The sequence below is a fragment of the Bradyrhizobium sp. USDA 4353 genome, assembly GCF_054063215.1.
Map to the genome: position 1 here is coordinate 4,861,311 of NZ_JBSSGB010000001.1, position 111,975 is coordinate 4,973,285.

The following is a 111,975-nucleotide window of genomic DNA, read 5'->3' on the forward strand; positions in this document are numbered from 1 at the left end:
CTGCGCAAGCCGGCGAATGATCACTCATGCCGACAGCCTTTGTCATCGAAGTCTTCAACCGTACCGCGGGCATCGTCACAGCCGACGAGCGCGGCTTCAGCTTCTTCTCGTCCGAACGCGCGTTCGACAGCCTGGAAGGACAGTCCTTTACATCGGCGCGCGATGCCGAGCGCGCCGCCCGTGCGCTCATCACCAGCGGCGGAGGCCGGCGCCGCGGCTCGGCCTGACCTTTGCCAAACGCGAACCCGGCCGATATGGCCGGCAACCCGTCTCCGCTCGGGGCACCACTGCGGTGATGTCATGCCAGCCATGTCCAGGCGCAGCAGGCAGCGCAGAGAAGAACATTTCAATCGGGAGGCTGCGCTGACGAGCAAACCCGTCCTATGCCGCACGGTCCGGAAAGCAGCAGCGTTGCTATTTCGGGTATCGGCTTGTTCTAAGCGCCGGCCCCGACCAAGCTACTACATGCAATCGCATGAAACTGTCCGGAGACATCCATGAGCCTGGTCGAGAGAAAGATCGAAGCGCTGCCCTTCGTGCTCGCCGAGCTGAACTACCTCGCGCCCACCGCGTCCAAGCCGCGGACCTACGCGCTCGATCCGCCGCCGGGCGAGCCGAAGTCCACGGCGCTGCCGGAGCCGCATCAGGTTCCGGTGTTCAACGGCCGCCCGATCGCATCATCGTTCTCGCTCGATCGTGAGGGCTTTGCGCTGGTGCGGCACCCGACCTTCGTGCGTGACTTCACCAATGAAAAGGAAATCCGCTCCGTCTACTACCCGGCGGCGGAGGCGTTCATTCGCGCGACCTTGCGCGCCGATCGTGTCGTGATTTTCGATCACACCGTGCGCAAGCGCGTGCCCGGCGCCGCCGATGTCCGCGACGGCGGGCCGCGGCAGCCCGCGACGCGCGTCCATGTCGACCAGACCGTGACATCCGGCGTCAATCGGGTGCGCGAGCACCTGGGTGACGAGGCTGAGGCGCTGCTGCGCGGGCGAGTTCAGGTCATCAATCTCTGGCGCCCGATCATCGGTCCGCTGCGCGACAGCCCGCTCGCGATGTGCGACGGCACCACCGTCGCGCCGGAGGATCTCGTTGCCTCCGACCTGATCTATCCGAGCCGTAACGGCGAGACCTATTCGGTGACGTACAATCCGGCGCATCGCTGGTTCTATTTTCCGGAGATGACGGTGGACGAGGCGCTGCTGCTGAAGTGCTACGATTCGGCGACCGACGGCCGCACCCGGTTCGCTCCGCATACCGCCTTCGTCGATCCGACCACGCCAGGGGATGCCGCGCCGCGCGAGAGCATCGAGCTGCGGACGCTGGTGTTCCACGACAACTGAGGATGTGCTGGGGAGCATGATGTTTCACGGCGCGGCACCGTACGAGAAGCTTCATCCATGACTTCCGGCATTTCTGAAATTGCGTTGGGACTGATCGCAGGCGATGGTGGGTTGAATGCGTGCATTGCAGCACGTCCAGTCAAGGTCCCCTCATGAATGCCCACTCGTCCCTCGCTGTCGCCGAGCCGATCCGGCCGGTGGAAGCGGTCGTGCCCGAAGCAGCCATAGCCGCGCCGATGGTCCGCTTCGAGGCTCTTTCCAAGACCTATCCCGCCTATCGTGACAAACCGGCCGTCGCGGCGCTCAAGGAGATCGATTTCGCCATCGCGCGCGGCTCGATCACCGGTGTGATCGGGCGCTCAGGCGCCGGCAAGTCGAGCCTGGTACGGCTGATCAACGGGCTGGAGAAGCCGAGCACCGGCCGTGTCATCGTCGACGGGCGCGACATCTCGGCGCTGAGCGGACAGCAGCTTCGGCTTGCGCAGCGCTCGATCGGCATGATCTTCCAGCACTTCAACCTGCTGTCCTCGCGCACGGCCGCTGACAACATCGCGCTGCCGCTCGAGATCGCGGGCTGGTCGAAGGCCGATATCCGGACCCGTGTCGGCGAACTGCTCGAGCTGGTCGACATCGCCGACAAGCACGACCGCTATCCATCGGAGCTGTCCGGCGGACAGAAGCAGCGCATCGGCATTGCGCGCGCGCTGGCCACGCGGCCGGACGTGCTGCTGTCGGACGAGGCGACGTCGGCGCTCGATCCGCAGACCACGCGCGCCATCCTCGACCTGCTCGCCAACATCAACCGCGAGCTCGGCGTGACGATCATCCTCATCACCCACGAAATGTCGGTGGTCCGCCAACTCGCCAAGGAGGTGGTCGTGATCGATGACGGGCGCGTGGTCGAGCGCGGCCATGTCGCCGACATCTTCACCCATCCGAAGCATCCGACGACGCAGACCTTCCTGTCAGAGGTGCTCGGCGATGCCGTGCCGGTGTCGCTGGCGAGCCGGCTCATTCAGGAGCCGACGGCAATCGGGCAGGCGGTCATTCGCGTGCAGGTGCGCGGCACGGACGCCGGCGATACATTGGTCGCGCGGCTCGCCCGCGAGCTGTCGGTCGACGTCGCGCTGCTGTCGGCGCGCATCGATGAAATCGGCGGCCAGCATGTCGGCTCGCTGATCCTCGGCATCCCCGGCGGCGAGGTCGCCGCGCGGCAGACGCTCGCTTATCTCTCTCAGCATCAGTTCGCAGCGGAGCGTCTCGGCTATGTCGCCTGAGCTCATCAACCTGATCGTCCAGGCCACCGGCGAGAGCCTGTTCATGGTGTCGACCGCGGCACTGGTCGCAACCGCCCTCGGCCTGCCGCTCGGCGTCTTCCTGGCGACCAGCCGCAAGGGTGAGCTGTTCGCGGCTCCCGCCGTGAACGCGGCGCTCGGGGTCGTCGTCAATGCGACGCGCTCCACGCCCTTCATCATCCTCGTCGTCGCGATCATTCCGTTCACGCGGCTCGTCGCCGGCACCTCGATCGGCTCGGGGGCCGCGATCGTGCCGCTGACTGTCGCGGCGACGCCGTTCATTGCGCGTCTCGTCGAGGCGGCGATCCGCGAGGTCGATGCCGGCCTGATCGAGACCGCGTCGTCGTTTGGCGCAACGCCGCTGCAGATCGTGTTCAAGGTGCTGATTCCCGAGGCGCTGCCCGGCCTCGTGCTGGCGCTGACGCTCGCGGTGGTCAGCCTGCTCGGCTACTCCGCGATGGTGGGCGCCGTCGGCGGCGGCGGCCTCGGCGATCTCGGCATCCGCTATGGCTACCAGCGCTTCATGCCGGAGATGATGCTGGCCGTGGTGGTCGTGCTGATCGCGCTGGTGCAGACGGTGCAGACCATCGGCGATCATCTTGCGCGACGGCTCAATCGCCGCTTGAGGCAGCGCTGAGCTGATGCAGACACGGATACAATCGACGCGGCCGAGCAGGAGGAAACGACCATGAACGAGATCGTCGAACGACCCAGGAAGTTTGCGCTCGTCGAGCGCGCGCCCGCAGCGACCTTCGAGGAGGAGCGGCTGCATCGCAAGCAGCGCCTAGCGGCGACCTTCCGCCTGTTTGCGCGGTACGGTTTCGATCAGGGGCTGGCCGGCCACGTCACCGTGCGCGATCCGGAATTCCCGGACCGGTTCTGGATCAATCCGCTGTCGACGCATTTCAGCCAGATCAAGGTTTCCGACCTTCAGCTCGTCGATCACGACGGCAACATCCTGATTGGCAACAAGCCGATCAACCAAGCCGGCTTCGTCATTCACTCCGCGATCCACGCCGCTCATCCGCAGGTGATCGCCGCCGCGCATACGCATTCGACTTACGGCAAGGCGTTCTCCGCGCTCGGCAAGCTGCTTGATCCGCTGACGCAGGATTCCTGCGCCTTCTACGACGATCACGTGCTGTTCGATCCGTTCACCGGCGTCGTGCTCGACGCCGAGGAGGGCAAGAAGATCGCGGCTGCGCTCGGCAGCAAGAAGGCCGCCATCCTCCAGAACCACGGCCTGCTGACGGTCGGACCGACCATCGAAGCCACGGCGTGGTGGTACATCGCGATGGACAACGCCGCGCGCACGCAATTGCTGGCCGAGGCGGCCGGGCCGACGAAGCCGATCCCGCATGAGATCGCGAAGCACACGGCGGGGCAGGTCGGCACCCACAAGGGCGGCTATTTCAGCTTCCAGCCGCTGTGGGACTGGATCACCGCGCAAGAGCCGGATCTGTTCAACTGAATTGAGCGCCGGTAGCCCGCATGAGCGCAAGCGACATGCGGGTTCTCCTCCACAGCTCGTGTGACCCGAATGTCCGGGCCAAAGTGAGGAGGATAAATCGTTCGGGAGTCCGGTAAATAAAGAACATTTGTACACGAACATTAATTTAGAGAGCGCGTCCATTGCTTTGTTCGCAGCTGCGATTGATCCTCCGCGGCGCCGGGGCTAGTCACCAGCGGAACTCTTTTGTTTGGTTGGAGACTTGAATGTTACGGTCCGTTGTTGCCCTTGCCGCCTTGCTGTCCGTCGCGCTTCCCGCGCAGGCCGAAACCATCCGCGTCGGTGTTACCGCTGGCCCGCATGCCGAGATCATCGATGTCGTGAAGAAGGTCGCGGCCGAGCGTGGGCTCGACATCAAGGTCGTCGAGTTCACCGACTACGTGATTCCGAACCAGGCGCTGGCGCTCAGGGATCTCGAGGCGAACTCGTTCCAGCACGAGCCTTACCTGAAGAACCAGATCTCCAAGACCGGCTGGAAGATCGTCAAGGTCGCGACCACCATCGCCTCGCCGCAGGGCGTCTATTCGCAGAAGTACAAGACGCTCGCCGAGCTTCCGCAAGGAGCCAAGGTCGCGATCGCCAATGATCCCTCCAACGGCGCGCGCGGACTGATGATCCTGGCGCTGCATGGCGTGATCAAGCTGAAGGACCCGACCAACGTCGCCGCGACGGTCGCCGACATCACCGACAATCCGAAGAAGCTGAGATTCGTCGAGCTCGACGCCGCGCAGCTACCGCGCGCGCTGGCCGATGTCGATCTGGTCTCGATCAACAACAACTACGCCGTCCAGGCCGGGCTCAATCCCGCCAAGGACGCGATCGCGCGCGAGAATGCGGAGGGGCCCTGGGTCAACATCCTCGCAGTGCGCGAGGAGGACAAGGACAAGCCCTGGGTCAAGCAGTTGATCGAGGCCTACCACTCCGAGCCGGTCAAGGCGTTCCTCGACACCCGCTTCAAGGGCACCTACATCGCGACCTGGTGATCCCCAGCTGCCGCCAGCGCCGGCGCATCGACCGGCGGCACGGTGATCGGGCGGGCCTGCAACAGCCGGTCCGCCAGATCGGCGCATTGGCTGCGGATATCGGGGATCGCGATGATCTCCCAGAAGGCGGCGCGCGTCAGCGGGCCGATCGCGAACAGCCGCTGCGAGGGCGTGCCATCGGCACCGACGATGGCGCAATCGGCGGTGACCTCGATGCCGATCCGCAAGGCGTCGCAGCGCGCCAGCCCCTGGTCGAACAGGCTGCGCACGGCCGGATTGGCGGTGGCGCGAGGATCTTTCACGATGCCCGTGCAGTCGATGACGGCGCCGACCTCGAGCGTCTCTATCTCGCTGCGGCCGCGCCGGCGATAATGCGCGCGGGCACCTTGCGTGCCGCCGTCGATCTTGACCAGCTTGGCAGCGGCGATGCGGAGCTGTCCGTCCGCGATCGCCCGCGCGATCCGCTCCTCGACCTCGGGCGCCATGCGGTGGCGATGCACGTCCCACCACGCCCGCGCATGCTCCAGGAAGCTGCGCTTCGACGGCTGTGGCAATTCCTGCCAGAGGCGATGGCTGAACGGCCTCACGGCATCGATGACGGCGCGCCAGTCGCCGCCCTCGGCGATGTGGGCGGCAATCCGTTGCCTGAACCAGCGCAGCAGAACGCTGCCTCGCGTGCCGAACGGAACCTCATCCTCGCTGATCCTGCAGGGAGCGATGCGACGATGTCCCCTGGCCATCAGGCCACGGCGCGAGATTGCGAGGATCGGGCCGCGATGGCCCTCACGCAACAGCGACAGCACGTAGTCCGCCATCGTCAGGCCGGCGCCGAGAATGAGCACCGCCGAGTCGCGGCTGAAGCCGGGAACGGACGGGTTGATCCAGGGATCGGCATGCCAGGCCGAGCGCGGGATCGCCGCGTCATGGCCGGTCGCGAACACCGCGACGTCGCCGAGCTGGCGCGTGCCGTTGGCGAGGCTGACGGTGACGCCGCTGCCACCTTCGCTGACCGCCACGCATTCGCCCTGGATGATGGCGAGCCGCTGCGCACCGTCCTCGGTCGCGAGGTAGGGCGCGATCAGGCTGGCGATGTAGTCGCCATAGAGGCGGCGGGGGACGAAGCAGAACGGATCGGGACAGAGCTGAAGGCTGTGCTCACGGGTCGACAGCCAACGCCAGAAATGGTCGGGATCATCCGGCAGCGCGCTCATATTGGCGGCGCGCACGTTGAGCAAATGATCGGCATTCCCCGTGTGATAGGCGAGCCCGCGGCCGACCTCCGAACGCTTCTCGATCAGGGTGACGCGAATGTCGGACTCCGGGCGTTGCAGCAGCTGATAGGCCAGAAGCACGCCGGACGCGCCGCCGCCGACGATGATGATGTGTCGTTCCGGAAAACGGCTCATGCAGAGATGCCTTTTCTCTCGCGCGCGGACGATGCGTAACGTTCATAATCTAGCACGGAAACCAGCGCCCGGATTCGGAAAGACAAATCTTCCAAGTCTCGGCGTGTTCCCGTCGATATTGTTCCAGGAAAGTGCGGATTGTTGTCGCAACTATGTCGTCTGGAACGACGGCCATGAGAATTGCCCTAAGCGCCGACTGCTAGCGGGGCGGCGACGGCAGCGGGGAACACGCGACTGAATTCTTCTCCGATCAGGGATCGCGGCGAGAACAGAGCGTTCGAAAATCGCGAAACTCTGAAATTGCCAGCAGCAGCACACTGGATGACCATAACAACGCATGTGCGTCGTTTGCGCGCAGGGCTGCGGAGTTCGGACCATGATTGCGCGGGCGATGCCGGCAAAACTAACAGGAGCGCGCGCCTTGCAGATGGCGCGTTGGGTCGCCTCGTGACGACTTCATTGCCTGATCCTTTATCGCTTACCGCTGATGTGCTTGTGATCGGCGGCGGCATGGCCGGTGCCTGGGCCGCGATCTCGGCTGCGCGTGCCGGCGCACGGGTGATCCTGGTCGACAAGGGCTATTGCGGCACCAGCGGCGTCACGGCCGCGGCGGGCCCGGGCCATTGGTGGGTGCCGCCTGAGGCGCGCGAGCAGGCCGTCAACCAGCGCCTCGCCGCCGGGCTCGCGCTCGGCGAGGCGGCTTGGATGCACGCGATCATCGAGGAGACCTGGCGCACGCTGCCGGCGCTCGCGAGCCACTATGCGTTCGGAATCGACGACGAGGGACAGACAAATTATCGCGCCGTTCGCGGTCCCGAATACATGCGGGCGCTGCGCGCTGTTGCGCAAGAGAGTGGCGTCACCATCCTCGACCATTCGCCGGTGCTGGAGCTGCTGGCGCGCGGCGACGGCACGGTCGGCGGTGCGCGAGGTCTTCGCCGGCAGGACGGCGATCGGCCATATGAGATCGCTGCGGGCGCGACCGTGCTGGCGGCGGGCGGCACCAGCTTCCTGTCGCATCTGTTGGGATCGCGTACCAACACCGGCGACGGCTATCTGCTCGCGGCGGAGGCCGGCGCCGAGCTGTCGGGCATGGAGTTCACCGCGGCCTACACGATCGCGCCGGCCCATTCGACGATGACGCGCAGCATGGCCTATGCGTTCGCGACCTATTACGACAATGATGGCCGCGAGCTCGATCTGCCGTTCGGACCGCAGCAGACGATCGGGCTGGCGCGAGCGCTGCTCGCAGGTCCCGTGTTCTGCTCGCTGCATCGGCTGCCGGACGATATCAAGACCCGGCTGCACACGATCTCGCCGAACGTGCCGCTGGTGTTCGATCGCTGGGGCATCGATCCCTGGCGCGATCGCTTCGAGGTCACGCTGCACAATGACGGCACCATCCGCGGGCTCGGCGGCGTCAGGGTCGACGATGTCGATGGCCGCACGTCGGTGCCGGGACTGTTCGTTGCCGGCGACAATGCGTCGCGCGAGAAGGTGGCCGGTGCGATCTCCGGCGGCGGCAACATCAATTCGGCCTGGGCGCTGACCTCCGGCGTCCGTGCAGGACAGGCTGCCGCGCGGCTGGCGCGCAGCATCGGTGCAAAAGCCTTGACCTTGACGCCGCTCGGGCAGGCCGGCCTGCGGCCGCAATTGCGGACCCGTGCGCTCGATCACGACGCGATCAGGGCCGGCGTCCGCGCCGAGATGCATCCCTTCGACAAGACCCTGTTCCGCAAGGAATCGACGCTGGCGGCGTCGCAGCGCGCGCTCGATGGTCTCTGGCGCGAGATCTCCGACCATGCGGGTGGCGATGTCATGCGCTCGCGTGAGACGGCGGCACTGGTCGCCACGGCACGCTGGTCGGTCGCGACCGCGCGCCGCCGGACCGAGAGCAGGGGCCTGCATCGCAGGATCGATCACCCCGGCCTCGATCCCAACCTGGCGGTGCGCCTCGTCAGCCGTGGTCTCGATCGCGTCGAGATCGCAGCCGACACGCGCCACACGCTGGACGCTCCGATCGAGCTGGAAGCCGCGTCATGATCGAGCTCATTCTTGCCGATCGCTGCACGGATTGCGGCGCCTGCGTCGAGGTGTGCCCCACCAACGTGCTCGACCGCGCGGCGTCGGGACCACCCTTGCTGTCGCGGGTGGAGGATTGCCAGACCTGCTTCATGTGCGAGCTGTATTGCCGCGCGGATGCGATCTACGTCGCGCCGGATTGCGATCGCCGCGTCGCGATCACGCCGGACGAGGCGCTGGCCTCGGGGCGCCTCGGTCAATATCGCAAACATTCCGGCTGGGACGAATGGGCCGGCCGGTTTCCCAACGAGCAATGGCTGATGGAAACGGTGTTTCGCCGCGCCGGCGAAGCCGCGCGCGCAGCCGAGACGGACGACAAGAGGACAGCATGACCATCATTACCCACCGGCCGGGCGCGCTGGTCGGCCTCGACGGCTTTCCCGGGCCTACCGAGCGGCCGGACAGCCCGCTGTCGCAAGCGCTGCAACAGCCGTTGCTGCTCGGCCTGTTCCTGCCGATCCAGGCCGGCGGCTGGAGCGCCTCGACCTTGCCGCGCACCACGTCATGGCATTTCGACTACAACCGCGACCTGGTGCTGACTGCTGAGAATCTCGGCTTCGATCTGGTGTTCGCGCTGTCGCAATGGCTGCCGAAGGGCGGCTATGGCGGCGTGTTCACCGGCGAGGCGCTCGACTCCTTCATGACCACGGCCGCGCTGACGAGCCTGACCAGGCGCATCATCCTGATCTCGACAATTCACGTGCTCTACGGTCCCATGCACCCGCTACATCTGGCGAAATACGGCGCCACGCTCGACCACATTTCCAATGGCCGCTGGGGCATCAATGTCGTCACCGGCCATCGAGCCGCCGAGCACGAGGCGTTCGGTTGGAGCCGCATCGATCACGACCGCCGCTATGAGCTCGCCGCTGAGTTTCTCGAAGTGCTGCAGCGGCTGTGGGGTGATCACGAGAACTACTCGTTCTCCGGCCAGTCGTCGTGGAAGCTCAACGGCGCCTTCGTGACGCCGAAGCCGCGTTTCGGCCGGCCGGTGCTGGTCAACGCCACCGGCTCTGACGCCGGCATCGCCTTTGCCGCGCGCTATTCCGACATCGTCTTCATCACCAGCCCCGCCGGCTCGAGCTTCGAGAGCGCGATCCCCGCGCTGCCCGCGCATACGGCACGTGTCAAGCAGGCGGCGCGCGACATCGGCCGCGAGGTGCGCACCCTGCTCAATCCGATGGTGATCTGCCGCGAGACCGAGCGCGAGACCTGGGCCTATCACGACGCGATCGTCGCCCATGCCGACCCGGTCGGTGACTTTCACCGGCTGGACAGCGACGCCCATGCCTGGCGCGGCCGCGTCGGCGTCGACCCGCCCAAGCGGCGGGCGATCGGCGGCAACATCGAGGTGATCGGCACGCCCGAGCAGGTTGTCGAGCAGTTCGTGCAGCTCAAGAAGGCAGGCGTCGACGGCCTGCAGCTGTCGTTCTACGACTTCAAGCCGGATCTCGATGTCTTCGGCCGCCGCGTGCTGCCGCTGATGGAGCAGGCGGGTTTGCGCAAACCGGTGATTGATCCCACCGCGGCGCAGGCGGCGGAGTAGCGGAGCCGTTCGACATCGCACGCATGATTTGTCGGGGGATTGTCGTCGTCCTCCGGGTCGGCTTTGCTAGGCGCCGACGCGCACGCGCTTTTCGAGCATCGGCCGTGACAATGGCGTACGGGCCGGCATGGGGACTGAGGCAATGACGATCATCGAAACGAGGGCACCGATCACTCCGAGCGACGACATCACCGCGGCGCTGCGCAAGCGCTACGGCGCTGATATCCCCGCGATCGCCTCCGGCGCCGAGGAGATCCTCGGCCATCTCCTGGCGCACCGCTCGATCCGTAGCTACCGCCCAGATCCGGTGCCGCCGCACACCGTGGAGACCTTGGTGGCCGCGGCGCAGTCGGCGGCGTCATCGTCGAACCTGCAGACCTGGAGCGTCGTCGCGGTCGAGGACCCCGCGCGCAAGCAGCGCCTGTCGGAGTTCGTCGGCAACCAGAAGCACGTCCGCGAGGCGCCGCTGTTCCTGGTCTGGCTCGCCGATCTGTCGCGGGCCGAGCGGCTTGCGCGGCGGGAAGGGCGCCCCGACGACGGCATCCATTTCCTGGAGACGCTGTTCGTCGCGATCATCGACGCAGCGTTGGCCGCGCAGAATGCAGTGCTGGCGCTCGAGGCGCTGGGCCTCGGCTCGGTCTATATCGGCGCGATCCGCAACCGTCCGCAGGCGGTGGCCGAGGAACTCGGCCTGCCGCCGAACGTGCTCGCCGTGTTCGGCCTCTGCGTCGGCTATGCCGATCTCGCGGCCGGCGAGGACGTCAAGCCGCGGCTGCGCCAGAGCGTGGTTCTGCATCGCGAGCGCTATGCGCCGACCGACGAGATCCACGGTATCGCTGCCTATGACGAGACGTTGCGCGCGTTCCAGACCAGCCAGGGCGTGGCGCCGGTCGGCTGGCGGGACACGGTGCTCAACCGGCTCGGCTCGGCGAAGGCGCTCAACGGTCGCGACAGGCTGACCGAGGCGCTGCGCGCGCTCGGCTTCGGATTGAAGTAGCTGCGGGCGTAGATGTTGACGGCGGTCCGGGACGGGCCGCCGTCATCGATCACTTCATGTAGTCGGGCAAGGTGAAGCCGTCATAGAAGCGATCGGCGAGGATGGCCGCCTTGAAGCCCGGTGACTTGTAGCCGTCGACGATGTCCTTGGCCCAGGCGGTCTCGGCATTGCCGCGCTTGACGGCGACGACGTTGATGTAGGGCGTCGTCATCTTCTCCAGCGCGAAGGCGTTGGTCAGCTTCAGGCCGCTGAAGATCGCGAAATTGCCCTGGATGGCGGCGAAGTCGACGTCGTCGAGCGCGCGCGGCGCCTGCGCCGCCTCGAGCGGGACGATCTTGATGCCGCCGGGATTCTTGATGACGTCGAGCTCGGTGACGTCGATCGGCTTGGAGTCGCGGATCTCGATCAGTCCGAGATCGCGCAGGATCCACAGCGCGCGCTGCAAATTGACCGGATCATTGGGCACCGCGATCTTGGCGCCTTGGCCGATCTTGGTGCCGACCGGGTGCTTCTTGGAATAGATTCCCATCGGCGGTGTCGGCACGTGCACGATGCCGGTGAGGTCGGTGTTCTGCCGCTCGTTGTAGGAATTCAGGAAGATCGTGTGCTGCATGACATTGGCGTCGATCTCGCTCTTGAACACGGCATTGTTGGCCTCGAGGCCGGTCGAGAACTCGACGTAGCGGATCTGGTAGCCCTTCTTCTGCAATTCGGGCGCGACGCCGATCTTGAACTCGTCGATATAGGGGCCCGGGACGAAGCCGACCTTCAAATCCTTCTTCTCGGAGGCTTGCGCCAGTGCGCCGCCGCCGGTGGCGATCGAGAGGACGGAGGCGGCGATCAGGCCGATGAATTGCGATCTGGTGATGTGATGCATGGGACTTCCAAGGCTTGATAAGGCTTGAACCAAACGAAAGGCGGCGCGGGCGCCTGTTGGCGTTCCGCGCCGCCCATGAAACGGCGCTCAGGCGATCGCCTGGACCGGATGGCTGTAGAGGCTGGCAGGTCGATCCAGCCCATAGTGCTCGCGCAAGGTCCGGCCGGTGTACTCGGTGCGAAACAGGCCGCGCTTGCGCAGGAGCGGCACGACATGCTCGGCGAACAGGTCGAAGCCGCCGGGCAGCCAGGGCGGCATCACGTTGAAGCCGTCGGCAGCGCCGTTCTCGAACCAGCTCTGGATGTTGTCGGCGATCTTCTCCGGCGTGCCGGCGATCACCCAATGGCCCCGGGCGCCGGCGAGGCGCTGGATGAGCTGGCGGATCGTCGGCTGCTCGCGGTCGACAATGTCGACGACGAGCTTGAAGCGGCTGGCAACGCCGCGCGCGCCGTCGGTCTCGATCAAATGACGCGGGAACGGCCCGTCGAGATCGAAGCCTGAGAGGTCGAGCCCGAGCATCTGGCGCAGCTGCACCAGCGAGTATTCCGGCTGGATCAGATCGTTGAACTCCTCCTGCAGCCGATCGGCCTCGGCCTGGGTCGAGCCGATGAACGGGCTGATGCCGGGCAGGATCTTGACGTGGTCGGGATTGCGATCGAGCGCGCGCGCCTGACGCTTGATGTCGGCATAGAACTCCTGCGCGCTGGCCAGCGTCTGATGTGCGGTGAAGATGGCTTCGGCAAAACGCGCCGCGAAGGCGCGGCCGTCCTCGGACGAGCCGGCCTGGACGTAGACCGGCCGGCCTTGCGGCGAGCGCGGCACGTTCAGCGGCCCGCGCACGCGAAAATACTTGCCGACATGATTGAGCGGATGGACCTTGTCGGTGTCGGCAAAGATGCCGGACGCGGGATCATTGACCACGGCGTCGTCCTCCCAGCTGTCCCACAGCGCGGTGACGACGTCCAGGAACTCCTTGGCGCGCTCGTAGCGCTCGTGATGTGGGGGATGCTCCGGCAGGCCGAAATTCTGCGCCGCCTGCGGCGCGCTGGTGGTGACAATGTTCCAGCCGGCGCGGCCGCCGCTGAGATGATCGAGCGAGGCGAACAGGCGGGCGAGATTATAGGGCTCGTGATAGGTCGTGGATGCCGTGCCGATCAGGCCGATATGGCTGGTGGCGGCGGCGATCGCCGACAGCCAGGTGATCGGCTCGAAACGGAAACGCTGCGCGTAGCGGACGTTGTCGGCCAACGCCGGACCGTCGGCAAAGAAGATCGCGTCGAATTTGGCGTGCTCCGCCGTGCGCGCAAGCTGCTGGTAATAGCCGATGTCGAGCGCGCGGCTGGCGGACGAACCCTTGTAGCGCCACGCCGCCTCGTGATGGCCGCCGGGATAGATGAAGAGATTGAGGTTCAGTTGACGACGCTGGCTCATGGGGGGCTCGTCTCTGGTGGTTACGAGGAGATGATCGAATTCGAATGGGTGTTCATGGCTTCTGCAGGTTCGGTCCGCCGACCTTGTTGCGGAGCGTGGCTTGCGTCACGACGCTGTTGGGAGGAACATCGTGCGTCAGCCAGACATTGCCGCCAATCGTCGATCCCTGGCCGATCGTGATGCGGCCGAGGATGGTGGCGCCGGCATAGATCACGACGTCGTCTTCGACGATCGGATGGCGGGCGTCGCCCTTGATCAGCGTGCCATCCTCTTCGGTCGGGAAGTGACGCGCGCCCAGCGTGACCGCCTGGTAGATCCGGACGTTGTCGCCGATCACGGCCGTCTCGCCGATCACGACACCGGTGCCGTGGTCGATGAAGAAGCCGGAGCCGATCCGCGCCCCCGGATGGATGTCGATGCCGGTCCTGGTATGGGCGATCTCGGCGATCAGGCGCGACACCAGGCGTGCACCGAGGCCGTAGAGAAGGTGGGCGAGGCGATGATGGATGATCGCCGTCATGCCGGGATAGCCGATCAGGATCTCCGGAAAGCTCTTGGCGGCGGGATCGCCGACGAAGGCGGCACGCAAATCGCTGATCAGGATTCCGCGCAGCCCAGGCAACTCCTTTGCGAAGCTGTGCGTGAGCTCGATGGCCTCGGGCTGACGAAATCCAGGGATCAACTCGTCGCCGACGAACAAGGCGGCGCGGTGGATCTGGTCGGAGAGCAGGTCGAGACCGACGCTCAGCCTGTGGCCGACGAAATAGTCGATGTTTTCGCTATCGAGGTCGTACTGGCCATAGTGGCGCGGAAACAGCGCCTCCGTCAGGGCAGCGACGACCTGCGCCAGCTTCTCGCGCGACGGCGGCCGGTGGATCGTGCCGTCCTTGCGGATGCTGTGCGTTTCCTCCCGCGACACGCGCAGCTCCGCGACCAGCCGATCGAGGCCCCAGCGTTCGCCCGCCGGCGCAGGCGCCTCGGTACCGGAGCCCGCCACAGGACGATGTCTCATGCCGTCTCCCCCATCCTGCGCTGTCACCGCACATGCGCCGGCGGCACGCCGACCTCTGCCAGCAGGTCGAGATCGGCATTGCGGTCGACCTCGACATATTGCTCGTTCCAGTACAGCAGGCTCGACAGCCGCGGCGCCAACTCGATCGTGTCGGGACGGCCGACGATGATCGCATGGTCGTAGCGCTCGATGATCTCGTCCACCTCGCAGGCGATCGCCGCCTGCGCATGCTGCAGCAGCGGGACGCCGGCCGCGTGGCGCGACCACTCGACGCCTTCGAACTTCTGCCGACCGGCCAGATGCGGACTGCTGAAGCGGTCGGCGAGCACGAGCTGATCGGAGCTGAGGACGTTGATCCCGAACCAGCCGTCGCGGACGATCAACGGAAAGGCCGACGATTGCCGGCCGAGATTGATCATCAGCCGCGGCGGCTCGACCGAGAGCGAGAGCAGCGACGCCGTCGTGACGCCGGTGATGTCGTCGCCGCGCCCGGCGGTCACGATGCTGACGCCGGCGGCGACGCGGCGCAGCGCCGAGTAGAAGTGCGGGGGAGTGGACGCCGTCAGGAGATGCAGTCCATGCTTGCTCATCCGTCGCCTCCTTCAGGGGGCTGCGCCTGCCGGTCAGAAGAATCCCTTGGCCGGAAGCGGCGTGCCGTTGATCAGATATTGTCCGATCGCCCGCTCCTTGTAGGTGACCGGATTATGCGACGACAGCGTGCGCGCATTGCGCCAGTGCCGGTCGAAATTGGTGGCCTTCTTGGTCGACGACGCGCCGCCGACGTCGAAGATCAACCCGCCATTGCGGATGGCCGCGTCGTCCGCGACGATCTTCGCCTGTGCCGACAGCAGCGCGGCGCGATGCGCCAGGGCTTCGGCGTCGGAGCGGCCCGCATCGAACGCGTCGGTGGCGGCATCGAGCGCCTCGGCGGCCACGAGCACCACCGTTTCGGCGGCGTGCGCGGACGCTGCGATCTGGCCAATCGTCTGCTGCAGCAGCGGGTCCTCGGTCGGCTTCTCGTTCGGCGCGTAGTAGAAGGTGCGCTTGCGCGAGCGCACCAGCGCGATGGCATCGCGCAACGCCGCGCGGCTGATGCCGGCCACGGCCGCGGTCAGGAACAGCTGCGCGAACGTGTTGGAATAGGGCACGCCATAGCCGATATCAGGCGCGTCGAACACGATCTCCTGCCGCTTCACCCGGACGTTGCGGAAATGCGTGGTGCCGGTCGCGGTCAGCCGCTGCCCCATTCCGTCCCAGTCGTCGATTAGCTCGATGCCGGCGCGATCGAGCGGCAGGATGGTCGCACCCGGACGCCCGCTGGGATCAGCCGCGCGGACCAGGACCAGATCGGAGTAGAGCGTGCCGGTGCTGTAGTACTTGGTGCCGTTGAGCAGATAATCATCGCCATCGGGTGTGAAAGTGGTGTTCGGCGTGATGTTGCCGACCTGCGGACTGTCGAGCTCGGTGGTGGCGAGGCCGATGATCGCACCCGCCGCGACGCGCTGCTGCCACTCCCGCGCTTGGTCGTCGCGGGGAATGCGGACGAGGCGCTCGACCACGCTGAAATGATTGCGCAGGATATGCGCGACGTTGGCGTCGGCCTCGGCGAGCCGGATCACGATCTCGAATAGGCCGCGGATCGTGCTGCCGGCACCGCCGGCGGCCACCGGTAGCCGCAGCGCGCCGAGTCGCGCCTGCTTGATCAGCGCGATTTGCTGGTGCGGCAGGATGCGCTCGCGCTCCCGCTCCGACTCGCCATCGGCAATGGCGGCGAGCAGCTGATCGAGCGTCTCCGCCGCCAGGGGCAGCGAGGTGTCGGCGATGAGAGTCTTGGTCGAGACCGGCTTGTTCATGGGAAGTCCAGGCGATGGAGTGGGAACGATCGTGCTCAGCGCTGCGGCGCCGGGTCTTCGATTGGGGCGAGATGATCGGCGACCTTGACCGGCTCGGGCAGCACCTTGCGCTCGGCCAGCCAGTCCGCGGCCTTCTGCAGGTCGGCGACGAACTGCTTGTCGTTGACCGAGAAATAACGGTACTGGCGGTTCATCGCGATGAACTGATCGCGCACCGTGTCGCTGTACTTGCCGGCCTTTTGCGCGATGTATTCGGCTTCCTTGCTGTTTTCCGAGATCCATTTGCCTTCGGCGCGGAACGCCTCGTTGACGGCACGCACCAAAGCCGGGTTCTCGGTCGCGAATTTGCGGGTCGTCAGATAGGACGTGTAGTCGATCTGGAATTCGAGATCGCGGCCTTCCAGGAAGATGTCGTGCGCCTTGTAGTCGAGACGTGCGATGTCGACGCCCGGGCTCCACATCGACCAGGCATCGACCTTGCCGGAGGCCAGCGCCGGCGCGGCATCCGGCGGATTGAGATAGACGAACTTGACCTTGGAGCGGTCGACCTTGTGCTTCTCGAGCGCGGCGACCAGCAGGAATTCGCCGAGGCCGGAGCGGTTGACCGCGACCGACTTGCCGACGAGGTCCTCGACCTTGTTGATGCCGGAATCGTCACGCGCGATGATCGCGGTGGTGCGCGGCTCGTAGACGACGAACTGGGTGAACACCAGCGGCGAGCCGGCGATGATCGCCGCCAGCGCCGGCGTGGTCGAGCCGCCGAAGGAGAAGTCGGCGGTGCCGCCGGTCACGGCCTGCAGGGTCGGCGCGTGGTTCGGGAAGGGCCCGAGCCATTCGACCTTGATGCCGTCCTTGGCGAGCAGCTTCTCGAACTCACCGCGCTCCTTGGCGATGTTGTTGAGACCGGCGAGGCCCCAGGTCAGGCGCACAGTATCAGTGACGCGGCCAGGGGCCGACCAGGCGTCATCGGTCAGCGTGAGGCCGGCGAGCGCGCCAATGCCGAACGCAGCAGTGCCGAGGAAATGGCGGCGGGAAAGGTCATCCGAAGACATGGTCGATCCTTGAGGCAATCAGGTGTGAAGGGATGGATTGAGCACGCCGAGCTCGGCCAGCAGGTCGCCGCGCGCGACCTCGCCGCCGTCGGCGGCACGATGCTCGTAGGCGATCCGGCCGTCGCGCATCACCAGGATGCGGTCGGCGAGCGCGATCGCCTCGTCGACATCGTGGGTGACCAGCAGCACGCCGGGGCGATGAGTGGCAACGAGCTCGCGCACCAGCGCATGCATGCGGATGCGGGTCAGCGCATCCAGCGCGGCAAATGGTTCGTCGAGCAGCAGCAGCTCGGGCTGCTGCACCAGCGCGCGGGCGAGCGCAACGCGCTGCGCCTGGCCGCCGGAGAGATTGCGCGGCCAGTCGTCGAGGCGGTCGCCGAGCCCGACCTCGGCGAGCGCTGCGGCCGCGCGAGCCCGCGCATCGGGCACGTCGAGCCCGAGCGCCACGTTGCGCCAGAGGCTGTCCCAGGGCAGCAGGCGGTGCTCCTGAAACACCACGGCAGGGCGCTTCGGCGCGATGATCCGGCCGGCCTGGATGGGATCGAGCCCGGCCAGCGCGCGCAGCAAGGTGGTCTTGCCGCAGCCGCTTTCGCCGAGCAGCGCGACGAACTCACCGCGCTCGATGCGCAGATCGAGGCCCTCGATCACGGTGCGCTCGCCATAGGCGCGGCGCAGGCCGTTGACGATCACGGCAGGTGCGGTGGCGCCCTGCAGCGGCGGCGCGAACTGGACGGTCATCGCGCAGCTCCATAGTTCGGGTGCCAGGCGAGCAGACGCCGCTCCAGCCAGCGCGCGATCAGGTCGGCGCCGACGCCGATCAGGGCGTAGATCACGATCGTCAGCACGATCACGTCGGTGCGCAGGAACTCGCGGGCGTCCATCGCGAGAAAGCCGAGGCCCGACTGCGCGCCGATGGTCTCGGCCACGACGAGCGCCAGCCAGGCGGTCGCCAGCGCATAGCGCACACCGGCGAGGATCGAAGGCAGGGCGCCGGGCAGGATGATGCGGCGGATCAGCTGCAAGGTCGACAGCGCCTGTACCCGTCCGAGCTCGAGCAGCTTCGGATCGACCTGGCGGATGCCGAGCGTGGTGTTGATGTAGATCGGGAAGGTCACGCCAAGTGCGACGAGGAACACCTTCTCGGCCTCGCCGACGCCGAGCCACACGATCACCAGCGGCAGCACGGCGAGGAACGGGATCGCGCGGATCATCTGGATGCTGCGGTCGATCAGCGCCTCCGCGACCGCTGAGAATCCGACGAGAATGCCGAGCGCGAAACCGACGGCCCCGCCGATCGCAAAGCCGGCAGCGGCGCGCAGCAGGCTAACGCCGAGATCGTTGAGCAGGGTGCCCTGTGTGGTCAACTTGAAGGCGGTGCGTATGACCTTGCTCGGCGCCGGCAGGACCTGCGGCGACAGATAGCCGCCCTGCGCCGCCGCTTCCCAGATCACGATCAGCAGGACCGGGGCGAGCCACGACAAAGCCTGCAGCGCCATTGGGCTCAGCGCGCGGTGTCGTTCGGTGCCGGGGCGCGCGCCACGGTTGGTCTGCGGCAGCTCGATCGTCCCGGCAGCTTGTTCGAGATTGCTCAAGAGTACGTCGTCCTCGCCATGCTGATCCTCTACCGAGCGCAGTCGCGCGGCAGATGTGTCAAACCGATGCGCACAGGCCACAGCGTGACGCAGCCTCGTTGCGCGCCGGCGAACTGTCCCACGAAACATGGCTGATCGAAATAGAGCCGTTTTCCAATTGTCGTCGCGCTCGGAGGTTTTCGATTTCCCGCGGGCGTCAAAAGCGGCAAGAACTTCTTTTCGGGATTTGTTAGTACGTGCGGCCATGACGACGCGTCGTCGGGACGGCGAGGCGTGACGCTGAGATCGTGAGGCTCGACCATGACACATCCGCTCCGCTTCGGGATCTGGGCCCTGGTGCATGGGCCGCGGGCCGCGCATCAGGATCCGGAAGAGCCCTATGATGCCTCCTGGGAGCGCAATCGTGATCTCGTGCTGCAGGCTGAAGCGCTGGGATTCGATTCGACGCTGGTCGCTCAGCACACCATCAATCCGCATCAGGAGGATCTCGATCAGCTGGAGGCCTGGAGCGCGGCTGCCGCGCTCGCCGCACTGACCAGCCGGATCGAGATCATCACCGCGATCAAGCCCTATCTTTATCATCCCGTCGTGCTCGCCAAGATGGCGCTCGGAATCGAGAACATCAGCCGCGGGCGCTTTGCGATCAATCTCGTCAACGCCTGGAACAGGCCCGAGCTGGAGCGCGCCGGCATCGGCTTCGCCGAGCACGATGAGCGCTACGCCTATGGTCGCGAATGGATTCATGTGGCGTCGCGGCTGCTGCAGGGCGAGCGCCTGACGCATAAGGGCCGCTATTTCGACGTGCAGGACTACGCGCTGCGGCCGAAGGATCTCTATCGTATCAGGCCGCGGATCTATGTCGGTGGCGAATCGGAGCCGGCGCGTGCGCTGGTCGCCGATCACGGCGACGTCTGGTTCATCAACGGCCAGCCGCTGGATGACGTCGCTGGCCTCATCCGCGACGTCGCGGCGCGGCCGAGAGGCTCGGCGCCGCCGCTCCGCTTCGGCCTCTCGGCCTTTGTGATCGCGCGGCAGACCGCCGACGAGGCCGAGGCCGCGCATCAGCGTCTGCTGCGTCTCGCCGAGAAGGATGCGCCGATGAAGGCGATCCAGAAGGCGAACACCGATCCCAAGGTCGTGATGATGCAGACCATGCAGAAGAGCGCGCGCGTCGGCAGCAATGGCGGTACGGCGGCGGGTCTGGTCGGCAGCTATGAGGAGGTCGCCGACCGCATCATCGATTTCCATGCCGCCGGCATCGAGCTGTTTATGCTGCAGTTCCAGCCGTTCGAGACCGAGATGAAGCGGTTCGCAGAGGAGGTGATTCCGCGTGTACGGGAGCGGCAGCGCGATCTCGGCCGTGGGACTGCCGAGTCCGGTCGCCGCGTGGGATGATGCCGCCTGCGAAGCGCGCAGACGAACTGATTGCTTTATGAAGATCGTCGTGCGGGGAGATTATCGCTCGCTACCGCCCCACATTCGAAAATCCATTTCATTGACGATGTGCAGTCGCGAACGCATCATCCGTTCATCATTGGGGCGCTGACGACAGCGCTGGTTCAACGACACATCGATGCATTCCGCGGAGGGAGTGCGGGCGCTGCACGCTCGCGCAACGGCGGAGCTTTGTCGGCAGGAGAGGGCGATGGACAACACGGACAACACAGGCGCAGTCACCCGGCGTCGACTGCTTCAGGCGGGTGCCGGTGCCGCTTTGCTGGCGCCATTCGGCGGCCTCGCTGCGCAGGCCCTGTCCCTGCGGGCCGCACCCGAGATCGATTTCCAGCAGTTTCCGATCTGCCGGACGGCGGCCGAAGTACCGGCCCTCACCGGCGCGCCGCGCAAGCTGAAGCTGTCCTGGAATGCCGGCGCGGTCTGCCTGACGCCGGTGCCGGTGGCGATCGACCAGGGCTTCTTCAAGAAGTACAATCTCGACGTCGAGCTGATCAACTACTCCGGCTCGACCGACCAGCTGCTGGAAGCGATCGCGACCGGCAAGAGCGACGCCGGCCTCGGCATGGCGCTGCGCTGGCTGAAGCCGCTGGAGCAGGGGTTTGACGTCAAGATCGCGGCGGGCACCCATGGCGGCTGCATGCGGGTGCTGGCGCGCACGGATTCCGGGATCAAGACGCTCGCCGATCTCAAGGGCAAGGCGGTTGCGGTCGGCGATCTCGGCGGTCCCGACAAGAACTTCTTCTCGATCCAGCTGGCGCGGCTCGGCATCGATCCGGTGAAGGACGTCGATTGGCGCGTCTATCCCGGCGCGGTCGTCAACGTCGCCGCCGACAAGGGCGAGACGCAGGCGTTCCTGGCGTCCGATCCGCTCGCTTATCTCTGGCTCAAGGATCCCGCCTATCGCGAGGTCGCCTCCAATCTCGACGGCGAGTATCAGAACCGCGTCTGCTGCATCCTCGGCCTGCGCGGCAGCCTGGTGCGCGAGGAGCCGCAGGTCGGCCGCGCCATCACGCAGGCGCTGCTCGATGCCGCGATGTTCACCGCAGAGAACCCGGTGGAGGCGGCGAAGTCGTTCCAGCCCTATGCGCCGAAGCAGGCGACCTTGGCCGATCTCGAAGGCATGGTGCGCTATCACACCCACCATCATCATCCCCACGGCGCTCCGCTCAAGCAGGAGCTGAAGGCCTATGCCGACGACCTCAAGGTCGTCTCCGTCTTCAAGCCGAGCACCGACACCAGCAAATTCGCCGAGCGAATCTATGTCGACATTTTCGCTGTCTGAGGTCGCCCCCGGCGACAGCGCGCGAAGCAGCGCGCTTGCCGACAAGCTCCGCGACGTCGCGCCCGGCATCGCTGCTGCCGTCGCCTGGGCCGCCTTCGGCGCATCCTGCCTCGTTCGCGAGGACGTCGGTGACTGGTCCCGCACCAAGGATCTCGCGATCGCAGCCTTCGTGATCGCCGGGCTCGTGCTCGTCGTGAGTGTCGCCGCCACGCAGCTCGGCCGTGTCGGCTCGGCCGTGCGCGAGCGCAGTCCCTGGCTGCTCGCGCTCGGCGTGTTCCTGACGCTGTGGGAGCTCGCCACCGCCAAATACGCCTTGCTGCCGCTGCCGTTCTTTCCGCCGCCGCAGGCGATCATCGAGGTCTACACCGACGATCTGCCGAAACTGCTCGACAGCGTCATCGCCTCGATCAAGCTGCAGCTCGGCGGCTATCTGATCGGCGCGGCCACCGGCTTCATCACCGGGGTCTCGATCGGCTGGTCGACGCGGATCGGCTATTGGGTGCATCCGGTGCTGCGCTTCATCGGACCGCTGCCGGCCACAGCCTGGCTGCCGATCGCCTTCTTCGCGTTTCCGACCAGCTGGAGCGCGTCCACCTTCCTGATCGCGCTCGCCACCGGCTTCCCGGTGACAGTGCTGACCTGGTCCGGCGTCGCCAGCGTGCCGAGCGCCTACTACGATGTCGCCCGCACGCTCGGCGCCAGGCCGTGGTTCCTGGTGCTGAAGGTCGCGATCCCCGCAGCCTTGCCGCATGTCTTCGTCGGCCTGTTCATGGGCCTCGGCGCCTCCTTCGCGGTGCTGGTTGTCGCCGAGATGATCGGCGTCAAGGCCGGGCTCGGCTGGTACCTGCAATGGGCGCAGGGCTGGGCCGCGTATGCCAACATGTATGCCGCGCTGCTGGTGATGTCGCTGCTGTGCTCCGGCGCGATCACCTTGCTGTTCAAGACCCGGGACCGCGTGCTGGTCTGGCAGAAGGGAGTCGTCAAATGGTAGCCGCAGCCGAAGCCGTCAGGGCGCAATACCCAGGCGCGGCGATCGACATCGCCCATGTCGACCATGCGTTCGACATCGACGGCGCCGAGTTGAAGGTGCTCGACGACGTCAGCCTGATCGTCGAGCCCGGCGAGTTCGTCGCGCTGCTCGGCCCGTCCGGCTGCGGCAAGTCGACCCTGCTGCGGCTGATCGCTGGCCTCGACAAGCCGCGCAGCGGCAGCTTGCGCGAGGACGAGGTCAGCATCAGGGGACCGCATCCCTCGCGCGTCGTCGTGTTCCAGGATCCGACGTTGTTTCCGTGGCGCACGGTCTGGGACAATGTCGCGCTCGGCCTGGAGGCGCAGGGCATCCTCAAGAAGCAGCGCCATCGCGTCGATGCCGCGCTCGACCTCGTCGGCCTCACCGACTTCAAGAACGCTTATCCACATCAGCTCTCCGGCGGCATGGCGCAGCGCGTCGCGCTGGCGCGGGCGCTGGTCAATGATCCCAAGGTGCTGGTGCTCGACGAGCCGCTCGGCAAGCTCGACTCTTTGACGCGCATCGCGATGCAGGCGGAGCTGGTGGCGCTGTGGCAGCGCAAGGGCTTTACGACCTTGCTCGTCACCCACGATGTCGAGGAGGCGCTGGTGCTCGCCAATCGCGTCATCGTGCTCAGCGACCGCCCTGCGCGCATCAAGGCCGACATCGTCGTGGACCGGCCGTATCCGCGACATCGCGGCGATCCGCATCTCGCCGATCTGCGCCGGCAGATTCTTGGTCTCCTCGGGTTGGAAGCGACATGGTAGCCGTCATCGAGAGCCTCGCGCCGCGCCAGGCCGGCGCTGACAATGAGGACGAACTGATCGCACGCGCGCTGCGGCTGGTGCCTGTGTTCGCCGAGCGCGCGCCGGCGCATGATCGCGACCGCAGCTTTCCGTATCAGAATTTCAAGGATCTGTTCGAGGCGGGTCTGCTGTCGCTGACCGTGCCGACGGCGCTCGGCGGCCATGGTGCGGGCGCGGGCCTCACGGCGCGCGTGCTCGGAATCATCGCCGAAGCCGACCCGTCGACGGCGCTGGTCCTGGCGATGCATTACATCCAGCACTTCGTGATGGCGCGGAGCCAAGAATATCCGCCGCGGCTGGCCCGCAAGCTCCAGCGGGACTCGGTCGAGCGCGGCGCGCTGATCAACACGTTCCGCGTCGAGCCCGCGCTCGGCTCGCCGTCGCGCGGCGGGCTGCCGGAGACGATCGCGCGGCGCACCGAGACCGGCTGGCGGCTGAGCGGCCACAAGATCTATTCGACCGGCGCGCCGATCCTGTCCTGGTACTCCGTCTGGGCGAAGACCGATGAGCCGGAGCCGCGGCTCGGCCTGTTCCTGGTGCAGGCGGGATCGCCCGGCATCCGCATCGTCGAGACCTGGGATCATCTCGGCTTGCGCGCCAGCGGCAGCCATGACGTCGTGCTCGACGACGTCGTGATCCCGCTCGACCACGAGATCGAGCTGCGCAAGCCCGCGGACTGGCGCGTGCAGAACCCGACCCAGGCGCTGGTTCATGCCGCCTTCGTCGGCGCCATCTATGACGGCGTCGCGCGCGCGGCGCGCAACTGGATCATCGATTTCCTCAAGACGCGCACGCCGTCGAGCCTCGGCGCACCGCTGTCGACTCTGCCGCGCGCGCAGGAAGTGCTCGGCGCGATCGAGGCGCGGCTGCAGGTCAATTCACGGCTGATCGAGAGCGTTGCGCGCGATTTCGACGAGGGCCGGGTGGTCAGCCCGGTCGAGGGCAACATCATCAAGCTCACCGTCACCAACAATGCGGTGGCGGCGGTCGAGGACGCGCTGTCGCTGTCGAGCAATCACGGCCTCAGCCGCGCCAATCCGCTCGAGCGGCATTATCGCGACGTGCTGTGCGGCCGCGTCCACACCCCGCAGGACGACGCCACGCGCATCGCCGCCGGCCGTCTGGCGCTGGGATTCTAGAAAGACAAGGAGACAGGACACATGTCCGAGATCGAATTCATCGGCTTCATTTCCAACAACAACTCGTCCGAGATCATCGTCCGCCAGGGACCGGTGCTCGATCCCGTTCACATCGAGACGGTGGCGAAGGCGCATGAGAATGCCGGCTTCGACCGCGCGCTGCTGGCGTTCCACTCGACCTCGCCGGACAGCCTGCAAGTTGCCCAGCACGTGCTCGGCGTCACCTCGAAGCTCAACGTGCTGATCGCGCAGCGGCCGGGCTTCACCTCGCCGACCCTGCTGGCGCGCCAGTTCGCGGTGCTCGACCAGTTCTCGAAGGGGCGCGTCGCGCTGCACGTCATCACCGGCGGCAACGCGACCGAGTTGCGCCAGGACGGCAATACGCTCGACGACAAGAGCGAGCGCTACGCCCGGACCAGCGAGTTCCTCGATATCATCCGGGCCGAATGGACCAGCGAGAAGCCGTTCAGCTACGCCGGCAAGTACTACCAGGTCGAGAACGGTTTCGCGCAGGTGAAGCCGTATCGGAAAGAGGGCATCCGGATCTATTTCGGCGGCGCCTCGGATGCGGCGATCGACGTCGCCGGCAAGCATGCCGACACCTATGCGCTGTGGGGCGAATCCTACGCGCAGGTGCGCGAGCAGGTCGCGCGCGTCAGCGCTGCCGCCGCGAAGCACGGCCGTCCGGCGCCGCGCTTCTCGCTGTCGGTGCGGCCGATCCTCGCCGACACCGAGGAGAAGGCCTGGGCGAGGGCGCAGGAGATCCTGGAGCGGGCGACCGCGCTGCAGGACCAGACCGGCTACCGCAAGCCGGCCGATGGCCACGCTACCGACGGCGCCAAGCGCCTGCTCGCGATCGCCGAGCAGGGCAAGCGTGTCGACAAGCGGCTGTGGACCGAGATCGCCAAGCTCACCGGCGCCAACAGCAACACCACGGCACTGGTCGGTACGCCCGAGCAGGTCGCCGAGGTGTTCGGCGACTACTACGATCTCGGCATCAGCCATTTCCTGATCCGCGGCTTCGATCCGCTGATCGATGCCATCGACTACGGCCGCGCGCTGATCCCCGCGACGCGCGAGCTGATCGCGCGGCGGCAGGGTGCAAAGGGAGTCGCGGCGGAATGAAGCGCGTTTTCCTGGCGGCTAGCCTGCTGCTTGCATTGACCGCCTCGGCCTTCGCGCAGGTGACCTTGCGCATCGGCGATCAGAAAGGCAATGCGCGCGCCGTCATGGAGGCGGCGGGCGTGCTCAAGGACGTGCCGTATACCATCGCGTGGAAGGAGTTCGTTGCGGCGGCGCCGCTGCTGGAAGCGCTCAGCGCCGGCGCGATCGACACCGGTCTCGTCGGCGACGCGCCCTTCACCTTCGCTGCCGCCTCAGGCGTGCCGGTCAAGGCGATCGCCGCGATCCGCCAGACCCAGGAGGGGCTGGCGATGCTGGTGCCGGAGACTTCACCGATCAAGAGTTTTGACGATCTCAAGGGCAAGAAGATCGCCACCGGCCGCGGCTCGATCGGCCACCAATTGGTTCTGGCGGCGCTGGAATCGCGCGGCTGGACCACCAGCGACATTCAGCTCGTCTTCCTGCCGCCGTCGGACGCCAAGGTCGCCTACACGCAGGGCTCGGTCGATGCGTGGTCGACATGGGAGCCCTATGTCAGCCAGGAGGAGGTGCTGTTCAAATCGCGCCGCGTCATCACCGGCGAGGGACTGACGCCCGGCCTGAGCTTCCAGGTCGCCACGCCCACTGCGATCAAGGAGCAGCGCGCGGCGCTGGAGGATTTCGTCCAGCGCCTCGCCGCGGCCCGCGCCTGGTCGCTCGGCCATGTCGAGAGCTACGCCGAGACATGGGGAAAGCTGATGAACATCCCGCCCGCCGTGCCGCTCAACTGGCTCCAGCGCGCTAAGGTCCGGATCGCCCCGATCGACGACGACGCCGTCGCCGACGAGCAGAAGACCATCGACCTCTACACCCGCACCGGCCTGATCAAGGAGCGGCTCGATGCCGGGGCGATCCTCGATCGGTCGTTCGCTGAGGCGATCGCGAAGGGCGCGGGGCTTTGAGCTGGCGGCGGGGCAGGTCATTAATCGGAAAGATACGGATCTCGGCGCTGCGGCCGGATTACTCCGACCGCTCCGGCTCCTCACCCTGAGGAGCCCGCCGCAGGCGGGCGTCTCGAAGGGCGAGGCCCCACGGCGGCGGCCTCATGGTTCGAGACGCGCCGCCATGGGTGGTCGTCGCGGGGCGGGAGGCGGAGCACGGCGCTCCTCACCATGAGGTTCTGGCACCCAAGGCGGTCCTGCACACCGACCATGAACACGCCGAAAGGCGTGTTCATGGAGAGGTTCTGGCACCGAGGGCGGTCTTGCACACCGACCATGAACACGCCGAGAGGCGTGTTCATGGAGAGGGTCTGACACCGAAGGCGGTGCTGCACATTAGCTGTGAAGACGTCGCCAGACGTGTTCATGGACAGCGGACAGCGCCGAACTACGCCCCTTGGGCCGCGAGTAGCGTGTTCGAAGAGAGGCGCAAGGACATGCAGCGTGCTCCGTCGGCCTCCTGGTGTCGCCGATCGGCTGACTGATCATCAGCCCGACGAGCAATCCTTGCACACCCCGCATGCACCAACTGCCCGTCGTGCCAGTTTGTCGCGTACTCATCCCTTGCCTCGTCGGGCAAATCACCTCCACATTCTCGCGCATCCCGGCTCGCTGAAGAGGGACGTTTCGCGATCGTCATGAAGCGTCGAGCCGGAGAGGCGACGGGCGCGTTGCTCCGCAGCCGGGTGTCACAGCCCGGCCGACGAACGGAGTGAGGCGACGGCGAAATGGTGTGGTCCTGGTCTCCCGACGCTGAGACCAAGCCGGTGGTGATGATGATCCGCTGGTGACGGGGGCAAGACAGCCGGTCCCCGGGGAGAGCGCCTATAACCCGCAAAACCGTCGCGCAGGGAAGGCCGGATATTGGGCTGAACCTGTGGTTCTGCCGCGTGCTCATTTGCTGCACGCGGACCGCGGGTATCAGTCGATACCCGGTCTTCCCTGCGCCTCTTCTTCCGAAGAGGAGAGGTCGACTGATCGCACAACTCGGGCGGAGATCGCCGCGAGATGGCGGAGCCATGCCTCGTACTGGAAATGTAGAGAACGTGAGGCTCGCGGGTGTCATGCCGAGCACATTGGCTTTGAGCTCTCCGACCGAGCTCATCGAGCACACGATCATTCAGAGCTGCGGCGCCGGCCATGTGTTGGCACTGCGCGGCATACGTCCGACACGAGCGATCAACTGAACACCATCGGAATCTCATCTGACCCGGAACGATCCGCCTGCGTCGCGCATTACGACAGCATATTGTCATAACGACAGGACGTTGCTGATGTCTGCCTCCGGTTCCGATCCGCCCATCGTCCGCGATCTCGTGCTCAAGGTGTTCGAAACCAATGGCAGGCTGGTCGACGCAGGCAATGCGCTGGTGCAGCCGGCGGGGCTGACGACAGCCTGGTGGCAGGTGCTGGGCGCGCTCGGTTACTCGCCGCATCCGCTGCCGGTGGCGCACATCGCGCGCAACATGGGCCTGACCCGCCAGGCGGTGCAGCGTGTCGTCGATCTCCTGATCGCGCGCGGCCTCGTCGCCTTCGAAGCCAATCCGCACCACCAACGCGCCAAGCTCGTCGTGCTCACGCCAGCAGGCCGCAACGCACTCTCGGCGGCCGAGGCCGCTGTGATCCCGCTCGACCGCCGGATTCTCGCGCGGATCGGAGCGAGCCGGATCGCGGTCGCGATCGCGGTCCTGAGCGAGCTGAACGAGGTGCTCGCACACGAACTCCCACAGCCGGGGCCGACTGGTCCAGGCGCGCTATCAGCAAAGGACGAGCCATGACGACGATTGCTAACGACCAATTCGATGCCGACGTCATCATTATCGGCGGCGGACCGATCGGCCTCACCACGGCCTGCGCGCTCGCCCATCATGGCGTCAGCTTCCGCTTGTTCGAGAAGCGGCGCGACCACAAGCCGCATTCGCGCGCCAACAATCTGTGGGCGCGGCCGCAGGAGCTGCTGGCGAGCATCGGTCTGCGCGATGCCCTCGCCGAGAAATCCTACCGGATCACCCAGGTCAACACGATGTTGAATGGACGGCCGGTCGATCCCATCGACATCGCCGATGTGCCTTCTCCCTATGGACCGGTGCTGTACAGTGGTCAGGACGTCATCGAAGCGACGCTGGAGTCGCAAGTCTCGTCGCGCGGCGGCCAGGTCGAGCGCGGCGTTCGCGTCACCGGGTTCGAGCAGGATGCGCACGGCGTCACCGTGACGGTTGCGACGGTGAGCGAACAGGATGACGACAAGACCGAAGGGCCGAGCCGGCGGCTGCGTTGCCGCTATCTGATCGGGGCCGATGGCGGCCAGGGTTTCGTGCGCCGGCAGCTCGGCTTCGACTTCGTGCCGGAGAAGCTGCCCAACTGCATGAACCGCCAGGTCGACGCCAAGCTGAGCTGGCGGCGGTCGACCGACAAGGATCATTTGTGGTTCTTCTACTATCCGCGCGGCTTCTGCGGCGTGCTGCCGGTGTGGGAGGGCTATCACCGGCTGTTCTTCCTCGCCGACGATACCGGCATTCCCGACCGCGATCCCACGCTCGAGGAGATGCAGGCGATCGCGCGCGAGGTGACGCAGGACGAGACCTTGACGCTGACCGATCCGATCTGGTTGACGCATAGCCGCTTCCAGCACGGAGCCGCGGCGTGTCACGCCAAGGGACGCGTCTTCCTCGTCGGTGATTCCGGACATTTGTCGTTGCCGATCGGAGGGCAGGGCATGAATGCCGGCCTGCATGATGCTGTCGGCCTGTCATGGCGGCTCGCGATGGTGCTTGACGGCGCGGCGGAGCCCGTTCTGCTCGACTCCTACGACGCGGAGCGCGGCGGAGAGCATCGCCGTCTCGACGGCCAGCAGAAGCGCGGCTTTGACAACAGCGTCTATCGCGGCCCGTTGAAGGACGCAGCCATGGACCTTGCCGCCCGGGTGCTGCCCAACATCGGCGCGCTGATTCAAGGCAGCGCCGATCTGCAGCAACTGACCGTCGCCTATCCCACGAGCCCGCTGAACGAGGATCACCTCAGCGGATTGGGCGACCTCATCCGGCGCCACATTCCCAAGGCGGGCGAGCGCGCGCCCGATGCGAATGTGATTGCGGCGGACGGCACCTCGACGACGATCTTCGCGCATCTCTACAATCCGGACGGCTGGAGCTGGGGCTGGTCGCTGCTCGCGTTCGACGGACGACAGGCCGATGCCATGCCGGAGCTGCGCAAGGCCTGCGAAGCGGCCAGGCCTTGGGCATGGGTGCGACCGCGGCTGGTTCTCGCCGCTGCCGTTCCCGGGCCCGATGACCCGACGGCGCTGTCCGATCTGGATGGTCTCGCCCACGCCGCCTATGGCATCGGCAGCGAGGCCGCGCTGGTGCTCGTCAGGCCCGACGGTCACATCGCCTTCCGCGGCGCCGCCGACCAGCCGGAGCGTCTGACTGCCTATTGCCGCAAGCTGTTCGGGGATCAGTCAGCGGGACGCAGCTCAGCCGTCGCGCCGGGCGCCGGTGGAGAGTTGTGTCATGAGGCCTGATCTCATCCGGTGCGTTCGAGCCAGAGGCACGAGCGCGCGCGGTCTCTTACCGAGACCGCGCCCGCCGCATTTCGTCTTGCCGCATCGGCATCGCATCGACGCGACCGAACAGCTCCTCGGCGGAGATCGGCGTGTGAGAGGCCAGCGCGGTGTGACCGTCCTTGCCGATCAGAGTGACGGTGAAACGGCGGCCGTCGGTCCCGACCGCTGCGCGAAGCTGGCGGGACAACGCGCTGTCGTCGAGCGCGTCGAGCAGGATGATCTGGCGCTCGGACATGCCGGCCTTGGCGGCTTCGTAGATCTTGCGCTGCTGCTGCGCGGCGGCGTCGTCGGGGCCGGTCACGATCAGGACGCGGTTTTTCGAGCGGTAGGGATCGAGCGCCGAGCCATCACTTGGGTGCGGCATGGCGATGAGGCCTGCGAGGAGGGCAGTCGTGAGCAGATGTCGTCGCATGGTCGGGCCTCATCATGATGGCTCTGGCATGAACGGCTGCGGCGGCGGGCTGGATCTGCGGGCGTGCCGCCCGCAGCCGCTCCAGATGAGGTCGGCAACTCTAGCGGTTGCCCTGGTCCTCGATCGGGACGTCGTCCCAGGGACGATAATACAGCTTGCTGCAGGCCTCGCGCAGGACGCCGCCTTCGATCGTGATGTCGTCGCGATAGGCGTTTTGGACGAATTTGAGCGTGTCGACATGCCGGGCCTCGAAGTACATCTGATGTACGTCCTCGCGACCGGCGCCGAACACGATGCGGCCGACTTTGCTCCAGATCGAGGCCATCGTGCACATGCCGCACGGCTGCAGCGTGGTGTAGAGCGTGGCGCCGCGCAGCTCGCCGTCCTCGAAGCCGCGTCCGGCGGCGCGGATGGCCTCGATCTCGGCATGCGCCGTGGCGTCGTGCTTGGCGGCGACGTGATTGCGCTCGGCTGCGATGATCTCGGAGCCCAGCACAATCACGCAACCGATCGGCGACAGGCTGGGGTCAGCGCCATCCTGCGTGGCGACCTTGATCGCCTCCTGCATGAAATGCTCGTCGGTGTTCAGGTTCGGCACGGTCGGCGCTCAGGCTGCAAGCTGTTTCATCTGGGCGATCTTCGCCTGCAGGCTGTCGCGCTGCCGGGTCAGCGTGGCGGTGGTGGCGGCATCGCCGGCGCACTCCTGCAGCGCGTTGTCATATTGACCGAGGATCTGCTCCTCGCCGCTGACGAAGGACGACAGCGCATGGGTGCCGAGGCCGGTCACCGCGGCGCGGACGCGGACCACGGTCTGGTGCACCGTCGACATGAAGGAGCCGGACTCGTCCGGCGTCTCGCCCATCCGGCGGAGCGCGTCATGCAGCTCCGCGTGATCACGCTCCTTGAGCGCGATCATCTCGGCAAACAACGCCTTGAGCGCCGGCGTCTCGGCATCATCGGCGGCTTCCTGATAGCCGTTGCGCGCATCGACCAGGGACGTGTGCAGTGTCTTCAGGCTGTCTGCAGCCATGATCGCCTCACCATGTTGCTGGGTGGAAATTTCGACGACGACAATCCGGCGTCGCATGCTTTGTTCCGGCCCCGCTGCCTTCGGACGCGGGGGAGGGTGTACGCGCACATCCATGCGGTGTGCACGATGACGCCGCAGTTGCCCGCGGGGGGGCGGCATCGTAGGCTCTCGCTACGCGACAGGCGGCATGCTCGGGACATGCTGGTGGCGCTGAGGGATGGCGCGTGTGATGGACGAGGACGACCCGGGCGGACAGATCGCCCTGATCGAGGCGCGGATCGAGCAGCTTGCCGACACGGCCGAGCGCTGTCGGAAGATCATCCTGGCGTCGAAGATCGTGATTGCTGGCAGCGCCGCCTTGCTGCTCGGCGCGGTGGTGGGACTGCTCGGCTCCAATGCCACCGCGCTGCTCGGCGCGATCGCCGCGGTGCTCGGCGGCATCGTCTCGCTCGGATCGAATGTCAGCACCTTGCGGCAGACCCTGGCGGCGATCGCCGCCGCCGAGACGTTGCGCTCGGAGCTGATCGGCAGGATCGATCTACGGCTGGTCGGCGAGGGGCGAGCCGTATAACGCATGAGCGCCCGAGCGCGCGCTTACGCCGATGGGCCTACGATTAAAAAAACGATAGGGAGACTACATGCTCAAGGGTTTGGATCCACTGCTCAATGCCGACGTGCTCTATGCGCTCCGCGCGATGGGGCATGGCGATCGCCTGGTGATCTGCGACACCAATTTTCCGGCGGATGCGATCGCGCGGCAGACCGTGTTCGGCGAGTTGCTGCGCATCGACAATGTCAGCGCCGCGAGGGCCGTCCAGGCAGTGCTGTCGGTGCTGCCGCTCGACACGTTCGTGTACGATGCCGCCGTGCGCATGGAGGTCGTCGGCCATCCCACCGAGGTCACGCCGGTGCAGCAGGAGGTGCAAGCGGCGATCGATGCGGCCGAGGGCAGGCCGTGGCCGCTGGTCGGCGTCGAGCGCTACGCGTTCTACGAGATGGCCAAATCGGCCTATGGCGTGATCGCCACCGGCGAGCGCCGCTTCTACGGCTGCTTCATCTTCAGCAAGGGCGTGATCCCGCCGGAGGAGGCGTGAGCCCGGTCCGGCTCAATGCTCCACCCGCATGATCTTCTCGAAGCGGAAGAAGTCGCCGTCGTCGGGCATGCCATCGAGCGGCGGCCGGTGCGGCAGCGGGTTGTGGGCGTTGTAGTATTCGACGATCCGGAAGCCGCATTTGTTGACGTAGAAATGGATGTTGCGCTTCTCGAAATAGGGCGTGAACGTCTGCCACACCCGGGTGTCGGGATAGCGCGCCTCGATCGCCCGCCATGCGCGCTGGCCGACGCCGCGGCCGTGCTGCCGGACCGAGATGTAGAACAGGTCGAGCGAGTTGCGCTGCGAGACCGGATCGATGGTCAGGACGACGCCGCCGACGCGCCGTCCGTCCAGCAGCACATGATAGGTCGCAGCGCCCGGCGCCGTGAACGACTGCTCGATATCCTCGCCGGAGGGGATCGCCTGCTCGGGCACTGTGCCGATCTCGTCCCTCAATGCGACGGAGAAGGCCTCCTGCAATTCCTGCTTGAAGGCCGGGAGATCCCGCTTGTCCGCGACCTCGAGGGTGACGCCGTCGTATCCGCTGTCCTGTTGCAAAGCTGTCCTCGCTGCACGGCTGCCCCGGCGATCCATCGCCGCCGGGCGCGGCGATGTGAACGCGGTGAAGCTTACCGCTGTCTGACATGGCGACCGCAGCGCGTCCCAACTCACCCCATCGTGGCCAGCCGCACCGCCACCGCGCAGGCGCGGTCATATTCGTCGAGGTTGATCCATTCGTCGATCGTATGCGGCTCGTTCTGCCCGGTGCCGAAGGTGACGGTGGGGATGCCGTGGCGGACCATCCAGTTGGCGTCGAGGCCGCCATTGCCGGCGCGCAAGGTCGGCGTCGCGCCGATGTCCGAGACGGCGGCGGTGGCGCGCTTCACGATCGACAAGGTCTCCTTCATGCGAAACGGCGGAAACTCGGTCACCGCCTTGAACTTGACGCGACCGGACTTGCCGTCGCTGTTCACGACCTGCTTGGCCGCCTTCTCGAACGCGGCCTTATAGGCGTTGCTGATCTCGCGGACGAACTTTGCATCATGGCTGCGGCATTCTCCGGTGACATGGATGTAGTCGGTGACGACGTTGGTGGCGTCGCCCGCGGGGCGGCCCTCGCCGCCGGTGACCGGGCCGACATTGCTGGTGCCAAGCTTCGCGTCCTTGCCCTTGCCCTTCACCACCTTGCCGAACCAGCCGCCGGCTTTGACCTCGGCGAGCGCGAGCGCCAGCATCATGGTCGCGCTGATGCCGCGCTCCGGCGCGACGCCCGCATGCGAGGCGCGGCCGAAGATCTCGACCTCCCATTTGTCGGCACCCACCGCGGCGATGGTGATGCTGGAGGCGGAGCTGCCGTCGAAATTGAACGCCATCTTCGGCGCGCCGAGCGCATCGAGATCGACATGCCGTGCGCCATGCAGCCCGCTCTCCTCGCGCACGCAGAACAGAAGCGTGATCGGCGGATGGTCGAGCTTTTGCCGGATCAGCTCGGCCGCGAGCGTCACCAGAATGCCGCAGCCGCAGCGATTGTCGCCGCCGAGCGCGGTCTTGGCCTGGTTGACGATTCTGCGGCCGGAGATCTTCGGCTGCGCGCCGGCGCACAGCGGCACCGTGTCCATGTGGGTCATGAACATCAGCCGCGGTCCGTCTCGCATCGTGCCGCGTCCCGGCAGCTCGACGATCAGATTGCCGGTCTCGGTCGGCAGCGCGATGCGGGTATTGGCATCATCGAACCGCATCGCCTTGGCCGGGACGCCCGCCTGCTTCAGCGCCGCCATGATCTCGCGGCCGATCGCCTTCTCCTGTCCGGTCACGCCCGGCACGGCGAGCAAGCGCATCAGACGATCGGTGGCGGCGGCAGTGTCGACGGACATGAAGCGATTCCCGTGGTTGAACGATGGTCGGAGCATCCAGCCCGGCGCCTCCCGACGCAAGGGCATCGTGCGCAGGGGCTGCCAGCTTCATCCGCGACGACGGCTCCGTTCGCGATGTCGTCGCTCACGCCGAATGGGTGCTCCCGCCGACGTAAGCCGCATCGGCAGGCGCATTGTTTCGACAACCTGAAGACCGCATTTGGCTCTGGCGCCATTATCAACGGGCCAGTGAGCCGCCACATCAGCGCCCAGAGCACGAAGCTCACGAGGGTCCCGTCGAGACGGCACCACATGCGATGCCGTCCTGAGGAGCGAGCGGTGGACAGACAGCAAGCGCCGGGCGAAGCCCGGGTCATTCCGCATGAGAAGCGCTCCCCAGGGGACATGCGAGCCGCGCCGCGGGCGTCCACAGGACGTGCGCTGTGGCCGCTCACGGGGCTCGGCTTGGTCGTTGCAGGCCTCATCGCGCTGTCGTGGATGGTCGAGTACGTGACCGTCACCCAGTATCTCGTCCAAACCGACGATGCCTATATCGGGGGGAGCGAAGTCCCTGTCAGATCGGCGGTGCCCGGTCTGGTCAGGGAGCTGCTGGTGACCGATAATCAGGACATCGTCGCCGGACAGCTTCTCGCGCGCATCGAGCACCGCGACGGAGACGCCGCGACTGTCGCGCTGAACGACGTGATAGCTCCCGTCGCCGGCGTGGTGACGGTCGGCGGTCTCCATGTCGGCGATGTCGTCACGGCAGACCAGTCAATGATGGCGGTCGTCGCGCCGGGCGAGCCCCATATCATCGCTGCGCTCGCTGTCTCCGACATCACCTATGTCGCGATCGGGCAGGCGGTCACGATCGAGGTGCCAGGCTTGCCGTCTGTCCGGCTCTATGGACATGTTGCAGATGCCGAATGGATCAGTGCGGCCTCGGGCTCGCTGAGCGCGGAAGACCGGATCGCGCTGAAGATCCGTCTGGCGAATGCGGCCCTTCCCGTCGGATTGAGGACCGGAATGGCCGTTAGCGCGACCATTCTGACCGGCCTGACCGGAACGGAGCGGATGGTCTCGCAGATCTTGCGGGAGAAGGCGCAGAAGAGCTGCCGCTGCGCGCAGGATATCCAGCCCGCCGCGGCGCGGCGGCGCATCTGACCTGCGGCGATGTCTGTCGGCTTGCGCGTGGCTACTTGGATGGCTGTGCGAGCAAGCGGCCCGCCCCATCCCTTCAGCAGTCTTGCAAGCGGCTGCCCTCCGCGCGCAACCAGCGGCGCTGCAGGAAGCCGCTCGCGGCGAGCACTGCGACATGGCCGAGCGGCAGCTCGACGAGATGGTCGCCTATGATGCGGCGCCGGGCGCGATCGAGCAGCGCCTGGCCGCGGGCGCGCGGCACCATCCGGTCGAAGCGGCCGACGACGAGGCGGCTGTCAGGCGCGACGCGGTCGATCCAGTGGATCGGGTTGTATCGGTGAAGCGCTGCGGCGAAATCGTCACGCCGAAGCCCGCGCCGCTCGGCCTCGCGGCGGATGGCGCGCGCGGCTGGGCTCGACCAGATCATCAGCTCGCCGCGATCCGCCGAGGCGAAGCTCCACACGGGGCGGCCGAGCCGGCCGGCCATCAAGGTGGCCGGCACGCTGCCGAGGCTGAACCCGACCAGCCGCGACGGCGGACCGTGGCGCGCGGTGAGCCGGGTCACGTCCTGTTCGATGGCTGCGATGCACCCCGCGCACAGCTCGGGATCGGGGCTGACCATCGCATCCGGCAGTCGGTAGCAGGCCTGCCAGTCGTAGCCCCGAACGAGACCGAGCCAGCGAGCGGTGGCGAAGCCCATGCCCCAGGGCAGGAAGTAGATCGCGCCGCGCGGATCGCGGCCGTCGATGCGTCGGGGCCGGAGTTCGTCGGGTGAAAGGGGAGAGGGCAGCATTCGTTGCAGCTCGAACCGGGGATCAAGCAGGGCGAACCGGCAGCCCGGACGGCCGTTCCTAACCCGCAGCCCGGACCCCGTCCGCCGGCCATGACCCTGATTCCGCGATCAATTCCGAGCTGTGGGAGGCCGCCTCGCCAGACCGAAAGCCGCTTTTCGCCTCCGAAACAGCCGTGTTAGAAGGCCGCCAACAGTCACGATATCGGGAACGGGCGGGAAGCGCATGAAGGACATCCTGGACACCCTCGAGGAGCGGCGCAAAGGCGCCAAGCTCGGCGGCGGCGAGAAGCGTATCGAGGCGCAGCATGCCCGCGGCAAGCTGACGGCCCGCGAGCGCATCGAGCTGCTGCTCGACAAGGGCTCGTTCGAGGAGTTCGACATGTTCGTCGAGCACCGCTCGACCGAGTTCGGGATGGAAAAGAACAAGATCCCCGGCGACGGCGTCGTTACCGGCTGGGGCACCGTCAACGGCCGCAAGACCTTCGTCTTCGCCAAGGATTTCACGGTGTTCGGCGGCTCGCTGTCCGAGACCCACGCGCTCAAGATCACCAAGCTGCAGGACATGGCGATGAAGGCGCGTGCGCCGATCATCGGTCTCTATGACGCCGGCGGCGCCCGCATCCAGGAGGGCGTCGCGGCGCTGGCGGGCTATTCCTACGTGTTCCGCCGCAACGTGCTGGCCTCCGGCGTGATCCCGCAGATCTCCGTCATCATGGGCCCGTGCGCCGGCGGCGACGTTTATTCGCCGGCCATGACCGACTTCATCTTCATGGTGAAGAACACCAGCTACATGTTCGTCACCGGCCCGGATGTCGTAAAGACGGTCACCAACGAGGTCGTCACGGCCGAGGAGCTCGGCGGCGCCTCGGTGCACGCGACGCGCTCCTCGATCGCCGACGGCGCCTTCGACAATGACGTCGAGACGCTGCTGCAGATGCGCCGGCTGATCGACTTCCTGCCCTCGAACAATTCGGACGGCGTGCCGGAATGGCCGAGCTTCGACGACATCGAGCGTGTCGACATGTCGTTGGACACGCTCATTCCCGACAATCCGAACAAGCCCTACGACATGAAGGAGCTGATCCTGAAGGTCGTGGACGAAGGCGACTTCTTCGAGATCGCCGACCTCTTTGCCAAGAACATCGTCACCGGCTTCGGCCGCATCGCCGGCCGCACCGTCGGCTTCGTCGCCAACCAGCCGATGGTGCTGGCGGGCGTGCTCGACAGCGATGCCTCGCGGAAAGCTGCGCGCTTCGTCCGCTTCTGCGACGCCTTCAACATTCCGATCGTCACCTTCGTCGACGTGCCGGGCTTCTTGCCAGGCACCGCACAGGAATATGGCGGCCTGATCAAGCACGGCGCGAAGCTGTTGTTCGCGTACTCGCAGTGCACGGTGCCGCTCGTTACCGTGATCACCCGCAAGGCCTATGGCGGCGCCTTCGACGTCATGGCCTCCAAGGAGATCGGCGCCGACATGAACTACGCCTGGCCGACGGCGCAGATCGCGGTGATGGGCGCCAAGGGCGCCGTCGAGATCATCTTCCGGGCCGACATGGCGGACCCGGAGAAGATCGCCGCCCGCACCAAGGAGTACGAGGACCGCTTCCTGTCGCCGTTCATCGCCGCCGAGCGCGGCTATATCGATGACGTGATCATGCCGCACTCCACCCGCCGCCGCATCGCGCGGGCACTCGCGATGCTCCGCGACAAGAAGATGGAAATGCCGGCGAAGAAGCACGACAACCTGCCGCTCTAAGGCATCCATGAGATGTCGTCAGCGGGGGGCAAGGAAGTCATTGCGAGCCTAAGGCGTGGCCCTGGATTGCTTCCGCCTTCGCTCTGCGAGCTACGGCGGACAAGTCGCTGCGCTCGCAATGACGGAGAATGTGGCGCTTGCTGAGAATACCCTGTCGAATGACGGCGTCAGGAGACGCGAAAGCCCACCGCGCCCTCCGTCATTGCGAGGAGCGCAGCGACGAAGCAATCCAGGGGCATCACGCGCGGCTCTGGATTGCTGCCTGCGGCTCGCGGCCATTGCGGCAATCTGGCGCCTCATGTGGCCCTGGCGTTAAGCCTATGTCTTAACTAACCTTTAACGATGGGTTTGCGGGAACTGGGCCGCTGGCCTAGCTTTGATGGTCAAGGCAGGCGAGTGGGTAGAGTAGAGGTTGCGTATCATGGCTGATAGAACATCGGCGTTTCCTTATCGAGCTTGGGTTGCCTGCGCCGGGGCTGCCGCGCTGATGCTCTCGGCCGGGACGGCATCCGCCGGGTCAGGCGCCGCGGTGGCCGCGCCGGTTGCTGCCGCGCCCGCGGCATCCGGCCCGGTGGTTTCGCCCGCGTCGGGCATGCGGCCCTTCGGTCCTCATCATCACCGTGGCTATCGCTCCTATCTACCGGCGGCCGGCGCTTTTGCGTATGGTGGTACCGGGGAGCCGGTGATTCAGCAGATCCCCGAGCACACATCGGCCGACGTGCGTTACAGCTATACCTACGACGTGCCGTGGGACTGGGCTCATCGTTACCCGCCGAACGTCGTACCATCCGACCGGCCCTACGTGTCGAACTGCCCGATGCAGACCGTGACCGTGCCGGGACGCCGCGGCGGCGATCACAGCGTGACGATCACGCGCTGCTACTAAGGCCGTAATCTTACGGGATAGGATCGAGGATCAGCACGGCTTGCGCCATGTCAACGCGACAGCTGCTGCAATCGATTAGCTGAGGGAGATACCGACCGGCTTCGCTCGCGCGAGGTCGCGAGGGGACGAGGCCCGGACTCCTAGGCACTCCGGGCCTCGTATTAAATTTGCTAGTCTCCTTGCGAGCGGCCATGAGTCGGCAGGGAGGCTTTGATGATCGGAACGGCGACGGATTCGTGCCGCGTGATCCTGCGTATTGCTCTTGCGGCGGTGATATCAGCGGCTTTGGCTGGCGTAGCCTCCGCGGATGAGACCGTCACGGTGGGCGGCTCGCGCGTGGCGCTGATCAAGCCAGCTTCGGTGCGGGCAAGTGTGATCCTGCTCCCCGGTGGCGACGGCGCCATCAATGTCGGCGAGCGCGGCGATATTCACGGCCTGCTCGGCAACCAGCTTGTGCGCACCCGCAACGCCTATGCCGCGCGCGGCCTCGCGGTGATGGTCGCCGACACCGGCACCGACCTGAAGGCCGCGGTCGACTACATGGCCGCCATCAAGCGCCCCGTGACGGTGATCGGCACCAGCCGCGGCACGATCAGGGCCGCAGAGGGCATTGCGCGCGGCGCTCGCCCGGACGCGCTGGTCCTGACCTCCGGCTTTCTCAGCCCGGAGTCCGGCAGCTCATCGAACGTCATGTCGATCCTCGGCTCGCCCGCCGCGCTGCCGCGCACCTTGGTCATCCACCACACCGCTGACGCCTGCAAGTTCACCCTGCCGGCCGGCGTCGATCCTTTCATCAAATGGTCCGGCGGCCGCGCCCGCGTAAAATGGCTGTCCGGCGGCGCGGAGGAGGGCGATCCCTGCCAGGCCCGCGGCCATCATGGCTTCAACGGCCTCGATGGACAGGTGGTGTCGCTCGCGGCGGGATTTCGCTGAACGGCTGATTGCGGCTAGGCTTCGGCGACAAGACCAACAACAACCGGAGGAACCGATGCCATCCGCCATCTTCGTCGTGCGCGCCACCGTGTCCGATCCCGCCAAGCGCGCGGCGTTCGATTGCTGGTACCGCGACGTGCATCTGCCCGATGCGATCAAGAGCTTTGGCGTGCGCAAGGCGTGGCGCGTGTGGAGCCTGATCGATCCCGCCGTGCATCAGGCGATGTATCAGTTCGACGACGTCGTTGCGATGGAGCGCGCAGTGGGCGGCGACGAGATGAAGCGGCTGATCGCCGACTTCAATCGCGACTGGCCCGACGTGACGCGCACGCGGGAGAGCTTCACGCTGGCGCAGATCGTCGAGGAATGAACGAAACCGTGCGCGATCGCGGCGAAAGCTCGACGACCGCGTCATCGCGCTTTGTTATGACGAGCGTAGCAGTTCAGCTCACGTTCAGGTGATCGTTGCGACACTCCATGCTCCGCTCATTGATCATGGAGGCGTCCGATGGAACGACGAGACTTCCTCAAGCTGGCGTTTGGCCTGGGATGTGTGGCCGCCGGCGGCATGGCGCTCCGCACGACAGAGTCGGTTGCCGCGCCGCTTGCGCCGGTGCCGCTGAACGAGGCGATTCCCTCGCGATCAAATGACAGGGCTGAGCGCGCGGTCGGCTCGCAGGATGAGGCGGACCGGCTGACGCCGGAGCAGGTGCATTGGGGGCATCGCGGCCACGGACGTCATTGGGGCTGGCGCCGTCGGCACTGGGGCTGGCGTCATCACCACCGGCAGTGGCGCCGGCGCTGGCATCGTCGCCATTATTGGTGACGTCGGACGGCTGCGCAGCCTCCAGACAAACGTGAAACAGCCGCAGGCCGGCCGCCTCCGTAGAGAAGCACTGCTCAGCAGTTGATGGGCCTAGCAGAACGGCAGGGATACGGCTTCGCCGCGCTCCCTGCCGCCTGGGTCCGCTCGAGCTATTTGCCGAGAAACTCCAGCAGCAGCGCGTCGTACTTCGCGGGCGCTTCCAGAAACACCAGGTGGCCCGCATTGGCGATCACCTCGGCGCGGGCCTCGCGCATCTGACTTGCGAGGGCCTTCGCAAGCTCCGCGTTCTGCCCCATCTTCGCCCGCAGCGCCTCCGGCGCGTTCGGCCGGCCCGGCGCGTTGTGGTCGTCGGCGCCCATGATGAACAGCGTCGGCTGCGCGAGCTGCGGGATCTCGTGCACGACAGGCTCGCGATAGATCATCTGGTAGGAGCTGACGAAGCTCTTCAGCCAGCGCGGATAGTCGGCGCTGTCCTTGAGATTGAACCTGGTGTCGATGAACGGTGTGACCTGCTCGGGCGGCAGCTTCAGCGCGTAGTTGGTTTGCAACTGCTTGCGATAGCCGTCCGCGGTGAGACGATCCTCATTCTCCATGATCGTCTCGGACGGGATCGGCGGCACGTAGAGCCTGTAGTCCTCGAGTCCGATCGGCGCAGTCAGCACGAGGTGCGCGACGCGATCCGGGTAGGCGCGGGCGATGCGCACGGCGAGCATGCCGCCCATCGAATGCGCGACGATATCGGCCTTGGCAATGCCGAGGTGATCGAGCAGCGTCATCGTGTTGCGCGCCAGCGTATCGAAATGCAGCTCGCCCGACGGCTTGGAGGATTTGCCGAAGCCGACCTGGTCGGGCACGATGACGCGGAAGCCGGCCTCGGTCAGCGTCTTGATCACGGGCGCCCAATAGCTCGACGGAAAATTGCGGCCGTGAAGCAGTAGCGCGGTGCGTCCGTTCGGCTGCGCCGGCGCCACGTCCATATAGGCCATGCGGAGCCGCTCGCCGTCGTTGACCAGCGGCAGCAGGTTGACCGGATACGGATACGGAAAACCCTCGAGATTGATCCCGTAGGGCTCACGTGGCGCCTCGGCGGCCGGAACCATGGTGGGAGCGAAAACGGAGAGGGCGGTGCAGAGTGCGATGGCGAAACGGGGCATTGAAACTCCAGGGGCCGACGGCAGGGATCGTCGTCAGCCATCTGGCCGTGACCCGCCTTCGGCCTGAAGACAAGACCTTGACCGCGTGCCGCGATAAACAGCACGTGATTGTCAGCTGCCGGACGTGCCGAACAGTGCAGCAAAATGTCTTTCGCCAGCGCGGCTGAAATTCACCACGCGACTGCCCGGGGTGGGATCGCGCGCGGCCCATTTCAGCTCGGCGAAGCGCTTCATCAGGGCAGCGCCCAAGGTGCCGGCGAGATGATGCCGCCGCGCGCTCCAGTCCAGGCAGGCCTTGCAGACCGGACGGCGCGGATGCGCCAGCATCTCCGGCGAGATCCGCAAATGCTGGGCGAGAAATCGTTCGCCCTCCTCGGTGAGGATGATCTCCTGCTTGCGCTGGCGCACCAGCTTCTGCCTGATCATGCTGTCCAGCATCTGCACGCCGAGATCGCCGGCGAGGTGATCGTAGCAGATGCGCGCGCGCCGCAGCTCCGGCTCCTTCGGTCCGGTGCGCACGCGCATGTGGCCGGCGCGCGCGGCGAGCCCCGCAAGCTTCTCCAGCACGTCCGCGACGTCAGGATCGGCCAGCCTGTAGTAGCGGTGGCGGCCCTGCTTCTCCGGCTCGACCAGGCCGCCGCCTTCGAGCTTGGCAAGATGCGAGCTCGCCGTCTGCGGCGTCACGCCGGCTTCCTGGGCGAGCTCGGTCGCGGTCAGCGCACGGCCCGAGAGCAAGGCAGTCAGCATGTTCGCGCGGGCGGGATCGCCGACCAGCGCTGCAACCATCGCGATATCAGGGCCCGATTTCATACTTCGATGCTAGACGAAGCATTGTCGTCCCGCAAGCGGATAGTGTCCATGGTGCGAAACATACTCGAGGTTGTCATGACCATCACCGTCTTCATCCGCTATCGCATCGATCCGTTCAAGCGTGACGTGTTCGAGCACTACGCACGGCGCTGGCTGTCGATCATCCCGCGGTGCGGCGGCGACCTGATCGGCTATTTTCTTCCGCACGAGGGCACCAACGACATCGCCTACGGCCTGATTTCATTCGACAGCCTCGCGGCTTACGAGCGTTATCGCGCGACCCTCCGAGGCGATGCCGAGGGCCGCGCGAACTTCGCGCTCGCGGAGGAGCACAAGCTCATTCTGGGCGAAGAGCGAACATTTTTGCGCAATGTCGTGGCGGCGCCATGAGTGCGGGACTATCCTGGTGCAACGAAGAGATGCATGGGAGGATGACATGACGGTGACCACCACGGCGGAGAAGCGCGCGGCCTTTCGCAGGCTGCACGAGTCCGGCTGCTTCGTTCTGCCGAATCCGTTCGACGTCGGCACGGCGAAGATGCTTGAGCATCTCGGCTTCAAAGCGGTCGCTTCGACCAGCGCCGGCTTTGCGTAGTCGATCGGCAAGGCCGACACCGGCACGATGCTGGACGAGATGCTCGCGCATCTGGCGGCGTTGTCGGCGGCCGTCGACATTCCGGTCAACGCCGATTTCGAGGGCGGCTTTGCCGACGCGCCGGAGGGCGTCGCTGCCAATGTCGCACGCGCGGTCGCGACCGGCGTGGCGGGCCTGTCGATTGAGGATTCCACCGGCGACAAGGATCACCCGCTCTATGAGCGCGAGCTGGCCGTGGAGCGCATCCGTGCCGCGCGTCAGGCGATTGATGCCAATGGTGGGGACGTGCTACTGACCGGCCGCTGCGAGGCGTTTCTCTGGGGCAAGCCTGATCTTGGGCTCGTGACCGACCGCCTCACCGCCTATGCGGAGGCCGGCGCGGATTGTCTCTATGCGCCGGGCATCAAAACCGTCGAGGAGATCTCCGCCGTGGTGAAGGCGGTCGCGCCGAAGCCGGTGAACCTGCTGATCGGCGCGTCCGGCCTGTCGCTGGAGCAGGCCGGCGCGCTCGGCGTGCGCCGGATCAGCGTCGGCGGCTCACTGGCCCGCATGGCCTGGGCCGGCTTCATGCGTGCGGCGAAGGAGATGGCGGAGCAGGGCACCTTCACCGAGTTGGCGAATGGCTATCCGGGCGGCGAGCTGAACAAGCTGTTCGGCTGAGTTCAGGTGTACGCATGCAGAAAAGCCGCGGAGCTTGCCGCGGCTTTTCCAATGCATTCGTCACAACCGATTAGTAGCGGTCCGTCCCGATGCCGACGCTCACCCCCGGAGCGCGGATGCCGATGCCGCCGCGGTCTTCATAGGTGCGGCGCTCGATGTAACGATCGCGCGGGGCGTAGGCGTAGGAATCGCGGTCGCGATCCTCGATGATGACGCGACGTTCGCGGTGCTCGCGCCAGCAACGGCCGTCCTCGTTGCAGACCATGCGGACGTTCTGGACGTCGCGCTGCGGGACCGCGGACACGTCCGGCGAGAGCGGCGCGGCCGAGGCTGCGGTCGCCAAGAGCGTGCCTGCTGCGGCTGCGAGAGCAAGAATCTTCATCATGTGTCTCCTCCAATCAGTGGGTCAAAGTGCCGCACAGCCAATCGGCCAGCACGTGATTAGTTCCACCAAATGTTGTTGTTGGTCTCGAGTGACGTGGTCGTGCCCAGACTTTCTCAAAAAAACGGCAGCGGATGATTGCTCACCCGCCGCCAGTTGAGACGGCTCGTCGCCGTCTGCGAGATGTCGTTAATGCGCGCGATTACTTCGCGGTGTTGCTCTGACCGCTCGGGGCTGCCGGCGACGGAGTGGTGCGGTCGCCCGCGGCGCCCGTGGTCACGCCAGGCGAGCCGTTCGGCGTGGTGCCATTTTTCGTCGAGGCTGACTGCGTAGCCGGCGTAGTGCTGGCCTGGTTGTTGTTCACCGACATGTTGTTGAGGCCGTAGAACACGGCGCCGAGCAGGATCGCGATGCCGAGCGCGTAGGCGGCCATCCGGCCGGTCGAGGCACGGCCCTCGGTCAGCTCGGGGTCGGGCTGCAGCCGGCTGTCCATGCGGGCCGCGCGCTCATACTCCGTACCCGTCATGCCGGCGCCGGTCATATCCGCGCCCATGCCTGGACGCGTGCTCATGTCCGGGCGGTTCATGCCATCAGGATAACGTTCGTTCGGAAGCCGTTCGTTGGCCATTGCATCCTCCTTGCGATTGTCAACTGACAACCAGCGCAGCCGCCGGTCCGTTCCGCGAAACCTTACGAATTCGCAAGCTCACGCGCGCTTGGGCGCGCTAAGGTTCCTCTTGCGCAACTTGCGATTCTGGAGCCTTCGATGTGGAACCTGCCGCCGACCGACAGCGTGTTGCATGTGTTGTCCTGGCTGGCGCTGGCGGCACAGGCGATGACGGCTGCGCTCGCGGCGGGGCGTCGCAGCATGGACTGGATGGGCGTCTGCCTGCTCGGCGCCATCACCGCGCTCGGCGGCGGCACCTTGCGCGACGTGCTGCTCGGGCATTATCCGCTGGCCTGGGTCGAGCGTCCGTCCTTCCTGGTGCTGACCTTGCTGGCGCCGTTCGTCACCATCGCGATGGCGCGGCTCGTGCACCGACTGACGACGGCCTTCCTCGTGCTCGATGCGATCGGCCTGGTCGTCTTCACCATTGCCGGCTGCGACATCGCCTGGCAGATGAACGTGCCGTTCGGCATCGTCATCGTCGCCGGCATGATCACGGGCTGCGCCGGCGGCGTGCTGCGCGACATCCTCTGCAACGACGTGCCGCTGCTGTTTCGCGCCGAGCTCTACGCCAGCGTGTCGTTGCTGACGGGTCTGCTCTATGCGGCCGGCCTGTCGCTCGGGCTTGGCAGCGGCGTCCTGACGGCGCTGGCCTTCGCGTTCGGACTGTCGTTTCGGCTGCTCGCCATCCGCTACAAATGGAATATGCCGCAGTTTGTCTTCACCGGAGAGGACAAGGGCTGACCGCTTCTCTGTGTCGCAATGCACAATCAGTCAACCGGGGGGCGGCAACGATTCGGTAACTGTGCGGCCGACCGCGGCAAGCCATGGCGCTTATCATCCCATTTCGCGGCGGCGGCTGTTTCCGACATAAACCGTAAAAGCCGCCGCCATCGGCCGCCACGAAATTGCGATTTCGGTTGGCTGCCCTGCGTCCGCGAGATTTGTGATGCGCATTCTCGAAAAGCAGACTTAAATCATTGGCAGAACGCGCGCTTCCGCTCCTAGGCGGTGAGCTGCGCACCCCGATAAAGCACGGCAAGAGGGCGGAATGGGCATCAACGAGAGCGAGATCAATCTCGACCAGAAATACACCGCAAGCTCCGGCCACATCTTCCTGACCGGCATCCAGGCGCTGGTGCGGCTGCCGATGGCCCAGATCCGGCGCGACCGCGCCGCTGGCCTCAACACCGCCGGCTTCATCTCCGGCTATCGCGGCTCGCCGCTCGGCGGCTACGACCAGCAACTGTTCTCCGCGCGCAAACATCTCGAGCAGTACAACATCAAGTTCCAGCCCGGCGTGAACGAGGATCTCGCCGCCACTGCCGTCTGGGGCTCGCAGCAGCTGCATCTGTCGCCCGGCGGCAAGTATGACGGCGTCGTCGGCATCTGGTACGGCAAGGGCCCCGGCGTCGACCGCTGCGGCGACGTCTTCCGCCATGGCAATGCGGCAGGCTCCGCCAAGAACGGCGGCGTGCTGTGCCTCGCCGGCGACGACCATGGCGCCAAATCCTCCACCGTGCCGCACCAGTCCGACCACGCCTTCATGTCGGCGCTGATGCCCTATCTCTACCCGTCCTCGATCCACGAGATGATCGAGATGGGCCTGCTCGGGATCGCGATGTCGCGCTATTCCGGCTGCTGGGTCGGCATGAAGGTCATCACGGAAACCGTGGAGACCACGGCCGAGATCAACCTCAATGACGAGATGACGCCGTTCGTCACGCCTGCCGATTTCGAACTGCCGCCGGGCGGCCTCAATCTGCGCTGGCCGGACGACCGCTTCGAGCAGGACCGCCGGCTGCAGGACTACAAGGGCTTTGCCGCGATCGCCTTTGCCCGCGTCAACAAGGTCAACCGCATCACGATGGATTCCCCGAACGCCCGCTACGGCATCATGGCGTCCGGCAAGAGCTACGAGGATATCCGCCAGGCGTTGCGCGAGCTCGGGATCACCGAGGAGGTCGCGGCCAAGATCGGCTTGCGCCTCTATAAGATCGGCATGCCCTGGCCGCTGGAGCCGGAAGGCGTGCGGCAGTTCGCGGTCGGGCTCGAGGAGATCTTCATCGTCGAGGAGCGCCGCGAGATTGTCGAGAACCAGGTCAAGCAGGAGCTGTTCAACTGGCGCGACGACGTCCGCCCGCGCATCGTCGGGAAGATGGACGATCACGACAAGCGCTTCCTGCCGTTCGCGACCGAGCTCTCGGTCGCCTCGCTCGCGACCTCGCTCACGGAACGACTCCTTCGCCTCGACCTCAACCCCGAGATCAAGGCGATGCTGCGCGCCAAGGCCGACTGGTTCAACGGCCGCGACGCCTCGCAGATGCAGCTGGTGTCGCCGGTGGCGCGCACGCCGTATTTCTGCTCGGGCTGTCCGCACAACACCTCGACCAAGGTGCCCGAGGGCAGCCGCGCGCTGGCCGGCATCGGCTGCCACTTCATGTCGCTGTGGATGAACCGCAACACCGAGACGTTCACGCATATGGGCGGCGAGGGCGTGCCGTGGGTCGGCATCGCGCCGTTCACGGGCGAGGAGCACATCTTCGCCAATCTCGGCGACGGCACCTATTTCCATTCCGGCAGCCTCGCGATCCGCCAGGCGGTCGCCTCCAAGGCGAACATCACCTACAAGATCCTCTACAACGACGCCGTCGCCATGACCGGCGGCCAGCGCCATGACGGCGATCTGTCGCCGCAGCAGATCACCTTCCAGCTCCACGCCGAAGGCATTCGCGAGATCTACCTGGTCTCGGAGAACCCGGACGCGTATCCGAGCGACAGCATCGCACCCGGCGTGAAGCTCGCGCATCGCGACGAGCTCGAGAACGTCATGAAGACCTTGCGCCAGACCAAGGGCGCCTCGGCCATCGTCTTCGTGCAGACCTGTGCCGCCGAGAAGCGCCGCCGCCGCAAGCGCGGCACGATGGAGGACCCGCAGCGTCGCGTGTTCATCAATCCGGCGGTCTGCGAGGGCTGCGGCGACTGCTCGGTGCAGTCGAACTGCATCTCGGTCGAGCCGCTGGAGACCGAGCTCGGTCGCAAGCGTGTCATCAACCAGTCCTCGTGCAACAAGGACTATTCCTGCGTGAAGGGTTTTTGCCCGTCCTTCGTCACCATCGACGGCGGCAAGCCGCGCTCGCGCGCACCCGCCGAGCTCGGCGACATCGGCGAGATGCCGGAGCCGCTGACAAAGCCAACGCTCGACCGGCCCTACAATGTCGCGGTCGGCGGCGTCGGCGGCACCGGCGTGCTGACGATCGGCGCGCTGCTCGGCATGGCCGCGCATATCGAGGGCAAGGCCTCGATGATCCTCGACATGTCCGGCCTGGCGCAGAAGGGCGGCGCCGTGCTCAGCCACGTCCGTCTCTCGCAGAACACGGCGGATGTGACCTGCTCGCGCATCGTCACCGGCACGGCCGATCTCGTCATCGCCGCCGACGAGGTGGTGGCGGGCGCCAAGGAGACGATCACGCTCTGCGACTCCGAGCGCACCCATGGCGTGATCAACAGCCACCTGATCCCGACCGCCGACTTCGTCCTCAACCGCGACTTCAACTTCCAGAACCGCAAGGTCACGAGCCTGCTGGAGACCGCGCTGCGCAAGGACGCGACCTTCTTCGACTTCAGCAAGCCGGCCGAGGCGCTGCTCGGCGACTCCATCGCCACCAACATGATGATGATGGGCTATGCCTATCAGAAGGGCCTGCTGCCGCTGTCGGCCGAGGCGATCGAGAAGGCCATCGCGATCAACGGCGTCGCCGTCAAGATGAACACCGAGGCCTTCCGCCTCGGCCGCCTGATGGTCGTCAATCCCGAGCGTGTCGCGGGCATGATGACCGGCCAGGACGAGACGGTGCCGCCGAAATCGCTTGACGCCATGACGCTCGATGAGATCATCGCCCATCGCATGGCGCACCTCACCGCGTACCAGAACGCCCGGCTCGCCAAGCGCTACCGCAAGCTGGTCGATCAGGTCCGCGACGCGGCAGAGAAGGGCGGCTATGGCGAGGCGCTGCCGCGTGCGGTCGCGATCAACTACGCCAAGCTGCTCGCCTACAAGGACGAGTACGAGGTGGCGCGGCTGTTCTCCGACGGCACGTTCGAGAAGCAGCTTCACGACGCGTTCGAGGGCGACTACAAGGTCTCCTTCAACCTGGCGCCGCCGATCTTCAACTCAGGCCTCGACCCGCAGGGCCGCCCGAAGAAGAAGAGCTACGGCCCCGGCATGATGAAGATGTTCCGGCTGCTGGCGAAGCTCAAGGGCCTGCGCGGCACGCCGCTCGACATCTTCGGCTATTCCGCCGAGCGCAGAACCGAGCGCGACCTGATCGCCGGCTACGAGAAGGACGTCGCCACGGTGCTCGGCCTGCTGTCGCCGGCGAATGCCGAGATCGCGGTGGAATTCCTGTCGCTGCCGGACAAGATCCGCGGCTACGGCCCGGTCAAGGACAAGGCGGTGCAGGACGCGAAGGTGCGCTACGTCCAGTTGGCAGCCGACCTCGCCAACCCGCCGCCCGCGCCACGCCAGATGGCGGCGGAGTAGGGACGCCGTTCGGGGCGCGGCCGCGGGCAAAGAGTACGTATATTGCCCGCGGTCAACCGCGTCCTCGCTGTGGCCGTTGAAGCCGCAGCGAGGAGAAACGAATTTGCGTGTTCGCTTCAGTCCAGTTCGAGTGGCTGGTATTTGCCCGTGTGGTCGAGTTGCGTTCCCCAGACCTTGTGCATCGCCTGATGCTCGCCACGATTGAAGTTGATCGGAGCGCCAAGCCCAAGATCCAGATTGCGCGTGCTTTCGAGAGCCTCGACCAGGCGTTCGGTATCAACTTGGGGACCGCACCGTCTGATGGCATCGATCAGGATATTTGTTGCCAGATAGCCCTCGTAGGACACGTAGCTTGGCGTGGAGCCCGGGAAGTATTTCGCCAGCGCATTCTTATATTCGAGCACTTCGCTCGAATACCCCTCCACCGCAGGCACCGCCTGCGTCATGATGACGTTCTCGGTGAAGCGCGGCCCGAGCATCAGCAGTTCCTGCGAGAGCGCAGTGCCGTCGGCAACCGACATGCTTGCGTAGATCAAGCCAGGGAAATGATCGCGGGTCTTTTCGATGAATTTGGCCGCGGCGCGCGTCGTTGCCGTGATCACGACCGCCCGGATCGGCACCTTATGTTGTTTCAGGACGTTGACCGCTGCGTCGACGTCGACCGTGTTGCGATTATAGCTCAGCCGCAAAATGTTGGTGTCGTCATGCCCCAGTGCGCGGTACGCCTTGGTCATTCCAGCATACCCCTGTTCGCCGATCGCGTCGTTCTCGCCGAACGCCGCGATCTGGTTCGGCTTCAATCGGCGCACCTTCATCAGATAATGCACGACTGCGGATGCTTCTTCGACGAAGCTTGCGCGGTAGTTGAAAACATAGCGATCCGGTGGATCGTGGCGGGGCGCGGTGCCACCCGTGAACGGCGCATAAAGCAGTGCCTTCTGCTCGAGCGCGAACGGCACCGCGATCTCCGCATTTTGCGCGCCGATGTTGCCGAAGAAGCCGAACACCTGCTCCTTTTCGAGCAGCAGCTTCATCGCCGGAATGGTTCGTGACGGCTCGAATCCGTCGTCGGCCGGAATGAGCTTGAGGAGCCGTCCATTGACGCCGCCGGCATCGTTGACCTGAGCAAAAGCGAGGTCGATCCCCTGCCTGTAGCTCTGCCCGGTCTCCTTCGCGCCGCCGGAAAACGGAACCACGATGCCGAAGCGGATTTCCCGGCTGGTGACGCCGCGAACGTTGTCGGCGGGAAGCGTTTGGGTAGGCGCCACGGCGGCTGCGGCCGAGGAGGGCGATATGACATCGGCAAACGACGATGTCGGAGCTGGGGCCGCGACCGACCGCTCGAGATCGGCAAACTGACGGTCGGCGGTTCGACAGTCGAGCCTTCCGTTCGCGACCAATCCGCGCCCGTCTCCAATCGAGCGGTCAAACAGTTGAAGAAGATCAACGCGCGTTGCCTCGCTCGTCGACGAGTCTTTGATGACCGTCTGAAATTTGTCGATGATCGTCTGGACACGTGGACGGGCAGCGAACTGGCACGTCTGTGCGGCCCCGATCACCTGACCGAGCCGGGCCGCGAGTTCTCGCACCACGTTGACGTTGTCCGCCAGGGCCGGCACGGAGCTGCCGGCCAACACCGCGGCGAGGACGAGCGGTGTGCGGCATGATGTCAGACGTCGTCTATTCGAAGGCATCACAAGGAACCACCAACTCCGCATACTCACGCTCCCCTTACTAGGTTCTTCTACTGAACGCGTTCGTGCCCGCGTCCGCGCTGCATCGCGGGTGCGGACGTTGCATCACACCAGAGGTCCTGGATCTGTCTTCGGCATGCCACCGATACGCTATTTGGCATGCCAGCATGTCGCGTCCTTGAGCGGCTGAGCGCCGGCGCCACGCGCTCCGTCCAGTCGAGCAGAGAGCGTCGATCACGATGCGCAAACCCAGCATTGAAGAGGTGAAGAGAGCTCCCTGACTGCCGGCGGCATCACGAGGGTTCTGCACACCGCAATTGAGCTGACTCGCCGCACGATCAAGACCGGAGGTTCCACATACGAAGCATATCGATCAGATGATATATAACATCTCATCGAATCGAAACCGCCGTAACATCGTAAGGTGCGCAGGTATACATCTGCATCTTACTAACAATATCTTCAGTCGAGCACGCGGATCTGGAGCCTGCTTGTATAATTGCGTGAAAGGTGAAGGTGCGTCGCACGTAGAATCACGGATGCAATAATCATACTATTCAGAAAGCCGATGGCTTCGCCAAAGCGTCGCTGTGGTGTGTGACGCGGTTTGGTCATCTTGCACCTGTGGTCGTGCGAGGGCGCTCGGACAATCGGCCGCTTTTGCCGAGCAGAGATGATCGAAGCTCAGGGGCCTGCGCGGCATGCCACGCGACATCTTCGGCTACTCTGCCGCGCAAGATGGAGCGCGACCTGATCGCCGGTTACGAGAAGGATGTCGCCACGATGCTTGGCCTGCTGTCGCCGGCGAATGCCGAGATCGCGGTGGAATTCCTGTCGCTGCCGGACAAGATCCGCGACTACGGCCCGGTGAAGGACAAAGCGGTCCAGGACGCCAAGGTCCGCTACGCCCAGTTGGCTGCCGACTTGGCGAACCCGCCGCCCGCGCCGCGCCAGATGGCGGCGGAGTAGGGCGTGTAGGGTGGGCAAAGCGCCGCCACCGGCGGCGCGTGCCCACCGTCTGGCGACGTGATCGTAGCTCCATGGTGGGCACGTCGCGCCGCTTCGCGTCGCGCCTTTGCCCACCCTACGACATGCTCATGTCTCTGTGATATTCGACGCTAAGGTTCGTAGCAGGCGGGGATCATTGATGCGGCGCATGGGATGTTTGGCTGTGATGATGCTCATGGCGAGACTGCCTGCGAGCGCCCATGAGTTCTCGATGCAGGGCGTTGGCCCGGTCCGGCTCGGCATGACCGTCGCCCAGGCCGAGCGCGCGCTCAAGGCAAAGCTAGGGCCAGTTTTGCCGCCATTCGCGAGGGATTGCTACGTCACCGGTCGGGCGGACGGGAGAGACAAAGCGCTGTCCTACGTCATCGTCAATGGACGGATCGTGATCGTGACCGTGTTTCTCCGCGACTATGCGAAGCCGGATCCGGCCGTCGTCGATGCGAACGGCATTGGCGTGGGCGCGACGGAGGCGGACGTTCGCCGCGGATATCCACAAGTCAGGAAGGAGCTGTCGCCCGACTTCCGTGGCATCAGTCCGGAGCAGGCCCAGGAATTCGCACGCGACCGCGCCCGCCACGGGGTCACCGAGCCGGAGCCGCCGCCGCATTATTGGATGATCGTAGAGGGAGGCGATGGCAAGCGCGCCATCGTCTTCGAGACGCAGGATGGCAAAGTTCTTTCCTTCAGCGTTGGGCTCAAGCCTGAGGTTCTGCTCAACGAGAATTGCATCTGACGGTGCCCGTCGGGCAGATTTAGCTTTACGAATTTCAGAATTTGTGTTTTACTCCCGGCATCCCGTCTCATCGGAAGGGGCGTTGCGCGCGATCGTCACGACACGCGGGGCGGGGAGCGATGGCCGCGAGGAAGCCGCAGCGTAGCTTGCTACGCGGACGAACGGTTTCGCGTGGACGTGAAGTCGCAGCGTGCTGGCACCCCGAAGCTGGTGTCACGTTCGTGACGGCGTTTGCGCGCCGCGCGGGCAATGGTGGCCAACAAGCCGGCGCACCAGGCAGACTGCGTATAAACGTAAACCCGTCGCGAAGGGAAGGCCGGGTGTTCTCGGCTGCACCTGTGGTACCTGCCGCCTGCATTTTTTCTCGCAGGCGGGCCGCAGGCGTCAGCCGACGCCTGGCCTTCCCTGCGCCCTCCGACTTGATGAGGGTGAAAGAGATCCGCATGACTCGGGCAGAGATGTCGCGGGAACGCGCGCTCACGCGTAGTTCGATATCAGCTCGCTCGCGCCACACCATCGGTGTCGTCCCGGGCTTGACCCGGGACCCATAAACACCGGCGGGTGTGAGAATGCGCGCCGGTCGGCCATCGGGTCTAACAAGATCCGCCGGTGGGTATGGGTCCCGGGTCAAGCCCCATAGGCGCTAAAATAGGCTTGCGACGAAGAATCAGTTGTGATTCCAACATGGAATGAGACGTGATGGGCTTGTGAACCAAGATTGGACGAGCCTAGTGGCCCGGCTTGGCGGGCCACAGGCTCTGGACCATACGGCGCGCGAGACGAGAGCTTTCGTGCGGCCGCGAGAGATCCGCAATGCAGTCGATCTGCTGCGATTAATTTTGGCCTATTGCCTCGGGGAGCGAGGACTGCGGTTGACTGCGGCCTGGGCGACGTCGGTGGGCTTGGTCGACGTCTCCAACGTGGCTCTGCTCTATCGCTTGCGCCAGTGCGGGGATTGGTTGGCGCTGCTGGTGGGGCAGGTCCTTGCCTCCGCAGCTCCCCGGAGGAGCCAAGGTCGTCTGATCCGTATCATCGATGCGACCACGGTGCCGAAGAAGGGCCGGCAGGAGAAGACCAAGAACGAGGTCTGGCGCATTCACAGCGCCTTCGATCTTCCGGGTGAGCGTTTTGGCCACTTTGAGCTGACCGATCAGCATGAGGGTGAGACGCTTGATCGGGTGCCAGCGGTACCAGGCGAGATCCGAATTGCCGATCGGGCCTATCTACAGCCCGAGCGTATGGCAAATTTGATCCAGGCTGGTGCTGACTTCGTCATCCGGGCTGGTTGGAAGGGCGCGCGCTGGCGCGATTGTGCAGGCCGTGCGCTCAAGCTCGTGACCGAACTGCGCAAAGCCGCAAAATGCGGTCTGATCGATCGCCCGATTTGGATCAAGCCCAGGCGGGGCGCACCTCTTGCCTTGCGCCTGGTTGCAATCAAGAAGCCCCAGGACGCTGCGGCCGCAGCGCGCCGCAAAGCAAAGTTAGCCGCGAGGAAGGGAGGTCATACGCTCTCCAAACAGACACTCGAAGCTGCCGACTGGGTTATCCTGGTGACCTCACTTGCTCCGGATGACTTCCCGACGGAAGATGTCCTCGCTCTCTACCGCCTGCGTTGGCGCATTGAGTTGGGCTTCAAGCGGCTGAAGAGTGTGATCGGCCTCAAGGGACCACCTGGCGCCGACGAGCGGTCCGCCAGACCTCACATTCTCGCGCATCTCCTCATCATCCTTCTGCTCGAGCCGCTCGTAGACGAACTCGAGGACTCTCCCCGCTCGGCTCAGGCCGCTTAACGCGTCCGGGCGGCTGGCGATTGCTGCGGCAACTCATTGCCTCATTGTTACAAGCCATTATCCCGCAGCCCACAATCACCCGCCTTCGCCGCTCTAGAGCCCCTCTTCGCCGCCACCTCCGCGAGGCACCGAGAAGAAAACGTCGCTATCAAACGATGCTAAAACTATCTTAGCGCCTATGGGGTCAAGCCCGGGACGACGGCTGAGTGCGAGGCGGCACCGGTGGCCATCTCCATCGTGCGGAATATTTTCCGCGCTTGCCAAGCCTCCTGCAACGGTCCAGAAAATCTCCAACCATCGGGCAGGACACGACAGGAAGCGGAGACGGAATTGACCATCAAGGGCAAGGCCTACATTGCCGGGATCTATGAGCATCCGACCCGGCACGCACCGGACAAATCAACCGCGCAACTGCATGCCGAGGTCGCTAAGGGCGCGCTGGAGGATGCCGGGCTCAGCGCGAAGGATGTCGACGGCTACTTCTGCGCCGGCGATGCGCCGGGCGGCGCCTGGCCGATGGTCGATTATCTCGGCCTGAAGGTGCGGCACATCGACTCCACCGAGACCGGCGGCTGCTCCTATCTCATCCATGTCGGCCACGCCGCCGAGGCCATCGCCGCCGGCAAATGCTCGATCGCGCTGATCACGCTCGCCGGCAAGCCGCGCACCGGCCCGATGCCGCCGCGCGCCGCCGGCGCCGAGGCCGATTTCGAAGCCGCCTACGGCGCGACCACGCACAACGCCTACGGCATGTGCGCCATGCGCCACATGCACGACTACGGCACCACGTCCGAGCAGCTCGCCTGGATCAAGGTCGCCGCCTCGCATCACGCGCAGTACAATCCGCATGCGATGCTCAAGGAGGTCGTGACGGTCGAGGATGTCTTGAACTCGCCGATGATCTCCGATCCCTTGCATCGCATGGATTGCTGCGTCGTGACCGACGGCGGCGGCGCGCTGATCGTCACCACGCCGGAGATCGCCAAGAGCCTGAAGAAGCCGCTGGTGCGCCTGATCGGTCATGGCGAGGCCATGAAGGGCCCGCGCGGCGGCAAGGATCTCGACCTGACTTATTCGGCGGGCGTGTGGTCCGGCCCGCGCGCCTTCGAGGAAGCAGGCATCACGCCGAAGGACATCAAATACGCCTCGATCTATGACAGCTTCACCATCACCGTGCTGATGCAGCTCGAGGATCTCGGCTTCTGCAAGAAAGGCGAGGGCGGCAAGTTCGTCGCCGACGGCAACCTCATCTCCGGCGTCGGCAAGCTGCCGTTCAACACCGATGGCGGCGGCCTGTGCAGCAACCATCCCGTCAACCGCGGCGGCATGACCAAGGTGATCGAGGCCGTGCGCCAGCTGCGCGGCGAAGCCCATCCCAAGGTGCAGGTGCAAAACTGCGATCTCGCCATTGCCCATGGCACCGGTGGCCTGCTCGGCGTGCGTCACGCCGCCTCGACCTGCATTCTGGAGCGCGTCTGATGTCTGAAGCGAAGAAGCTGCCAGCCCCCGTCACCAATCCCGAGACCAAGGCGTTCTGGGACGCGGCCTCCGAGGGCAAGTTCCTGATCAAGCGCTGCACCGCCTGCGGCGAGGCGCATTACTTCCCGCGCTCGATCTGCCCGTTCTGCTTCTCCGACCAGACGGTGTGGGAGCAGAGCGCGGGCGAGGGCGAGATCTATACGTTCTCCATCATGCGCAAGTCGCCGACGGGACCGTATGCGATCGGGTATGTGACCTTGAAGGAGGGCCCGTCGTTGCAGACGAACTTCATCGACTGTGATTTCGATCAACTGAAGATCGGCCAGAAGGTGAAGGTGGTGTTCAAGCCCACCGACGGCGCGCCGCTGCCGTTCTTCACGCCGGTGTAGGCGAGGCCTTCGATGTATCCGCGCGTCATTGCGAGCGCAGCGAAGCAATCCAGGGTGATTTCCACGACTCTGGATTGCTTCGTCGCTTCGCTCCTCGCAATGACGAAGGCGTGGCTGTTGCTACGCGAAAGGTGCACCCTCTCCCCTTGCGGGAGAGGGTGGTAGTTCAGGCGATGCGAAGCAACGCCTGGACTACCGGGTGAGGGGTATCTCTCCGCACGGGCAGTGTCTCTGTGGAGGCATACCCCTCACCCGCGCGAAATTGACGCTGATAGCTGTGTAGCCCTCTCCCGCAAGGGGAGAGGGCGCAGCAATGGGCGCCGGAAAAAGTACGTAGGGTGGGCAAAGGCGCGGAGCGCCGTGCCCACCGTTTGACGAAGAGAAAGGCGGTGGGCACGCTTCGCTTTGCCCACCCTACGAAGAACGAATGCGGGGAGGCGAAATGCCGATCAATTACGATGAGCTGATGGCGATGAAGGCGATCGGGCAGCCTTATGCCTACACCGATCGCGAAGTGATGCTGTACGCTTACGGCATCGGCATGGGCGCCGATCCGATGGACGAGCGCGAGCTCGCCTTCGTCAACGAGGCGACCGCAGAGCCGCGGCCACTTAAAGTGGTGCCGACCTTTGCGTCCGTGGCGGCATGGGGCGCAGGCCCCGGCGACATGAAGCTGAACCGCGTGCTGGTCGTCGACGGCGAGCGCGACATCACCTTCCACAAGCCGCTCGCAGTCGCCGCGAAGATCACGGCCGACTCCTCCGTGCTCGCCGTGTCCGACAAGGGCAAGGACAAGGGGGGGGTCATCCGCCACCAGACGATTTTGCGGGACGAGAGCGGGGCGCCGCTGGCGACGCTCGTCGCCTCCCGCTTCGCCCGCGGCGATGGCGGCTTCGGCGGTCCCTCCGGCGGAATCCCGGAGCCGCATCCGGTGCCCTCGCGGGCCCCGGACCGCAGCGTCGAGATCTCGACCCGTCCCGATCAGGCGCTGATCTATCGCCTGTGCGGCGACCGCAACCCGCTGCACTCCGATCCCGAGTTCGCCCGCCGCGCCGGCTTCCCGCGGCCGATCCTGCACGGCATGTGCACCTACGGCCTGACCTGCCGCGCCGTGCTCCAGACCTATGCGGACTACGATGCGTCAGCCTTCAAGCAACATGCGGCGCGGTTCTCCTCGCCTGTATTTCCGGGTGAGACCGTGACGGTCGATCTGTGGAAGGAGGGCAACGTGATCTCGTTCGAAGCGCGCGTGAAGGACCGCAACGTCACCGTCATCAAGAACGGCAAGACGTTGCTCAGTTAGTAAGGCGGCCACCGGCCGTCGGCTCCCTCTCCCCGTTCTTCACGGGGAGAGGGTGGGGTGAAGGGCAGCCACAACCACCGGACTCGCGGAGAGTCCCCCTCACCCGGATTGCATCTAGCGATGCAATCCGACCTCTCCCCGCCCTAGCGAAGCTTCGCTTCGCCCTGGCGGGGAGAGGTGAAGTTGCAGCAACGCTACTGAAAAAGGCGAAGCGCGGAGGACACACCATGGGACTGCTCGACGGCAAGGTGGCGCTGATCACCGGCGCAGGTGGTGGCCTCGGCGAGGCCTACGCGAAACTGTTCGCGCGCGAGGGCGCGGCGGTCGTGGTCAACGACCTCGGCGGCCCGCGCGATGGCTCCGGCTCGGACTTGTCGATGGCCGAGCAGGTGGTGGCCGCGATCAAGGCCGAGGGTGGCCGCGCGGTCGCCAACGGCGCTGACATCTCCACCATGGCCGGCGGACAGTCGGTGTTCGATGACGCCATCCGCCATTTCGGCCGCGCCGACATCCTGGTCAACAATGCCGGCATCCTGCGCGACCAGACCTTCGCGAAGTCCAGCGAGGCCGACTGGGACAAGGTGATCCAGGTCCACCTCAAGGGCACGTTCTGCTGCACCCTGCCGGTGTTCCGCTGGATGCGCGACAATGGCGGCGGCGTCATCGTCAACACCTCCTCGACCTCGGGCCTGATCGGCAATTTCGGCCAGTCCAACTATGGCGCGGCCAAGGGCGGTATCTGGGGCCTGTCCAACGTGCTGGCGATCGAGGGCCGCAAGTACAACATCCGGGTCTGGACGCTGGCGCCGGGCGCGCTGACCCGCATGACCGCCGACCTGCCGCGCTACAAGGAGAACCCGGGCGCAGCGCTGACGCCCGAGGGCATCGCGCCGGCCGTGCTCTACATGGTTAGCTCCCTCTCGGGCGATCAGACGGGGAAGGTGCTCGGCGTCTCCGGTCCGCGTGGGGTGCGCGAGTTGCGCATGATGGAAATGGACGGCTGGAAGCCGCCATCCTCGGCCTGGAAGGCGGAGGACATCGCTGAACATGCAGGGGAGATATTCTTTTCGGAGGACGAGATTCGAAAGTCCGCGCGGCGGTTTTGATGTATGTCTGGCCTCGTCCCGGGCGCCCGCCGAAGCTCTGAAAGCGAGGCCAGGAAGAGGTTCCGGAATTCAGAACGATGATCGGCCCCATGAAGTCCGCGCCTGCGCCGGGCAGCGCCCTTCCGGAACGACGCCAGAGAGATTGGAGACCAGACGATGAAGCTCACCGCCGCCGCCAAAGGCACCTTCGCGATCGCGCCGACGCCGTTCCACGATGACGGCCGCATCGACGAGGCCTCGATCGACCGCCTGGTCGACTTCTACGCCGAGGCAGGCTGCGACGGCATCACCGTGCTCGGCATCATGGGCGAGGCGCCGAAGCTGGATGCGGCCGAATCCGCCGAGGTGGCGATCCGCTTCGTCAAGCGCGCGAAGACGATGCAGATCATCGTCGGCGTGTCGTCGCCGGGCTTCGCGACCATGCGCGCGCTGGCCCGCGCCACGATGGATGCGGGCGCGGCCGGCGTGATGATCGCGCCGCCGCCGAGCCTGCGTACCGACGACCAGATATCAGGCTATTTCAAGCAGGCCCAGGAAGCGATCGGCGAGGACATTCCCTGGGTGCTGCAGGACTATCCGCTGACCCAGCAGGTCCAGTTCACGCCGGCCGTGATCCGCAAGATCGTCATGGACAGCCCGTCCTGCGTGATGCTCAAGCACGAGGACTGGCCGGGCCTGGAAAAGATCTCCGCGCTGCGCGGCTTCCAGAAGGACGGCTCGCTCAAGCCGCTGTCGATCCTGTGCGGCAATGGCGGCCTGTTCCTCGATTTCGAGATGGAGCGCGGCGCCGACGGCGCGATGACCGGCTACGCCTTCCCGGAAATGCTGGTCGACGTCGTCAAGCTGTCGCAGGCGGGAAAACGCGATGCCGCGCATGATTTGTTCGACGCGCATCTGCCGCTGGTGCGCTACGAGCAGCAGCCCGGCGCAGGCCTCGCCGTGCGCAAATACGTGCTGCAGAAGCGCGGCGCGATCGCCTCCGCCGCGCAGCGCAAGCCGGCGTCCGGCATCAGTGCCGCCGCGAAGGCCGAGGTCGACTATCTCTTGTCGCGCGTCGCCCGCTACGACGCCCGCGCTAACCTGTAACCCAGAGCCACCGCCGCGGAGTAACCATGGCTGACGCTGCCGCCGTTCGTCCCGCTTCCACCGTGCTGCTGCTGCGCGACAGCGCAGCGGCCCGGGAGATCGAACTGTTCATGATGGTGCGCCACCATCAGATCGAGTTCAATTCGGGCGCCCTGGTGTTTCCGGGCGGCAGCGTCGACAAGGGCGATCGCGAGATCGCCGGCAATCCCGAGCTCTACGCCGGCGATCACGGGCTCGATGCGGAGGCGCTCGGCTTCCGCATTGCGGGCGTGCGGGAGACGTTCGAGGAGAGCGGCATCCTGCTGGCGCGCCGCAAGGGCGCGCAGGCCCTGATCGAGGCGGAGGCCGCGCGCGCCATCGAGGCAGAGCATCGTCTCGCTTTGTGCGAGAGCAAGATCAGTTTCCGAGAGGTGATCGAGGCCCATGGCCTGGTGCTGGCGCTCGATGCCCTCGTGCCGTACGCGCATTGGATCACGCCCGAGGGCATGCCGAAGCGCTTCGACACCTGGTTCTTCCTGGCCGCTGCGCCGCCGGACCAGCTCGGCGCCCATGACGGCCGGGAATCGACCGACTCGATCTGGGTGTCGCCGCGCGAGGCGCTCGCGGGCGGCGAGGATGGTCGCTTCAAGCTGCCATTTCCGACCACGCGCAACCTGATCCGGCTCGGCAAGCAGCCGGCGGTGGCGGACGCGCTGGCCGCGGCGCGGGACATGGATATCGTGACGGTGATGCCGGTCATGACCAAGACCGCCGATGGCGGCCGCGAGCTGCGCATTCCGCGCGAGGCCGGCTATGATGGCGAGGTGTTCGCGTTCAGTGCGGCCGGTTAACCGCACAGACTATTTTTCGTCGGGCGGTGCCGCCCGGGTGCAAGTTGTTTCTGATTTGTTCTAGTTGCCGCACGGCGGCTCGTATATACTGCGGTTCCGACCATCGGATCCCATGAGTAAAAACGTCGATTTCGGCCTCGCTTGTGATCGCCTCCGATCCCTCACGATCGGACGGATGATCTTTGGCAGCTTTTTGCTGCTGCTCGCCGTCATCACCGCCACCAGCATGGCGAGCGTGATCGCCATCCGTCACATCGACTCCACCTTTGCCGAGCTGCAGCGGCTTCAAGGCGTCGGCGATCTCGCCGAGGAGATCGATCAGCGCATGAACGAGCTGCGGCTCGCGGCGCGCGATTTCGTCACCGATCCCGCCTCGCGCTCGGATCGCGTGATGGAGGCGGCCACCGAGCTCAGCGCGCTCCTGAAGAAGACGCGGCTCCAACTGGCGCCGGAGCAGCAGGCGACCATCGACGGCGTCTCGCAGCGGCTGACGAATTATCGCGAGGGCATCGACCGGATCAGTGCGCTGATCGCGCAGCGCGCCGAGCTGCTGTCCGGTCTGCCGGCGGCGCGCGAGGGCTTTGAGGCCGCGATCGCCGGCGTCACCGATCGCGGCACCGCGCGAGCCTTGTTCCAGGTGCAGAACCAGGTGGGAGCGGCGCTGCTGGCGCGTGATCCGGCCGGTGCGGAGCAGGCGGCCCGCAGCATGCGCGCGCTGCCGATCGAGGATGCCAATTTGCGGGCGGCCGTGGACCGCTATGCCCAGGCGATCATCGCGATCTCCGGCACCGAGGACGAGATCGGCCGGCTCGACAAGGAGGTGCTCGGCATCGAGGGCCGGCTGATCGGCCGCGTCACCGAGCTGTTGCGCGCGCTGAGCGCCAGCCAGGGCAAGGTGCTGTCGCGCGACTTCGCGCGCACGCTCGCGGAAACCAAGTGGCAGAGCATCATCTTCGGCACGTCGGGCGTGCTGATCGGCATCTTCGCGGCCTGGTTCGTGGTGCGTCGGACGGTGAAGCCGCTGGCCTCGATCGCGCGCTCGATCCGGGCGCTTGCAGCCGGCGAGAAGGCGGCCTCGATCCCGCAGACCGACGTCCAGAACGAGATCGGCGACATCGCGCGCGCCGCCGAAGTGTTCCGGCAGACCTTGCAGGACGCCGATGCCGCGCGCGAGGCGGCGGTGCGTGCGCTGGCCGAGCAGCGGCTTGCGGAAGAGAGCTATCGCAAGCTGTTCGAAGCCTCGATCGACGGCATCTATGTGACCACCCCGAGCGGACTCGTGCTCAACGCCAATCCGGCGCTCGCGCGTATCATGGGCTACGAGTCCCCGAGCGAGCTGATCCAGGGCGTCAACGACATCGCCGATACGATCTATGTTCATCCGCTGGCGCGCGAGCGCTATCAGCGGCTGATGCGGCGCGACGGCATGGTGCGCGAGTTCGAATATCAGGTGCGCCGGCGCAATGGCGAGATCCGCTGGCTGTCGGACAGCGCCACCGTGGTGCGCGACGAGAGCGGCGAGGTGGTGCGCTACGAAGGCGTCGTCCGCGACATCACCGATCAGAAGCGCGCGGAAGATGCGATCGCCGAGGGGCGACGCCTGCTGCAGCAGGTCATCGATACCGTGCCGGCGGTGATCAACGTGAAGGATCGCGAGCTGCGCTATGTGCTGATGAACCGCTACATGGCTGGCATCTTCAACGTCGAGCCCGAGGACGCGCTGGGGCGCACCACGGGCGAGCTGATGTCGCGCTATGGCGCGAGCAAGACCGATTCCAACGACAAGCGTGTGCTCGCGACGAAGGACGGACTGGGCTTCTACGAGGAAGAATATCTGGATTCCAGCAACGTCATGCGGCAATGGCTGGTCAACAAGCTGCCGCTGCTCGATGCCGACGGCGAGGTCGACAAGATCGTCACCGTGGCGCTCGACATCGGCGAGCGCAAGAAGAGCGAGCACGAGATGCGCAAGGCGAAGGAGGCGGCAGAGACCGCGCTCCGGAACCTGCGCGAGACCCAGGCCTCGCTGATCGAGGCGGAAAAGCTCGCCGCGCTCGGCCGCATGGTCGCAGGCGTCGCGCATGAGGTCAACAATCCCGTCGGCATCAGCCTGACGGTGGCCTCCGCGCTCGAGCGCAAGACCGATCTGTTCAGCGAGGCGGTGACGCGCGGTGAGCTCCGGCGCTCGAGCCTCAACGAGTTCATCGAGACCAGCCGCAACGCGGCGGCGCAGCTGGTCGCCAACCTCAATCGCGCGGCCGAGCTGATCCAGTCGTTCAAGCAGGTCGCGGCGGATCGCAACTACTCCGACCAGCGCAGCTTCGATCTGGCCGATCTCACCGAGCAGGTCGTGATGAGCCTGCGCCCGGGCGTGCGCCGACAGAACCTCACGATCAATGTCGATTGCCAGCCCAATCTGGTGATGAACAGCTATCCCGGTCCCTATGGCCAGGTGCTGACCAATCTGTTCCTCAATGCCGTCGCCCACGCGTTTCCGGACGGCCGTGGCGGAACGATCGAGATCCGCGCGCGCGAGTCCGGGCGCGACAATGTCGAGATCATCTTTTCCGACAATGGCTGCGGCATGTCGCTCGACGTCCGCCGCCGCGCCTTCGACCCGTTCTTCACGACGCGGCGCGACCAGGGCGGCACAGGGCTCGGCCTGCACATCGTCTACAACATCGTCACCAACAGGCTCGGCGGCCGGCTCGATCTCGACTCCGAGCCGGGGGCGGGGACGCGCATCCAGATCATCCTGCCGCGCACCGCTCCGCTGGAGCAGGCGGCCGAGTAGTTTGACGGACTGAACACGCTTGTGGCTGAACCACGTCGATCCACGGATTGACTCTCACGAAGCCGCGATCGAATCGAAATCTGGCCCGGTTGATGCATCGCCCTCCGCGCACCCTGGGGTGGTGCAGGAGCCAGATGGAAATGAGCAAATGGATCGTGTCCCGCGGCCATGCGCCGCATCGCGCTGATTGTTCGGCTGTCAGTCCCACCGGTTCGAGGCGGCAGGAATCCGGACGCTGGAAGCCTCCCATCCAGGTCACGGGCGCCGCGCTGCTGATCGCGCTTGCTGCGCCGACCCAGGCGCGCGACCGCGGTCAATGGGCGAACTCATCGCCGGAGATCAAGGCGTGGTTCGACGGCCTGCGCAGCGGCAAGGGCCCGTGCTGCTCGGATGCCGACGGCAGTGCCGTCAGTGACGTCGATTGGGAGAGCAAAGACGGCCACTACCGTGTCCGCATCGAAGGCGAATGGCTCGACGTTCCCGACGATGCCGTGATCACCGAGCCCAATCGCGTCGGCCGCACGATGGTCTGGCCGATGCGCGGCTATCAGGGCCTCTCGATCCGCTGCTTCATGCCGGGCAGCATGACGTAGCTGAATGCGAGGTCGCTCAGGCGTATTTCTTGTCGCGCTCGAGCAGCTCGATTGAGATGCCCTCCGGCCCGCGGATGAAGCAGACGCGCACACCGGGGCGGATCGTGGTCGGCTCGGTCGTGAAGGTGACGCCCTTGGCCTTCAGCTCGGCCGCCGCGGCGTCGATGTCCTTCACGGTGAGGCCGAAATGATCCAGGCCCTGGTGGGGCGTGACGGGCGGCGCATTCACGCCGTCGCCGGGCTCGACCTTGGCGATGAACACGCTGGCGCCGCCGAGCTTGACGTCGATGCGGCCGGGATTGCGGACGATCTCGCCGCCGAGAATCTCGTGAAGCCAGTTGGCGGTGGCTTCCGGATCAGGGCTGCGCAGATGAATGTGATCCCAGGTGACATTCAACATCGTCTTAGAGCTTTCCAAAGAGTGAACCGTGGCCGAAGCGGCGGCGTTACTGACACTGCGGCAATGACGCGCATGTCTACCGGCTCGTTGCCGCGAGCACCAGTCCGGCCATTGAACCGGTATCTGAGCATGCCCTCCAATTGTCGGCTTTGCATGAAACCGTGTCGATGTTTGCCGAAGGAAGCGAGTGGGCAGCCGATGGTGCAGACATGAATGCGGGTCTCTCTCGTTTGCTGAGGCGCAAGCCTGGCGCTCCGCCTGCGCGCGGACGGGGGGACGCGCATATTCCCTTGGCGACGGCTTCGTTGGGGCTCGGGGCGCTCGCGCTCGTCGTGTTCGGCGCGGTCGGCTGGCTGATCATGTCAGGTGACGAGGGCGATCTCGTCGACGGCAGCCTCGCGCGGCTCACATTGGATGGTTCGAGCCGACAATATCAGGACGATGAGGACGGCACGGAGCCGTCGCGCGGGTTCTCCTCGGTGGTGCCCGGGATGTCCAGCGGATCCGGCGCGGATCTCGCCTCGTCATCCGCAGTCAGCGCGGTTCCGAGCCTCATGGACGCCAATGCGAGCCTCGCGCCCGCGATGCCGGGGCCGTCCGTGAGGCTCGATCATGTCGTCCTGTCCGGTCTGCGCATCAGTTCCCAATCCTGGCGGCGCGGCGGACTGGGATCGAAGGCGCTGGTCACCTTCACCTTGCGAAACACCAATAGTTTCGCGATCAAGGACGTCGAGATCAGCTGCGCCTTCAGCCGGCGCGACGGCACCCAGGTCACCGAGCGCCGCCGGGTCGTTTCGGGCGAAATCCGGCCCCAGAGCCGCCGGACCTTCGCCTCGGTGCACGTCGGATTTGTCAACGTTAATGCCAGCTCGGCGAAATGCGCGCTGGTTGCAGCGACGAAAATCTAATTATGTCGCGCTAGTTTCTCGCGGTCCTTGAACCGGATCGGTCGCCTCGGGAACATACTGTCATTGTCATCCGTTAGGTGGATGGTCGGCTCGGGGTGGGCCGACGGAGCGGTAAATTATGCCTATCTTGCGCTACTTTCTGTTTGTCGGCGGTGCCTTGTTTGCGTTGCTGGTCCTCGCGGATGCCATGCTTCCCAGCGTGCCGCTGCCGGCGAGCCTCACATCGGCCTCGGACCTTCCTCCCGTGCGGATCCAGTCGGCGCGCAAATGGCCCGAGCGGATCGTGATGGATACGTCGATTGCACCTCCGGCGCCGGTCGTGGTCGCAAAGACGGAGCAGGCCGCCCCGGTGGCCACAGCGGAGCTGCCGAAGACGGAAGCCTCCAAGACAAGTGCCAGGGATGCCTATGCGCAGATGGGCACGGCGGCGACCAGCCCGTCGTCTGCGACGCCGAAGACGGTCGAACGGCCTCACACGACGAAGCTGTCAGAGGCCAGCGCGAGAGCCTCGGACACGAAGAAGCGGAAGAGCGCCAAGGCGTCTCCTCCCGGGCGACCCATGATTCTGGTCGCGCAGCAGCCGCATTTTGGCCTGTTCGGCTCGACCTGGTAGCATCCTGTGCGCGGCGGCTGCCGCCAGACTGCCTTGATCTTGCGCAAAGTGCGCTCCCTCCGGAGCGCCTAGCGTCACCTCAATGGGACCCGGGGCGTGTTGCCCGGGCACCCACGGAGACGCTGCATGACCACCACCCCGCCCAACCTCTCGATCTCGCCGGAGAAGGTCGCCTTCGTTGTCACGAAGGTGCATCAATATGAAATGGAAGTGGCCGAGCCGGAGCTGCTGGCAGATCTGACCGACGATGATTCTGCTCCCGGGACGGGTGGACGCGGCGCGACGACGGACCGTTCCGAGCTTGTCAGCTTCATCAGGGGCCTGAACGTCGACGAGCAAATCGATCTGGTCGCGTTGATGTGGCTGGGCCGCGGCGACGGCTCGCTCGAGAATTGGGATGAGCTGCGCGCGCAGGCCGCGCAAGCCCACAACAACCGCACGGCCACCTATCTGATCGAGACGCCGATGCTTGGCGACTATCTCGAGGAGGCGCTGTCCGAATTCGGTCTCTCCTTGGAAGATTTTGAAGAAAGCCTCTAGCGCGCGATCGGCGTTGCCTCCGCTGCGATGCCGACGGCCTGGACGATGAGTTGAAGTTTCCCGGCCTTCATTGGCGGGGACTTCCGTTCGACCCTGCGTTGGGGTCACGAAGATGGAGTTGGCTCATGGACAAGATGAAGGTCGGAACCGGTGATTGGATCGTCGTTTGCGATGGCCGCAAAGCGCTGATCCTCGAGAACGTCGGCGATAGCATGTTTCCGAACCTGCACACCAAGGAGGTGCATGAGCATGAGAACGAGCGGACGAGCGCCCAGGGCTCGGACGCGCCCGGCTCGGTGCAGCAGTCGTTCGGTCACGCGCGAAGCTCGGTCGAGCAGACGGATTGGCATGATCAGGCCGAGCGCGCCTTTCTCAAGCAGATCGCCGACCGATTGCACCATGCTGTCCTGTCGGGGGAGACGAAGGCCCTGACGATGGTGGCCTCGCCGCGCGCGCTCGGAATGCTCCGCGCCGACTACTCCGAGGCCGTGCGAAAAGTTCTCCACGGCGAGGTCCACAAGGATCTGGTCAAGCTGCCGGTCTACGAGATCGAGAAGCAGCTGCTGGCCTGAGCCGCGTGCTGATCGAGGTGAATGCCAATGATCTCGCTCGCACCCCAGAGTGTTGCGGGCGGGATCAATGCGCGTTCTCGAGCGAGGACGTGGTTTCCGGCGCCTCCGGCACCAGGCTCGCGTCGCGATGCACAGTGCCTTTTTCGACGATCTCGTAGCCGCAGTCGTCCAGCCAGGCCATGAGGCGGTCGGCCATGGCATAGTCCCAGGTCGGGTAGGAACGGGCGATGGCTTGGCGCGGTGTGAGCTTGCGAGACATTCGTCCTCCTTCGGCTCTCATCTGGTCACGCCGGCCAACGGTCAGGTCGCCAGCGTTGCTCTTGTTGAACCCCGGAGGGGACGGCCCGTTCCTGGGCCTCGCGTGCAAGACAGCCGACGTCGAGCGCGGTCGTCGCGATGGGTGTCAGCAAACGTTGGCGACCTGCGGCTGCAACTCGTCCGCCGGGAGAGCTGCGGAATCCAGCTCCGGCCTCTTTTCGACGATCTCGTACCCGCAATGGTCGAGCCATGCGATGAGACGGTCGGCCATCGCATAGTCCCAGCTGGGATACGATCTGGCGATAACTTCGCGTGCAGTGAGTTTCCGAGCCATGGTGTCGACCTTTTTGAGCGCTCGCCCCAATCCGCCCGAAGCTGTCGCCACTTCGCGGTGGAAATCGGTTGTTTTCGTTACGTTTGATGTCGAGATATGACTTTTACCTTTCGGCGCCGCCCAGCCTCCGCCCTCTCTCTCGAATATGGTGAAAACCTTCTGGCCGCACCGTTCATTTCGGCGGGCCCGTGTGGCATCGTCGTGTAAAGAACGAGGCGGGTTCGTGATCGGGAGCGCGGTGTTTCGTCACAGCCGCGTACGGCTCCTTCGAACGGCGCGCGCGTAGCGGCTCCGCTGGAGACGGCACCGGTCGCCTGCTGCGGGAACGGAGGCGGTCGATCGAGGTTTTCAGCCGGGACTTCCCGCAGCGTCCCCCGTCTAGCGGCTGGGTAGAAAATGGAGCGAAGCAATGAGGATCGTATATGCCGTGTTGCTCATCACCCTTGCGACCTCAGCAGAGCGCGCGCTCGCCAACGAGTCCTGCGGTCCGGGCTGTCACCTCGCCCCCAATGGCGGCTGTGTGGTGAATGGCTGGGAGGTGGGAGCGCCCGTGTGGAACGAGTGTCCGGCTGGGGCGCGGCCGAAGCCGCCATGCGGCGCAGCATTCAAGTGGAGCCGGCAAGCCAAGGCCTGCATCATGAAATGAGATCGCGGCGCCGACAAAATCGTCGCTGAAGCAAGGCCGATCGGAGATTTGCCGCGCAGAGCCGTGGCTCGAATGCGGGCTCGGCCCCAGAGGCTGTTCGCGGCTACAGGGTCTGGATGTCCAGCGTGAACAGTCGCTGCTCGCCGGTATTTTCCGAATGAGCCAGCACCTGCTCCAGCAACTCGATCACGGCCGTCGCCCGGGCGCCGTCATTGGTATCGTCGAAACGCGTGGCGGCGAGGACCGAGCCGTTGACTTCACATACTGCCTTGATCTGAACAATCACCTGTTGGCTCCCATGCTCCGAGGTCGGATGCCGGAGAGACTGGCGGCAATCGTGTTAAATGCGCGCAAAATGTTTCGAATAAATCGGAGGTATCAGTCCACCTGACGGATTGATGCGACGTCGGCGCGAGGGCCATTGTTCGAGCTCAGCTCGCTTTGGCTTGGATCACCTCGCGCGGCGCGCTGGTCCCCAACGCGCGCCGGATCCACGCTCGCGCGGGAGCCTCGATCAGCATGTAGGTGACCAAGGCGACCGCCGTCGCGATGGCAACGAACAGGGGCAGCCGCAGCGCCAGCTCCAAAACGCCGGGTTGGTCGGACTTGCCGATCATCGCCAGCCGGATCAGGAAGGGGTGCAGCAGGTAAATCGAATAGCTGCATTCGCCGCCGATGATCAAAGCGCGGGATGACAGCCAGCGGGCTCGGCCGTAACGGCTGGCAGCGACGCAGAGGATCGAGAACGCAGTGATCTCGATCAGCCGCACGGTGAGCTCGATCGAGAACGACAGGCCGGGCAGGCGCGGTTGCATGAACAGCAGCACGGGAGCGCAGGCCAAGCCCGCGAGCGACAGCCAGAACAGCGCGGCTACGGAGCGAAGCTCTGCAGGACCGGGCTCCGCGAGGGTACGATTCTGGTAGATCATGGCGGCGAAGCACCCGGCCAGAAACTGCGCGATGTGCAGGTAGGGTGCGTAATAGGTGAGCCATTGCATTCCGTCGCGCTGGAGACTCGGCACGACAGCTTGAAGGACAGTCTGGCCGATCGTGAAGAACGCTGCAATCGTCAGCGCGAAGGCGAGGATGTTCGCGATGGTAAGCCATATCATGCTCGACAAGCGTTCGACGCCGGCCAGCAGGAAGCACACGAACGGAAACAGCAGATAGAAGAACAGCTCGACGCTGATCGACCAGAGATGCTGCAACGACGGGACGACGGCGACGAGCATCTTGCCGTTCTGCACCGGAAACCAGGCTTGCGTCATCGTCAGGATGAAGCCGAGAGAGGGGGCCGAGAGCCCTCGGGCGATCATGAGGTAGGCGACGATGGCGAGGACCACCACGGCATACATCGGATAGAGGCGCGCAAAGCGTGCGATCGCGAACTCGCGCAGGGCGCCTGCCACCGGCTGCGTCTGGAAACGCCGGGCGTAATTGAGCCAGAGGACGAAGCCGCTCAGCACGAAAAACATGGTCATCCCGATGCTGCTGACCTGCGCGATCAGCTCCGCCGGCCAGCCGTACCCCAGCGACGGTGCGCCGTGCCCGATAGCCACCGTCGCAGCGGCGACAAACCGCAGGCCTGTCAGAGAGCCGATGAAACGCTGATCATTCACGGGGAGACGTCGTCCGGGCATTCTGGATTCGGGCACAATCTGACTTGAGACAAATCAAAGGATAGATCGTTTTTTCTTGCATTTATCAACAAGCTTCTTGCTCAAGCTGGTGCGCCGAACAAAGCGGGGAGGGCGGGTTTGCTGCTCGTCAATCGATCGGTCGCCACCGATAGCCACATCTTCTGAAAGCGATCAGCCAGCAGGGCGCAGCCCCTCGCTCGTCCGCTGGTATCATGGATCGCACCATTTGGGCCAGCCACAGGCGCATCCGGCACGAAAGCGCCACGACGTTCCCCTGTGATCTTTCGGACCTTTGGCGCCGCTTGCAGCTGGTGCAGACCGGTGAGATCGCGGGCTATCTCAGCCTTCTGCGCAACGACAAGCATGAGGTGCAGCCGCCTGTCATGCCGCAGTTCTGACCCGTGGTCGTCACCTTGCGTGTGCTGATCTTCACGAGGGAACGGGAAGCGTGAAGTTGAATGTCGTCCCTCCGTCGGGATTGGACTCGCACCAGATCTTCCCATTGTGACGGTCGACGATCTTCCGGCATGTCGCGAGGCCGAGGCCGGTGCCCTCGAACTCGTCCCGGCCGTGCAATCGCTTGAACGGCTCGAAGATCTGCTGGTGAAATTCCGGAGCGATGCCGATGCCGTTGTCGCGAACCCCGATCCGCCAAATGTCCGCTTTCTCCGGCGTGGCGGACACGTGCAAGGCCGGGGCGGTGGCCTTGCAATATTTGATGCCGTTTCCGATCAGGTTCTGCAGGAGCTGTGTCAGCAGTGGTGCATGGCCAAAGACGATCGGAAGGTCGCCACGCGTCACCTTCGCCCCTCGGTTGCTGATGATCTGTCCCAGATTGGAGAGCGTGTCCTCCACCACCAGATTCATGTCCACCGGCTCGAAGACCACATGAGCGTCCGACTTTGTGTATTCGTGAAGGGTGTCGAGCAAAGCGACCATGCGCTCGCCGAGGTTGACCATGCGTCCGCAGTAGTCGCTGATCTTGGCCGGGTCGGCATTGCCCGACTTGACGGCATGGCTGATGATCGATGCAAATCCGCGGATCGAGGAAATCGGCGATTTCAGATCATGGACGAGGACGTCGGCGAACCGTTCCAGCTCCTCGCGCTGCTGATCCAGCGCGAGCTGCATGGCTGCCTTTTTGCGCGCATAGCGGAGAATCCGACCGATGGATCGCTCGTTGATGTGCTCCTTCGCGATATAATCCGACGCGCCACGCTTCATCGCCTCGGTCGCGATGGTCGCGTCGCCCTGGCCCGTCGCCATGACGATGAACATCCCCGGAGCCCTCCGGTGCAGGGCTTCCACGCCATCGAGCCCGTCGCGTCCCGGCAGCCGATAGTCGACGACCGCCACATCGAAGGATTGCCGCTCGCAGGTGGCCAGCGCCATGTCGATGCTGTCGGTCTCGACGCATTCGCATGAGATCCCCGCACGCTTCAGCGCGCGCATGACGTTCTTGCGGTCTGCGTCGTCATCGTCCGTGATCAGGATCGTCATGGCATCATTGGCGGCATGTAGCTGGCTCATGGAAACTCCACGATCCGCCAATAGCCCTGCATCAACTCGACGAGCTTCTGAAAATTCTCGCCGACGCGCTCCTTGAGGATGTACCCAGCGACATTGAGGTTATAGGAGGCAAGCTTGTCCTCGTCCCGGCTCGAGGTCGTCAGCATGAACACGATGCTGCGCTTCAAGCCCTCGTCCAGCCGGATTTCTCTGACGAACTCGATGCCGGTCATGCGCGGCATGTTGATGTCGACGAGCAGGATGTAGGGCGAGCTCAGCTTCGTCTTTCCATTCGTGCCGCGCAAGATGTCGAGCGCATCGGCGCCGTCGCTTGCTCTCAGCAGCGGATTGATGATCCTGGCGGATTTGAATGCGCGTTGCACGGATCTGGCGTCGCCTTCGTCGTCGTCGACGAGCAGGATCGTCACATCGCGCGCCCGTTCGGCGTGGGCGGTCATCGCTTCCTGTCCTTCGCCGCGTTAGGAGTGAGGAGAGTGAAATAGAACGTCGTGCCCTCACCGACGGTGGATTCGAGGAGGATCGATCCGCCGGAGAGCTCGATCTGTTTGCGTACGATGGCGAGACCCATGCCACTGCCTTCGACCTGGTCGCGCGGTCTCAGGGTCTGAAACATCTTGAAGATCCTGTCATGGAACTGAGCCGGAATGCCGGGACCGTCATCCTTGACGGCAAAAGCGTGATGCGACCCCCGATCGACCACGGAAATCTCGATGCGACCAGCCGCTTTGTCATGGTGCTTGATGGCATTGCCGATCAGGTTCATCATGATCTGCTGCAAGGGCATGCGAAAGACCTGGATCGAGCCGAACGCGGGGTCCACAATCACCTCGAAGCCATCCGGCGGCATCATCAGGGCAAGCACGTTGTCCATGAGCTCGGCGCCGGAAATGATTTCGCTGCCGGCGGCCTCGCGGCCGATGCGGCAGAATTCCAGGAGATCATCGAGAAGTTTCTCGAGCCGTCGCACGCGGCCGCGCAGGAGCTGCATGCTCACCAGGTTTTCGCCGGTCAGGTGCGGCGCAAGATCCTCCTCGAGCCATTTCGAAGCATTGTCGATGACCCGCAGCGGCGCCTTGAGGTCATGCGACGCCGCATAGGCAAAATCGTCGAGCTCCTTGTTCGCGGCTTCGAGCTCGGCGGTGCGTTGCGCGACCTGTTGCTCGAGCCTCTCGTTGAACTGACGGCGTTCCTCCTCGGCCAGCTTCCGGTGCGTGATATCGACGATTGCGCCGAGGACCATGAGGCCCTCGTCCGTGTTGATCGGCGTGAGGCTGATCTCGATGGGAAACTCGCTGCCATCCTTGCGCCGGCCATAGACTTCGCGCCCTGGGCCCATCGCTCGTTGCAACGACTCTCTGAGGGGCGCACTGGCGAAGTACCGGTCGATGTGGGCCTGATGCTTGTCTCGTTCGGCGGCCGGCATCAGAAGTTCGACGCGCTGCCGGAGCAATTCGTTGCTTCCGTAGCCGAACAGCCGTTCGGTCTGCCGGTTCACCAGCGAAATCAGCCCGGAGCGATCGATCATGATCATCGCGGTCGGGGTCGACTCGACCACGAGACGAAATCGCTCCTCCGCGGCCTTGCGCGCTGATATGTCTCTGAGTGCGCCGACGATCCCGGTCGTCTCTCCCGAAGCCGGATCCCTGATCGATCTCATCACGGCTTCGAGCCAGATCCAGCGGCCGTTGCGATCGTGGGCGCGGATGGAAATCGAGCTCTGCTCGACCTCGTCGGCCAGCAGCGAATTGAGCGCCGTCTGCAATTGCTCGACGTCCTCGGGATGGATCGGGCCATACGGCTGCTGGCCAATCAGCTCGCTTTCGTCCACCCCAAGGATGTCCCGAGATGCCGGAGAGACATAGCGGAGGCGAAGGTCGCGATCGAGCTGGATGATCAGGTCCGAGCTGTTATCGGCCAGGATGCGATACCGCGCTTCGCTCTCCTTGATCATGCGCTGTGCTTCGCGCATCTCCGTAATGTCGGTGATGAGCACGAACAAGCCGAGCACGTCTCCGCTGGCGTCGCAATGCGGAATGTAGTTGGTCCAGGTGTTGCGGATGCTTCCATCCGCCCGGTTGAGCATGCGTTCGTAGTTTTGCCGCTGGCCCGACAGGGCGGCCTGGATATGCGGCTCGGCCTCGGCGAGCAGGGTCTCGTCCAGCAGCGACGTGATGTGGCAACCGACGAGCTCCTCTGGGGAGCGGCCGAACCATTCCTCATAGGCCGAGTTTGCGAAGCGGCATCGAAGGTCGCGGTCCCAATATGCGATGACGCTCGGGACGGCATCGATGATGGTCTTGAGCTCCGCCGTTCTGGCGGCGACCTGTTGCTCGAGGGAGACGTTGCTCTTCCGAAAGTGGTCCTCCACCCGTTTTTGCCGGCTGATGTCGCGCTCGATGATCGATGCGCCGATGATCGTGCCATCGCGCCGCCGGATCGGGATCGCCCTGATCGACACATCGATCGCGGTGCCGTCCTTGCGCAAACGCCGCGTCTCCAGATTGTCGATCTGCCGTCCCTGTCTTACCTGATCAAGGATATAGTCGTCATGGATCAGCTGCTCGGGCGGAATGTGGATGCGGATGCTGCGGCCAATGACCTCGTTCGGTCGGAATTGGAAGAGACGCTCGGCCGCGGCGTTCCAGGACAGGATCGTGCCCGAGATGTCCTTGGCGACGATCGCGTCCTCCGATGAGTCGAGGAGGGCGTCGGCGATCGCGGCCTTCTCTTCGAGCTCGGCCTTCGCCTTTTCCAGCTCGCGGTGGCTGTTGCAGAGAATTCCGTTGATTTGCGAGCAGAGCGAGGTGGGATCGAAGGGCTTCGCGATGACCCCTGCGACACCGACGCGCCGAAGGTCGTCCAGGTCCTTTGTGCTCGTGGCGGCCGTGACATAGATGACGGGAGTGCCGGCGGTCTGCGGTCGCTCCCGTAAGCGCGCCAGCGTCGTGGGGCCGTCCATGCCTGGCATGTTGTGGTCGAGCAGGATGAGGTCAGGTGCCCATTTTGCGGTTGCCGCAAGGGCCTCCTCGCCGGAGGCGCAACTACGCACATTGAAATTCGAGTCGAATGCGATGGCCGTGCCGACGATCTCCCGGGCGTCGGCGTCGTCGTCGACATGCAATACGTCGACTGAGCGCATCTGGAATTGCACATTCATGTCGATGTCGACCAACATCCAGTGATGAAAGTGAATACGCTGTCCATCGGATCAAGTGCCGACGATAACTCACAACTAATAGATGACGGGCATAAAGGGTCAGTTTCGGTGATGTGCGTAATACTACCTAAAGGTTGAAACATAAACGATTGCAGCGCGAATATAAACAGGCAAGTGGAACCTGATGCTGTCCGGGGAGCAGTCGTCGGCGGTGATATCCGGAATTTTGCGGAGTTCGTTGTGCGATCTGTGCGACAACGATCGGTTGAGAGAGGCACGGTGACCTAGGGCCGGATCGTGACGGTATTGGGTGCTTGGCCCTTATCGAGCCTTGGCTCTGAATTCTGCGGGCCAATCGTTGATGTGAGAACCGTCGCGAGGATAGCGACAGGACGAATCAGATGCGCAGGATGTTCATGCCGTTGGTAGCTCGATCGCTGGTATTTGGCGCGTACGCCGGCTGCCTCCTCGATCCGGCGCTTGACGGCCGTCTGAATGGCTTCAATATCGTAGCGACACCAGACCATCCGTTTGGCAGCGCGGCGGCGGAGCAGGCCTTGTCGATGGCGAAGAGGCTTGGCGCCACGTCGGTCGCCGTGATTCCATTCCTCTGGCAGCCGACCCCGTCGGCACCGGACGTCGTCGCGGGAAACGCCATGTCCGACGAGGCGCTGCGCGCGGCCATCCGTCAGGCACGCCGGCTCGATCTGACGGTCATCGTCAAGCCGCACGTCTGGGTGCCGGGCAGCTGGGCCGGCGCCGTCGAGCCGGCATCGGAGCAGGATTGGAAAGCCTGGTTTGCGCGATACCAAGCCGAGCTCGAGCGGATCGCTTGCATAGCGGCTGACGAAGGGGCCGATGTTCTCGCTGTCGGCACCGAGCTTGCCAAGACCACGCGGCGTCCCGAATGGAGCGCCGTGATCGCGGCCGCGCGGTCGGCCTTTCCACGGACTCTGCTTTACGTCGCGCACAATGCGGACGAAGCCGAGGCGATTGCCTTCTGGCCGCTGCTCGATGTCATCGGCGTCTCCTTGTATCCGCCACTCGGCGCCGACGACGACCGCGGCGGCCGTATCGCTGCGATGGACGCGGAGACTAGGCGTCTCGATGCGCTGTCGGACCGTTGGCGCAAGCCCGTGCTGGTGGCCGAGATCGGGCTGCGTTCGGCCAAGGGCGCTGCCGCCAAGCCCTGGGAGAGCGCCGAAGAGAGGGCCGCGCCCGTGGACATGCAGCTTCAGGCCGACGTGATCGCGGACTGGCTCGCAGTGCTGAAGCGCCCGGCGGTTATGGGCGTCCTGGTCTGGCGCTGGTTCACTGATCCTTCCGCCGGCGGAAGGGCCGAGACCGACTTCACCGTGCAGGGCAAGCCGGCGGAAGCTGTGCTGTCCTGCGCATGGGCCGGCGTTTGCCGCAATCCGTGAGTCAGAACCTGTACCAGGCTCCGACCACGAGTCCGTTCTCTTGCAGGGCGTTCCGCCCCCAATAGGTCGAGTAGCCGCCGATCTGCAGCGACAGCGCCGGAGTCAACGCGTAGACGGCGCTGAGCTGGGCTTTGTGATAGGCGTAGCTGCCGAAGCCGGTGGTGCCGGCGCCCTCGGACAACACGCTGAACGACTGCGCGAGCAGCAGCCAGCGCTCGGTTGGGCGAATGCCGAAGGTGATGTCGGTCCGGAATTCGCTCGGCGGACCGTTCAGGCGGTATCGTTGCGCGATCTGGAGATCGACGAAGGCGGGAAGCGTTCCGGCCTTGAAGCTATAGCCGGCGAGGCCGCGAAGCTCGATCTGCTGATCGGTCTGACCAATCGCTGCCAGGTTGGATTTGTCGGAGGTGCCGGGCATGCGAAAGACGGCTTGCACGGACAACACCCAGGAGGCATCCGACCAGACACGGGTCCGGGCTCCGACGTCGGTGTAGCCGAAACCGCTGCGTTGCGCTCCGATGGGCGAGGCGATGTCGATGTGCTGCAACGAGGGCTGGACGATGGCGGTGATCCAATTCGTGAGGCCATACTCGATCAACAACTGGGCTTCATCCTTGCTGTAGCGCGGGATGCGACGCAGTGCGCTGCCGCTGTCGAAAATGCGGATCGACTGCATCGCCGCGCCGGTGAACACCAGGGCGCCTGTCCCGGCATCGAGCGTCCAGGCGCCGGCCCAGGCCTGGCTGGCGCAGCCCGTCGAGATCATGGCGATCAGGCACAGGAGCTTCCAGCGGCCGGCCAGGGCGCTGAGGGACGGCATGGCGTATGCTCGGGCCGCGCAACGAGCTAGGCGCATTGCGGCACGACACGGTTGCCGCCGGTCGCGGCAATGTCCGACACCGCCGCGATGGCGCGGGTGAGCAGATGGATGCGGCCTGCGCCGTTGACGCGTTCGGTCACGACGGCAACGCTTGCGGTCACGTGATGCGCCGCGATCGCTTCCGGATTGGAGATCCTGAGACCCGCGATCGAGGCGCGCAACGTCTCGGCCAGCTTCATGGCGGATGCGCGCGACTGGTCGGGAAGGATGAGGACGATGAGCCCGTCGCGGTAGATGGCTGCGACCACGCCGACAGACGCCGCGGCCGTGCGCACCGCGGCTGCGACCCGCGCCATGATGCCGGATTCCGACGCCTTCCCGGTCTCCAACTGCACGCACAGCCGATCGATGGCGAGCGCGATGATCGAGGTCTCGGTGCCAGGCGGAAAATTCGCATCCGCGAGCAGGTAGGCTTCGGCCATTTCGCCGACGAACAGACCCGTACTCCGATCGATCCAGTTCGATGCGCGACGATCGCCCGATCCCGCTGCCAGTCGCGTCAACTCCGTCTCGCGGGCTTCGCGGCGGTCGAATTCCGCCTTGAGCTTGAGCGCCGACCGAACGCGGGCCAGCAGCTCGACCCTGTTCACCGGCTTGGTGATGTAGTCGGTCGCTCCGGCGATGAACGCATTGCCGAGGCTCGCGGTATCGCCGAGCGCCGTCACCATGATGATCGGCACGCTGGCGCAGCGCGGGTCGTTGCGGATTCGCGCGCAGGCCTCGATGCCGTCGACCTCGGGCATGACGATGTCGAGCAGCACGAGATCGACCGTCACCGGCTCTGCCGACGATGTGCCGATCCCGAGCGCCCGGTAGGCCTCGTGCGCCGACCCTGCCGTGACGACCTGCTCGTAGCCCGCGGCCAGCAGCATCGCCTCGGTGATGTCCCGCCCGTCTTCGGAATCGTCGACAACGAGAATACGCATGGTGAACTCCCTTCGAATGATCCTCACATCAGTGCCGGCTGGCGGTCGGCCCGGGGATGGCGCCCGTACGCTCGAAGAGCCGCCAACCGGCTTTGTCGTAGATGAGCTGATAGCCCGGCGCTCCCCGCCGATAGAGCAAAGGGAAGGCCTTGTTCAGGCGGTCCTGCGCTCCGCTTCCGACGTCCGGATCGGGAACGGCCACGAACGGAGCATCGATCCGCGAGAACAGAATCCCGAGCGTGAAGGCCTCGTCGGATGGCGACAGCAATCCGCGCGCGCTGCCCCGCCCGATGACGATCGCGGGTGCGTTCAGCGTGTCGACAAGAATCCCGTCGCGTCCGACGCTGGCATGGCCGAGATCGATCGCCGCGCTCCGCTCCGCGTCAACGTGATGCCCCTCCAGGGCGATGGCGACATTGACCGCCCCGCTGGGATCCGCGATCGCGAGGCCCGCGACGCCGCCGACCCAGCCGAGCGCCAGCAATGCCGCCACGATCTCCAACCGCTTGCGCACCGGCGGCATGTGAAGGATGACGATCGCGGCCAGGACCGGCGGCATCACCGCGAGCGCTGCGGGATCACCGAACAGGCCGGTCGTGACCGCGAGAACGGCGGCCGCGACGGCCATCGCGACCAACATCAGGAGGGGCGCGAGCAGCGGTCGCTGGCGCCATATCGACACGATCGCGAAGCCCGCGATGGGCGCGCCGATCAGGATCGCCGCGACGATCGCAAGGCCGGCGTCGATCGAGAGCGAGCCGGACACGCCGTGGCCGAACAGGGTGAAAAATCCCGCCGCCCAGGTCGCGAGCCCTTCGGCGGGCGCCACCAGGAAGGTCCAGCCGCTGCCGGGGAATATCCAGGACATGTAGGAGAAGGCAGCGACGCAGAACGCCGTCGGAAACAGCAAGGCGAGCACCAGGTTCAATGTCGCTCTGGACAGTTGCTCGGGCTGGATCGCGAGAACGAAAAACGGGACGGCGGCGCACGTGATCGCCGCGCCCATCGGATGCGAGAAGGTCAATCCGAGCAGCGACAGCGCGACAGCCGTCACCTCGGGCGCGCCGGTGCGGGCGCGCAGTCTGAACAAGGCGCAGCCGAGCAGGAACAGAAAGACCGTGAAGAGCATCTCGGACGGACCGGCAATTGCGGCACGCAGGATCGCGGGATGCATCACGATCAGAACGACGATCAGCGGTGCGATGACGGCGGCGATGCCGATGCGGTGGAGGGAGGTCAGCAAGCTGCCGGCGAGCAGCGCAAGGACGACCGCGGTCAGGAGAACGGGGGAGGGCGTCCCGGCCGGGGTGACGAATTGCAGCAGCGTCGTGGCCAGGAAGGGAATGGTCGGATACGCCGCCAGAATGCGCCCGATCGGCATCTGCCCTTCGCCCGCGGTCATCGCGCTCGCCCACAATGTCACCGCATCGTTGGGGACGAGGCCAGATGTCACGGCGCTGAGCGAGGCGACGAAGACGGCCATACAGACGACGGCCATCAACGCGCTGAGCGACAATGCGCGGCTCATGCGGCGACCTCCTGCGCCCGTGCCAGCTCGCGAGCGACATGCTTGGAGACGCCGTGATGCGTCTTCTCCCAATAGAACGGATTTCGCAGCAACTGCCACAGGCCGCGATAGGTCGCGATCGAGAGCATGACCCAGTAGCCGAACGCCGTGAGACTATAGGGAATGAGATGGAGCCAGCCGCGCCGGATCGGTGCCAGCATGTTGAGGAACATCAACGCGCCATTGCCCGCGAGCAGGTTGAACAGGCTCAGGAACAACAGCGGCTCCGGAAAGACCGCTTCGAGTCCGCTGATCGCGGCGATCATCCAGGCGAGATAGAGCAGCCAGAAAACCGGGTTGAGCAGGCCGGACAGCACGGTGCCGCCGATGAAGAAGACAAAGCCGAGAAAGCCCAGCGGTCCGATCCTGCGCATGAAGCGGAGCGGGCGCCGGGTATGAACCAGCAGGGTCTGCATGTAACCCTTCATCCAGCGCGAGCGCTGCCTGATCCAGTTGCCGGCGTGGCAGCTTGCTTCCTCGAACGTGGTCGAATCCACGATGCCGACGCGATAGCCATGCTGGGTCAGGCGCACGCCGAGATCGGCGTCCTCGGTCACGTTGAACGGATCCCAACCGTGCAGCTCGCGCAGCACGTCGATCTTGAAATGGTTGGACGTGCCTCCCAATGGGATCGGAATGCGGAGGTGGTCCAGCCCGGGCAGCATCTGGTCGAACCACAGGCCGTAGTCCAGCGTGAACATGCGCGTGAGCCAGTTCTCGCTGGCGTTGAAATAGCTCAGGCTGCATTGCAGGCAGGCCGTGTCGGCCGAGGACTTCCGGAACGTCGCGACCACCTTGCGAAGCTGGTCCGGCTCTGGCCGGTCCTCGGCATCGTAGATCACGAGGAATTCGCCGCGCGCAAACTGCAGCGCGAAATTGCAGGCCTTGGGCTTCGTCTGCGGGAGCGATGGCGGGACCCGGATGATCTCGAACATGCCTTCGAGACCGAGCTTGCTGGCGACCTCGATCGTCTCGTGATCGCTGGCCTCCAGCACCAGCTTGATGTCGAGCTTTCCCAGGGGGTAATCGAGATCGCGCAGCGCCTGGGCCAGCATCGGCAGCATGGCCGGCTCCTTGTACATCGGCACCAGCACCGTGAAGACCGGCAGTTCGTCGTCCGTGAGCGCGCGCGCTTCGATCGCGATGGTCTCGTCGGCCATGCGCGTGCCGCCAAACAGCACGAGAAGGCCCTTGAAGGCGAAATTGCCGAGATAGAAGACGCTCATGGCCACGTTGAGGGCGATCAGCGTCGTGACCGGCGAGTGCGCCAGGCCGAGCAGGATCATGCTGAGCAGGGCGTAGCCGAAGACGACCTGTCCCGGGGTGAACACCCGCTGGGCCGAGAGCTCGGGAGTGAGCTCGGCGAGCTCGTAGACGGCGCGCGCCGATAATGCGTCGTCGAACGCGGCCTGCACCGCCCAGACGATGTCGAACTTGGTCGCGACGACGAAGCCGATATTCGCTCCCCAACGCTTTCTCGCAAACAGCAGCGTCTCGGGCCCGGGCTCGGCGGTCGCAATCATCAACCGTCCGTCGCTCTGCTTCCACGGCATGATCAGCATACGGGCGTAGATGTCCGCCTCCCCCTCGCGCAGGAGCGCGAGGTCAGGTGGATCACGGATCAAGTCGACGAAGGGCAATTCATAGTGATAGGCGACGGCCTGGTAGTAGATCGCTGGCTCCGCCCAGTTGCGCGACAGGATGGCGTTCCCGAGGCTGACGTGCCAGGCCTCGGCGAGGGCGATGGCCTCGTCGAGCTGGGCGAGCGTGAGAACGCGGCGGGCGACGAGGATGTCGCCGAGGGCGCGATCGGAGGCTGACAATGGCTGCATGGCAGATCCTCTACGGCCGCTCCTATTCGCCAGCGCGGCGAGCTGCACGGCGGCGGTACATGCGCTGGGCCAGCATCAGCAGCGCGAGGGTTGCGAGCACCCAGGTGGTGCCGACGATCCATGGCCAGCCACGATCGAGGTTGGCTGTCCACGACTGTTGGTCGGCGTAGGTGACGCGCAGAAGGGTGTCGCGATAGCTGGAGAGCGCGAGGGCCACGCCGCTGCGGTCGAGAAATGCGATGTCGCCGCGATCGAGATTGATGGCGGGCGAAGCGGACAATGATCCGTCGCTGCTCAGCGGGCGAATCCATAGTCCGGGAAACCTGTTCGCCGTGACGATCTGCGCGACGGCGCCGGTGGTCATTCCGCCGACATCGAGCAGGACGCGCTCGTTGCGATCGGTGATGGCGACGCGGCCGCGATCGAACCGCACGCGCTGATCGGCTCCGGCGGGAGGCGAGCTGCCGACCGAGATGAAGGGCGCTGACGGCGCTGCGGCGGCCCTGGCGTCGACATAAGTCACCTCGATCGGCGTCGTCTTGCTCGACAGGCCGCTCACCACGTTGGACAACGAAGCCAGCACCGAGAGTGGGCGATCAGCCGTCGATGCCGGCAGATGAATCTGGATGCCGTCCCCCCATAAGCTCACCAAATCGGAGAAGTCGCGTGCTGCCGAGCCGACTGGCGACAGAACCACCTGGCTGGAGCCGAGGAGCTCGGCAGGGTAGCCCTGGGGTTCGAACCGGCAGTCGCCCTGCGAGCTGCGGCGCTGCACGACCGCTCTGACATTCGCGATCGTGCCGACGAGTCCGTCTGGAAGGGCGAAATCGAGCCGCGTCGGTCCGCCGATCGCGGCGACCGTGCTGGCGAGAAGGTGTTCGTTGACGAAAGCGCTGATAACCGCCTTTTCGCCGGCGCCGTCGGGAGCAACCATGACGTCGAGGACGAGGCGTGAGGGACGGGTGCCTGCCGGCAGCAACTGGCTGGCGATCGTCATGGCAAGCTCGGCGCGGCCGAACACATCGACGCGCGGCGCGGTCAGACCAAGGTCGTTGAAGCTGATCCGATCGGTCGGCTTCCTGGCGGCCGAGATTGTTCCGATCGAAGCCGTCGGCGTATCGCGCAGAGCCAGGAGCGAAGGATCGCCGAGCAGCCGTCCGATTTGCGACGATCCGGAATCCGTGGCGAGCAGGACCGGAACGCCGCCGATCCGACCTGCCGCAAGCGCGTTGTTGGCCCGCGCGCCACGCGCGTAGTTGACCAATGTTGCCGCCGGTGCATCGAGCCGATCCGCGATCTCATCGAACGATCCGACGACGATGAGACCACGCGTCCAGCGTCCTTTGTTGTCCTGGTCGACCAGGTCCGGCATGGCGTTCTTGCCGTGATGAAAACTGACGATCCGGCCGCCGGCCTTCAGGGATCGGGCAATCGTTAACGCGGTGGCGACATCGGAAGCCGGCGGCGATGCGCTGGACAAGAGAATGCCAACGTCTCGAGGCATCAGCGCCGCAGTCACCGCAATGTTCGGTGTGCCCGAGAGCCCCAAGGCAAAGTCGACCATGGTTTCGGGGCGTATGGTGACGCTGTCTCCGACATAGCGGACATCGATGCAGCGATCCTGCGTCGCCGCGCCGGAATACACGAATGACAGCTTGAGAAAGCCATCGCGTGCCGACACATTCGCGAGCGAGATGCGGGCGATGCGTCCCGTACCCCTGCCATCCAGGGTCAGCGCTGTGATCGAACGATCGTTCGCCAGGATTTCCAGGCTGCGGCGCGCCTCGTGGGCACTTACGTCGTCATAGGCCAGCACGAGTTCGGCCAGACTGAGCTCGACGCCCTGCGGAACGCGAATATAGAGCTCGCGCCGGCCGCCGAGATTCGACAAACGGAATCCCTCGGGGAATCCAGCATCGGCGATGGGAACACCGACCCGCAGCGATCTGGGTGTCGTATCGACGATCGCGGCCTGCGGGAGCGCTGCCATGAGCGGCGATGGCTGGAAGGAGGCCGGTCGCGCCGGCTCCGGCGGAGCGGCAGTCGACCTGCGTTGCTGGGCATGGACTGACGACGCCTGGATTGCGAGAGCCGCAGCCAGGACAAAACGCACGAAGTACGACACGATATTCCCCCGTCACCACAGTCTTAGGCCTGTCGGCTCGGATCCCCGCCACATCGCGATTCCTGCGCGGCAGCTCGGAGCCGTCCGAAATGTTTGGTCAAGTCATTCAGCTCTTCGCTCTCCAATCCTCGCCGCGAGCGATAAGGTCCGATCAGAACGGTGTCGCATGCTCGCGCCGCCTCACCGACCGCCCCAAATCCGATTGTCGAGGCGATCCCGCAAATCTCGTGGATCCAGCAATAGGTCTTCGCGACGATCTCCGCCGAGGTTGTCTCATCGCCCGTCATTCGCGGCAGGTCGATGGCAGCCTGATCCAACCGTTCGATCAGTCTTGCGAAGAAGCGCCCGCGCACGACGGCGAGCCGCGCCTCGAATTGTCCATCCATCGCGGTGACCTGGGTCGTCTCGTCCAGCATCCGACGTTCCTACAGCTCGACTGCGGCGGTCGCAGCGAGATGAGGCGATGCAACGAACGCGCGCCGCCGGCAGGATGCTGCGAGCGTGGCAGCAACGATCATCCTCCCGGATGGCATGGTGACACGATGGTGCATGGATGACTGCTCCACATCCCCGATGAATCGTCGGCGCGGCGTTTCCGCGCGTCGATAAAGGTTGAGGGACTTTCGTTACTTTCGGACGCACGCTTTCTCGCGTAGAAATACGCTCACTGACGAAAAGGACTCGTCGTGACGTCGAAGCCGCGCTGATCAGCGCGCTCACCAGAATCGCTTACGGCGACGATGCTCCGGTGCGATCGCTGCACGTCGACGGAGCACTTCGGTCGGCAATCGCGTAGTTCTACCTGCGATGGTCTTATCCTGACATTTAGGCTGTCTTGATCGTATCGCGGTGGGCCGAACGTCGGATGCGCTTGGTGAGGGCGTTTCGCTACTCGGCCGAAGTAATGGTGCAATCCCTCGTCAGAACGGGATCTGGGACCAAAGTGGGAGCGCAAGCGATGGATGCACGACAGGTGAGCAGGGCGATCTCGACAATTCTCATTGTCGACGATGATCCCCTGGTCCTCAAGGCGACCGCCGACTGGTGTACATGGATGGGCTTCTTCGTCCTGACGGCCGCTACGGGATTGCAGGCTCTGATCAGGGCGGCCGAACACCGGCCCGAGGTCATTCTCATTGACGTTCACCTGCCTGAGATCGATGGGTTGAGCGTCCTCAGCTATCTGTCGGACGCAGCCAAGAACGCGCCTCATGTCATCATGATGACCGGGCGGGCAGATGAAAGAACCTTCGACCTGTGCGACGGATTAGCCGCGACATGCATACCCAAGGGGCGTCTCTTCTGGAAGGACCTCGCGGCGAGCCTGGCAGAGATCTATCCCGAGAGGAATGCGGAGATAGCACGAGCATCCAGACAATTCTCTGCGGTCGACGTCAGGCGACGTCCACGGGTGCTGTTGGTCGATGACGATGCCAGCGTGAAGAAGATGCTCGAGCACCAGTTCGAAGGGCTGGGGGTCGATCTCCTGTACGCCAACGATGCCACGCGAGGATTCTGGACAGCGCGGCGTGAGCATCCGAGCGTCATCGTCACTGATTTCTGCATGCCGAACGGCGATGCCAACTATCTTCTCACAAAGCTCCGGAATGCGTCAGAGACCCGCGACATTCCGGTCATCGTCCAGTCTGGACGGCATCTCAGCAGGTCGATCAAGCGCAAGCTTCAGGAGGAGATCGGCGGTCGTCCTGGAGCGGCTCGCGTTCTGCATAAATCGTCTGATGGCGCCGAGCTGCTGGACGCGCTGCAGAGGTACTGCGGGTTCGCCGCCATTCCCTGAAGAGGCTCCGTCTCCCTGTTGAGAGCCGCGCCCTCGGAATGACGTGAATAGCTGGCCCTTTGCGACGCAGAGGCGGTTAAGGCAGCGCAGGCGGGCCGGCCTCACTGGCTGACGGCATCCGTTCGCAAATGACAAAGTGAGCCAAGCGCAACAGCGCGCGGAGAGGGGCCCGCGAAATCAGTCGCGTCTCAGCGTGTCGAGGCCGGAGTTGGCCCGCGCGAGGACGTGTCGTGAGGCGCGTTCCTCGCGAGGCTCGGATCTCCTAGCCACCGCGCTGATACATCATGCGCAATTCCGACGCTGCAGCCGACTGCAGATGAGCGAGCGCCTCCTTCAGGTTCGAGATCTCGCGATTGGTCGGCCTGCGCCTCTCAGTCATCGCGCGCAGCAGGGCCGTCTCCGCGGCGCGGGCCGCTTGCCCGGTGGCGGCGAAGCCGACCGTCGGGCCGATGCCGCAGATGCCGTGCAGGTGACGATACGATTCGGAGACGAGTGCGCCACTGGCGTCTTCGCCCCGTGACATGCGGTCTGCAAAGACGAGAGTAGCCGTGATCTTGCTTTCGAGTGCGGTCGCGAAGCGGTGCCTCACCTTGGCGAGGCGGGCCTCGAATTGGTCGCCGGTCATGCAGTCCTCCTGCTGCTACATTCCATTAGCGTCTCCCTGAAGAATTAATTTCAAGTCATCGTACACTGATCAATGTATTCGATCGCGGATATGATCGATCCGGCGGGCCGATCATGGACGGCTCACCGCAGCAATCCGAGGGCGCCGTCGTCCGGCGCTCGGCGCGGCGGATGGTTCAGGTAGTTTTACGTGCAGCGAAATTAACCCACCGTCAGATATGGCTGAATAGCTTACGGAGGCGAGGCACCGCTGTTGGCATCGATCGCGGCGTTGCGAGGCTGTGATCTTGTCGCCGCTGGGGTTATGCCATGTACGCGTCAGGGCAGGTCGCCCGTATCCAGGTCGAACGAGCCGTTCCGGCTCCTCCATCCTTGCGTGTTCTCGTCATCGACGACGACGAGAGCGTTGGCGCGGCGATCAAGGTATTTCTGACGCGTCGCAGATGCCGGACCGAGCTCGCATCGGGCGCCTATGCGGGCATTCAAGCGCTCGCGCAATCGAGCTTCGACGTGGTTCTGGTCGATCTCTTCATGACCGGAATGAGCGGGCTCGACGCGATCACCTACATCCGGCAGCAATCCGCCGTTCCGATTGTCGCCATGTCCGGCTTCAGGTTACGTAGCTCGCTCGAGCCGGTCGACTACCTCGGCGCGGCAATGGAGCGTGGCGCGTCACGCTATCTTCGCAAGCCGTTCTCCTCCCACGAGTTGATCGAGGCGATAGACCTGAGCCTCAGTCCTGACGCTCATTCGGGAGCTTTGCTGCGATGAGCGGGTTCGACGGCGACATGGTGGACGCGGAGCGTTCCGAGGCGAAATCGCCCTGTGACGATCGGGCCATTGCCGCGAACGAGGTTGGCGCGGCGATCGCACACCAGTTGAACGGACCATTGACGGCGCTTCTGCTCTATCTCGAGGACCTTTGTCAGAGCAGTGGCCGCTTTCCTCCGATCGAACGCGACGGCGTGTCGCTGCGGGAGGTCGCGGAGAACGCGCTGCGCGAGGCCGAATCCGTTTGCAGGTTGGTGCAGCGGCTAGGCGATACGTTCGAGGCGCCGCTCAGGCAGCAGACAGCGTTTGCGCAAAGTCGCGACATCATTAGATGGTGGTCGCGGGTCGGCGGCGCCAATGAGGCGACACAAGAGACTCCGCAAACCGCAGTCTGGCTGCGTTCCCTGACCACGCGCGAGCAGGAGGTTCTTGCTCTGGTCCGGGACGGGTATTCGAACAAGGAAGGCGCGGCGCGGCTCGGGATCAGCCCACGAACCTATGAAGGTCACCGGGCCGCCCTGATGCGGAAATCCGGAGCGAAGAACCTCGCAGACCTGCTTCGCTTGGCGGCTCGGGATCACGATACAGCCCACAGTGAGCTGCCGGCGAAGTCCGGACGGCGTCGTTGCGGGAAGCTCTGATGCAGGAGTTGACAGGCGAGATCAACCGTTCCGTCACCGGGCTGCCCGCTCGTCCCATCCACGCCGACCGAAGCAGGGAGTGGCAATCCGGCACGTGCCACCGGTCGATCAACGCGAGGCGTGGACAACATTGATCTCCGCATTCCGCCGTCACGGTGTTTCGCACCCTGGGCGTCAGTCGATCCAGGCAAGGCTGCTCCGTATCATTCTCATGCTGTCGGTCCCTGCCTTCGTCGGTTTGGCGGCGCTCGCATGGGGGCTGTACCAGCACGAACGCGAGCAGGCCTCTCAGGGTGTATTGGCGACAGTCCGCGCTCTCGTGGCCGCGCTCGATCGGGATCTGGCGGGAACGTCGTCCGCGGCGCAGGTTTTGGCGGAGTCGGCAGCGCTCGCGACCGACGATCTGGCGGCCTTCTACAACGAGGCGAGGGCAAGCCTGCCCTATCTGCATGGTTCTGCGGTCGTCGTGGCGGATGCGAGCGGCCAGCAGGTCGTCAACACGGGGTTGCCCTATGGCGCGCCGCTGCCCGAGCGCTCAGATCTGGCGAACCACAGGAAAGTGTTCGACACGGGCAAGCCCTCGGTCTCCGACATCTTCATCGGCGCGGTCTCGAAGAAGCCGGCGCTCTACATCGATGTTCCAGTGTTTCGGGATGGCAAGGTCAAATACACGCTCGGTGTCGCCCTGGGCGTTGGCAGGCTGGACGGCCTGTTCGAGAACCAGAAGCTGCCGGCTGGTTGGATCGCGACCGTCACCGACTCGGCCGGCATCATCGTTGCGCGGACCCACGATCCCGAACTGATCGGCAGGCCGGCCCCGGTGAGGCTGGCTGAGATCAAATCGTCGCAGCCGAGCGTCGTTGACACAACTCGGGCGGACGGGACGCCGATATTGGTGGGCTTCGGCAGGTCCGAGCGGTCGAACTGGACGGTCGCGCTCGGGATTCCGCTTGCCGATCTGTATCGCCGACCGAATTCCATTCTCTTGTACGGCATCAGCGGCGCATTCTGCGTCCTCGTCGTCGGGTTGATCGCGGTGATGTATGAGGCGAGGCGGATCGCGCGCGGTGTGCGAGGCTTGCTGCCCGCAGCGTTGGCCTCGGCACCGGACGAAGCGACCACTGCCGCGCGATCTCACATTATGGAAATCGATGATGTTGCCGTGGCGATCGAGCGGGCGCGCCGTTTATTGCATCAACGCACGCTCGAACGCGACAGCGCTGAAATGGCCATCGCGGCAAGGAATCTCGCGGATGAGATGTTCCGCCTCGCGGTCGAGGCCTGTCCGAATGGGATGTTGATGATCGATGCCGAGGGCCGAATCTCGATGGTCAATAATGAGATCGAGCGGCAGTTCGGCTACACCCGGCAGGAGCTGATCGGCCAGCCGGTGGACATGCTGGTGCCGGAGCGTTCTCGCGAGGGAGGCGCCGCGCTCCAGCACGCTCTCACCTTGCGGCCCGACACCCGCCAGATGGAATCCGGCAGCGAGCTCACCGGACGGAGAAAGAACGGCACTGAGTTTCCCATCGAGGTCGGCCTCAATCCCATCCGGACCGGCCAGGAGGTCATAATCCTGAGCGTCGTCGTCGACGTCAGCGAGCGCAGGCGCGCCGAACGCCTGAAGGATGAGTTCGTTGCGACCGTGAGCCACGAACTGCGGACGCCGCTGACATCGATAACCGGTTCGTTGGGGCTGCTCGTCGGATGCTGGAGCAAGAAGATTCCGGAGCCGGCGGCGCGGTTGCTCAGCATCGCGCATGCCAACAGTGAGCGCTTGGTCCGTCTCGTCAACGACATTCTCGACATCGAAAGGATCGAGGCGGGGCATATCCCATTCAATCTCAAGCGGGTAGAGGTCAGATCGCTGGTGGGGCGCGTCGTTGAGGAGAGTCGCGGCTACGCGGATGATGTTGGCGTTCGCGTCGAGCTCGCTGCCGGCGTTGTGGACATCTATGCCAATGCTGATCCGGAGAGATTGGCGCAAGCGGTCGCGAACCTGCTCTCGAATGCCATCAAGTTCTCTTCCGCCGGCGGCAGCGTGCAGGTCACGGTGGAGGACCACGGGGACAGCCTGCGGATTGGCGTGCGTGATCACGGTCCGGGCATACCTGAGGACTTCGAGCCGCATCTGTTCGAGAGGTTCGCGCAGGCGGATGCGACCGATACCCGTCAGAAAGGCGGCACCGGTCTCGGCCTCAGTATCGTGAAGCAGATCGTCGCGCGACTCGGAGGCAAGGCAGGTTTCGAAAATGCCGATGGCGGCGGCGCGTTGTTTTTCGTCGAGCTGCCGATGTGGGACGATACCGTCGGAGGCGCCATCGAGACCGCGACCACCGGCGTTCGGTCGCGGATCCTGCTGTGCGAGACCGACCCGGTCATCAAGCAGGCGGTGCGGATCAAATTGACGCCGGCCGGCCTCACGGTGGATTTCGCGCATTCGGTACAGGCGGCGCTGCTGCGCTCCAGCGCCAACCGTTACGCAGCGATCGTCATCGGTCTTCCGCTCGACGACGTCGAATGTCGCGACATGGCGGCGCAGATTCGCCGGATTCCCCATCATGTCAACACCACGATCATCATCGCCTGCGACGCCTCCGCGAGCGGCCAGGCCGATGCCCGATTACCGGAGACGAGCGCCCTGCAATGGATCCAGGCGCCCGATCGACGTCGAGCAACTCGCATCGCAGCTGTCTGCAATGGCGACGTCGCCCCGTAAGCGGCCTCGCATTCTTCATGTCGATGACGATCCGCAGACGCTCGCGGCCGTCGCGCATGAGTTGGAGATGATGGCTGACATCGTGTCGGCCAGCAGCCCGGAGGCTGCGCGGCGCGTCTTGGCGACGGAACGCATCGACCTTGCGATCGTGGATGTCCGGCTCGGCGCGGAGCCCGGGCTGGATCTGTTGCCGCATCTGCGCGACCCCTCCGGCAAGATCATTCCGGTGATCATCTTCTCCAACTCGGATCAGAAATGGTCGGAAGACGATCAGCCGCAACCGCCATTGTCCAGGACGACATCACCCCTGACGCGCCTGGGCCCGATCGTGCGCGATCGCCTGGGGCTGTCCCCGCCATTGTCCGTAAGGCAGGTCGCATGACCGCAATTCATGTTCTGCATGTCGACGATGAGCCGGATATTCGCGAAGTCGTCGAGCTGTCACTGGGTCTCGATCCCGATTTCATGGTCCATAGTTGCGGCTCGGGCCGCGAGGCGGTGGCCATGGCAGCCGAGCTGGCGCCGGACATCATCCTGCTCGATGTCATGATGCCGGTGCTGGATGGGCCGGCGACACTGGCTCAATTGCGTCAGAGCGCTGCGACCGCCGATGTCCCCGTGGTCTTCATGACCGCCCGGACCCAGGCGCGCGAAACGGATCGCTTTCGGTCGCTGGGGGCCGTGGGCGTGATCCAGAAACCGTTCGATCCGATGACGCTCGCAGCGCAGCTTCGAACCTATGTCCGGCCCTCATACGATCCGCTGGAGCATTTGCGGGCGGAGTTCGTGCGCAGGGTCCAGCGAGACGCCGAATTCCTGTCTGAGCACCGCAGGATGCTGGGGGCCGTGGGGCGATCATCAGATCTGCTGAACCAGATCAGAGTGAGCGCTCATGCGCTGTCGGGCGCGAGCGGCATCTACGGCTTTGCGGAGCTGAGCGACGCGGCAGCGAATCTGGAGGACGCCGTCTTGGCCGAGATCCGCGGCGATGGGCCCGGTGCGGATACGGATCGTCTGCTCGACGCTCTGCTCCTCGAGATGCAGCAGTGCGGAGGTCAGGCGCCGCTCGCCGCGCGGTCTTTGCAGCGGGCCTAGCGTTGCCGGTCCGATCGATCCGCGTAGTCATACCTGGGCCGCCGCTAAGGGAGCGTTAGGTTCAACATCGTCATCTCGACCCCGCAAGCCGGACGAGCGTCTGACCAGGATCCGGCAACGATGACAGGAGCGAGAACATGCGGCAGGCTGCGCAGCTGATCGAAGCCTTCGGGGGGCGGGGATCGGTCGACGGTTTCGAGACAGCGAGCTCATTCGGCCAGGCGCCCAGTCTGCTCATCGCCGATGACGACGCTGCGGTGGTCGGGCTTCTCTCACATCACTTTGCTCGCCTGGGTTTCGAGGTGGACACGGCGTCTGACGGCCTTCAGGCGTTCTTGAAGGCGACGCGGGGCAAGCCAAGCGTGTTGGTGATCGACGTCAACATGCCGGAGCTGGACGGCCTGTCGGTCTGCGGGCATCTTCTCGATGCTGACCGTGCGCCGGCGAACGTGATCATCATCACGAGCAGCACAAATCAGCATACGCTGCAGAGATGCGAGCACGTAGGAACCCGCCACGTCAGGAAAGGCCCCGATTTCTGGAGAGACCTCGACGCCGCATTGCTTGAGATCGACCCTCGGATGGCCCGTCGACTTCGGCGCACGACCTGCTGACAGCCAGCTCGCAGCATCGCCGAGAACGTCAGAGCGCTCGATGCCGTGACAGTCGAAGGGTTGCGATGCCAATTCGGATAAATGTGGTCGCGACCATCAAGAGCACGGGATCGGAGGGATGTTCGTGAGATCGAGCTGCATGTCCGATGGGACTCGAACATGCTGATTTGTCGAGGAATCGCAACTCAGTTCAGTACCGGTCTTTGCAGTTCGTCCTGCAGTCGGAGGCTTCCCCGCATGCTGGCAGAGCTCGCCGATCGTACGCTGCAGTCACCGAAAGCGCGAAAAACCACGATCTGACAAGGTGTTGTCGTGGGTTTCGGTGATGGTCGGCGATGGCGGGTGAAGGGGAGCCTGGCGCGCTCGGAGAGATTCGAATTGAACGCGTGACGAATTGATTTTTATGCATTATTTTGCAAGATCGTCGTTCGAGGGACAAATCAAGGGACAGGTCGTTCTGTCTAGCAGTTATCAACAAACTTCTTGCTCAAAGGCCGGTGCGCCGAACAATGCACCGGTAGCGTGGGTCGCCACCGATAGCCGAGCTCGTTGAGAACGACGAAGTCCATGCGGGTGAGATGGTCGGCGAGCCGGCCCTGCCGGCCGTTGCGGGCCTCGGATTCCAGCCGGTTGACGAGGTCGACGACGTTGAAGAAGCGACCGCGGGCACCTGCACGGATGCAGCTGCGGGCAATCGCGATGGCCAGATGCGTCTTTTCGGTCTCGGTGCCGCCGATCAGGACGGCGTTGCCCTGCTGAGCAAGGAAGCTGCCACCGGCGAGATTGCGCACCGAGCCGCGTTGATCGGCGTGCCTTCCAACTGGAAGTCGCCGAGATCCTTGGCCAGCGGCAGCTTGGCGATGGTGAGCTGGTACTTGATCGAGCGGGCCTGCTTCTCGCTGATCTCGGCGGTCAGCAGATCGCCGATGATGGATTAGACAGAGAGCTTTTTGAAATCACATAGTCAGGTGAAGGGCGTGTGCAAACCCTGTGCAGGTATGTTCTACTATTCTTTAGCTTTCGTTCTCACGAAGTTGCCGCCGGCGCTGGCGCTGGCTTGTGTATCGGCTGCCTTTTCCATCGACTGCCTGACAGCGATCTTTGCCAGGGCCTTCTGGCCTGTCATCATCATGGGAGTCGTACTGGAGGCCGGAAACCTCGTGGCGGCGGCTGGCTGACTGACCATTGGACGTCTGCGCCGTCCCTCCTGAGGTTCGTCCTCGTCCTGATGATTGGCGTGTTGATGGGCCTGGACGCCGTTGGCGTATTCGGCTTCCTGACCCGCGCTCACATTGACCATATGGCATCCATAGATCTCGCCCTCACCGACAGAACCGCAGAAGTCGCACCCGCCTCGGGATGCAGAGCCGAGTGGTCTCCGACATTGACCGACGTATTGCCCAAATCGACGCGGCCGTCGACGAGGCGACGCGCCTTGGCCGGCCGGTCGGAGCTATGACGATTGCTGACCAGAGGCGCCGCGAACGTGCCGACATCGCGGCGGAACGCGAGCGTGAGTCCCGGGCTCTCGCCAATCTACAGATCGAAAAAGCCAAGATTGACGCGCAACGCAGGCGCGCCGAGGCTGAGGTCGGACCGATACGGTATATCGCCGAGCTGATTGGTATACCCGCCACTGACTTCGAGCGAGCGGTCCGGTTGCTCACGCTTGCGCTCGTCGCCGTCCTTGATCCCATGGCAGTGGCGCTGTTGCTCGCTGCCGGAGTTCACGCCAGGCGCGCGGGTTCATTCTGACCATTGCCGCTTCGTCTCGGACAAGCTCTCCGTGCGATCCGCGTATTTGACCAAATCGGTGAGCAGCAAACCTTCTTCCGCGCAAACGTACAGCCGAAGTCCAGGCGACGGAACAGGGGATTTCTCACACCCTATGCACCGGTGGTGCTGACGCTTCACCCGCCGAAGGCGACTATCCCATTGGGGTGAGACGATCGTTTTCAGCGGAGCACTGTTTACATATCAATTGAAAATGCTGACGGACGGCCGTTATCAAAGCGAAGAACCTTGGGGCTGCTGGTCATCCCGCTCGCGCTCTGACCGTTGGCGGTTCTCAGACACTCCACGAAGATGTCGATCTGGCCAGGTCTGCGTCAAGAGGCCGAAGCCAGCGGCTATACATCTTGAACATTACCAAAGGAGCTCATGACCCATTTGGGTCATGCGGCGCAAGCCTTTCCAGATCATCCTGTTGCGCGACCCATCGAGTGGCGGAAATCTGGACAGGTGCGGTATTGTCCGAAAGCGGACTAATTCGGCGGAAAAGCAGCGACGATGGCAGATGTCGTCAAGCGATCCAATGGAAAGGCAGGAGCTGCGGCAGGCACGCCGCGCTCGCCCCACGATCTACATGCGCTAGAGGCGTATCTGGGTGAGCTGATAGACGCAGCCGCCCTTGATCCAAAGGCTTGGCAGCACGTTGCCGACGAGTTAAGACGCCTTAATCCCGGCTCCAGAGTGGTAATTCAGGCGCACGATCCTTCTTTAGGACGCCCGCTGGTTGCGCTCGCGTCAGGATGGAGCGAAGGCTACACCGAGAGATACGCCAGCCATTTTGCCCGCATGAACAATGTTTCGAAGATCTGGGCAACCAGTGCTCCGATGCTTACGCCCGTTCTTCTGCCGCAGTATGTGCTTCCGGTAGGCGAGTTTCTCAAATCCGAGTTTTACAACGAAGGCCTGAAGCCCGAGGGCGAAGCCGAATGCGGGTCCGGAATAAGAATCTTCAGCGAAGGCGGGCGGCAGGCGACCCTAGTCTTGCAGTATGGACTTCGACACAAGGATGACATGCACCGGCGCTTTGCGCCTCTGCTGCAATGTCTCGGGTCCAGACTGCGAGGCGCGCTGCTCGCAAATCGTCAGACACTCCGGAAACGAACGTCTCCGCTTACAGGCGATATCGTGAACGACTTGGTCGATCCCGCTCTGATCCTCGACCGGAGCCGACGTGTTGTTTCCGCCAACCAAGCTGCCAGGGAGCTAGTCGTCTCGTCCGAAACTGTGCGTATCGGGACCCGCGACGTCTTTTCGTTTTCCGAGCCTCAAACGGATGCACATCTGGCTACGCTTGTCGAAGTCGCCTGCCAGCGCGCGCCAGGCTCCTCCGGATATCTGCAGTTCGATTTCCTGCACCGAGGTTGCCGATTCCACGCCTCGATCCTGCCCATTGCCCGCAGCCTTGGCCTAGCAAATAAGGGCCTTGCTTGCCTGCTTTCGTTCGACCCGGCCGTTTTGCTGGTACTTCGCACCGAGCCTCCTTTGGAGAAAAAAAACGAGCTACAAGTACGCTTTCAGCTCACAAATGCGGAGCTGCGCATTGCACAGGCCCTTACCCGCAAGGGGACATTAATCCAGATTGCCGACGAGCTGGGTATCGCCTACGAGACCGCGCGAAACCAGGTCAAGTCGGCCCTCAGAAAGACCGGCACTCACACCCAGCGGGAGCTAGTTAGCCTGTTCCTGCAGAAAAAATGAGCGAATTCCAACGCACTTGGCCGAGCGGGCCGAGATCGCCTTAGGCTCATGACCGCCCGTCTGGCCGAATTCGATGCTGCCTATCTCCTTCTCAAGGCGCGCCATCCTGATGCGCAGGCGGCAAGCCTATGCGTGTCTCAGCCCTCAATCAACGCGCCCGTTGATTGTGACAAGCTCCTGTCCACGCAAAATTCGGTGTGACAGTTCGTTTCTACTACGGCCAACGTGATCTATCTGGAGGTCTCGACGCATTGGAGCTGAGCTGCGGCACGAATTGTCGCTGCATGACCAGATGGGTCAGGCGCTACGGCGATCCTCGAGGCAAGCTGTTGTTCGCGTCGCGGACCAGGCGCCTCGTCCGCCTCCCGCTGGCCTCAGTGGCAAACGACGGCTGCGGCCGGGACTGTTTCATCCATGTCGAGGAACGAATAATCCGTATTCTGCCGAAGATCTTCATGGCGACGGGCCTTTTTCTGGCAATGTCGGCCGTCGGAGCGCAAGCCACCTGCCTGTCGATCGACTACAGCGGGCCCTTCTGGGTCAATCACTGCAGCACGAGCGCATGAGTCAATTGGAGCGACAACGCCTATTGCGGGAACTGGAGCTGTTCGGATCGCGTCGTAGCGGGCCAGCGCTCGACGCAAGCATCGGCTCGCGTGTGCAGTGCTGCGAATGGACGGGCGGTGCCACCGGCCGGGGTCCGTGCTGAGCGGGCCGTCGCATTCGGTTCAACCCCTTGGGATCGCGCGTTGCTGCACGATCCCAGCGAAGCTCAGGTTTGAATCCGGGCGAGCAACGCGGCCAACTCGCTTTGGCGATGCGTCCCGGTCTTGCCGAAAATTGCCTTGATCTGGTTTCGCACCGTTTCCCGCGACAGCCGCAGCTCGCCTGCTATCTTCTCAGGGGATGCACCGGTCGCGATCAACGCGGCGACCTTGGCCTCGGCGCCGGTCAGCGAGAACGCTTCCGAGATGGTTTCGAGAGACGACGGACGCGCCGCCTCCAGGTCCGTCAGGGTGAGGATAAACTTTGCACCGAGGAAAGGCGCGCTAGCTGCCCCGTGGACCGCCAGAAGCTTCATGAGAACCGGCTTCTTGGTCTCGCGTCGCGCAACGATGACGCTCCCGGACTGCTCCTTTGATCCGCATCGGAATTCGTTGCCGCCCTCATCCGACGTCATGAGTTCGAGCGCCTGACGCGCTTTGCCGTCGCGAATGAACAGACGCGAGTTGCGAACCCGAAACTCGGAATCGAACACGGCCTCGGCGCCCGCATTCATGCCCAGGACGAGGCCAGTTCGATCCAGCGCCACCGCGGGCTTCTGAACGAGATGCAAGCCATCCAGCACCCCGGTGAGCACCGATCGTCCGACGGCAGCCGACAAGTCCGCGATCTCGGCAAGAGCCGGGGCCAGCGGCGCGAGCCGTAGCATGTCATCCCGCTCAAACGGCCCCTGCGCGTCGGTCCGCTGGAAGGCAACCAGCCAGGGCTGCCCCGCGACCGGGAAGCGAATCCAGCCTCCCCATTTCAGCTTTCCCTGCCGGAGGAAGTCGTTGAAATAGGGGTCCTGACGGAATAGCTGGCGCATCTCGTCGTAGCTGAACATATCCGCGTCGCAGAACGCCGGCGCAACGGGATGGGACGAAGCGAATAGACTTTGGACGCGCGGGACCCTGATATCCCGTAGGTGCCACTCGTCCTTGAAATAGACCCTTGTGAGATCCTCCATCGAGGCCGTATAGGGAACGTCCGACGTTCGAACACCGGCCTGCCTCAGGCTGGCTCCCTCTGCGCCGACGACTCGGCACATCTCCTCGAGCAAGTCTCTCCATTTGCCCGGATCAACCGCCGCTTCCCCCAGTCTGGCATGGATCCGCAAAATTTCGGAAAGCTCGATCGATTGACTAGCCATGAATTGCCGCGAATTCTGCCACCAGCTAAGAAGTTACTGTGAATTCTGCGGATGGACGCGCGTCAGAGCATCACCCATTTGTGGTATGCTGAGCGGACGCAGCAAATTTCGATGGGCTAGAATGGTCGCCACCGGCCCCTCTTGAGTGCACAAAATCATGCAAGCTGAGTGGAAAAAGGCGAGATTCGGTGAACTCGTATTGCCGCTCGATCGATGGCCTTCGCCGGCAGGCGCCCCCGGTACTCCGCGGAGGCTACTCGCGTGAGTTTGCTCTCGCCGGCAAGCCGTCTTCTGAATACGGTCGAAGCCATTTATGATGCAGCACCCGATCCGTCGCAGTGGCCGCGAGCACTGGGGATGATCGCGGACTGCTTCGGAGACGTCGGTGCCTTGCTGATGTGGCGGCGCGACGACGGCTCATACGGCACGATTGTTTCTGAAAGTCTGGTCGAAGCCCAAAGGGATTACGAAGAGAACGGTTGGACGAGACGCGACATAGCAGCAATCCGAGCGATGGAAAGCGGCTATTTCTTCAGCGGCGAGCCCTACGCGAGCCATCATTTGGTTTCGAAGGACGAGATCAGCCACCATCCGTTCTTCGTTCAGTTCAGAGCGCAACATGGTCTCGGACCGCTCGGAGGGGTAGCGGTATCGCCCGATCCGCATCTCGGCGTTCTCCTCAGTCTTCAAGGTCATGCGGGGCGGCCCGAATATCCCGACGCCGAACTCGAAACGGTTCGCCGCATCGGGCGCCATGTCGAGAAATCGCTACGACTTACGATTCGCTTGCTGGACGCAGAGCTCGCCAAGGTAGGCCTTGGCGAAGCCTTGGCCCGGATCGGGATTGGCGTGTTCGCGCTGGATTCACTCGGACGCGTGGTGTTCTCCAACCCCGCCGGGCAGCGGCTGATCGGGGATCAATTGCAGATCCTCCAGGGCCGACTGCGGATCGGCTCGGGCACCGAACGCGCGGCCATAGACGAGGCTATCGCGCGGACGCTGCGCGGAGATCCGCATGACCTGATCGGCTATCCAAAGCCCGTTCTCGTTCATTCCATCGGACTAAGCCGCCGGCTGGTAGTTTATCTGTTGCCGATCGCGTCGCGAGCCAGCCTCGCCGAAAAATTTCTCACCCACACCCGCGGCATCGTGCTCGCAATCGAGCAGAAGCTTGATGAGCCCGCCGATCCCGCCGTTGTCCGCGACGTGCTCGGCCTCACCTTGGGCGAAGCGCGGATTGCGGCCCTCGTGGGGGCTGGCCTCCCCCCCAGGGAGGCCGCGGAGCGGCTGGGCATTGCCGAGGAAACGGCTCGCACCGTGCTCAAGCGGGTCTTCTCCAAAGTCGGCGTCTCCCGGCAGAGCGAGCTGGTTGCCGTGCTGACGAAGCTGGTGCTTCGCTGAGCCAATGGCCAGATTTCGCAAGCGAGCGAAGGCTGCGATGGCGGCGGGCCATATAACCCATCTGGATTATGCGAAGACCGCGCCACCGTGCCAAGGGTTCTTCCGAGACAAGGGGTTTCGAATGAGCGAGACGTTGGAGACGTGACCTGCCCCTAAGAATTTCCTCCAGAACGATTTAGAGGCCGCCCGGACGAAGGACGGACAGATGAAGTGGAAGCGGTTCACGGAAGGGCAGATCATCGCGGTTTTGAGGAGAGCATGAGGCCGGCGCGAAGACGGCCGATCTGGTTCGCAAGCACGGGATCTCGGAAACGACGTTCTACAATTGGAAGGCCACGTTTGGCGGCACGGACCTCTCCGAAGCGAAGCGGCTCAAGGTGCCTGCCTTTTTATCGAGCGGCTCTAGAGAGGGAGGTTCTGGCCATCGGTGACTTGGTAAATCGGTCACGATCTCTCTGGTGCAGCTGAGCTTTCTGTTGTCCGGGATCGATTGGCGCAATCCCCTGGAAACGCAGCATCCGGCGCGGGTCGGATAGTCGATTTGGGTTTGCATCTGTTGCCTGATCTGATTCAATGGCGTCATGGCATCGAAGCCGGACGACCTGTCGTCGGATCTCGCGGGCGCCTACATGGCGCTGGTGGCCGAGCGTAAGGCGTGCCGGGCAAAATGCGATTTGGTCGTGGCGGATGCAGCCAGTGCGCGGTCGGAGCTGTCCGACAACACGGCGCTGATCTCGGATCGAGAAGCTCAAGCGCGAACTGTACTGACTGCGCTCCGAGCGCACGGCGCGGTTGATCGAGCAGTTGGAGCTAGAAGAGCTCGGCACCGCGGCGAACGAGGATGAGCTTGCTGCCAGGCCGCGGCGGCGAAGGCCGGGAGCATCCGCGCCTTCACGCGCAAGCGGCCGGTTCGCAACCCCTGGCCCCACGACATCGATCACAAGGGCGTCGTCACTCCGAGTAGAGCTGCGCCTGTTGCTGCGGATCGCTGCTGGCGAAGATCGGCGAGGACGTGACCACGACGCTGAAGGAGATCCCGGGTCGCTTCAAGGTCATCGAGACGGTGCGCGAGAGGTCCACCTGCCGCGATTGCGAAAAGATCAGCTAGCCGCCGGCGCCATTCCATGCCACGGTGCTTGATCGGCCCGCTGCTGATGGCGACGATCCTGGTCGACAAGTTCGGCATGCATATGCCGCTCAACCGTCAGAGCGCGCGCTTCAAATACGAGAGGACCGACCTGCCATTATCGACATTGGCCGACCAGGTCGGCCACGGGACCTAGGCGATGATGCCGCTCTTCCACCTGATCGAGCGTCATTTGCTCGCGGCCGGGCGCCTTCATGGCGATGACAATACCATCCGTATCCTGGCGAAGGGCAAGTGGACGACCGGGCGAATCTGGATATATGTGCGGAATGACCGGCCGTTCGCCGGACCTGCGCCGCCGGCGGCGGTCTATTACACCTCCAGCGACCGGCGCGGCGCGGCTTCCGCGGAAGCATCTGGCCGCCATCGCCGGCATCCTGCAGGCGGATTGCTATGGCGACTTCGAGCCGTTGTTCGGGCCGAAAGGAGGGCGACGCCGATCTCGCCGGCATTCTGCATGGCCCACGCGCGGCGGGGCTTCTTCGAACTGGCCGACATCGCGAAAGCCGCCCGGGACGGATAGAGCGGCAAACCGGTCTCCCCGATGGCGCCGGAGACCGTCAGGCGCCTCGACATGCTGCTCGAGATCGATCGCGCCATCAATGGCCGAGCGCGGGCGAGCGGCGCGCCATGCCCAGGAAGAGTAAACCGCTGCTCGACGACATGCACGCCTGGCTGCTGCGCGAGCGCGAAACCCTGTCACGCTCCGCCGAGGTCCTGAAGCCGATCAACTACATGCTTAGACGGCCGGGCCGACTTCGCCCGCTTCCTCGACGAAGGCGGCATCTGCCTGAACAACAATTGCGCTGAGCGCGCCTTGTGAGGCATCGCCCTGGCACGGCCAAATTAGACCTTTGCCGGCAGCCAGCGTGGCGCCGACCGCGCCGCCATCATGCTGACGATGATCACCACCGGCCGCCTCAACGACGTCGATCCAAAGCTTGGCTCGCTGGTGTCCTCGCCCGTAGCGCCGATCATCCCGCATCGCGTCTGCACGAACTGCTGCCCTGGGAATGGAAGCTCCTGCGCCAAGCCGACAAGCCCGACGATCAGCAGGCCGCCTGACCTTCACGCAACGCCACGATAGACCTCTCCGCGCCCGCGCGCACGCGCCAATCGCGCGGCCTTCATCGTATGCGTACAGTTGGAGAGCCGCCGAAGCACGGCGGCTCTCCATGTTGAAAAGTCAACGGAGGTGCATGATCAGAAGGTCCACCTCAGGCCACCAGACGTTCCGTATGCATTGGTACCTCTGATGGTGCTGCCATGAGCCTCGATGAAGGTCGAGAATTTGTCGGTCCACAGAAAATTGAACTTGCCTGATGCTCTGCCGCCGACGTCGCCCGTACCAGTTGCGGCTCCGGCGGCTCCTGCAGCTACCGTTTGGCTGACGATCGAGAATGCAGCGAGCGTAAGGGACGGCTGAACACGTACCGCGTTCCACACCGTGTCGAAGCCGAAGCGAGCGCCACCATGGACCTCGGTGCTATCGCCCGTCTTCGCTCCGAAGTTGGCGGTGTAGGTTTCCGTATAGGTGACGCCGACGGTTGGCTCGACATACCATGAGTTCGGCAGTTCAAATTTGTATTGAATGTTTGGTGCGTAGCTGATGCCGCTGACGTCTGGGCGCGCCGCAACACCCACAGCAGCCAATCTGTTCCTCGTCCAAGTGCCGTCGACAGTGAAATCACCCGAGAATCCACCGTTCACATAGGCAACGGTACCGGCTCCAACCGCCGTTGAGGTGTCGACGCCGATGGAGTGGGACCAGATTCCGCTACCCGTCCCGATCACAGTTACGGCGTCATATGCACTGAACACACCAATCTTGGTGATGTCGATCGCTCCAGTGATGCCATACGACTCGGTCGTGACACCAGCTGACCGGCTGTAGTCAGCCGACCCGCTCAGGTTCACTCCATATATATACGTTGGCACCGGAGCGGGGGCCGGCGCTTTCGTATAGGGCGGCGCCTTTGTGTAGGCGAGTGCACCGAACGGATCGTTGTCGGTTGCAAACGAATTTGCGTCGTCCCCGCTGAATCGCATTGCCCTTCCGGGCGTCGTAGGGGGGGCTAAGCGGCGAGACTGGATCTGATCACGAACATCCTGGAGAATGTTCTGGATGACATTCTGAATGATCCGGTCCGTGATCGAATCGGCTTTGGCCGGGCGTCCGATCAATGTGACTGCTGACAGCGTCACGGCGACGACCTGAAGTGGTCGATAACCCCAGATTGGCTTCAATATCATATGCTCTTTCCCTACCAAGTAGCCCCCGTTTGGCTTCAGGCGGAGCAGCGGAAGCCAAACATTCTTAATCGTCAGAAGACGTAAGAGGCAGGAACTAGCGCGTCTTCACCCATTTGGGTTAAGGACCATGCTTCCTCACTGCATTTGGCGCGGTGTTGCCTATATAGCACGTTTCACCTGACGGTTAGTGCCCTGGGCGGCGGCCGCCTGCCGCCGGAGCCGACGCTTGTTGAATCCGTAGGACTGGTCCGGGAGCATGATCTTGTGCTCAGCATGATTTTCCCCAGATCAGCGTGGCCGAAGGAGGCGCCTATCGCAATAGGGGCCGTCGCGAAAACCGACGCGCTGTTTTTGATCGAGCTAAACGTTGACCGTCTGCCGGCCTATCAAGCCAGCAAGATCGCCGATCTGCTCTCCTAGAGCTGAGAGGTCCCCGAGGCCTCGGCTTCAGACTACTAGAGCCGGTGGTCCAGGGCAGCTGCTCAGTCCGTGGCCTTCGTCGGAAACGTAGACTCGGCGCGATATTTGGCTGGACAATTGGAGGTGCCTTGCGACAATCTGTAATTTCATTAGATCCGCGTGCGGGGACCTTGCCCTGAAGAATTTCGCATTGATCGAAGAAGCATTTGTAGTGGCTGCGACTGATCCTTCGTGCTGGATCGAGGCACTGAACGTCGCCACGTCCGTGACAGAGAGTTACGGTGCAGTCATTCTGCCCTTGACCGGCAAGATGTTCTCGGCCCTTCCGTTTACGGAATCGATGAGCCGATCGTTCGAGACCTTCATCAAGGACAGCTGGTACGCCAAGGACGAACGGAGGCAGGGCTTGAACATCATGAAGGAGCGGGGGGTCGTCGATGACCTCGACATCTTCACGCTCGAGGACATCAAGCGGCACCCGTACTATCAGGAGTTTCTCGCTCCACACGGCCTTCGCTGGTTCGGCGGTGTTCACGTCAATTGTGGGGATGAAACATGGTGCCTCTCTATCCAGCGCACGATCGCTCAGGGGCCCTTCACTGCTGAGGAGAAGCGCCAGTTGGGCAAATTGGGAGATCGCCTCTCCGGGGCGGCCGCAATTGCCAGCGCAATCGGCGATGCGACTGGTTCGGGTGCTCTGGATGCCTTCGACATCAGCACCCAGGGAGCAGCTCTGATCAATCGGAGCGGCAAGATCTACCGGATCAATCAGACAGCAGAACGAATGCTTGGCTCCGATGTCAAAGTGATCAACGGTCGTCTCAAGGCCGATAACGCTGCGGCAACGGTCCGCTTCGAGAAGGCGGCGAACAAGCTCATCAATAGCAGCTCTGCAGCTGCGGAGCCGCCGATTGCCTTTGCGCGGATAGGCCGTCGTCCTCTGCTCGTCTATCTCACGAAATTGTCGAGCATGGCTGGAAATGCTCTCGCTGAATGTCAGGTCGTGGCCGTCTTTGTCGATACGGATCTCGCCCTGACGCCGTCGACGGCGGCTCTACAAGCTGCATTCGATTTCACGGCGGCGGAAGCCCGCCTTGCGGCTCAGATATCTACCGGAATACCGCTCGAAGTTCTCGCTGATAAGCTCGCGATCACGAAGGAGACGTCTCGTACACAGCTCAAAAGCATCTTCGCCAAGACAGGTTGCCGCCGACAGGCCGAACTGGTCGTGTTGTTGTCTACATTTTTGAAGCGTTGAGGCTCCCGGAGCTTAACCCAAATGGGTGAAGACTCGCCTGCTCATGAGGTCTATCAGGTCTATAGAGTAGGCCGGTCGGTATTGTTGGGAGATGATCATGGGCACGTCATCCCGTTTGATTTTTTGTTCGGTGGCCGGCTTGGCGCTATCCCCTTTTTTCGCATCAGTTTGTCATGCGGTCGAAATTCCCAAGCCTGTGGTGAACGTCCCCAAGCCAGCGATTCCCAGGCCCAACATCGTCGTTCCCAAACCGAATATCGTGGCCAATGTCCCCAAGCCCGTCGTCAACGTGCCCAAGCCAACGGTGACGGTGAACGTCCCGAAACCTGCGGTCGTCGTGCCGAAAGTGGACGTCCCCAAGCCTGCCGTGGCGGTGACCGTGGTGCCCAAGGTCGAGACACCCCGTCCAGTCGTCGCCGCACCCAAGGTTGATCTGCCTCGCTCGGCAGGACCTCAAACCGTGGTCAATATCCCGAAGTCGAGCGCTCCACCCGCCGTCATCGACGTACCGAAGCAGACCGTTCCATCAGTTCAGGCGACGACGCTGGTCGTTTCTAATCCAGCGGCAGGGTCGCCGGTGGCTCAGCCGAACGTCAAGTTGGAAACGCCTCCCAAGACCTCCGGGCCAGTCAACCCGCGGGTGCTACCGGTCGGAACGCCCAAGAGCGTGACGGATGGCAATCTGCCGAAGACCGCTGCTCCGGTGCTTTCGCCTGCCAATCCGACGGTCGAAAATCCTAAGGAGCCGGGGATTGCGTCCGGTCCTCCAAAGGCGGCCGAGCCGTTGACCTCCTCGACGGCAGTTTCGGCCGCGCCCAAACATGAAGCAGGCGCTCTTTCCGCTAAAAACGCTGGGACCGTTCCGTCCGCCAGCAGCCCTCCCAAGCAGGCCGATTCTGCCAAGCTTCAGGTCCCTGCGGCGGGATCAAACCCGCGCTCGGGCGACGCCAAAGGTGGGGCGGGAAGCGGTTCTGCCGGGAGCGCTGTTAGTTCCAATGCAAGTGGCGCGGCCTCGGCCGGACCGATATCCAGCAATGCGAGCTCTGGTTCGTTGGCGGCGAGTCCCTCTGCCACAGCTGCATCCCCTGCGAACGCGAAGATCGGTGTTGCCAAAAGCGAAAGTGAGCCAGCACAAGCAAATACGTCCGCCACGCCTAACGCTCTTTCAGTATCGTCGAGTTCTGGAGGCTCAGCCGCAAAGTCGTCATCCGGCTCGGCACCAAACAGCGTCTCTAACACACGGCCAGCTGGAACAGTCACATTAAGTCCGACTGGAAATCCAACCTGCAATCCCAGCCCCTGCCAGTCCGGACAGATTTATACGGCACAAAATGGCCAATATGGGGGGGCGGATGTGGTGGTCTCAGGTAATTCCGTCACGCCTACTTCGACTACCATCCAATATGGCGGCATCAGCGCGACAGTAACCGCTGCAGGTGGTGGCTCTAGCCAGAATATTAATATAAGCGGCGGTGGTACTTCTGCCAACATCGATGGAAATGGAGGAGCATCTGCACCATTTTCCGGCATTGCAGGTGGCCAAACGGTGAGTAGCTCCACTGTCGCGGGGGTAACCAGTGTGACTGTGGGGGGACAGAGCATTGCGAACTGCGGTTATTCCACCTGCAGCGTCACAGTTCCGGTCAGTTCTCCAGTGTCGGCCGCCCAAAGGAACAACGTCTCGCAAGACGGTTTTGCAATAGGCCGAGGAAGGGCCGATTACGATGCAGGTATCAGCTTGCGACCGACTACCACACCTTCGAATGTTCAAAATGTAATGTCGTCGATTTCGAATATCGTTCTGCCCCGAGCAAACGCTGATCCAGAATTGACTGCACCGGCAGAGCGCACGAACACGACTATTGACGGAGTAAACTACGAATGGACGAAAGACACCCCTCAGGGGCGAGTTTTTTATAACTCGGAGGGCTCGGCCTATTGGATCGAACCCAACGGAAAAACCTACCAAAACGGGCCAACGGGAGATCAAGGATCTGTCGTATATGAAGGCTCTCGCGGATCCGGTTTCACTGGAGAACTGAGCGGAAATCAAGGCCGAACTGGCATCCAGGGCGATCAAGGTAGAGATAGCTCTGCACGCTCAATTTTTTCTGATGGGTCAAGTGGAGAACAAAGCCGAAGCGGAATTCGCGGTGACCAAGGAGCAGACACCGCTGGCCGACCAAATGTTGCCGACAGTTCGGCCGGAGAACAAGGCAATGGAGGAATTCGCGGCGGTCAAGATGGAAACAATACTAGTACTGAGTTGAGCAAGTACGGTACACAAGCAGCTGTTGGCAATGGAAATCAACTGCTGGGAGATAATGCAAACAGCTCTAACTCCAATAGCCGTCAGTCAATTCCTGATGCGAGCAATCTTGGCGCGTCTAGCTGTGTTGGATTCCCCTGTGCAGACAATCCAAATGACCGCAAGGTTCTGATGGACGCTGGCATCCTTCCGCAGGAGCCCCAATCAACGTCTAGATCCAGTGCTTCGCCGAGCATAGCCAATCCGATCGGGCCTTCAGATCCAACTTTGCCGACGCCCGAGCAGGTGCAGGAAGGAAATGCCCCTGTTGCTGGAAATTTGCCGCCTGCTACCAGGACTTATACAGTTGAGGGAGGAGGTACAGCGTATCAGACGCCAGAGGGCAAGAGGGGATGGGTAGCGTATCCTCCACAACAAGACCTTTTTGGTGCAATCTCCAATCAATATAACAAGCAAGTCACGCCGGCTAACGGATATAAACAATAGCTGAACTATAAGAAAATCTAGTAGTTCGCTGGCCGCCGTGCTCCAGCGGCTTGGCGAATAGACACACAGGTCTTAACCGTCGGGCCACGCCACACGGATCGGGAGGCTGCAGCTGCGACCGAGGAACACGAACAGATGGTCGAGATACGGCTCGCGCATCAACGTCTCCTGAACCAGCAGCGCCGGTCCGTCGAAGGGCTCGCATGTCGGTACGGCTAGTCGCCAGCCATACCTGCCTGCCGGAGGCGATCGGAAACGTCGTCGCGAGCCTGCCCGGAGTGCCACGGTCACCGCCATCACAGTCGCGGGATCCACCGCGCCGCTGATCCGGATCTTTGTCCCAGTCCCGATCTCGACCTCGATCCGCTCGCCCCGCCAGGATCGTGGCATCCGGCTGCAGCGCCGCAGCGACGACACGTTCCTTATCCGCTCGGTAAAGCCCCCGGTGACGGCCGCCTTGCGTCGTCAGTGAGGCTTCGCGAAGCCATAGGACTAGTCCTGGAGCTAGTCCTATGGCCAAAGCGGAAGTGGAAGTGATCACGTCGGAGCGGCGACGGCGGCATTGGTCGCGGGCCGACAAGGAGCGTATCGTCGCTGCAGCGTTGCAGCCGGGTGCGACGATCCTGGGCGTGGCACGAGCCTTCGGGGTGCATTCCAGCCAGGTGTTCCGCTGGCGTCAGCAGCTGTGTGGCAAGGAGGCGCTGCCGCCCGGCTTTGCCCCCGTGACGATCACCGCGGAGCCGCACGCGGCAACAGCCTGCGTGCAAGGTCTGATCGAGGTCGAGATCGGGACTGAGACCAAGATCCGGATCAGCGGCGCGGCGGATGGAGCGACGGTGACGGCGGTGATCACGGCGCTTCGGGCAGGCTCGCGATGACCATCCCGGTTCCCTCCGGGATCCAGGTCTGGCTGGCGACCGGCCATACCGACATGCGCAAGGGCTTCGACGGCCTGTCGCTGCTGGTCCAGGAGACCTTGAAGCGCGATCCGCATGGCGGCCATCTGTTTGTGTTCCGCGGCCGCAGCGGCGGCCTGATCAAGGTGCTGTGGCACGACGGCCAGGGCATGTGCCTGTTCGCGAAGCGGCTGGAGCGCGGCCGCTTCATCTGGCCACAGGCTGTGGACGGAGCGGTGACGATCACGCCGGCACAGCTCGGCTATCTGCTCGAGGGCATCGACTGGCGGCATCCGCAGCGGACGTGGCGACCGGAAGCTGTTGGTTGAGGGCGTGAACGTAACGGCGCTGATGCGCGCCGGTCGGAGCTGTGATTCCATCTCTGCGATGATCACAGCCGATTCGCTCCCTGATGATGTCGCGACGCTGAAGGCGCTGGTGATCGCCGGCCAGGCGGCGCAGCTTGCAGCGGAATCCAAGGCGCGCAATCTCGAAGCCGAGGTCCGCGCCCGTACGCTTCTGATCGAGCAGATGAAGTTCACGATCGCCAAGCTCAAGCACGAGCAATATGGGCCGTCGTCGGAGCGCGCCTCGGTGCTCGAACAGCTCGAGCTTGAACTCGCCGATCTCGAGGAGGATGCGTCGGAGGCCGAAGCCGAGGCGCATCTGGCAGCCGAGCGCCAAGGCTGCCAAGGTCGACGTACGTCCGTTCGAGCGCCGGCGGCCGGCACGGCGGCCGCTGCCCGAGCACTTGCCGCGCGAGCGCATCGTACATCCTGCGCCGGCCCATTGCATGTGCTGCGGCGGCGATCGGCTGCGCAAGATCGGCGAGGACGTCACCGAGACGCTGGAGCTCGTGCCACGGCAGTGGAAGGTGATCCAGCATGTGCGCGAGAAGTTCTCCTGCCGCGCCTGCGAGGCGATCAGCCAGCCGCCGGCGCCATTCCATCCGATCTCACGCGGGCGCGCCGGACCGCGTCTGCTGGCGCACATCCTGTTCGCCAAATACGGATTGCACCTGCCGCTCACCCGGCAAAGCACGACCTACGCGCATGAGGGCGTGGCGCTCGACGTCTCGACGCTGGCCGACTGGGTCGGCGCGGCGGCTGCGACATTGATGCCGCTGGTCGAGGCGATCAAGGCGCATGTGCTGGCAGGCGAGCGCATCCATGCCGACGACACCACGGTGCCGGTTCTGGCTAAGGGCAAGACGCGCACGGGGCGCGCATGGACCTATGTCCGCGACGATCGTCTCTTTGCCGGACACGCGCCGCCGGCAGCCTTGTTCTTCTACTCGCCCGACCGCACCGGTGCGCATCCCGAGACGCATCTTGCCGGCTATGCCGGACCGATGCAGACGGACGCCTATGCCGGCTTCAACCGCCTCTACGAGGCCGACCGCAAGCCGGGCCCGATCATCGAGGTCGGCTGCTGGGCGCATGCACGGCGCAAGTTCTTCGAGATCGCGCGGCTGAAGAAAGCGCCGATCGCGATCGAGGCGATCGCGAAGATCGACGCGCTGTTTGCGATCAAACGCGAGATCAACGGTCTGCCGGCCCACGAGCGCAAAGCCGTGCGCGACGCACGCAGTCGCCCGCTCGTCCATGAGCTTCACGCCTTCCTGCTCGACCGCCGCGCCAAGCTCTCCGGCAAGAGCGAGACCGCCAAGGCGATCGACTACAGTCTCAAGCGCTGGCAGGTGTTCACACGCTTCATCGACGATGGCCGGCTGTGCATGACCAACAACGCCGCCGAACGCGAACTGCGCGCCGTTGCAATCGGCCGCAAGAACTGGACCTTCGCCGGCTCCGACGAAGGCGGCCGCCGTGCCGCCGCCATTTACACCCTGATCCAAACTGCGAAGCTCAACGACGTCGACCCGCAGGTGTGGCTTGCCGACGTCCTCGCCAGGTTGCCCGATCATCCGGCCAGCAGGATCGCAGACCTGCTGCCCTGGAACTGGAAGCACCCCGCCATCCCTGCCGCTGCCTGATCGCTCCGATCAATCGTCTATCCGCGCGGGCTACTCCGCCTGTGGTCCTCACCGGATGCGTACTCCGCTCGCGACCAATGCCGTCGTCGCTCCGACGTGATCGCTTCCACTTCCGCTTTGGCCATAGGACTAGCTAGCTCCGGGACTGTGGCCTGTGGCTTTACCGTCGCCGCGTTACTCGCCTCGACGAGCCGTGAGCCATAGAGGGTTAACTACACCCAGTCGTCAGTAACCCTCCGCCGTGGGCCGCCTTGGCAATTTGGTGTTGGTGCTGAGAACTGTCCTTATGGACAGAGATAAGGAGAGTGCCCGGATCGGGCGGCTTGAAGTGGTCGAGACGGGTTGACCTTGCCCTGGGGCTTAATCCAGTTTGAAGTTCGTTCTGGGCCCAACGAGGACCAGAGCATTAAGCGCAGCCGCTTTACGGAAGAGCAGATCATCGGGATTTTGAAGGAGCACGAGGCTGGCGTTCCGGTCGCCGATCTGTGCTGCAAGCATGGCGTGAGCGACGCCAGCATTTACAAGTGGAAGGCCAAGTTCGGTGGAATGGACGTCTCGGAGGCCAAGCGGCTGAAGACGCTGGAGGACGAGAACACGCGGCTGAAGCGGCTGCTGGCGGACGCCATGCTGGACAATGTAGCGTTGAAGGATCTCCTGGGAAAGAAGTGGTAACGCCCGCGGCGAAGCGGAAAGCTATCGGACATCTCATGGGCGTCCACGGGATGAGCGAACGGCGGGCGTGTAAAGCCATCGGCTGTTGCCGCATGACGGTCAGATATCAGACGAGCCGGGCCGATGATGCCGGGCTGCGGGAGCGCATGAGGGCGATCGCCCATGAGCGTCGCCGCTTCGGCTATCGTCGCCTGCACGTCCTGCTCAAGCGGGAGGGCTACCTGGTCAATCACAAGAAGCTGTTCCGTCTGTACCGAGAGGAACGGCTCACGGTGCGCCGCAGAGGTGGCCGTAAGCGGGCTCTCGGCATCCGAGCGCCAATGACGGTGCCGCTGCTCCCGAATGATCGCTGGTCGCTCGACTTCGTGTCGGATCAGATGACCGATGGCCGGCGCTTCCGCATCCTGACCGTGGTCGACGACTGCACCCGCGAGTGCTTGGCGCTGGTGGCCGACACCTCAATCTCGGGCGCCCGGGTCGCTCGGGAGCTGGACCGGCTGGTCGCCGAGCGTGGCAAGCCCAGGATGGTGGTGAGCGACAACGGCAGCGAGTTCACGAGCAATGCCATCCTGGCATGGACCGATCAGAGCCGTGTCGCCTGGCACTACATCGCGCCGGGCAAACCCATGCAGAACGCCTTCATCGAGAGCTTCAACGGCCGCTTGCGGGATGAACTGCTGAACGAGACGCTGTTCACCTCGCTCGCCCAGACCCGCGTCGCGCTCCGATGCTGGCGGGCCGACTACAATGATGAACGACCACACTCGCAGCTCGGGTGGAAAACGCCGTCCGAGTTCGCGGCCACCTGCAATCCGCGTCGGGATCTGGCGCTGCGCTATGTCGAAAGCTCCGCGCCAGCCCCCGCCGCTACCACCGCCCGGATGGGCACATCCAACCGCCCAAACGAACTGAGACCTGGATAAAACTTGGGGGCAAGGTCAGGGTCGGCGGCGACGCTGGTCTGAGGACGAGAAGCTCAGGATCGTGATGGAGAGCCTGCAGGGGAGCCGGCAGGTTCGGCAACAGCCCGGCGGTACGGCATCTCACGTTCATTGCTTCTCAAGTGGCGGCGGCTGTTCCGCGCGGCCCAGAATGAAGCTGGGCCGCGACTGGACTTCGTTCCGGCGACTGTGATCGCAGAGCCGGCCGTGCCGACCGGCGGCGGCGCGATTGAGATAGAGCTTGCAGCCGGAGCCAGAATGCGGATCACCGGCGTCGTCGATGAGAGGACGCTGAAGGCTGCTATCGCGGCATTGGCGAACGGGCGAACGCAGTGATCCCGATTCCGTCAGGAGTACGGGTGTGGATCGCGACCGGCCACACCGACATGCGTCGCGGCATGCAGAGCCTGGCGCTCGGAGTCCAGGAGAGCCTGAAGCGCGCCCCGCATGCCGGCGATCTCTACATCTTCCGCCGCCGTCGCGGCGATCTGGTCAAGATTCTCTGGCATGACGGGTTGGGCATGTCGCTGTACGCCAAGCGCCTGGATCGCGGC

The 111,975-nt window shown here is 64.5% G+C and carries 105 protein-coding genes and 7 pseudogenes (1 of these 112 cut by a window edge); 71 read left to right on the forward strand and 41 right to left on the reverse strand.

Going from position 1 to position 111,975, the window contains the following annotated elements:
• Positions 1-26: 26 nt before the first annotated feature.
• The 6 genes from ACVILH_RS21865 (at position 27) to ACVILH_RS21890 (ending at position 5,131) form a co-directional block, all read left to right on the forward strand.
• On the forward strand, positions 27-227 hold the full coding sequence (locus ACVILH_RS21865; RefSeq protein WP_456714723.1) for a hypothetical protein: 201 nt from the start codon (positions 27-29) through the stop codon (positions 225-227).
• A 270-nt stretch (positions 228-497) separates the two neighbouring features.
• Complete coding sequence (locus tag ACVILH_RS21870) at positions 498-1,343, forward strand: CmcJ/NvfI family oxidoreductase (RefSeq protein WP_456714724.1); 846 nt, start codon at positions 498-500, stop codon at positions 1,341-1,343.
• 152 nt (positions 1,344-1,495) lie between these two features.
• Entirely contained in the window at positions 1,496-2,620 is a 1,125-nt protein-coding gene (locus ACVILH_RS21875; protein WP_456714725.1) for a methionine ABC transporter ATP-binding protein, read from the forward strand.
• On the forward strand, positions 2,610-3,275 hold the full coding sequence (locus ACVILH_RS21880) for a methionine ABC transporter permease (RefSeq protein WP_456714726.1): 666 nt from the start codon (positions 2,610-2,612) through the stop codon (positions 3,273-3,275). Before ACVILH_RS21875 ends, ACVILH_RS21880 begins: the two co-directional genes overlap by 11 nt.
• Before the next feature lie 21 nt (positions 3,276-3,296).
• Complete coding sequence (locus ACVILH_RS21885) at positions 3,297-4,109, forward strand: class II aldolase/adducin family protein (protein WP_456717045.1); 813 nt, start codon at positions 3,297-3,299, stop codon at positions 4,107-4,109.
• 245 nt (positions 4,110-4,354) lie between these two features.
• Positions 4,355-5,131: a MetQ/NlpA family ABC transporter substrate-binding protein gene (locus ACVILH_RS21890; protein ID WP_456714727.1), complete on the forward strand. Its 777-nt coding sequence runs from the start codon at positions 4,355-4,357 to the stop codon at positions 5,129-5,131.
• On the opposite strand, the gene ACVILH_RS21895 is transcribed toward ACVILH_RS21890, so the two are convergent.
• Positions 5,113-6,537, reverse strand: a complete 1,425-nt coding sequence (locus tag ACVILH_RS21895; protein WP_456714728.1) for an FAD/NAD(P)-binding protein — start codon at positions 6,535-6,537, stop codon at positions 5,113-5,115. The two genes, ACVILH_RS21890 and ACVILH_RS21895, sit on opposite strands and share 19 nt — an antisense overlap.
• Positions 6,538-6,984: 447 nt before the next feature.
• Here ACVILH_RS21895 and ACVILH_RS21900 point away from each other — a divergent pair, with 447 nt between their 5' ends.
• From ACVILH_RS21900 to ACVILH_RS21915, 4 genes are all read left to right on the forward strand, one after another.
• Complete coding sequence (locus ACVILH_RS21900; protein WP_456714729.1) at positions 6,985-8,580, forward strand: FAD-dependent oxidoreductase; 1,596 nt, start codon at positions 6,985-6,987, stop codon at positions 8,578-8,580.
• The gene (locus tag ACVILH_RS21905; protein ID WP_456714730.1) at positions 8,577-8,951 is read left to right on the forward strand and encodes a 4Fe-4S binding protein; all 375 of its coding nucleotides are present in this window, start codon (positions 8,577-8,579) and stop codon (positions 8,949-8,951) included. The genes ACVILH_RS21900 and ACVILH_RS21905 overlap by 4 nt, the downstream gene beginning before the upstream one ends.
• Entirely contained in the window at positions 8,948-10,165 is a 1,218-nt protein-coding gene (locus ACVILH_RS21910) for an LLM class flavin-dependent oxidoreductase (RefSeq protein WP_456714731.1), read from the forward strand. Before ACVILH_RS21905 ends, ACVILH_RS21910 begins: the two co-directional genes overlap by 4 nt.
• Positions 10,166-10,307: 142 nt before the next feature.
• Positions 10,308-11,162: an NADPH-dependent oxidoreductase gene (locus tag ACVILH_RS21915; RefSeq protein WP_456714732.1), complete on the forward strand. Its 855-nt coding sequence runs from the start codon at positions 10,308-10,310 to the stop codon at positions 11,160-11,162.
• A 49-nt stretch (positions 11,163-11,211) separates the two neighbouring features.
• On the opposite strand, the gene ACVILH_RS21920 is transcribed toward ACVILH_RS21915, so the two are convergent.
• From ACVILH_RS21920 to ACVILH_RS21955, 8 genes are all read right to left on the reverse strand, one after another.
• On the reverse strand, positions 11,212-12,039 hold the full coding sequence (locus ACVILH_RS21920) for a MetQ/NlpA family ABC transporter substrate-binding protein (RefSeq protein ID WP_456714733.1): 828 nt from the start codon (positions 12,037-12,039) through the stop codon (positions 11,212-11,214).
• 87 nt (positions 12,040-12,126) lie between these two features.
• On the reverse strand, positions 12,127-13,470 hold the full coding sequence (locus ACVILH_RS21925) for an LLM class flavin-dependent oxidoreductase (protein WP_456714734.1): 1,344 nt from the start codon (positions 13,468-13,470) through the stop codon (positions 12,127-12,129).
• 52 nt (positions 13,471-13,522) lie between these two features.
• Positions 13,523-14,482, reverse strand: coding sequence for a serine O-acetyltransferase EpsC (gene epsC, locus ACVILH_RS21930; protein ID WP_456714735.1), 960 nt, complete (start codon positions 14,480-14,482; stop codon positions 13,523-13,525).
• Positions 14,483-14,505: 23 nt separating this feature from the next.
• Positions 14,506-15,072 (reverse strand): flavin reductase family protein, encoded by a 567-nt coding sequence (locus ACVILH_RS21935; protein WP_456714736.1) that lies wholly within the window; start codon positions 15,070-15,072, stop codon positions 14,506-14,508.
• A 33-nt stretch (positions 15,073-15,105) separates the two neighbouring features.
• The gene (locus ACVILH_RS21940; RefSeq protein ID WP_456714737.1) at positions 15,106-16,335 is read right to left on the reverse strand and encodes an acyl-CoA dehydrogenase family protein; all 1,230 of its coding nucleotides are present in this window, start codon (positions 16,333-16,335) and stop codon (positions 15,106-15,108) included.
• A gap of 35 nt (positions 16,336-16,370) precedes the next feature.
• Positions 16,371-17,387 carry an NrtA/SsuA/CpmA family ABC transporter substrate-binding protein gene (locus tag ACVILH_RS21945; RefSeq protein ID WP_456714738.1) on the reverse strand — a complete coding sequence of 339 codons (1,017 nt, stop codon included), beginning with the start codon at positions 17,385-17,387 and terminating at the stop codon, positions 16,371-16,373.
• Positions 17,388-17,405: 18 nt separating this feature from the next.
• Complete coding sequence (locus tag ACVILH_RS21950; RefSeq protein ID WP_456714739.1) at positions 17,406-18,125, reverse strand: ABC transporter ATP-binding protein; 720 nt, start codon at positions 18,123-18,125, stop codon at positions 17,406-17,408.
• Positions 18,122-18,979 (reverse strand): ABC transporter permease subunit, encoded by an 858-nt coding sequence (locus ACVILH_RS21955; RefSeq protein ID WP_456714740.1) that lies wholly within the window; start codon positions 18,977-18,979, stop codon positions 18,122-18,124. The genes ACVILH_RS21950 and ACVILH_RS21955 overlap by 4 nt, the downstream gene beginning before the upstream one ends.
• Positions 18,980-19,279: 300 nt before the next feature.
• Between ACVILH_RS21955 and ACVILH_RS21960 the strand changes: the two genes are divergently transcribed.
• The 9 genes from ACVILH_RS21960 (at position 19,280) to ACVILH_RS22000 (ending at position 30,292) form a co-directional block, all read left to right on the forward strand.
• Positions 19,280-20,374, forward strand: a complete 1,095-nt coding sequence (locus tag ACVILH_RS21960) for an LLM class flavin-dependent oxidoreductase (RefSeq protein ID WP_456714741.1) — start codon at positions 19,280-19,282, stop codon at positions 20,372-20,374.
• Positions 20,375-20,624: 250 nt separating this feature from the next.
• The gene (locus ACVILH_RS21965; RefSeq protein WP_456714742.1) at positions 20,625-21,716 is read left to right on the forward strand and encodes an ABC transporter substrate-binding protein; all 1,092 of its coding nucleotides are present in this window, start codon (positions 20,625-20,627) and stop codon (positions 21,714-21,716) included.
• Positions 21,694-22,707 (forward strand): ABC transporter permease, encoded by a 1,014-nt coding sequence (locus ACVILH_RS21970; protein WP_456714743.1) that lies wholly within the window; start codon positions 21,694-21,696, stop codon positions 22,705-22,707. The genes ACVILH_RS21965 and ACVILH_RS21970 overlap by 23 nt, the downstream gene beginning before the upstream one ends.
• Positions 22,701-23,492, forward strand: coding sequence for an ABC transporter ATP-binding protein (locus tag ACVILH_RS21975; protein ID WP_456714744.1), 792 nt, complete (start codon positions 22,701-22,703; stop codon positions 23,490-23,492). Before ACVILH_RS21970 ends, ACVILH_RS21975 begins: the two co-directional genes overlap by 7 nt.
• Complete coding sequence (locus ACVILH_RS21980; RefSeq protein WP_456714745.1) at positions 23,486-24,670, forward strand: acyl-CoA dehydrogenase family protein; 1,185 nt, start codon at positions 23,486-23,488, stop codon at positions 24,668-24,670. Before ACVILH_RS21975 ends, ACVILH_RS21980 begins: the two co-directional genes overlap by 7 nt.
• A 21-nt stretch (positions 24,671-24,691) precedes the next feature.
• On the forward strand, positions 24,692-25,795 hold the full coding sequence (locus ACVILH_RS21985) for an LLM class flavin-dependent oxidoreductase (protein ID WP_456714746.1): 1,104 nt from the start codon (positions 24,692-24,694) through the stop codon (positions 25,793-25,795).
• Positions 25,792-26,733, forward strand: coding sequence for an ABC transporter substrate-binding protein (locus ACVILH_RS21990; RefSeq protein WP_456714747.1), 942 nt, complete (start codon positions 25,792-25,794; stop codon positions 26,731-26,733). Before ACVILH_RS21985 ends, ACVILH_RS21990 begins: the two co-directional genes overlap by 4 nt.
• Positions 26,734-28,046: 1,313 nt before the next feature.
• Positions 28,047-28,550, forward strand: a complete 504-nt coding sequence (locus tag ACVILH_RS21995; protein ID WP_456714748.1) for a MarR family winged helix-turn-helix transcriptional regulator — start codon at positions 28,047-28,049, stop codon at positions 28,548-28,550.
• Complete coding sequence (locus ACVILH_RS22000; protein ID WP_456714749.1) at positions 28,547-30,292, forward strand: FAD-dependent monooxygenase; 1,746 nt, start codon at positions 28,547-28,549, stop codon at positions 30,290-30,292. Before ACVILH_RS21995 ends, ACVILH_RS22000 begins: the two co-directional genes overlap by 4 nt.
• Before the next feature lie 46 nt (positions 30,293-30,338).
• On the opposite strand, the gene ACVILH_RS22005 is transcribed toward ACVILH_RS22000, so the two are convergent.
• The 3 genes from ACVILH_RS22005 to ACVILH_RS22015 all read right to left on the reverse strand — a co-directional run bounded on the left by ACVILH_RS22005 (position 30,339) and on the right by ACVILH_RS22015 (position 31,776).
• Positions 30,339-30,746: a DUF4174 domain-containing protein gene (locus tag ACVILH_RS22005; protein WP_456714750.1), complete on the reverse strand. Its 408-nt coding sequence runs from the start codon at positions 30,744-30,746 to the stop codon at positions 30,339-30,341.
• 100 nt (positions 30,747-30,846) lie between these two features.
• Positions 30,847-31,344, reverse strand: a complete 498-nt coding sequence (locus tag ACVILH_RS22010) for a nucleoside deaminase (RefSeq protein WP_456714751.1) — start codon at positions 31,342-31,344, stop codon at positions 30,847-30,849.
• A 9-nt stretch (positions 31,345-31,353) separates the two neighbouring features.
• Positions 31,354-31,776 carry a ferritin-like domain-containing protein gene (locus ACVILH_RS22015; protein ID WP_456714752.1) on the reverse strand — a complete coding sequence of 141 codons (423 nt, stop codon included), beginning with the start codon at positions 31,774-31,776 and terminating at the stop codon, positions 31,354-31,356.
• Positions 31,777-32,005: 229 nt separating this feature from the next.
• Between ACVILH_RS22015 and ACVILH_RS22020 the strand changes: the two genes are divergently transcribed.
• The gene (locus ACVILH_RS22020) at positions 32,006-32,347 is read left to right on the forward strand and encodes a hypothetical protein (protein ID WP_456714753.1); all 342 of its coding nucleotides are present in this window, start codon (positions 32,006-32,008) and stop codon (positions 32,345-32,347) included.
• A gap of 67 nt (positions 32,348-32,414) precedes the next feature.
• Positions 32,415-32,870: an RbsD/FucU family protein gene (locus ACVILH_RS22025; protein ID WP_456714754.1), complete on the forward strand. Its 456-nt coding sequence runs from the start codon at positions 32,415-32,417 to the stop codon at positions 32,868-32,870.
• A 12-nt stretch (positions 32,871-32,882) separates the two neighbouring features.
• Here ACVILH_RS22025 and ACVILH_RS22030 read toward each other — a convergent pair whose 3' ends face one another.
• Together ACVILH_RS22030 and ACVILH_RS22035 are read right to left on the reverse strand one after the other, a co-directional pair.
• Entirely contained in the window at positions 32,883-33,428 is a 546-nt protein-coding gene (locus ACVILH_RS22030) for a GNAT family N-acetyltransferase (protein WP_456714755.1), read from the reverse strand.
• 110 nt (positions 33,429-33,538) lie between these two features.
• Positions 33,539-34,744 (reverse strand): M20/M25/M40 family metallo-hydrolase, encoded by a 1,206-nt coding sequence (locus ACVILH_RS22035; RefSeq protein ID WP_456714756.1) that lies wholly within the window; start codon positions 34,742-34,744, stop codon positions 33,539-33,541.
• A 114-nt stretch (positions 34,745-34,858) separates the two neighbouring features.
• Between ACVILH_RS22035 and ACVILH_RS22040 the strand changes: the two genes are divergently transcribed.
• On the forward strand, positions 34,859-35,887 hold the full coding sequence (locus ACVILH_RS22040) for an HlyD family efflux transporter periplasmic adaptor subunit (RefSeq protein ID WP_456714757.1): 1,029 nt from the start codon (positions 34,859-34,861) through the stop codon (positions 35,885-35,887).
• A gap of 73 nt (positions 35,888-35,960) precedes the next feature.
• On the opposite strand, the gene ACVILH_RS22045 is transcribed toward ACVILH_RS22040, so the two are convergent.
• Entirely contained in the window at positions 35,961-36,656 is a 696-nt protein-coding gene (locus tag ACVILH_RS22045) for a hypothetical protein (protein WP_456714758.1), read from the reverse strand.
• A 223-nt stretch (positions 36,657-36,879) separates the two neighbouring features.
• Here ACVILH_RS22045 and ACVILH_RS22050 point away from each other — a divergent pair, with 223 nt between their 5' ends.
• From ACVILH_RS22050 to ACVILH_RS22070, 5 genes are all read left to right on the forward strand, one after another.
• Entirely contained in the window at positions 36,880-38,412 is a 1,533-nt protein-coding gene (locus ACVILH_RS22050) for an acyl-CoA carboxylase subunit beta (RefSeq protein ID WP_006613293.1), read from the forward strand.
• 421 nt (positions 38,413-38,833) lie between these two features.
• Complete coding sequence (locus ACVILH_RS22055) at positions 38,834-39,298, forward strand: hypothetical protein (protein WP_456714759.1); 465 nt, start codon at positions 38,834-38,836, stop codon at positions 39,296-39,298.
• Positions 39,299-39,511: 213 nt separating this feature from the next.
• Positions 39,512-40,231 carry an alpha/beta hydrolase gene (locus ACVILH_RS22060; RefSeq protein WP_456714760.1) on the forward strand — a complete coding sequence of 240 codons (720 nt, stop codon included), beginning with the start codon at positions 39,512-39,514 and terminating at the stop codon, positions 40,229-40,231.
• A gap of 55 nt (positions 40,232-40,286) precedes the next feature.
• The gene (locus tag ACVILH_RS22065) at positions 40,287-40,601 is read left to right on the forward strand and encodes a hypothetical protein (RefSeq protein ID WP_456714761.1); all 315 of its coding nucleotides are present in this window, start codon (positions 40,287-40,289) and stop codon (positions 40,599-40,601) included.
• A gap of 138 nt (positions 40,602-40,739) precedes the next feature.
• Entirely contained in the window at positions 40,740-41,057 is a 318-nt protein-coding gene (locus ACVILH_RS22070) for a twin-arginine translocation signal domain-containing protein (protein WP_456714762.1), read from the forward strand.
• Between the two features lie 149 nt (positions 41,058-41,206).
• On the opposite strand, the gene ACVILH_RS22075 is transcribed toward ACVILH_RS22070, so the two are convergent.
• Positions 41,207-42,211 (reverse strand): alpha/beta fold hydrolase, encoded by a 1,005-nt coding sequence (locus ACVILH_RS22075; protein ID WP_456714763.1) that lies wholly within the window; start codon positions 42,209-42,211, stop codon positions 41,207-41,209.
• Between the two features lie 111 nt (positions 42,212-42,322).
• On the reverse strand, positions 42,323-43,021 hold the full coding sequence (locus ACVILH_RS22080; RefSeq protein WP_456714764.1) for a metalloregulator ArsR/SmtB family transcription factor: 699 nt from the start codon (positions 43,019-43,021) through the stop codon (positions 42,323-42,325).
• Between the two features lie 75 nt (positions 43,022-43,096).
• Here ACVILH_RS22080 and ACVILH_RS22085 point away from each other — a divergent pair, with 75 nt between their 5' ends.
• Positions 43,097-43,411: an NIPSNAP family protein gene (locus ACVILH_RS22085; RefSeq protein ID WP_456714765.1), complete on the forward strand. Its 315-nt coding sequence runs from the start codon at positions 43,097-43,099 to the stop codon at positions 43,409-43,411.
• Positions 43,412-43,457: 46 nt separating this feature from the next.
• Positions 43,458-44,276: pseudogene (locus ACVILH_RS22090) on the forward strand (isocitrate lyase/PEP mutase family protein).
• A 70-nt stretch (positions 44,277-44,346) separates the two neighbouring features.
• Here ACVILH_RS22090 and ACVILH_RS22095 read toward each other — a convergent pair.
• Positions 44,347-44,658 (reverse strand): hypothetical protein, encoded by a 312-nt coding sequence (locus ACVILH_RS22095; RefSeq protein ID WP_456717046.1) that lies wholly within the window; start codon positions 44,656-44,658, stop codon positions 44,347-44,349.
• A gap of 202 nt (positions 44,659-44,860) precedes the next feature.
• On the reverse strand, positions 44,861-45,286 hold the full coding sequence (locus ACVILH_RS22100; RefSeq protein ID WP_456714766.1) for a hypothetical protein: 426 nt from the start codon (positions 45,284-45,286) through the stop codon (positions 44,861-44,863).
• Positions 45,287-45,424: 138 nt separating this feature from the next.
• Here ACVILH_RS22100 and ACVILH_RS22105 point away from each other — a divergent pair, with 138 nt between their 5' ends.
• Both ACVILH_RS22105 and ACVILH_RS22110 read left to right on the forward strand, forming a co-directional pair.
• Entirely contained in the window at positions 45,425-46,069 is a 645-nt protein-coding gene (locus ACVILH_RS22105; RefSeq protein ID WP_456714767.1) for a trimeric intracellular cation channel family protein, read from the forward strand.
• Positions 46,070-46,376: 307 nt separating this feature from the next.
• Entirely contained in the window at positions 46,377-49,868 is a 3,492-nt protein-coding gene (locus tag ACVILH_RS22110) for an indolepyruvate ferredoxin oxidoreductase family protein (protein ID WP_456714768.1), read from the forward strand.
• 116 nt (positions 49,869-49,984) lie between these two features.
• Here ACVILH_RS22110 and ACVILH_RS22115 read toward each other — a convergent pair whose 3' ends face one another.
• Entirely contained in the window at positions 49,985-51,505 is a 1,521-nt protein-coding gene (locus ACVILH_RS22115; protein ID WP_456717047.1) for an ABC transporter substrate-binding protein, read from the reverse strand.
• Positions 51,506-52,239: 734 nt separating this feature from the next.
• Between ACVILH_RS22115 and ACVILH_RS22120 the strand changes: the two are divergent.
• From ACVILH_RS22120 to ACVILH_RS22170, 11 genes and pseudogenes are all read left to right on the forward strand, one after another.
• A pseudogene (locus ACVILH_RS22120) lies at positions 52,240-52,531 on the forward strand (DUF6537 domain-containing protein); the annotation flags it as partial.
• A gap of 178 nt (positions 52,532-52,709) precedes the next feature.
• The gene (locus ACVILH_RS22125) at positions 52,710-53,303 is read left to right on the forward strand and encodes a hypothetical protein (RefSeq protein ID WP_456714769.1); all 594 of its coding nucleotides are present in this window, start codon (positions 52,710-52,712) and stop codon (positions 53,301-53,303) included.
• Positions 53,304-53,992: 689 nt separating this feature from the next.
• Entirely contained in the window at positions 53,993-55,093 is a 1,101-nt protein-coding gene (locus tag ACVILH_RS22130) for an IS4 family transposase (protein ID WP_456714770.1), read from the forward strand.
• A 330-nt stretch (positions 55,094-55,423) separates the two neighbouring features.
• The gene (locus ACVILH_RS22135) at positions 55,424-56,572 is read left to right on the forward strand and encodes a thiolase domain-containing protein (protein WP_456714771.1); all 1,149 of its coding nucleotides are present in this window, start codon (positions 55,424-55,426) and stop codon (positions 56,570-56,572) included.
• On the forward strand, positions 56,572-56,961 hold the full coding sequence (locus tag ACVILH_RS22140; RefSeq protein ID WP_456714772.1) for a Zn-ribbon domain-containing OB-fold protein: 390 nt from the start codon (positions 56,572-56,574) through the stop codon (positions 56,959-56,961). The genes ACVILH_RS22135 and ACVILH_RS22140 overlap by 1 nt, the downstream gene beginning before the upstream one ends.
• Positions 56,962-57,403: 442 nt before the next feature.
• Entirely contained in the window at positions 57,404-58,264 is an 861-nt protein-coding gene (locus tag ACVILH_RS22145) for a MaoC/PaaZ C-terminal domain-containing protein (protein WP_456714773.1), read from the forward strand.
• 227 nt (positions 58,265-58,491) lie between these two features.
• On the forward strand, positions 58,492-59,370 hold the full coding sequence (locus tag ACVILH_RS22150; RefSeq protein ID WP_456714774.1) for an SDR family oxidoreductase: 879 nt from the start codon (positions 58,492-58,494) through the stop codon (positions 59,368-59,370).
• Between the two features lie 156 nt (positions 59,371-59,526).
• Entirely contained in the window at positions 59,527-60,456 is a 930-nt protein-coding gene (locus ACVILH_RS22155; protein WP_456714775.1) for a dihydrodipicolinate synthase family protein, read from the forward strand.
• A gap of 26 nt (positions 60,457-60,482) precedes the next feature.
• Positions 60,483-61,286 (forward strand): NUDIX hydrolase, encoded by an 804-nt coding sequence (locus ACVILH_RS22160; RefSeq protein ID WP_456714776.1) that lies wholly within the window; start codon positions 60,483-60,485, stop codon positions 61,284-61,286.
• Between the two features lie 112 nt (positions 61,287-61,398).
• The gene (locus tag ACVILH_RS22165) at positions 61,399-64,080 is read left to right on the forward strand and encodes a PAS domain-containing protein (RefSeq protein ID WP_456714777.1); all 2,682 of its coding nucleotides are present in this window, start codon (positions 61,399-61,401) and stop codon (positions 64,078-64,080) included.
• Positions 64,081-64,220: 140 nt separating this feature from the next.
• Positions 64,221-64,673 carry a hypothetical protein gene (locus ACVILH_RS22170; RefSeq protein WP_456714778.1) on the forward strand — a complete coding sequence of 151 codons (453 nt, stop codon included), beginning with the start codon at positions 64,221-64,223 and terminating at the stop codon, positions 64,671-64,673.
• 16 nt (positions 64,674-64,689) lie between these two features.
• Here ACVILH_RS22170 and ACVILH_RS22175 read toward each other — a convergent pair whose 3' ends face one another.
• A complete protein-coding gene (locus ACVILH_RS22175) occupies positions 64,690-65,073 on the reverse strand; it encodes a VOC family protein (protein WP_456714779.1) in 384 nt (127 codons plus the stop codon).
• A gap of 290 nt (positions 65,074-65,363) precedes the next feature.
• On the opposite strand from ACVILH_RS22175, the gene ACVILH_RS22180 reads away from it, so the two are divergent.
• The 4 genes from ACVILH_RS22180 (at position 65,364) to ACVILH_RS22195 (ending at position 67,706) form a co-directional block, all read left to right on the forward strand.
• Positions 65,364-65,981, forward strand: a complete 618-nt coding sequence (locus ACVILH_RS22180) for a hypothetical protein (protein ID WP_456714780.1) — start codon at positions 65,364-65,366, stop codon at positions 65,979-65,981.
• A 118-nt stretch (positions 65,982-66,099) separates the two neighbouring features.
• Positions 66,100-66,594, forward strand: a complete 495-nt coding sequence (locus tag ACVILH_RS22185; protein ID WP_456714781.1) for a hypothetical protein — start codon at positions 66,100-66,102, stop codon at positions 66,592-66,594.
• Positions 66,595-66,720: 126 nt separating this feature from the next.
• Positions 66,721-67,134 (forward strand): DUF3775 domain-containing protein, encoded by a 414-nt coding sequence (locus tag ACVILH_RS22190; protein WP_456714782.1) that lies wholly within the window; start codon positions 66,721-66,723, stop codon positions 67,132-67,134.
• 125 nt (positions 67,135-67,259) lie between these two features.
• On the forward strand, positions 67,260-67,706 hold the full coding sequence (locus ACVILH_RS22195; protein ID WP_456714783.1) for a host attachment protein: 447 nt from the start codon (positions 67,260-67,262) through the stop codon (positions 67,704-67,706).
• A 64-nt stretch (positions 67,707-67,770) separates the two neighbouring features.
• Here ACVILH_RS22195 and ACVILH_RS22200 read toward each other — a convergent pair whose 3' ends face one another.
• Both ACVILH_RS22200 and ACVILH_RS22205 read right to left on the reverse strand, forming a co-directional pair.
• Complete coding sequence (locus ACVILH_RS22200; RefSeq protein ID WP_456714784.1) at positions 67,771-67,965, reverse strand: hypothetical protein; 195 nt, start codon at positions 67,963-67,965, stop codon at positions 67,771-67,773.
• 144 nt (positions 67,966-68,109) lie between these two features.
• Positions 68,110-68,235, reverse strand: coding sequence for a hypothetical protein (locus ACVILH_RS22205; protein ID WP_456714785.1), 126 nt, complete (start codon positions 68,233-68,235; stop codon positions 68,110-68,112).
• A 472-nt stretch (positions 68,236-68,707) separates the two neighbouring features.
• Between ACVILH_RS22205 and ACVILH_RS22210 the strand changes: the two genes are divergently transcribed.
• Positions 68,708-68,944 carry a GCG_CRPN prefix-to-repeats domain-containing protein gene (locus tag ACVILH_RS22210; protein ID WP_456714786.1) on the forward strand — a complete coding sequence of 79 codons (237 nt, stop codon included), beginning with the start codon at positions 68,708-68,710 and terminating at the stop codon, positions 68,942-68,944.
• A 103-nt stretch (positions 68,945-69,047) separates the two neighbouring features.
• Here ACVILH_RS22210 and ACVILH_RS22215 read toward each other — a convergent pair whose 3' ends face one another.
• Both ACVILH_RS22215 and ACVILH_RS22220 read right to left on the reverse strand, forming a co-directional pair.
• Positions 69,048-69,230, reverse strand: a complete 183-nt coding sequence (locus ACVILH_RS22215) for a hypothetical protein (RefSeq protein WP_456714787.1) — start codon at positions 69,228-69,230, stop codon at positions 69,048-69,050.
• A 145-nt stretch (positions 69,231-69,375) separates the two neighbouring features.
• Positions 69,376-70,563 carry an acyltransferase family protein gene (locus ACVILH_RS22220; protein WP_456714788.1) on the reverse strand — a complete coding sequence of 396 codons (1,188 nt, stop codon included), beginning with the start codon at positions 70,561-70,563 and terminating at the stop codon, positions 69,376-69,378.
• Positions 70,564-70,796: 233 nt separating this feature from the next.
• On the opposite strand from ACVILH_RS22220, the gene ACVILH_RS22225 reads away from it, so the two are divergent.
• Positions 70,797-70,982, forward strand: coding sequence for a hypothetical protein (locus tag ACVILH_RS22225; protein ID WP_456714789.1), 186 nt, complete (start codon positions 70,797-70,799; stop codon positions 70,980-70,982).
• 31 nt (positions 70,983-71,013) lie between these two features.
• Here ACVILH_RS22225 and ACVILH_RS22230 read toward each other — a convergent pair whose 3' ends face one another.
• The 4 genes and pseudogenes from ACVILH_RS22230 to ACVILH_RS22245 all read right to left on the reverse strand — a co-directional run.
• Positions 71,014-72,114, reverse strand: coding sequence for a sensor histidine kinase (locus ACVILH_RS22230; RefSeq protein WP_456714790.1), 1,101 nt, complete (start codon positions 72,112-72,114; stop codon positions 71,014-71,016).
• On the reverse strand, positions 72,111-72,551 hold the full coding sequence (locus ACVILH_RS22235) for a response regulator (RefSeq protein ID WP_456714791.1): 441 nt from the start codon (positions 72,549-72,551) through the stop codon (positions 72,111-72,113). Before ACVILH_RS22235 ends, ACVILH_RS22230 begins: the two co-directional genes overlap by 4 nt.
• Positions 72,548-74,107 carry a sensor histidine kinase gene (locus tag ACVILH_RS22240; RefSeq protein ID WP_456717048.1) on the reverse strand — a complete coding sequence of 520 codons (1,560 nt, stop codon included), beginning with the start codon at positions 74,105-74,107 and terminating at the stop codon, positions 72,548-72,550. The genes ACVILH_RS22235 and ACVILH_RS22240 overlap by 4 nt, the downstream gene beginning before the upstream one ends.
• 15 nt (positions 74,108-74,122) lie before the next feature.
• A pseudogene (locus ACVILH_RS22245) lies at positions 74,123-75,289 on the reverse strand (PAS domain S-box protein); the annotation flags it as partial.
• 383 nt (positions 75,290-75,672) lie between these two features.
• Between ACVILH_RS22245 and ACVILH_RS22250 the strand changes: the two are divergent.
• Complete coding sequence (locus tag ACVILH_RS22250) at positions 75,673-76,692, forward strand: glycoside hydrolase family 113 (RefSeq protein WP_456714792.1); 1,020 nt, start codon at positions 75,673-75,675, stop codon at positions 76,690-76,692.
• A gap of 1 nt (position 76,693) precedes the next feature.
• Here the strand turns inward: ACVILH_RS22250 and ACVILH_RS22255 are convergent, their stop codons facing one another.
• The 6 genes from ACVILH_RS22255 to ACVILH_RS22280 are packed head-to-tail and all read right to left on the reverse strand — an operon-like array spanning position 76,694 to position 84,438.
• Positions 76,694-77,512: a hypothetical protein gene (locus ACVILH_RS22255; RefSeq protein WP_456714793.1), complete on the reverse strand. Its 819-nt coding sequence runs from the start codon at positions 77,510-77,512 to the stop codon at positions 76,694-76,696.
• Between the two features lie 26 nt (positions 77,513-77,538).
• Positions 77,539-78,498 (reverse strand): response regulator, encoded by a 960-nt coding sequence (locus ACVILH_RS22260; protein ID WP_456714794.1) that lies wholly within the window; start codon positions 78,496-78,498, stop codon positions 77,539-77,541.
• A 28-nt stretch (positions 78,499-78,526) separates the two neighbouring features.
• Positions 78,527-80,026, reverse strand: coding sequence for a hypothetical protein (locus tag ACVILH_RS22265; RefSeq protein WP_456714795.1), 1,500 nt, complete (start codon positions 80,024-80,026; stop codon positions 78,527-78,529).
• Positions 80,023-81,897: a glycosyltransferase family 2 protein gene (locus tag ACVILH_RS22270; RefSeq protein ID WP_456714796.1), complete on the reverse strand. Its 1,875-nt coding sequence runs from the start codon at positions 81,895-81,897 to the stop codon at positions 80,023-80,025. The genes ACVILH_RS22265 and ACVILH_RS22270 overlap by 4 nt, the downstream gene beginning before the upstream one ends.
• 22 nt (positions 81,898-81,919) lie before the next feature.
• On the reverse strand, positions 81,920-84,022 hold the full coding sequence (locus ACVILH_RS22275) for a hypothetical protein (RefSeq protein ID WP_456714797.1): 2,103 nt from the start codon (positions 84,020-84,022) through the stop codon (positions 81,920-81,922).
• Positions 84,023-84,045: 23 nt separating this feature from the next.
• On the reverse strand, positions 84,046-84,438 hold the full coding sequence (locus ACVILH_RS22280) for a hypothetical protein (RefSeq protein ID WP_456714798.1): 393 nt from the start codon (positions 84,436-84,438) through the stop codon (positions 84,046-84,048).
• Between the two features lie 542 nt (positions 84,439-84,980).
• On the opposite strand from ACVILH_RS22280, the gene ACVILH_RS22285 reads away from it, so the two are divergent.
• A complete protein-coding gene (locus tag ACVILH_RS22285; protein WP_456714799.1) occupies positions 84,981-85,820 on the forward strand; it encodes a response regulator in 840 nt (279 codons plus the stop codon).
• A gap of 262 nt (positions 85,821-86,082) precedes the next feature.
• Here the strand turns inward: ACVILH_RS22285 and ACVILH_RS22290 are convergent, their stop codons facing one another.
• The gene (locus ACVILH_RS22290; protein WP_456714800.1) at positions 86,083-86,445 is read right to left on the reverse strand and encodes a hypothetical protein; all 363 of its coding nucleotides are present in this window, start codon (positions 86,443-86,445) and stop codon (positions 86,083-86,085) included.
• A gap of 308 nt (positions 86,446-86,753) precedes the next feature.
• Here ACVILH_RS22290 and ACVILH_RS22295 point away from each other — a divergent pair, with 308 nt between their 5' ends.
• The 6 genes from ACVILH_RS22295 (at position 86,754) to ACVILH_RS22320 (ending at position 92,284) form a co-directional block, all read left to right on the forward strand.
• Complete coding sequence (locus ACVILH_RS22295; RefSeq protein ID WP_456714801.1) at positions 86,754-87,215, forward strand: response regulator; 462 nt, start codon at positions 86,754-86,756, stop codon at positions 87,213-87,215.
• Entirely contained in the window at positions 87,212-87,856 is a 645-nt protein-coding gene (locus ACVILH_RS22300; RefSeq protein WP_456714802.1) for a LuxR C-terminal-related transcriptional regulator, read from the forward strand. The genes ACVILH_RS22295 and ACVILH_RS22300 overlap by 4 nt, the downstream gene beginning before the upstream one ends.
• A gap of 79 nt (positions 87,857-87,935) precedes the next feature.
• Entirely contained in the window at positions 87,936-90,575 is a 2,640-nt protein-coding gene (locus ACVILH_RS22305; protein WP_456714803.1) for an ATP-binding protein, read from the forward strand.
• Positions 90,556-90,957 carry a response regulator gene (locus ACVILH_RS22310; protein ID WP_456714804.1) on the forward strand — a complete coding sequence of 134 codons (402 nt, stop codon included), beginning with the start codon at positions 90,556-90,558 and terminating at the stop codon, positions 90,955-90,957. The genes ACVILH_RS22305 and ACVILH_RS22310 overlap by 20 nt, the downstream gene beginning before the upstream one ends.
• On the forward strand, positions 90,954-91,670 hold the full coding sequence (locus tag ACVILH_RS22315; RefSeq protein ID WP_456714805.1) for a response regulator: 717 nt from the start codon (positions 90,954-90,956) through the stop codon (positions 91,668-91,670). The genes ACVILH_RS22310 and ACVILH_RS22315 overlap by 4 nt, the downstream gene beginning before the upstream one ends.
• Positions 91,671-91,807: 137 nt before the next feature.
• Complete coding sequence (locus ACVILH_RS22320) at positions 91,808-92,284, forward strand: response regulator (protein WP_456714806.1); 477 nt, start codon at positions 91,808-91,810, stop codon at positions 92,282-92,284.
• A 536-nt stretch (positions 92,285-92,820) separates the two neighbouring features.
• On the opposite strand, the pseudogene ACVILH_RS22325 reads toward ACVILH_RS22320, so the two are convergent.
• Together ACVILH_RS22325 and ACVILH_RS22330 are read right to left on the reverse strand one after the other, a co-directional pair.
• A pseudogene (locus ACVILH_RS22325) lies at positions 92,821-93,215 on the reverse strand (ATP-binding protein); the annotation flags it as partial.
• A gap of 75 nt (positions 93,216-93,290) precedes the next feature.
• The gene (locus tag ACVILH_RS22330; RefSeq protein WP_456714807.1) at positions 93,291-93,584 is read right to left on the reverse strand and encodes a hypothetical protein; all 294 of its coding nucleotides are present in this window, start codon (positions 93,582-93,584) and stop codon (positions 93,291-93,293) included.
• A gap of 71 nt (positions 93,585-93,655) precedes the next feature.
• Here ACVILH_RS22330 and ACVILH_RS22335 point away from each other — a divergent pair, with 71 nt between their 5' ends.
• The 3 genes from ACVILH_RS22335 to ACVILH_RS22345 all read left to right on the forward strand — a co-directional run bounded on the left by ACVILH_RS22335 (position 93,656) and on the right by ACVILH_RS22345 (position 95,974).
• Complete coding sequence (locus tag ACVILH_RS22335) at positions 93,656-94,039, forward strand: hypothetical protein (RefSeq protein WP_456714808.1); 384 nt, start codon at positions 93,656-93,658, stop codon at positions 94,037-94,039.
• A gap of 534 nt (positions 94,040-94,573) precedes the next feature.
• Complete coding sequence (locus ACVILH_RS22340) at positions 94,574-95,773, forward strand: helix-turn-helix transcriptional regulator (RefSeq protein WP_456714809.1); 1,200 nt, start codon at positions 94,574-94,576, stop codon at positions 95,771-95,773.
• Positions 95,774-95,821: 48 nt separating this feature from the next.
• Positions 95,822-95,974 (forward strand): hypothetical protein, encoded by a 153-nt coding sequence (locus ACVILH_RS22345; RefSeq protein WP_456714810.1) that lies wholly within the window; start codon positions 95,822-95,824, stop codon positions 95,972-95,974.
• A 571-nt stretch (positions 95,975-96,545) separates the two neighbouring features.
• Here the strand turns inward: ACVILH_RS22345 and ACVILH_RS22350 are convergent.
• Positions 96,546-97,685, reverse strand: coding sequence for a helix-turn-helix transcriptional regulator (locus ACVILH_RS22350; protein ID WP_456714811.1), 1,140 nt, complete (start codon positions 97,683-97,685; stop codon positions 96,546-96,548).
• 261 nt (positions 97,686-97,946) lie between these two features.
• Here ACVILH_RS22350 and ACVILH_RS22355 point away from each other — a divergent pair, with 261 nt between their 5' ends.
• The 4 genes and pseudogenes from ACVILH_RS22355 (at position 97,947) to ACVILH_RS22370 (ending at position 100,756) form a co-directional block, all read left to right on the forward strand.
• Positions 97,947-99,086 carry a helix-turn-helix transcriptional regulator gene (locus ACVILH_RS22355; RefSeq protein WP_456714812.1) on the forward strand — a complete coding sequence of 380 codons (1,140 nt, stop codon included), beginning with the start codon at positions 97,947-97,949 and terminating at the stop codon, positions 99,084-99,086.
• A gap of 205 nt (positions 99,087-99,291) precedes the next feature.
• A pseudogene (locus tag ACVILH_RS22360) lies at positions 99,292-99,463 on the forward strand (transposase); the annotation flags it as partial.
• Between the two features lie 635 nt (positions 99,464-100,098).
• Positions 100,099-100,194, forward strand: coding sequence for an IS66 family transposase zinc-finger binding domain-containing protein (locus ACVILH_RS22365; protein ID WP_456714813.1), 96 nt, complete (start codon positions 100,099-100,101; stop codon positions 100,192-100,194).
• 82 nt (positions 100,195-100,276) lie between these two features.
• Positions 100,277-100,756: pseudogene (locus tag ACVILH_RS22370) on the forward strand (IS66 family transposase).
• Positions 100,757-100,972: 216 nt separating this feature from the next.
• On the opposite strand, the gene ACVILH_RS22375 reads toward ACVILH_RS22370, so the two are convergent.
• A complete protein-coding gene (locus tag ACVILH_RS22375) occupies positions 100,973-101,218 on the reverse strand; it encodes a hypothetical protein (RefSeq protein ID WP_456714814.1) in 246 nt (81 codons plus the stop codon).
• Positions 101,219-101,436: 218 nt separating this feature from the next.
• A complete protein-coding gene (locus ACVILH_RS22380; RefSeq protein ID WP_456714815.1) occupies positions 101,437-102,486 on the reverse strand; it encodes an autotransporter domain-containing protein in 1,050 nt (349 codons plus the stop codon).
• A 610-nt stretch (positions 102,487-103,096) separates the two neighbouring features.
• Here ACVILH_RS22380 and ACVILH_RS22385 point away from each other — a divergent pair.
• From ACVILH_RS22385 to tnpB (ACVILH_RS22420), 8 genes and pseudogenes are all read left to right on the forward strand, one after another.
• Positions 103,097-104,164: a helix-turn-helix transcriptional regulator gene (locus tag ACVILH_RS22385; RefSeq protein WP_456714816.1), complete on the forward strand. Its 1,068-nt coding sequence runs from the start codon at positions 103,097-103,099 to the stop codon at positions 104,162-104,164.
• A 97-nt stretch (positions 104,165-104,261) separates the two neighbouring features.
• Positions 104,262-106,919, forward strand: a complete 2,658-nt coding sequence (locus tag ACVILH_RS22390) for a hypothetical protein (RefSeq protein WP_456714817.1) — start codon at positions 104,262-104,264, stop codon at positions 106,917-106,919.
• Positions 106,920-107,431: 512 nt separating this feature from the next.
• Positions 107,432-107,797 (forward strand): IS66-like element accessory protein TnpA, encoded by a 366-nt coding sequence (tnpA, locus tag ACVILH_RS22395; protein WP_456714818.1) that lies wholly within the window; start codon positions 107,432-107,434, stop codon positions 107,795-107,797.
• A complete protein-coding gene (gene tnpB / locus ACVILH_RS22400) occupies positions 107,794-108,144 on the forward strand; it encodes an IS66 family insertion sequence element accessory protein TnpB (protein WP_456714819.1) in 351 nt (116 codons plus the stop codon). Before tnpA (ACVILH_RS22395) ends, tnpB (ACVILH_RS22400) begins: the two co-directional genes overlap by 4 nt.
• Before the next feature lie 58 nt (positions 108,145-108,202).
• A protein-coding gene (tnpC, locus tag ACVILH_RS22405; RefSeq protein ID WP_456714820.1) for an IS66 family transposase occupies positions 108,203-109,808 on the forward strand; the annotation gives its coding sequence in 2 pieces (ribosomal slippage) (positions 108,203-108,501 and positions 108,500-109,808; 1,608 coding nt in all).
• 405 nt (positions 109,809-110,213) lie between these two features.
• A protein-coding gene (locus ACVILH_RS22410) for an IS3 family transposase (protein WP_456717049.1) occupies positions 110,214-111,403 on the forward strand; the annotation gives its coding sequence in 2 pieces (ribosomal slippage) (positions 110,214-110,463 and positions 110,463-111,403; 1,191 coding nt in all).
• Positions 111,396-111,757, forward strand: a pseudogene (gene tnpA / locus ACVILH_RS22415) (IS66-like element accessory protein TnpA). Before ACVILH_RS22410 ends, tnpA (ACVILH_RS22415) begins: the two are co-directional and overlap by 8 nt.
• Positions 111,758-111,780: 23 nt before the next feature.
• Positions 111,781-111,975: the 5' portion of an IS66 family insertion sequence element accessory protein TnpB gene (tnpB, locus tag ACVILH_RS22420; RefSeq protein ID WP_456714821.1), read on the forward strand. It continues 114 nt past the right edge of the window; only the first 195 of its 309 coding nucleotides appear in the window; it begins with the start codon at positions 111,781-111,783; its stop codon lies off the right edge, out of view.

Excerpts from the sequence above, each read along its gene's own strand:
- ACVILH_RS22250 (WP_456714792.1), top strand. The coding sequence starts at position 75,673 with ATGCGCAGGATGTTCATGCCGTTGGTAGCTCGATCGCTGGTATTTGGC.
- ACVILH_RS22130 (WP_456714770.1), top strand. The coding sequence starts at position 53,993 with ATGAGACGTGATGGGCTTGTGAACCAAGATTGGACGAGCCTAGTGGCC.
- ACVILH_RS22035 (WP_456714756.1), bottom strand. The coding sequence starts at position 34,744 with ATGTCCGTCGACACTGCCGCCGCCACCGATCGTCTGATGCGCTTGCTC.
- ACVILH_RS22155 (WP_456714775.1), top strand. The coding sequence starts at position 59,527 with ATGAAGCTCACCGCCGCCGCCAAAGGCACCTTCGCGATCGCGCCGACG.
- ACVILH_RS22270 (WP_456714796.1), bottom strand. The coding sequence starts at position 81,897 with ATGCAGCCATTGTCAGCCTCCGATCGCGCCCTCGGCGACATCCTCGTC.
- ACVILH_RS21950 (WP_456714739.1), bottom strand. The coding sequence starts at position 18,125 with ATGACCGTCCAGTTCGCGCCGCCGCTGCAGGGCGCCACCGCACCTGCC.
- ACVILH_RS21980 (WP_456714745.1), top strand. The coding sequence starts at position 23,486 with ATGGTAGCCGTCATCGAGAGCCTCGCGCCGCGCCAGGCCGGCGCTGAC.
- ACVILH_RS22310 (WP_456714804.1), top strand. The coding sequence starts at position 90,556 with ATGGCGACGTCGCCCCGTAAGCGGCCTCGCATTCTTCATGTCGATGAC.
- ACVILH_RS22045 (WP_456714758.1), bottom strand. The coding sequence starts at position 36,656 with ATGCTGCCCTCTCCCCTTTCACCCGACGAACTCCGGCCCCGACGCATC.
- ACVILH_RS21890 (WP_456714727.1), top strand. The coding sequence starts at position 4,355 with ATGTTACGGTCCGTTGTTGCCCTTGCCGCCTTGCTGTCCGTCGCGCTT.
- ACVILH_RS22375 (WP_456714814.1), bottom strand. The coding sequence starts at position 101,218 with ATGCGGGATGATCGGCGCTACGGGCGAGGACACCAGCGAGCCAAGCTT.
- ACVILH_RS22390 (WP_456714817.1), top strand. The coding sequence starts at position 104,262 with ATGGGCACGTCATCCCGTTTGATTTTTTGTTCGGTGGCCGGCTTGGCG.
- ACVILH_RS21865 (WP_456714723.1), top strand. The coding sequence starts at position 27 with ATGCCGACAGCCTTTGTCATCGAAGTCTTCAACCGTACCGCGGGCATC.
- ACVILH_RS22340 (WP_456714809.1), top strand. The coding sequence starts at position 94,574 with ATGGCAGATGTCGTCAAGCGATCCAATGGAAAGGCAGGAGCTGCGGCA.
- ACVILH_RS22295 (WP_456714801.1), top strand. The coding sequence starts at position 86,754 with ATGTACGCGTCAGGGCAGGTCGCCCGTATCCAGGTCGAACGAGCCGTT.
- ACVILH_RS22160 (WP_456714776.1), top strand. The coding sequence starts at position 60,483 with ATGGCTGACGCTGCCGCCGTTCGTCCCGCTTCCACCGTGCTGCTGCTG.
- ACVILH_RS21910 (WP_456714731.1), top strand. The coding sequence starts at position 8,948 with ATGACCATCATTACCCACCGGCCGGGCGCGCTGGTCGGCCTCGACGGC.
- ACVILH_RS22260 (WP_456714794.1), bottom strand. The coding sequence starts at position 78,498 with ATGCGTATTCTCGTTGTCGACGATTCCGAAGACGGGCGGGACATCACC.
- ACVILH_RS21975 (WP_456714744.1), top strand. The coding sequence starts at position 22,701 with ATGGTAGCCGCAGCCGAAGCCGTCAGGGCGCAATACCCAGGCGCGGCG.
- ACVILH_RS22065 (WP_456714761.1), top strand. The coding sequence starts at position 40,287 with ATGCCATCCGCCATCTTCGTCGTGCGCGCCACCGTGTCCGATCCCGCC.
- ACVILH_RS21945 (WP_456714738.1), bottom strand. The coding sequence starts at position 17,387 with ATGTCTTCGGATGACCTTTCCCGCCGCCATTTCCTCGGCACTGCTGCG.
- ACVILH_RS21970 (WP_456714743.1), top strand. The coding sequence starts at position 21,694 with ATGTCGACATTTTCGCTGTCTGAGGTCGCCCCCGGCGACAGCGCGCGA.
- ACVILH_RS22290 (WP_456714800.1), bottom strand. The coding sequence starts at position 86,445 with ATGACCGGCGACCAATTCGAGGCCCGCCTCGCCAAGGTGAGGCACCGC.
- ACVILH_RS21965 (WP_456714742.1), top strand. The coding sequence starts at position 20,625 with ATGGACAACACGGACAACACAGGCGCAGTCACCCGGCGTCGACTGCTT.
- ACVILH_RS22095 (WP_456717046.1), bottom strand. The coding sequence starts at position 44,658 with ATGAAGATTCTTGCTCTCGCAGCCGCAGCAGGCACGCTCTTGGCGACC.
- ACVILH_RS22265 (WP_456714795.1), bottom strand. The coding sequence starts at position 80,026 with ATGAGCCGCGCATTGTCGCTCAGCGCGTTGATGGCCGTCGTCTGTATG.
- ACVILH_RS22145 (WP_456714773.1), top strand. The coding sequence starts at position 57,404 with ATGCCGATCAATTACGATGAGCTGATGGCGATGAAGGCGATCGGGCAG.
- ACVILH_RS22000 (WP_456714749.1), top strand. The coding sequence starts at position 28,547 with ATGACGACGATTGCTAACGACCAATTCGATGCCGACGTCATCATTATC.
- epsC (WP_456714735.1), bottom strand. The coding sequence starts at position 14,482 with ATGAGACATCGTCCTGTGGCGGGCTCCGGTACCGAGGCGCCTGCGCCG.
- ACVILH_RS22080 (WP_456714764.1), bottom strand. The coding sequence starts at position 43,021 with ATGAAATCGGGCCCTGATATCGCGATGGTTGCAGCGCTGGTCGGCGAT.
- ACVILH_RS21915 (WP_456714732.1), top strand. The coding sequence starts at position 10,308 with ATGACGATCATCGAAACGAGGGCACCGATCACTCCGAGCGACGACATC.
- ACVILH_RS22040 (WP_456714757.1), top strand. The coding sequence starts at position 34,859 with ATGTCGTCGCTCACGCCGAATGGGTGCTCCCGCCGACGTAAGCCGCAT.
- ACVILH_RS21940 (WP_456714737.1), bottom strand. The coding sequence starts at position 16,335 with ATGAACAAGCCGGTCTCGACCAAGACTCTCATCGCCGACACCTCGCTG.
- ACVILH_RS21920 (WP_456714733.1), bottom strand. The coding sequence starts at position 12,039 with ATGCATCACATCACCAGATCGCAATTCATCGGCCTGATCGCCGCCTCC.
- ACVILH_RS21905 (WP_456714730.1), top strand. The coding sequence starts at position 8,577 with ATGATCGAGCTCATTCTTGCCGATCGCTGCACGGATTGCGGCGCCTGC.
- ACVILH_RS22005 (WP_456714750.1), bottom strand. The coding sequence starts at position 30,746 with ATGCGACGACATCTGCTCACGACTGCCCTCCTCGCAGGCCTCATCGCC.
- ACVILH_RS22315 (WP_456714805.1), top strand. The coding sequence starts at position 90,954 with ATGACCGCAATTCATGTTCTGCATGTCGACGATGAGCCGGATATTCGC.
- ACVILH_RS21870 (WP_456714724.1), top strand. The coding sequence starts at position 498 with ATGAGCCTGGTCGAGAGAAAGATCGAAGCGCTGCCCTTCGTGCTCGCC.
- ACVILH_RS22055 (WP_456714759.1), top strand. The coding sequence starts at position 38,834 with ATGGCTGATAGAACATCGGCGTTTCCTTATCGAGCTTGGGTTGCCTGC.
- ACVILH_RS22015 (WP_456714752.1), bottom strand. The coding sequence starts at position 31,776 with ATGGCTGCAGACAGCCTGAAGACACTGCACACGTCCCTGGTCGATGCG.
- ACVILH_RS22230 (WP_456714790.1), bottom strand. The coding sequence starts at position 72,114 with ATGAGCCAGCTACATGCCGCCAATGATGCCATGACGATCCTGATCACG.
- ACVILH_RS21995 (WP_456714748.1), top strand. The coding sequence starts at position 28,047 with ATGTCTGCCTCCGGTTCCGATCCGCCCATCGTCCGCGATCTCGTGCTC.
- ACVILH_RS22020 (WP_456714753.1), top strand. The coding sequence starts at position 32,006 with ATGGACGAGGACGACCCGGGCGGACAGATCGCCCTGATCGAGGCGCGG.
- ACVILH_RS22175 (WP_456714779.1), bottom strand. The coding sequence starts at position 65,073 with ATGTTGAATGTCACCTGGGATCACATTCATCTGCGCAGCCCTGATCCG.
- ACVILH_RS22060 (WP_456714760.1), top strand. The coding sequence starts at position 39,512 with ATGATCGGAACGGCGACGGATTCGTGCCGCGTGATCCTGCGTATTGCT.
- ACVILH_RS22190 (WP_456714782.1), top strand. The coding sequence starts at position 66,721 with ATGACCACCACCCCGCCCAACCTCTCGATCTCGCCGGAGAAGGTCGCC.
- ACVILH_RS22300 (WP_456714802.1), top strand. The coding sequence starts at position 87,212 with ATGAGCGGGTTCGACGGCGACATGGTGGACGCGGAGCGTTCCGAGGCG.
- ACVILH_RS21895 (WP_456714728.1), bottom strand. The coding sequence starts at position 6,537 with ATGAGCCGTTTTCCGGAACGACACATCATCATCGTCGGCGGCGGCGCG.
- ACVILH_RS21985 (WP_456714746.1), top strand. The coding sequence starts at position 24,692 with ATGTCCGAGATCGAATTCATCGGCTTCATTTCCAACAACAACTCGTCC.
- ACVILH_RS22205 (WP_456714785.1), bottom strand. The coding sequence starts at position 68,235 with ATGGCCGACCGTCTCATCGCATGGCTCGACCATTGCGGGTACGAGATC.
- ACVILH_RS22285 (WP_456714799.1), top strand. The coding sequence starts at position 84,981 with ATGGATGCACGACAGGTGAGCAGGGCGATCTCGACAATTCTCATTGTC.
- ACVILH_RS22105 (WP_456714767.1), top strand. The coding sequence starts at position 45,425 with ATGTGGAACCTGCCGCCGACCGACAGCGTGTTGCATGTGTTGTCCTGG.
- tnpA (WP_456714818.1), top strand. The coding sequence starts at position 107,432 with ATGGCCAAAGCGGAAGTGGAAGTGATCACGTCGGAGCGGCGACGGCGG.
- ACVILH_RS22200 (WP_456714784.1), bottom strand. The coding sequence starts at position 67,965 with ATGTCTCGCAAGCTCACACCGCGCCAAGCCATCGCCCGTTCCTACCCG.
- ACVILH_RS22235 (WP_456714791.1), bottom strand. The coding sequence starts at position 72,551 with ATGACCGCCCACGCCGAACGGGCGCGCGATGTGACGATCCTGCTCGTC.
- ACVILH_RS22070 (WP_456714762.1), top strand. The coding sequence starts at position 40,740 with ATGGAACGACGAGACTTCCTCAAGCTGGCGTTTGGCCTGGGATGTGTG.
- ACVILH_RS22140 (WP_456714772.1), top strand. The coding sequence starts at position 56,572 with ATGTCTGAAGCGAAGAAGCTGCCAGCCCCCGTCACCAATCCCGAGACC.
- ACVILH_RS22320 (WP_456714806.1), top strand. The coding sequence starts at position 91,808 with ATGCGGCAGGCTGCGCAGCTGATCGAAGCCTTCGGGGGGCGGGGATCG.
- ACVILH_RS22075 (WP_456714763.1), bottom strand. The coding sequence starts at position 42,211 with ATGCCCCGTTTCGCCATCGCACTCTGCACCGCCCTCTCCGTTTTCGCT.
- ACVILH_RS21880 (WP_456714726.1), top strand. The coding sequence starts at position 2,610 with ATGTCGCCTGAGCTCATCAACCTGATCGTCCAGGCCACCGGCGAGAGC.
- ACVILH_RS22380 (WP_456714815.1), bottom strand. The coding sequence starts at position 102,486 with ATGATATTGAAGCCAATCTGGGGTTATCGACCACTTCAGGTCGTCGCC.
- ACVILH_RS22280 (WP_456714798.1), bottom strand. The coding sequence starts at position 84,438 with ATGCTGGACGAGACGACCCAGGTCACCGCGATGGATGGACAATTCGAG.
- tnpB (WP_456714819.1), top strand. The coding sequence starts at position 107,794 with ATGACCATCCCGGTTCCCTCCGGGATCCAGGTCTGGCTGGCGACCGGC.
- ACVILH_RS22100 (WP_456714766.1), bottom strand. The coding sequence starts at position 45,286 with ATGGCCAACGAACGGCTTCCGAACGAACGTTATCCTGATGGCATGAAC.
- ACVILH_RS21960 (WP_456714741.1), top strand. The coding sequence starts at position 19,280 with ATGACACATCCGCTCCGCTTCGGGATCTGGGCCCTGGTGCATGGGCCG.
- ACVILH_RS21935 (WP_456714736.1), bottom strand. The coding sequence starts at position 15,072 with ATGAGCAAGCATGGACTGCATCTCCTGACGGCGTCCACTCCCCCGCAC.
- ACVILH_RS22025 (WP_456714754.1), top strand. The coding sequence starts at position 32,415 with ATGCTCAAGGGTTTGGATCCACTGCTCAATGCCGACGTGCTCTATGCG.
- ACVILH_RS22170 (WP_456714778.1), top strand. The coding sequence starts at position 64,221 with ATGAGCAAATGGATCGTGTCCCGCGGCCATGCGCCGCATCGCGCTGAT.
- ACVILH_RS22125 (WP_456714769.1), top strand. The coding sequence starts at position 52,710 with ATGCGGCGCATGGGATGTTTGGCTGTGATGATGCTCATGGCGAGACTG.
- ACVILH_RS22185 (WP_456714781.1), top strand. The coding sequence starts at position 66,100 with ATGCCTATCTTGCGCTACTTTCTGTTTGTCGGCGGTGCCTTGTTTGCG.
- ACVILH_RS22150 (WP_456714774.1), top strand. The coding sequence starts at position 58,492 with ATGGGACTGCTCGACGGCAAGGTGGCGCTGATCACCGGCGCAGGTGGT.
- ACVILH_RS22330 (WP_456714807.1), bottom strand. The coding sequence starts at position 93,584 with ATGGTCAATGTGAGCGCGGGTCAGGAAGCCGAATACGCCAACGGCGTC.
- ACVILH_RS21875 (WP_456714725.1), top strand. The coding sequence starts at position 1,496 with ATGAATGCCCACTCGTCCCTCGCTGTCGCCGAGCCGATCCGGCCGGTG.
- ACVILH_RS22350 (WP_456714811.1), bottom strand. The coding sequence starts at position 97,685 with ATGGCTAGTCAATCGATCGAGCTTTCCGAAATTTTGCGGATCCATGCC.
- ACVILH_RS22195 (WP_456714783.1), top strand. The coding sequence starts at position 67,260 with ATGGACAAGATGAAGGTCGGAACCGGTGATTGGATCGTCGTTTGCGAT.
- ACVILH_RS22225 (WP_456714789.1), top strand. The coding sequence starts at position 70,797 with ATGGATCGCACCATTTGGGCCAGCCACAGGCGCATCCGGCACGAAAGC.
- ACVILH_RS21925 (WP_456714734.1), bottom strand. The coding sequence starts at position 13,470 with ATGAGCCAGCGTCGTCAACTGAACCTCAATCTCTTCATCTATCCCGGC.
- ACVILH_RS22165 (WP_456714777.1), top strand. The coding sequence starts at position 61,399 with ATGAGTAAAAACGTCGATTTCGGCCTCGCTTGTGATCGCCTCCGATCC.
- ACVILH_RS22255 (WP_456714793.1), bottom strand. The coding sequence starts at position 77,512 with ATGCCGTCCCTCAGCGCCCTGGCCGGCCGCTGGAAGCTCCTGTGCCTG.
- ACVILH_RS21990 (WP_456714747.1), top strand. The coding sequence starts at position 25,792 with ATGAAGCGCGTTTTCCTGGCGGCTAGCCTGCTGCTTGCATTGACCGCC.
- ACVILH_RS22085 (WP_456714765.1), top strand. The coding sequence starts at position 43,097 with ATGACCATCACCGTCTTCATCCGCTATCGCATCGATCCGTTCAAGCGT.
- ACVILH_RS22110 (WP_456714768.1), top strand. The coding sequence starts at position 46,377 with ATGGGCATCAACGAGAGCGAGATCAATCTCGACCAGAAATACACCGCA.
- ACVILH_RS22210 (WP_456714786.1), top strand. The coding sequence starts at position 68,708 with ATGAGGATCGTATATGCCGTGTTGCTCATCACCCTTGCGACCTCAGCA.
- ACVILH_RS22050 (WP_006613293.1), top strand. The coding sequence starts at position 36,880 with ATGAAGGACATCCTGGACACCCTCGAGGAGCGGCGCAAAGGCGCCAAG.
- ACVILH_RS22345 (WP_456714810.1), top strand. The coding sequence starts at position 95,822 with ATGACCGCCCGTCTGGCCGAATTCGATGCTGCCTATCTCCTTCTCAAG.